Source organism: Roseburia sp. 1XD42-69 (assembly GCF_003612565.1).
In the GTDB taxonomy this organism is placed as follows: Bacteria; Bacillota; Clostridia; order Lachnospirales; family Lachnospiraceae; genus Roseburia_B.
This window is the reverse complement of sequence record NZ_RAZG01000004.1, coordinates 1-115,343: the sequence shown is the minus strand read 5'-3', so window position 1 is coordinate 115,343 and position 115,343 is coordinate 1. Positions and strand designations below refer to the sequence as shown.

106 protein-coding genes and 4 pseudogenes (1 of these 110 running past the window's edge) are annotated in these 115,343 nt (G+C 40.4%); 2 read left to right on the top strand and 108 right to left on the bottom strand.

Features of this window, described 5'->3' with window-relative positions; genetic code table 11:
• The 7 genes from D7Y06_RS03490 to D7Y06_RS03465 all read right to left on the bottom strand — a co-directional run.
• Positions 1–921 carry the start of a DUF5722 domain-containing protein gene (locus D7Y06_RS03490; RefSeq protein ID WP_120406445.1) on the bottom strand. Its footprint begins 1,956 nt before the window's first position, so only the first 921 of its 2,877 coding nucleotides appear in the window; the start codon lies at positions 919–921; its stop codon lies beyond the left edge, outside the window.
• 21 nt (positions 922–942) lie between these two features.
• Positions 943–1,872 carry a nucleotidyltransferase family protein gene (locus tag D7Y06_RS03485; RefSeq protein ID WP_120406444.1) on the bottom strand — a complete coding sequence of 310 codons (930 nt, stop codon included), beginning with the start codon at positions 1,870–1,872 and terminating at the stop codon, positions 943–945.
• Positions 1,873–1,936: 64 nt separating this feature from the next.
• Entirely contained in the window at positions 1,937–2,374 is a 438-nt protein-coding gene (locus tag D7Y06_RS03480; RefSeq protein ID WP_243119051.1) for a GtrA family protein, read from the bottom strand.
• A complete protein-coding gene (locus tag D7Y06_RS25605; protein WP_147415580.1) occupies positions 2,352–2,588 on the bottom strand; it encodes a hypothetical protein in 237 nt (78 codons plus the stop codon). Before D7Y06_RS25605 ends, D7Y06_RS03480 begins: the two co-directional genes overlap by 23 nt.
• Positions 2,589–2,643: 55 nt before the next feature.
• Complete coding sequence (locus D7Y06_RS03475) at positions 2,644–4,107, bottom strand: DUF6056 family protein (RefSeq protein ID WP_147415579.1); 1,464 nt, start codon at positions 4,105–4,107, stop codon at positions 2,644–2,646.
• Positions 4,108–4,129: 22 nt separating this feature from the next.
• Positions 4,130–5,998, bottom strand: coding sequence for a glutamine--fructose-6-phosphate transaminase (isomerizing) (gene glmS / locus D7Y06_RS03470; protein ID WP_120406441.1), 1,869 nt, complete (start codon positions 5,996–5,998; stop codon positions 4,130–4,132).
• Positions 5,999–6,286: 288 nt separating this feature from the next.
• Complete coding sequence (locus tag D7Y06_RS03465) at positions 6,287–6,667, bottom strand: helix-turn-helix domain-containing protein (RefSeq protein WP_158591209.1); 381 nt, start codon at positions 6,665–6,667, stop codon at positions 6,287–6,289.
• A 373-nt stretch (positions 6,668–7,040) separates the two neighbouring features.
• Between D7Y06_RS03465 and tnpB the strand changes: the two genes are divergently transcribed.
• Both tnpB and D7Y06_RS28175 read left to right on the top strand, forming a co-directional pair.
• Complete coding sequence (tnpB, locus tag D7Y06_RS03455; RefSeq protein WP_120406439.1) at positions 7,041–7,382, top strand: IS66 family insertion sequence element accessory protein TnpB; 342 nt, start codon at positions 7,041–7,043, stop codon at positions 7,380–7,382.
• A 119-nt stretch (positions 7,383–7,501) separates the two neighbouring features.
• Complete coding sequence (locus D7Y06_RS28175; RefSeq protein ID WP_334294996.1) at positions 7,502–7,645, top strand: IS66 family transposase; 144 nt, start codon at positions 7,502–7,504, stop codon at positions 7,643–7,645.
• A 650-nt stretch (positions 7,646–8,295) separates the two neighbouring features.
• Here D7Y06_RS28175 and D7Y06_RS03440 read toward each other — a convergent pair.
• The 101 genes and pseudogenes from D7Y06_RS03440 to D7Y06_RS28505 all read right to left on the bottom strand — a co-directional run.
• Positions 8,296–8,883 carry a hypothetical protein gene (locus tag D7Y06_RS03440; RefSeq protein ID WP_120406438.1) on the bottom strand — a complete coding sequence of 196 codons (588 nt, stop codon included), beginning with the start codon at positions 8,881–8,883 and terminating at the stop codon, positions 8,296–8,298.
• 758 nt (positions 8,884–9,641) lie between these two features.
• The gene (locus D7Y06_RS03435; RefSeq protein ID WP_120406437.1) at positions 9,642–9,821 is read right to left on the bottom strand and encodes a hypothetical protein; all 180 of its coding nucleotides are present in this window, start codon (positions 9,819–9,821) and stop codon (positions 9,642–9,644) included.
• An 800-nt stretch (positions 9,822–10,621) separates the two neighbouring features.
• Positions 10,622–11,575 (bottom strand): glycosyltransferase family 2 protein, encoded by a 954-nt coding sequence (locus D7Y06_RS03425; RefSeq protein WP_120406435.1) that lies wholly within the window; start codon positions 11,573–11,575, stop codon positions 10,622–10,624.
• A 1-nt stretch (position 11,576) separates the two neighbouring features.
• The gene (locus D7Y06_RS03420; protein ID WP_120406434.1) at positions 11,577–12,116 is read right to left on the bottom strand and encodes a GNAT family N-acetyltransferase; all 540 of its coding nucleotides are present in this window, start codon (positions 12,114–12,116) and stop codon (positions 11,577–11,579) included.
• A gap of 91 nt (positions 12,117–12,207) precedes the next feature.
• Complete coding sequence (locus tag D7Y06_RS27850; RefSeq protein WP_120406433.1) at positions 12,208–14,526, bottom strand: LuxE/PaaK family acyltransferase; 2,319 nt, start codon at positions 14,524–14,526, stop codon at positions 12,208–12,210.
• Between the two features lie 9 nt (positions 14,527–14,535).
• Positions 14,536–15,237: a thioesterase II family protein gene (locus D7Y06_RS03410; RefSeq protein WP_120406432.1), complete on the bottom strand. Its 702-nt coding sequence runs from the start codon at positions 15,235–15,237 to the stop codon at positions 14,536–14,538.
• Positions 15,238–15,244: 7 nt separating this feature from the next.
• The gene (locus D7Y06_RS03405) at positions 15,245–16,657 is read right to left on the bottom strand and encodes an AMP-binding protein (RefSeq protein WP_120406431.1); all 1,413 of its coding nucleotides are present in this window, start codon (positions 16,655–16,657) and stop codon (positions 15,245–15,247) included.
• Between the two features lie 11 nt (positions 16,658–16,668).
• A complete protein-coding gene (locus D7Y06_RS03400) occupies positions 16,669–16,908 on the bottom strand; it encodes an acyl carrier protein (protein WP_120406430.1) in 240 nt (79 codons plus the stop codon).
• Between the two features lie 29 nt (positions 16,909–16,937).
• Positions 16,938–17,684: an SDR family NAD(P)-dependent oxidoreductase gene (locus D7Y06_RS03395; protein ID WP_199714613.1), complete on the bottom strand. Its 747-nt coding sequence runs from the start codon at positions 17,682–17,684 to the stop codon at positions 16,938–16,940.
• Positions 17,685–17,702: 18 nt separating this feature from the next.
• Positions 17,703–18,437, bottom strand: a complete 735-nt coding sequence (locus tag D7Y06_RS03390; RefSeq protein WP_120406428.1) for a GNAT family N-acetyltransferase — start codon at positions 18,435–18,437, stop codon at positions 17,703–17,705.
• A 148-nt stretch (positions 18,438–18,585) separates the two neighbouring features.
• A complete protein-coding gene (locus D7Y06_RS03385) occupies positions 18,586–19,590 on the bottom strand; it encodes an acyltransferase family protein (RefSeq protein ID WP_120406427.1) in 1,005 nt (334 codons plus the stop codon).
• Positions 19,591–19,726: 136 nt separating this feature from the next.
• Positions 19,727–20,008, bottom strand: coding sequence for a hypothetical protein (locus D7Y06_RS03380; RefSeq protein WP_120406426.1), 282 nt, complete (start codon positions 20,006–20,008; stop codon positions 19,727–19,729).
• A 445-nt stretch (positions 20,009–20,453) separates the two neighbouring features.
• Positions 20,454–20,798, bottom strand: coding sequence for a hypothetical protein (locus D7Y06_RS03375; RefSeq protein ID WP_147415575.1), 345 nt, complete (start codon positions 20,796–20,798; stop codon positions 20,454–20,456).
• Positions 20,719–21,231: pseudogene (locus tag D7Y06_RS28515) on the bottom strand (DUF6311 domain-containing protein). The gene D7Y06_RS03375 and the pseudogene D7Y06_RS28515 overlap by 80 nt, the downstream one beginning before the upstream one ends.
• Before the next feature lie 9 nt (positions 21,232–21,240).
• Positions 21,241–21,414, bottom strand: coding sequence for a hypothetical protein (locus D7Y06_RS25815; protein WP_158591207.1), 174 nt, complete (start codon positions 21,412–21,414; stop codon positions 21,241–21,243).
• Between the two features lie 12 nt (positions 21,415–21,426).
• Positions 21,427–22,566, bottom strand: coding sequence for a dTDP-4-amino-4,6-dideoxygalactose transaminase (rffA, locus tag D7Y06_RS03370; RefSeq protein WP_120406424.1), 1,140 nt, complete (start codon positions 22,564–22,566; stop codon positions 21,427–21,429).
• Between the two features lie 183 nt (positions 22,567–22,749).
• The gene (locus D7Y06_RS03365; protein ID WP_442970367.1) at positions 22,750–23,076 is read right to left on the bottom strand and encodes an EamA family transporter; all 327 of its coding nucleotides are present in this window, start codon (positions 23,074–23,076) and stop codon (positions 22,750–22,752) included.
• Positions 23,073–23,414, bottom strand: a complete 342-nt coding sequence (locus D7Y06_RS03360) for an EamA family transporter (protein WP_120406423.1) — start codon at positions 23,412–23,414, stop codon at positions 23,073–23,075. Before D7Y06_RS03360 ends, D7Y06_RS03365 begins: the two co-directional genes overlap by 4 nt.
• Positions 23,415–23,426: 12 nt before the next feature.
• Positions 23,427–24,221, bottom strand: a complete 795-nt coding sequence (locus tag D7Y06_RS03355; protein WP_120406422.1) for a glycosyltransferase family 2 protein — start codon at positions 24,219–24,221, stop codon at positions 23,427–23,429.
• Entirely contained in the window at positions 24,218–25,006 is a 789-nt protein-coding gene (locus D7Y06_RS03350) for a sugar phosphate isomerase/epimerase family protein (protein WP_120406421.1), read from the bottom strand. The genes D7Y06_RS03355 and D7Y06_RS03350 overlap by 4 nt, the downstream gene beginning before the upstream one ends.
• A gap of 11 nt (positions 25,007–25,017) precedes the next feature.
• The gene (locus D7Y06_RS03345; protein ID WP_120406420.1) at positions 25,018–25,938 is read right to left on the bottom strand and encodes a sugar nucleotide-binding protein; all 921 of its coding nucleotides are present in this window, start codon (positions 25,936–25,938) and stop codon (positions 25,018–25,020) included.
• A 12-nt stretch (positions 25,939–25,950) separates the two neighbouring features.
• On the bottom strand, positions 25,951–26,889 hold the full coding sequence (locus D7Y06_RS03340) for a glycosyltransferase (RefSeq protein WP_120406419.1): 939 nt from the start codon (positions 26,887–26,889) through the stop codon (positions 25,951–25,953).
• Entirely contained in the window at positions 26,879–27,925 is a 1,047-nt protein-coding gene (locus tag D7Y06_RS03335) for an amino acid oxidase (RefSeq protein WP_243119058.1), read from the bottom strand. Before D7Y06_RS03335 ends, D7Y06_RS03340 begins: the two co-directional genes overlap by 11 nt.
• Before the next feature lie 116 nt (positions 27,926–28,041).
• Positions 28,042–30,252, bottom strand: a complete 2,211-nt coding sequence (locus tag D7Y06_RS03330) for a hypothetical protein (protein ID WP_120406418.1) — start codon at positions 30,250–30,252, stop codon at positions 28,042–28,044.
• A 26-nt stretch (positions 30,253–30,278) separates the two neighbouring features.
• Complete coding sequence (locus D7Y06_RS03325; RefSeq protein ID WP_120406417.1) at positions 30,279–31,388, bottom strand: alginate O-acetyltransferase AlgX-related protein; 1,110 nt, start codon at positions 31,386–31,388, stop codon at positions 30,279–30,281.
• A gap of 32 nt (positions 31,389–31,420) precedes the next feature.
• Entirely contained in the window at positions 31,421–32,824 is a 1,404-nt protein-coding gene (locus tag D7Y06_RS03320; RefSeq protein ID WP_120406416.1) for an MBOAT family O-acyltransferase, read from the bottom strand.
• A 46-nt stretch (positions 32,825–32,870) separates the two neighbouring features.
• A complete protein-coding gene (locus D7Y06_RS03315; RefSeq protein ID WP_147415574.1) occupies positions 32,871–34,124 on the bottom strand; it encodes a hypothetical protein in 1,254 nt (417 codons plus the stop codon).
• A gap of 21 nt (positions 34,125–34,145) precedes the next feature.
• The gene (locus tag D7Y06_RS03310) at positions 34,146–35,822 is read right to left on the bottom strand and encodes a hypothetical protein (protein ID WP_120406414.1); all 1,677 of its coding nucleotides are present in this window, start codon (positions 35,820–35,822) and stop codon (positions 34,146–34,148) included.
• On the bottom strand, positions 35,776–36,909 hold the full coding sequence (locus D7Y06_RS03305) for an acyltransferase family protein (RefSeq protein ID WP_120406413.1): 1,134 nt from the start codon (positions 36,907–36,909) through the stop codon (positions 35,776–35,778). Before D7Y06_RS03305 ends, D7Y06_RS03310 begins: the two co-directional genes overlap by 47 nt.
• Positions 36,909–37,961: a glycosyltransferase family 2 protein gene (locus tag D7Y06_RS03300; protein WP_158591205.1), complete on the bottom strand. Its 1,053-nt coding sequence runs from the start codon at positions 37,959–37,961 to the stop codon at positions 36,909–36,911. Before D7Y06_RS03300 ends, D7Y06_RS03305 begins: the two co-directional genes overlap by 1 nt.
• Positions 37,951–40,251: a glycosyltransferase gene (locus D7Y06_RS03295; protein ID WP_158591204.1), complete on the bottom strand. Its 2,301-nt coding sequence runs from the start codon at positions 40,249–40,251 to the stop codon at positions 37,951–37,953. Before D7Y06_RS03295 ends, D7Y06_RS03300 begins: the two co-directional genes overlap by 11 nt.
• Complete coding sequence (locus tag D7Y06_RS03290) at positions 40,251–41,477, bottom strand: ABC transporter ATP-binding protein (protein WP_120406410.1); 1,227 nt, start codon at positions 41,475–41,477, stop codon at positions 40,251–40,253. The genes D7Y06_RS03295 and D7Y06_RS03290 overlap by 1 nt, the downstream gene beginning before the upstream one ends.
• A 29-nt stretch (positions 41,478–41,506) precedes the next feature.
• A complete protein-coding gene (locus D7Y06_RS03285) occupies positions 41,507–42,283 on the bottom strand; it encodes an ABC transporter permease (protein ID WP_120406472.1) in 777 nt (258 codons plus the stop codon).
• A 91-nt stretch (positions 42,284–42,374) separates the two neighbouring features.
• The gene (locus D7Y06_RS03280) at positions 42,375–43,334 is read right to left on the bottom strand and encodes a glycosyltransferase (RefSeq protein WP_243119050.1); all 960 of its coding nucleotides are present in this window, start codon (positions 43,332–43,334) and stop codon (positions 42,375–42,377) included.
• A complete protein-coding gene (locus tag D7Y06_RS03275; protein ID WP_120406409.1) occupies positions 43,318–44,160 on the bottom strand; it encodes a glycosyltransferase in 843 nt (280 codons plus the stop codon). Before D7Y06_RS03275 ends, D7Y06_RS03280 begins: the two co-directional genes overlap by 17 nt.
• Positions 44,126–45,325, bottom strand: a complete 1,200-nt coding sequence (locus D7Y06_RS03270) for a glycosyltransferase family 4 protein (RefSeq protein ID WP_243119057.1) — start codon at positions 45,323–45,325, stop codon at positions 44,126–44,128. Before D7Y06_RS03270 ends, D7Y06_RS03275 begins: the two co-directional genes overlap by 35 nt.
• Before the next feature lie 25 nt (positions 45,326–45,350).
• Positions 45,351–45,560, bottom strand: coding sequence for a type II toxin-antitoxin system RelE/ParE family toxin (locus tag D7Y06_RS28510; RefSeq protein ID WP_442970371.1), 210 nt, complete (start codon positions 45,558–45,560; stop codon positions 45,351–45,353).
• 151 nt (positions 45,561–45,711) lie between these two features.
• Positions 45,712–45,981 (bottom strand): hypothetical protein, encoded by a 270-nt coding sequence (locus tag D7Y06_RS03260; RefSeq protein WP_147415573.1) that lies wholly within the window; start codon positions 45,979–45,981, stop codon positions 45,712–45,714.
• A 268-nt stretch (positions 45,982–46,249) separates the two neighbouring features.
• On the bottom strand, positions 46,250–46,393 hold the full coding sequence (locus D7Y06_RS25810; RefSeq protein ID WP_158591202.1) for a hypothetical protein: 144 nt from the start codon (positions 46,391–46,393) through the stop codon (positions 46,250–46,252).
• A gap of 20 nt (positions 46,394–46,413) precedes the next feature.
• Entirely contained in the window at positions 46,414–46,707 is a 294-nt protein-coding gene (locus tag D7Y06_RS03250) for a DUF262 domain-containing protein (protein WP_120406404.1), read from the bottom strand.
• 9 nt (positions 46,708–46,716) lie between these two features.
• The gene (locus tag D7Y06_RS25805; protein WP_158591201.1) at positions 46,717–46,875 is read right to left on the bottom strand and encodes a hypothetical protein; all 159 of its coding nucleotides are present in this window, start codon (positions 46,873–46,875) and stop codon (positions 46,717–46,719) included.
• 34 nt (positions 46,876–46,909) lie between these two features.
• Complete coding sequence (locus D7Y06_RS03245; RefSeq protein ID WP_158591200.1) at positions 46,910–49,597, bottom strand: tyrosine-protein kinase family protein; 2,688 nt, start codon at positions 49,595–49,597, stop codon at positions 46,910–46,912.
• Between the two features lies 1 nt (position 49,598).
• Positions 49,599–50,033, bottom strand: a complete 435-nt coding sequence (locus D7Y06_RS03240; RefSeq protein WP_120406402.1) for a hypothetical protein — start codon at positions 50,031–50,033, stop codon at positions 49,599–49,601.
• Between the two features lie 44 nt (positions 50,034–50,077).
• A complete protein-coding gene (locus D7Y06_RS03235; protein WP_120406401.1) occupies positions 50,078–50,704 on the bottom strand; it encodes a hypothetical protein in 627 nt (208 codons plus the stop codon).
• 10 nt (positions 50,705–50,714) lie between these two features.
• Positions 50,715–51,983, bottom strand: coding sequence for an ATP-binding protein (locus D7Y06_RS03230; protein WP_120406400.1), 1,269 nt, complete (start codon positions 51,981–51,983; stop codon positions 50,715–50,717).
• Positions 51,974–52,285: a hypothetical protein gene (locus tag D7Y06_RS03225; RefSeq protein ID WP_120406399.1), complete on the bottom strand. Its 312-nt coding sequence runs from the start codon at positions 52,283–52,285 to the stop codon at positions 51,974–51,976. Before D7Y06_RS03225 ends, D7Y06_RS03230 begins: the two co-directional genes overlap by 10 nt.
• Complete coding sequence (locus D7Y06_RS03220) at positions 52,275–53,147, bottom strand: NAD-dependent epimerase/dehydratase family protein (RefSeq protein ID WP_120406398.1); 873 nt, start codon at positions 53,145–53,147, stop codon at positions 52,275–52,277. The genes D7Y06_RS03225 and D7Y06_RS03220 overlap by 11 nt, the downstream gene beginning before the upstream one ends.
• Positions 53,113–54,561 (bottom strand): tetratricopeptide repeat protein, encoded by a 1,449-nt coding sequence (locus D7Y06_RS03215; protein ID WP_120406397.1) that lies wholly within the window; start codon positions 54,559–54,561, stop codon positions 53,113–53,115. Before D7Y06_RS03215 ends, D7Y06_RS03220 begins: the two co-directional genes overlap by 35 nt.
• A gap of 17 nt (positions 54,562–54,578) precedes the next feature.
• A complete protein-coding gene (locus D7Y06_RS03210; protein ID WP_120406396.1) occupies positions 54,579–55,904 on the bottom strand; it encodes a hypothetical protein in 1,326 nt (441 codons plus the stop codon).
• Positions 55,901–56,554 (bottom strand): sugar transferase, encoded by a 654-nt coding sequence (locus D7Y06_RS03205; RefSeq protein WP_199714611.1) that lies wholly within the window; start codon positions 56,552–56,554, stop codon positions 55,901–55,903. Before D7Y06_RS03205 ends, D7Y06_RS03210 begins: the two co-directional genes overlap by 4 nt.
• On the bottom strand, positions 56,551–58,146 hold the full coding sequence (locus tag D7Y06_RS03200; RefSeq protein ID WP_120406395.1) for an AAA family ATPase: 1,596 nt from the start codon (positions 58,144–58,146) through the stop codon (positions 56,551–56,553). The genes D7Y06_RS03205 and D7Y06_RS03200 overlap by 4 nt, the downstream gene beginning before the upstream one ends.
• 4 nt (positions 58,147–58,150) lie before the next feature.
• Positions 58,151–60,022, bottom strand: a complete 1,872-nt coding sequence (locus D7Y06_RS03195; RefSeq protein ID WP_120406469.1) for a polysaccharide biosynthesis protein — start codon at positions 60,020–60,022, stop codon at positions 58,151–58,153.
• 155 nt (positions 60,023–60,177) lie between these two features.
• On the bottom strand, positions 60,178–61,596 hold the full coding sequence (locus D7Y06_RS03190) for a DnaJ domain-containing protein (protein ID WP_120406394.1): 1,419 nt from the start codon (positions 61,594–61,596) through the stop codon (positions 60,178–60,180).
• Between the two features lie 20 nt (positions 61,597–61,616).
• The gene (locus tag D7Y06_RS03185; RefSeq protein WP_120406393.1) at positions 61,617–63,341 is read right to left on the bottom strand and encodes an Hsp70 family protein; all 1,725 of its coding nucleotides are present in this window, start codon (positions 63,339–63,341) and stop codon (positions 61,617–61,619) included.
• Positions 63,328–63,870 (bottom strand): nucleotide exchange factor GrpE, encoded by a 543-nt coding sequence (grpE, locus tag D7Y06_RS03180; RefSeq protein WP_120406392.1) that lies wholly within the window; start codon positions 63,868–63,870, stop codon positions 63,328–63,330. The genes D7Y06_RS03185 and grpE overlap by 14 nt, the downstream gene beginning before the upstream one ends.
• 15 nt (positions 63,871–63,885) lie before the next feature.
• Positions 63,886–65,490 (bottom strand): AAA family ATPase, encoded by a 1,605-nt coding sequence (locus D7Y06_RS03175; RefSeq protein ID WP_120406391.1) that lies wholly within the window; start codon positions 65,488–65,490, stop codon positions 63,886–63,888.
• Positions 65,491–65,690: 200 nt separating this feature from the next.
• The gene (locus tag D7Y06_RS03170) at positions 65,691–66,794 is read right to left on the bottom strand and encodes a hypothetical protein (RefSeq protein ID WP_120406390.1); all 1,104 of its coding nucleotides are present in this window, start codon (positions 66,792–66,794) and stop codon (positions 65,691–65,693) included.
• A 55-nt stretch (positions 66,795–66,849) separates the two neighbouring features.
• A complete protein-coding gene (locus D7Y06_RS03165) occupies positions 66,850–68,802 on the bottom strand; it encodes a hypothetical protein (RefSeq protein WP_120406389.1) in 1,953 nt (650 codons plus the stop codon).
• A complete protein-coding gene (locus tag D7Y06_RS03160) occupies positions 68,792–70,795 on the bottom strand; it encodes an O-antigen ligase family protein (RefSeq protein WP_120406388.1) in 2,004 nt (667 codons plus the stop codon). The genes D7Y06_RS03165 and D7Y06_RS03160 overlap by 11 nt, the downstream gene beginning before the upstream one ends.
• Before the next feature lie 14 nt (positions 70,796–70,809).
• Complete coding sequence (locus D7Y06_RS03155; RefSeq protein WP_120406387.1) at positions 70,810–71,814, bottom strand: acyltransferase family protein; 1,005 nt, start codon at positions 71,812–71,814, stop codon at positions 70,810–70,812.
• A gap of 20 nt (positions 71,815–71,834) precedes the next feature.
• On the bottom strand, positions 71,835–73,031 hold the full coding sequence (locus D7Y06_RS03150) for a nucleotide sugar dehydrogenase (protein WP_120406386.1): 1,197 nt from the start codon (positions 73,029–73,031) through the stop codon (positions 71,835–71,837).
• 17 nt (positions 73,032–73,048) lie between these two features.
• Complete coding sequence (locus tag D7Y06_RS03145; protein WP_120406385.1) at positions 73,049–75,310, bottom strand: CDP-glycerol glycerophosphotransferase family protein; 2,262 nt, start codon at positions 75,308–75,310, stop codon at positions 73,049–73,051.
• 61 nt (positions 75,311–75,371) lie between these two features.
• Entirely contained in the window at positions 75,372–76,367 is a 996-nt protein-coding gene (locus tag D7Y06_RS03140; protein ID WP_120406384.1) for a Stealth CR1 domain-containing protein, read from the bottom strand.
• A gap of 13 nt (positions 76,368–76,380) precedes the next feature.
• Entirely contained in the window at positions 76,381–77,115 is a 735-nt protein-coding gene (locus D7Y06_RS03135) for an ABC transporter ATP-binding protein (protein ID WP_120406383.1), read from the bottom strand.
• Positions 77,116–77,125: 10 nt separating this feature from the next.
• Positions 77,126–77,908: an ABC transporter permease gene (locus D7Y06_RS03130; RefSeq protein WP_120406382.1), complete on the bottom strand. Its 783-nt coding sequence runs from the start codon at positions 77,906–77,908 to the stop codon at positions 77,126–77,128.
• 18 nt (positions 77,909–77,926) lie between these two features.
• The gene (locus D7Y06_RS03125) at positions 77,927–79,288 is read right to left on the bottom strand and encodes a right-handed parallel beta-helix repeat-containing protein (RefSeq protein ID WP_120406381.1); all 1,362 of its coding nucleotides are present in this window, start codon (positions 79,286–79,288) and stop codon (positions 77,927–77,929) included.
• 80 nt (positions 79,289–79,368) lie between these two features.
• Positions 79,369–80,589 (bottom strand): CDP-glycerol glycerophosphotransferase family protein, encoded by a 1,221-nt coding sequence (locus tag D7Y06_RS03120; RefSeq protein WP_120406380.1) that lies wholly within the window; start codon positions 80,587–80,589, stop codon positions 79,369–79,371.
• Positions 80,586–81,374, bottom strand: a complete 789-nt coding sequence (locus D7Y06_RS03115) for a glycosyltransferase family 2 protein (protein ID WP_120406379.1) — start codon at positions 81,372–81,374, stop codon at positions 80,586–80,588. The genes D7Y06_RS03120 and D7Y06_RS03115 overlap by 4 nt, the downstream gene beginning before the upstream one ends.
• A 52-nt stretch (positions 81,375–81,426) precedes the next feature.
• On the bottom strand, positions 81,427–82,800 hold the full coding sequence (locus D7Y06_RS03110; protein WP_120406378.1) for an exopolysaccharide biosynthesis polyprenyl glycosylphosphotransferase: 1,374 nt from the start codon (positions 82,798–82,800) through the stop codon (positions 81,427–81,429).
• A gap of 8 nt (positions 82,801–82,808) precedes the next feature.
• Positions 82,809–84,734: a hypothetical protein gene (locus tag D7Y06_RS03105; RefSeq protein ID WP_120406377.1), complete on the bottom strand. Its 1,926-nt coding sequence runs from the start codon at positions 84,732–84,734 to the stop codon at positions 82,809–82,811.
• A 26-nt stretch (positions 84,735–84,760) separates the two neighbouring features.
• Positions 84,761–86,026, bottom strand: coding sequence for an ABC transporter ATP-binding protein (locus D7Y06_RS03100; protein WP_120406468.1), 1,266 nt, complete (start codon positions 86,024–86,026; stop codon positions 84,761–84,763).
• A 47-nt stretch (positions 86,027–86,073) separates the two neighbouring features.
• Positions 86,074–86,907 (bottom strand): ABC transporter permease, encoded by an 834-nt coding sequence (locus D7Y06_RS03095; RefSeq protein WP_120406376.1) that lies wholly within the window; start codon positions 86,905–86,907, stop codon positions 86,074–86,076.
• A gap of 41 nt (positions 86,908–86,948) precedes the next feature.
• Positions 86,949–87,530: a dTDP-4-dehydrorhamnose 3,5-epimerase gene (gene rfbC / locus D7Y06_RS03090; RefSeq protein WP_120406375.1), complete on the bottom strand. Its 582-nt coding sequence runs from the start codon at positions 87,528–87,530 to the stop codon at positions 86,949–86,951.
• A gap of 59 nt (positions 87,531–87,589) precedes the next feature.
• The gene (gene rfbA / locus D7Y06_RS03085) at positions 87,590–88,468 is read right to left on the bottom strand and encodes a glucose-1-phosphate thymidylyltransferase RfbA (RefSeq protein ID WP_120406374.1); all 879 of its coding nucleotides are present in this window, start codon (positions 88,466–88,468) and stop codon (positions 87,590–87,592) included.
• A 69-nt stretch (positions 88,469–88,537) separates the two neighbouring features.
• The gene (rfbB, locus tag D7Y06_RS03080) at positions 88,538–89,620 is read right to left on the bottom strand and encodes a dTDP-glucose 4,6-dehydratase (RefSeq protein ID WP_120406373.1); all 1,083 of its coding nucleotides are present in this window, start codon (positions 89,618–89,620) and stop codon (positions 88,538–88,540) included.
• 71 nt (positions 89,621–89,691) lie between these two features.
• Complete coding sequence (locus D7Y06_RS03075) at positions 89,692–90,519, bottom strand: glycosyltransferase family 2 protein (RefSeq protein WP_120406372.1); 828 nt, start codon at positions 90,517–90,519, stop codon at positions 89,692–89,694.
• Between the two features lie 17 nt (positions 90,520–90,536).
• A complete protein-coding gene (rfbD, locus tag D7Y06_RS03070) occupies positions 90,537–91,409 on the bottom strand; it encodes a dTDP-4-dehydrorhamnose reductase (RefSeq protein ID WP_120406371.1) in 873 nt (290 codons plus the stop codon).
• 16 nt (positions 91,410–91,425) lie between these two features.
• Positions 91,426–92,313, bottom strand: a complete 888-nt coding sequence (locus D7Y06_RS03065) for a glycosyltransferase family 2 protein (protein ID WP_158591199.1) — start codon at positions 92,311–92,313, stop codon at positions 91,426–91,428.
• Between the two features lie 110 nt (positions 92,314–92,423).
• Positions 92,424–92,783 (bottom strand): DUF2304 domain-containing protein, encoded by a 360-nt coding sequence (locus D7Y06_RS03060; RefSeq protein WP_120406369.1) that lies wholly within the window; start codon positions 92,781–92,783, stop codon positions 92,424–92,426.
• Between the two features lie 3 nt (positions 92,784–92,786).
• Complete coding sequence (locus tag D7Y06_RS03055; RefSeq protein ID WP_120406368.1) at positions 92,787–93,476, bottom strand: glycosyltransferase family 2 protein; 690 nt, start codon at positions 93,474–93,476, stop codon at positions 92,787–92,789.
• Positions 93,473–95,524, bottom strand: a complete 2,052-nt coding sequence (locus D7Y06_RS03050) for a DUF2142 domain-containing protein (protein ID WP_120406367.1) — start codon at positions 95,522–95,524, stop codon at positions 93,473–93,475. The genes D7Y06_RS03055 and D7Y06_RS03050 overlap by 4 nt, the downstream gene beginning before the upstream one ends.
• 20 nt (positions 95,525–95,544) lie before the next feature.
• On the bottom strand, positions 95,545–95,808 hold the full coding sequence (locus D7Y06_RS03045) for an HPr family phosphocarrier protein (protein WP_120406366.1): 264 nt from the start codon (positions 95,806–95,808) through the stop codon (positions 95,545–95,547).
• 20 nt (positions 95,809–95,828) lie between these two features.
• Positions 95,829–97,178, bottom strand: a complete 1,350-nt coding sequence (gene glmM, locus D7Y06_RS03040) for a phosphoglucosamine mutase (protein ID WP_120406365.1) — start codon at positions 97,176–97,178, stop codon at positions 95,829–95,831.
• A gap of 36 nt (positions 97,179–97,214) precedes the next feature.
• Entirely contained in the window at positions 97,215–98,648 is a 1,434-nt protein-coding gene (locus tag D7Y06_RS03035) for a CdaR family protein (protein WP_120406364.1), read from the bottom strand.
• Positions 98,614–99,501: a diadenylate cyclase CdaA gene (gene cdaA / locus D7Y06_RS03030; protein WP_442970370.1), complete on the bottom strand. Its 888-nt coding sequence runs from the start codon at positions 99,499–99,501 to the stop codon at positions 98,614–98,616. The genes D7Y06_RS03035 and cdaA overlap by 35 nt, the downstream gene beginning before the upstream one ends.
• 47 nt (positions 99,502–99,548) lie before the next feature.
• Positions 99,549–100,556, bottom strand: coding sequence for a hypothetical protein (locus tag D7Y06_RS03025; RefSeq protein WP_120406363.1), 1,008 nt, complete (start codon positions 100,554–100,556; stop codon positions 99,549–99,551).
• Between the two features lie 16 nt (positions 100,557–100,572).
• On the bottom strand, positions 100,573–100,971 hold the full coding sequence (locus tag D7Y06_RS03020) for a hypothetical protein (protein ID WP_120406362.1): 399 nt from the start codon (positions 100,969–100,971) through the stop codon (positions 100,573–100,575).
• A gap of 157 nt (positions 100,972–101,128) precedes the next feature.
• On the bottom strand, positions 101,129–101,536 hold the full coding sequence (locus tag D7Y06_RS03015) for a flagellar protein (protein ID WP_120406361.1): 408 nt from the start codon (positions 101,534–101,536) through the stop codon (positions 101,129–101,131).
• A gap of 12 nt (positions 101,537–101,548) precedes the next feature.
• Complete coding sequence (locus D7Y06_RS03010) at positions 101,549–102,301, bottom strand: ComF family protein (RefSeq protein ID WP_243119049.1); 753 nt, start codon at positions 102,299–102,301, stop codon at positions 101,549–101,551.
• Between the two features lie 39 nt (positions 102,302–102,340).
• On the bottom strand, positions 102,341–104,533 hold the full coding sequence (gene recD2, locus D7Y06_RS03005) for an SF1B family DNA helicase RecD2 (protein WP_120406360.1): 2,193 nt from the start codon (positions 104,531–104,533) through the stop codon (positions 102,341–102,343).
• Positions 104,534–104,599: 66 nt separating this feature from the next.
• A complete protein-coding gene (locus D7Y06_RS03000) occupies positions 104,600–104,953 on the bottom strand; it encodes a rod-binding protein (RefSeq protein WP_120406359.1) in 354 nt (117 codons plus the stop codon).
• A gap of 21 nt (positions 104,954–104,974) precedes the next feature.
• Entirely contained in the window at positions 104,975–105,790 is an 816-nt protein-coding gene (locus tag D7Y06_RS02995; RefSeq protein ID WP_120406358.1) for a flagellar hook-basal body protein, read from the bottom strand.
• Between the two features lie 14 nt (positions 105,791–105,804).
• Positions 105,805–106,605 carry a flagellar basal-body rod protein FlgF gene (flgF, locus tag D7Y06_RS02990; RefSeq protein WP_120406357.1) on the bottom strand — a complete coding sequence of 267 codons (801 nt, stop codon included), beginning with the start codon at positions 106,603–106,605 and terminating at the stop codon, positions 105,805–105,807.
• Between the two features lie 115 nt (positions 106,606–106,720).
• The gene (locus D7Y06_RS02985) at positions 106,721–107,716 is read right to left on the bottom strand and encodes a rod shape-determining protein (RefSeq protein WP_120406356.1); all 996 of its coding nucleotides are present in this window, start codon (positions 107,714–107,716) and stop codon (positions 106,721–106,723) included.
• 422 nt (positions 107,717–108,138) lie between these two features.
• Entirely contained in the window at positions 108,139–110,967 is a 2,829-nt protein-coding gene (uvrA, locus tag D7Y06_RS02980) for an excinuclease ABC subunit UvrA (RefSeq protein ID WP_120406355.1), read from the bottom strand.
• 24 nt (positions 110,968–110,991) lie between these two features.
• On the bottom strand, positions 110,992–112,971 hold the full coding sequence (gene uvrB, locus D7Y06_RS02975; RefSeq protein ID WP_120406354.1) for an excinuclease ABC subunit UvrB: 1,980 nt from the start codon (positions 112,969–112,971) through the stop codon (positions 110,992–110,994).
• 320 nt (positions 112,972–113,291) lie between these two features.
• Positions 113,292–113,729: pseudogene (locus D7Y06_RS02970) on the bottom strand (tyrosine-type recombinase/integrase); the annotation flags it as partial.
• 165 nt (positions 113,730–113,894) lie between these two features.
• Positions 113,895–114,515, bottom strand: a complete 621-nt coding sequence (locus D7Y06_RS02965; protein WP_120406353.1) for a DUF3267 domain-containing protein — start codon at positions 114,513–114,515, stop codon at positions 113,895–113,897.
• Positions 114,516–114,650: 135 nt separating this feature from the next.
• A pseudogene (locus tag D7Y06_RS26435) lies at positions 114,651–114,907 on the bottom strand (sigma-70 family RNA polymerase sigma factor); the annotation flags it as partial.
• Complete coding sequence (locus D7Y06_RS02955; RefSeq protein ID WP_243119056.1) at positions 114,834–115,031, bottom strand: hypothetical protein; 198 nt, start codon at positions 115,029–115,031, stop codon at positions 114,834–114,836. The gene D7Y06_RS02955 and the pseudogene D7Y06_RS26435, both read right to left, overlap by 74 nt.
• Positions 115,032–115,116: 85 nt before the next feature.
• Positions 115,117–115,242 (bottom strand): annotated as a pseudogene (locus tag D7Y06_RS28505) (helix-turn-helix domain-containing protein); the annotation flags it as partial.
• Positions 115,243–115,343: the final 101 nt, after the last annotated feature.

Below are 115,343 nucleotides of genomic sequence, written 5' to 3'. Positions count from 1 at the left end.
GCTGATGTAGGAACTCTGTTTTTTGCTCCCCCCGTAATTCCAGTAAAAGGGACTGTCCACCTCATTTCCTAAAATCCAGCCGGAGACAAGGTTGTTTTTCGTACCGTAACGCTTGGCAAGATAGGTCATCACCGCCTCAAAAGTCCGGCATCCCGCTTTATTTCCCGTGTTAATGGAGGAAAATTTTGCCGCTGCAGGCCCGTTAAAACGCATGGAAGCAGTGGCATTGCTGGTATCCTCCGGCAGGAGCAGGATAATGGTCACTTTGGCTCCCCCCTGGTTATAGGCCTGCACCACCCCATCATTGTGGGACATCACATTTTCATCCAGGTAATAAGTCACCCCCCGGTATTTAAAAGGAACTGCGTTTCCATTGCTCTGACTGGTTAAGATAGAGCTTAAGGTCCAGTTAATCACCGCATGTTTTGTCCCAACTTCCAGGGAATCCGAAATTTCCTCCACCTGCAGGCCTTTTTTCGAGGAGGTCTTTGGCCCGGAGCCAGAGTAAGAGGCCAGAGCTTCCGGATTTGTGATATAGCTGTTATCGCTGACAATCTGATACTTTTTCCCCTTTTTATATGCCACAGCATATTTTTTATAGAGCATGTCGCTTTTATATTTTATCTTGAAAGTAATTGTACCCTTTTTTGCCCTAACATTGGCAAGCGGGGTGACGGTCTTTTTTCCGGTTTCCGAGTGATATGGTTCCAAACCTATAAGATAAAGCTTTTTCCCCATCTCGGAAGTTTTCTTTTTTACCTTTGCCTTAACGGTAAGCTTGCTTCCGCTGCCGTTTAATTTGCAAGATTTTATGGCCACCGGATTTTCCGCCGCCTTGACACACTCTGCCGGGAAAAAGGAAACTCCCAAACTCAAAATCAGCCCTGCGATAAAAAGCCTGATACCACTAAATTTTTTCATTCCAAACTCCTTTAATTCCTCTTAAGAAAACAATTTCTCTTTGTACACACCTTTTTTCACCAAATCGTGAATGGAATCCATCACACTCTGTTTATCTTCCTGGTAAGTCACTCCAAACCACTTATCCCTTGTCTCCAACACAGAAACCTTGGCCCTTCCCTCCTTTAACATCTTATCAATAATCCTGGGAAGAAGATACTCCGCTTTGATGTCTCCCTCTTTTATATTGGAAAGAAACTCTTTAAATCCAGTCTCCAGCTCCTCCAAAAAGCAGGGATATAAGCCCCACATGTTCATGGAAACGTAACTATCCTCATTTAATTCCACAGAATTTTTGTCGTCATCCACTCCCATGAGTTTTCCGTCTCTGTACTGAATCTCCCCTGTTTCTTTTACATTTTTCAAAGTGCCGCTTTCGTCTGTCTGACAAACCCCTCTGGTAACTCCCCCATTTTCGCTCAAGGTATTTTTCAAAATAAATCCTGCCATGGAAATCTCATAGGGATCTTTCTGACCTGCTGCATCCATGTGGGCAAGGAGATAGTCGTGAAGTTTTACAAAAGCCTCTTTCCCGTAATAATCATCTGCATTAATCACCACAAAAGGATTATCCACAAGGCCTTTGATTGCAAGAACTGCCTGGCCTGTCCCCCAGGGCTTTGTCCTCTCCTCTGGCTTTTCAAATCCCTCCGGCAAATCGTCAAGTTCCTGGAAAGCATATTTTACAGGAAGAATCTTCTCAATCCTGTCTCCGATTATCTCCTTAAAATCCTTTTCCAAATCCTTTCGGATAATGAAAATCACCTCGTCAAACCCTGCCTCCCTGGCATCATAAATGGAATAATCCATTATAATCTCTCCCCCTGGGCCTACCGGGGTAAGCTGTTTAATTCCCCCTCCAAAGCGGCTGCCAATTCCTGCTGCCATAATAACCAATGTAGTTTTTGCCATAATCACATCTCCTTTAAATCTATAATTCTTTTATTATACCAATAATTTACAAGAATCGCAACTTTTACTCCTTAAAAGCCCACAGTTTATTCATAAGAAAATTAAGGGGCACACTGATTAACAGATTAATGATTGGGGCAATAAATTCGGAAATATGAAACACCTGCACCCACAAGACCAGAAGGATACTGTTTAAAAAAAGCCCGGTAAAAGAATAAGAGACATAGGTTTTCGCCAATGCCTTCCAAAGATTTCTCTCCCCACCCCCGTCTGCAAACACCACTTTGTTGTTCCAGTAAAAAGACCACAGTACGCTTAACACAAAAGCGATTCCCTGGGAAACTAAATATCCCGATTTAGGCAAAATCCCCATCTGCCGAAAAGAAAAAAGGCTGGCTGCATAAATCACATAACTGATTACCGTATTGCTGACCCCAACAATGCCAAACTTTACAAACTGCATAAGAGATGCAAAGGCTTCATCCCTTAGCTCTTTTCCCACAAAGGAAAAACTTCGCTTTAATATGATATATGCTGTTTTTTCTATGAAATTCCACATGTATGTTCTCCGTTCCGTTATCCAGCTTAACCCTGTTATACCGAAATTCCTTAATATACAGTAAATCCACCAGATAAGACTTGTTAATACTGATAACCCTGGTATTCATGGCTTTCAGCTTTTCTTCCATATCGTCACAAATACCTGTCCTTATCATATACTCCTACCTGTTGTTATTCAAGAAGTAATCACTGATTTTTATCTTTCTAAAGCTAATCCTCTCTAAGCTTTACGCTGTCCTTCCCATACCATGCCGCTAAACTATTATTTGCTTCAACATCTTTTTTCACATCATCAAAGAAAAGTAGTTCCGGCTTTACACTATAAGGTTCAAGAACTACATCTCTTACGTTTTCTTCCCTTAACATATCATAGCGTTTTTGTGTTTCCATCCCATATTGCTTTGCCACACCTGTTCTCAAGTCATAAAAAGCTTTATAGAAGTTACTGTCATCCCGCAGGCTGTAGAATGATACAAAAAACAAAAGCAAAAAGCTTACCAGCTTCAGGGGAAATGACATAATAAATCTCTCCGGGTCTGCCATTCCATTTGCATACAACCATCCTAGAATATAAAATTCATTCAATGCACAAAAAATAACAAAAACATAAAACACTACATCCGTTACTCTTCCTGCTCCTGCGTTACCCATAGCATAGTAGGGTGGGCAAAGCATCAGACAAAGACATGCAACAGAAGCAATCACGAATAGAAGAGGATATTCAAAGGAAAATCCCGTTTTTTCATAAAACCGGACTACAACTTTAAATAAAACAGGTATCAAAATAATTAGTAAAAGTATAAAGCTAAAATTAAACCAGTTATTCATGTATTCCAGAATCTTTTGAATGGATAATTTAATTGTTCCGAAAACTCCAGGACGATTTGTGAAATATTCCTGCCGTACTCTTGTTCCCGGAGATGAAACGTTAATTAAAAAGCCCGCCAGGGTCACCGCAAAGGGAATTAATAAAAAAAACCATCTTAATTCTTTTTTCAAAACTCCTGCCAGCCCAAAGAAAAAGAAAAACAACAGCATTAAAAAAGCCGTAATATGATTTCCTCCTGCTATAATCAGCCCTGACAAAGATAACCCAAGCAAGCGAAATATATCTTTTATCCCTGCCGGTTTGCATACATAGTGAAATACAGATGAAATCACCAGCATCAGTAATCCATAGAAAAATGTATAATTCATGGCTCCGTTATACCAGTAAATCCCCTGGACTGCAGAAGGCATATATTGTAATGTCACATAATTTAAAATGTTTGCCACAATACAGTTTTCCACTTTTCCTGCCCCTGCCAGCTTTCCTAACGTACAAATAAATACTGTATTTCCTAATAAAAGAATTGCAATTGTAATAAACGCTGTAATAAAATAAGCATTCTGACTGAAAATATTTGGCATTAACGCCAAAACAAATGCAGAAGAATACAATCCCTGCCAATTATTCCAAAAATGTTTTGAAGTATTCACAGCTTCTTTTACTACATTAATAACAGAATGCGTATCCTCCCATACTGCCCGTGTCTGAATGGAATATCCCCAATCATCTGAAGACGGTGCATTATATTTTCCAATTAAAAGCAGAAGAACAATGCCTGCCACAAGTGCTATCCCGGATATAACCAATATCACAGCTTCTATTTTATCATTTTCAAATCTATCCACCAATATTTATTCCTCTCTCTTCCTACTCCACCGTCACGCTCTTCGCCAAATTTCTGGGCTTATCCACATCCAGTCCCTTTGCCACACTGAGATAATAACCGATAAGCTGCAGGGGAATAATCGCCAATGACGCCGCAAAATGTTCATCCACTCTGGGAACATAAACTGTAAAGTCCACGGTATCCTCTATCTCATAATGGCCGTAAGTCGTCAGGCCCATTAAGTATGCTCCCCTGGAGCGGCATTCCACCATATTGCTGATGGTCTTCTCATACAACTCGCTCTGGGTCAGTACGCCGATGACAAGAATCCCATCCTCTATCAGGCTGATGGTCCCATGCTTCAATTCTCCTGCTGCATATGCCTCGGAATGAATATAGGAAATCTCCTTCATTTTCAAGCTTCCCTCAAGGGAAATGGCATAGTCGATTCCCCTGCCCACAAAGAAAACGTCTTTTGCATTTGCATATTTTGCTGCAAACCACTGAATCCGCTCCTTGTCCCCCAGTATTTTCTCAATTTTTTCCGGAATCGTCTTTAGGGATTCCAGCAGTTCTTTATAATACTTCTGTGAAATTTCTCCCCGTACCAGGCCAAACTGCATCCCCAGGGCATAAGAAGCAATCAGCTGGGAACTGTAAGCCTTTGTAGTTGCCACTGCAATTTCCGGTCCTGCCAGGGTATAAAACACAAAATCAGCCTCCCTTGCAATGGAAGAACCCACCACATTTACAATGGCCAAAGTTTTTATCCCTTTTGCCTTTGCCTCCCTTAAAGCTGCCAGGGAATCCGCCGTCTCTCCGGACTGGGAAATCACAATCACAAGGCCGTTCTTATCAAGCAGCGGTTTTCTGTAACGGAATTCGCTTGCCAGATCCACCCTCACAGGGATTTTCGCCAAATCCTCCAACACATACTGGGCAGTCATTCCCACGTGCCAGGCAGAGCCGCATGCCACAATATAAATCTGGCTGATAGCTTTTATCTCCTCCTCCGACAACCCAACTGCAGAGAAATCCAGTTTATCTTCCTTCATCACAGAATTTAAGGTGTCCTCTATGGCTTTGGGCTGCTCGTGGATCTCTTTCATCATAAAATGCTCAAATCCGCCTTTTTCCGCAGCTTCGGCATCCCACTTAATCTCCACTTTATCCTTCTGAATCTCATCCCCATCAAGATTGTAAAAATTCACGGTGCCCTGCCTTAAGCAGGCCATCTCCTGATTGCCGATATAATACACATTTCTGGTGTATTTTAACACTGCCGGGACATCGGAAGCCACATAGGAAGCATCTTTCTCCACGCCGATAATCATAGGGGAATCTTTTCTTGCCACCCAGATTTCCCCTGGATATTCCTTAAACATAAATGCGGCGGCATAAGAGCCCCGCACTCTTACCATCGTTTTGGCTATAGCGTCAATAGGCCCAATGTGATATTTCTTATAATAGTAATCCACAAGTTTTACAATGACTTCCGTATCTGTCTGGGAATAAAAAGAATAGTCATGTCTCAAAAGCTTTTCTTTTAACTCCTGATAATTTTCAATAATGCCATTGTGTACCCCAACCACATTCGACTCGTCTGTTGTGACTTTATTATTAAACATATTCCCGGAAACATGGGGGTGGGCATTTGTCTCCGAGGGCTCTCCATGGGTAGCCCACCGGGTATGTCCGATACCCATAGTTCCTTTTAACGCCTGGCCGCCGTTAGTCTTTTCCGACAAAAACTGCAGGCGTCCCTTGGCCTTTACAATCTCTACTGCCTGGTCCCCGTTTCTCACCGCAAGACCTGCGGAATCATATCCTCTGTACTCCAGTTTTGACAACCCGTCAAGGAGCACCGGGGCCGCCTGCTTTTTCCCAACAAATCCTACTATTCCACACATAATTTTGCCTCCTGATATTCTTATAATGTCCCAAAACCATAAAAATATGGATGGTTTAACCACCCACACTTAAACTCTTGACAGAAATGATTTCCCTTTGATAAAAACATATATTCTGTAATTTATAATATGACAGTTTCCCTGCTTTGTCAACGGATTTCCCTTATTTTCAAATCGGGGAACATAAAAGAATGTTACTTCTCACGACAAAGGCCGCTTAAAGTAACATTCGGGGCAATCTTTAAAACTTTGCTTCGCAAAAATCTCCTCTTATAACTGAATCATGTCCTACTTATTCTCTTGATGAATCTCATGTATCTTTTGCCGTTCCCTCTCCTTTCTTCTTGCCGTTCTGGAAAATAACTTTCCCGTTTCCAGGTACAAAGGTTTCAGCTCGTCAGGAATCCCCCGGTAAATATTTATCAGCCTTCTCTCTTCCGCATTCATGGGAGTAGCCAGAGGCTCTTTAAATGTGCTAAGTCCATAGATATAATCAATTGTAGTGTCAAAGTAAGAGGCAAGGCGTATGGCCATCTTAGCATCAGGCTGTCTTCTGTTCTGGATATAACCATTTAAAGTAGCTGTAGATATGTTGAGTTCCTCTGCAAGCTGTTTTTGAGTAATTCCCTCCTGGTCAATTAGATTTCGTAATTGTGTTCCAATATCCAATACAATTCCTCCCTTCCTGAAAATCATTGTAAAGGATATTTGATGAAAGAAGCAAAAATGTGCGAAAAGCACATCAAAAAGTGCATAATGCGTTTTACAGAAAAAAGATATCCTCTTTTCCAATTCCCCGTCAAACCATCTCAAAAGGAACACCTATGGCGCTGTCATAATTATAATTTTTTCTATACCTGGTTCCCGTTGACATTGTTCCGGGTCAACTTCCGGAACTGCATACACCATCGCAGATGCATCAGACGAACCTTGACAATTCATATACGATGGAAGTGTCCATGAATGATTTGACAATCCGCATCAGCAATAATGCCGGTCCCGGCCTGATTGCCAAGACACTCCGTCTAATCCGGGAGACCTCATGTTAGGTGATATATCCGGCATTGAAAAGATCTGCATTGTCTGCGGCTATACAGATATGCGCAAATCCATCGATGGCCTCTGCGCCATTATCGAAGAACAGCTTAAGGTGGATCCGGCATCCAGCGCGCTCTTCCTGTTCTGTGGAAGAAGACGAGACAGGATCAAAGCCCTGTTCCATGAACCGGATGGCTTTGTCCTGATCTATAAACGGCTGTCTGTCCGGGGAGGATATCAACGGCCAAGGAAGCAGTCAGAGGTTCGGGATCTCTCCTGGAGAGAGTTTGGCTGGCTGATGTCAGGAATTTGTATCGACCAGCCCAAAGCGCTCAAAACAGAATAAAACATCTCTGGATCTTGTTAAAAATCCTGCCCAGAAAAAACGGCGGACTTCCTTCTGTCATGATAAAGCCCTTCAGGAACAGGCGGACTATCTGACTAAAAAGCTTTTCGGTTTCTCTAGTGAAAGAAGAAGACCGACGGGGACAGGCTCAGTCTTTCATGTGGCTGTTCCGCAGCGGTGAAGATGGTCTTCCAACCATTATCCTGTATGGCTATTCACCTACCAGAAGCGGCAGGCATGCAAAGGGTCTATACCATGGTTGAGATAGCAAAAGCACATGACCTGAACATTTACGGATATCTGAAATTTCTTCTAGAGCATCGGCCAGCGAAAGAGATGACAGACGATCAGCTCGCAGAGCTTGCACTTGGAGCGAAAAACTCCAATCGTTCAAAAATCACATGTGAAATATAGTGAATTACTCCAACTCGCAAAGGGTTGGGGTAATTTTTATATCTGACCGCATTATTATTTGGCGCTTACGTATGTTTGCTCACAAATACCGTTCAGCTTACACCAGGCTGTAACCGTCATGCCGCTGGACCGGCATTCCTTAATGAGAAATTTCCATTCCTCTCGATTTAGACATTTACGAACTTTAGTAACTTGATCCATAGACACCTCCGACTAGCATTACTATGCACAACTATAACGAGCAACACTATACAGTTGTTTGGAATCATTATCTCATGGATCTTAATAGGATATAAGGCACTCAGTTATTGAGCGCTTACATTGTAAAACAGCATTTTATAATCCTCACGAAAAATATCTGTACGGGTATCATTCCTTTCATACAAAACCAATCCATTTTTCAGAACCTCCAGCAAAACCTGGGAATGCAGGCGAAGAAATAACTCCTAAAGGCCATACCGTTTTCAAGACTGGTTTCCTGATCTGATACCTGAACCTTTCAATCTCCACACTTTTTCAGCTTTTCTTCCAATGTCTTAAACAGAGAAACATCTGCTGCCGGGGTATGTTTTATATTTGACAGTTCATTATCTAACTCTTTCATTTTTTCTTTAAACTCGTTTGGATACACAAGCTTTTTCTCTCTCAAATATTCACAATACTCAATTTCTGCATGAATTTTTTCAAGGGAAAAATTCAACTTAAAAATTTGCGGGAAACAAGAACATTTTGAAAGAAATTTTCTTTGATCCATGGCTGCATGATATTCCAAGTCAGCATCACATTTCAAATTTCTCAGTACTCTTGCTAAATTATATTTTGCAAAAGCAGAATACACATCTGCCTTACTGCTAAATTTCCTTTCACTTAGCTGTATTACTCTGCCAAAGTTTTCTTTTGCTTTTTCTAACTCCATTTTAATTCTTTGCTCATCACCAGCCGCCTCGCCAGACAAACAATAATAAGCATTCAAATGACATAACCCCATATAATTGTGTGCAACACATTCAATGATAGGTGCAATCTCAACTTCATGAAATACATCTAATTGTTTTTGAATTTCTTCCGCCTGTTTTAAATACTGCAATATAATCTTCAGCACAATTTTCTATTTTAAAAACTAAATATGTTTTTTTCATATGTAAACCTCAAGTTGTTTTCATCTTTTTCCTTACATAGCATAATTGACACTTCTCTAAAATTTCAATTAATTCAGACACATCGTCAAAATTATTAGAAATGTTATGAGATACTATAACTTGCAGCTTATCATGACAGTCTTTTGTAATATACATTTCAAACAATCACCAATATTCCTTTTTTTCATTTTACTACACTTAATAGGAACCTTATAGTCTATTTCACTATTTTCCTGGGCTTTATTGAACACAGGTTTTGAAATGGGAACATTAATATAACGTCACACTGATAAATCTGTAGCAAATATATTGGCAATCCTAATCTATTTGCCTTATCAAATACTTTGTTTGAATTGAAATGAATATCCATAATTTAATCCTTTTCCTTTTTTATTTGATTATCTAATCTTACTCCCTCCTTTAATGCTTTTCTATATTCACTTTCCAGAATTTCATTCTGTTTATTCTTTTTTGCATTGATTCATGCAGAAATATAATTTTCTAAATATCAGACGAATGCTTTTGAAATATGCCTGTATTCCATACTGCACATATTATCAAATGAATCAGCCCACTCTAATGCTTTGTGGACAATTCATGCTATTAGCAGCAATCATTGTGAATAGATGAAGAATTATCCAATTGTGATATATGTCAACGCTTGCGTTTACCGCCGGAAACAAATCTATACAATAATCGATGTTCATCAAACCATCTTTACAAGTTCAATTTCGTCCCGATAATAATAATCATCAAACAAAAATAAAGATTCTGAAATAATTTTCCCTATATTTTCGAAATATTTATTTTTGATCTCTTCATTTGTAGAAGGATCTTCAGAAAATGCATCACTAAAATATGTGAGACTTTTTAATTTCCGGATCATACGCAACAACTCTTTTCTGACAATTACTTGATATTCCCTCCGCCGTCCAGAAATGCTCTATATTCGCTTTTGGGCAAACACCGACTATTTAGACAGCAACATAAGATTCGGCTGACAATTTTAAAATCACCTGGGAAACTGAATAAACGCCTACAAATATCAAAAAAATCACATAAAATAATTTAATATCCCTCATTTTTTGCAACCATCCATATTCCAACTATTATAGTCACCGCACCAAACAACACATTCCATGTGATTTCTTCTTGATAAAAAAGAATCCCCCATACAATAACTACAGCTTTATTTGCAAACGCAACCGTAAGGTCAAATCCTTTCAGAAACTGCTGCCAAACTAAAGCATAACAAAACATTATTACCAGAACCATACCATACGAAAATAAAAAAGTAACAGATAAAATATTTGATTAGATGCAATTTTAAAAACACTGAGCCAAAAGAATAAAATACTAGAACACTATGCAACAAAATGTAATCTTTCACAGTATTTTTCTTTTTCATCTGCCACTCCTATTTTTAATTATTTACTGCTATGCTCTACTTTATTTTAATCCAATATGTACCATTAATACATATTAAATAAATATAATGTACTCCAGAAAAAAGTTGTAACCCAAATGTATCAAAGACAATATATGTCTTCCAGCTTTTTCTATAATATTTCAGAAGAAAATCTGTTGCCATAACGGTTTCCAATCCCACTGACAAATCATAATACCATGAAAAATGCCCTTAATTTTCTGAAAATAATCTTCTCGAATAATAATGCAGAGATACCCTCATTTTTTTTCTTCTTTCAAATCATTAATCCCAATCCTCTCCCTGATAATATACTGTGGCGCCTGATTCATACAAATATAAATTCTTCCTATATATTCCCCAATAATCCCCAATACAATTAAGATAATCCCTCCAATTATCATAAGTACAGACATCGTAGAACTCCACCCCAGCAACACTTCTGACGGGTATAACAATTTTCTGATTACCAACAACAAAACCACCACAAAACCAATCAGTGCAAACAGAATACCTATAATTGTAGCCAATCTCAGTGGCTTTACGGAAAAAGCCGTAAACCCATTTGACCATAAACCGATTAGCTTTTTTAAAGAATACCCCGATACTCCCTCCACTCTTTCTCTGTGGGTTACCTCAACATTTGTAATTCTTTTCGTTGAACGCAATACCAAACCGGTTACATAGGGAAATGAATGTTCATATTTTACCATTTCGTCAACAATAAATCTACGGACAGCAAAATAACTGGAAACACACAAATCTTTCGGTTTATCGAGCAAATACTCTGTCATTTTGCTGTTTAACTTACTGCCCCAATTCCGAAAACCAGAATGCTTTTTATTGGCATATTGGGCATACACAACATCATAGCCTTCCTCAATTTTACTTAACAATTTTCCCACTTCATTGCCCGGTGTCTGCCCATCATCATCCAAACAAACAACAATATCCCCAGACACCTGATGAAATCCTGCCATCAAGGCTGCATGCTGTCCAAAATTACGGGCCAGATTTATACCGGTTATATTTGAATATGCTACACACAAATTCTTAATCACTTCAAAAGTATTATCCGGAGAACAATCATTCACAAGCACAAATTCCCATTCATACCGATTTAATTTTTCAATTGCTTGATTCACTTCTTCTATTACCAAAGAAATGGTATGCTCTGATGCGTAACACGGAATCACAAATGATACTTTAGCCAATTTATTTTTCCTCTTTCTTCACTTTTTTTACATAGTCGGTTCTTACTATTCTCATTAGTATAACATCATAATATCTGCCATCTAAAAAAACTTCATCTTTCAAATAACCTTCCTGGACAAATCCGGCTTTCTCATAGCTTCTAATAGCATGACTATTTTCCGAAAAAACTCTGAGCATAATTTTGTGCAACTGCAATCTTTCAAAACCATATTGAATTATTAATTTTGCTGCTTCACTACCATATCCTTTTCCCCAAGCAGAACTTTCTCCGATAAAAATTCCAAATTCTGCTTTTTGGTTATTTTTATCAATATCTTTCAAAAAAACAGATCCCACTTTTCCGTCCTGTTTTGTCTCAATAATAAACTGCGCCGCCTTGCCTCTTTTGACAACTTCATTTAACCATTTCGTATGGCTCTCTATGGTGAACAAGTCTCTGGAAATAAACTTATCCCGTACATTATTGCGCCAGCGGATTACATTACTTGTATCATGTTCATCTATCGGTACTAATTTAATGTTACTTCCCTGAATTATCATACTTTTCTCCTTTCAGCCAGTTCCAATGATAACCCCCCCAATTTTTTCATTCTCCGCCATTTTATAAATTTTTGTCCAATTTTCCTCCCTTTCAAAATTGTAAAGTTCTTGTCATCTGTTCTGCCAGATTATACCCATCCCATATAAAATCAAAATCCATGGTATGTCCTATGGGAACAACCCTGTCCACACCTTTTATGCCTGAATTCATTAAGGGGCCCAATATAGCTTTATCCCCAATATAACCAATTGTCTGACAATGGGTATTGTTACAGAAATCCCGTAGTTCCATGATATCCTGACAGTCGTACTCGTAAAAATAACCGCAGTTCCCCCTGTAATTCATCAGTTCAGGTGTAAGCTTCTGCACATGAACCCGAAATAAATGATTATCTTCACCCGTTTCTTTTTTCATCGATGTATTATACCCTGCCGAAGCTAAATACAATTTTGAAAGTTTATCCACGCCCTGAATAGCTTGAAACGGATACTTCGCCGCTGTCAATGCTCTTAATTCATCCCAAAACAGCTTCTTCGCCTCGTCTGCCCTATTTCCCAACCATACTACAACTTGCGGACTTGTACATGCATTTTGGTCAGAAAGATACGTATCATTATAGAAATCCAAGGCAGCCCTTTCCCTGTTTTCTCTTTCTAAATATACATCCGAATCAATAACCGCCAAAGAATATCTGTCTGCAAAAGTAATTTCCGTTGCCCGGGGAGAAATGGGTGATTTCCTGAGTTCCGCAATCGTATTATCACCGCCCCAGATAACTCTTATATCGCATAATTCAGAAAAATAATCATTAATCTCCCTGCTTCTTTCATATCGAACTAAATTAATATAAGGCCGTACAGAGGTATATTTAGAATCTGCCAACACTTTATTTATTGCATTATTTATAATCGATACCTGTGGGAAATCCTTTGAAGGGATTCTTACAACATTTGCATTTCCACACAGCATACCTGTAAATAAAGAATATGCATAATTCACAGGAACATTGGACGGTGCAATATGAAAAGCAACGCCTCTGCCCACCATATTCCTGCTGCTTACAAACCTCTCCTTTAATGCCAGAACAGATGATTTTCGTAACCAAAAACCCAAGGTAACAACATCCGGATATAATCTGGAATCTTTACCCGCCATAAGTTCTTTAGATAATGCATTTAAAAATTCTATAACTATAACATCAAAGGGTTTTTTCACTCCTAATGAACGAATATGACTTAAATTATCTTTATTTCCCACAAAAAATGAAACATTATTCAGGCAATTGCTTTCATTAGTATCCCTGGCCTCTTTCATTCTATTGCTATGATCTGCCGCATACGTGTCACTGCATCCTCTGATTTCTGCTTTCGCTATCCTTCCGTTTATCTTAAAATACTTCCCTTTTCTTCCACATGGACAGTCATCCTCACCCAAAACAACCCCCTCATCCTCTGTCAAAAGAGAATGCCCGGGATACGATTCAGGAATAGTAGATACAACCTGCAAAATTCCCGGTTCTCCAAAATCGCAGACAGAAAAATCCTTTGGCCTTCTGGCTATCACATCTGAAAAAATACTTGTATGCAGATGGCCGCATTCACACTGCATATAAATACATCCGGTTTGTTCAACCATACCGTAATAATCGTGAACATTATCTATACCACAAACAGATTTCAGACTCTCATGAAATTCTTCCGGGCTGACAGCCTCACTCTGGAGCTTTTTCCAACCGCCGCCATGAACTAAAATTCCCTGAGCCAAATCAAAAGTTATTCCTTCCTTTTGCAGCCTCACTAACTCTTTGTAAAAATGCTGCCATATCATAAAAGTAAAACCAAATAACAAAATTCTCTGCCCTTTATGCTGTTCCAAAAACTTCCTCAGTTCATCCACATCCAGCTTCATTTCTTCATTCAGCGCATACATTTTCTTTGACCCAAAAATGGAAAAGCCTAAAATCCCAGCTCCCCTGGCGGAAAATTTTTTTCTGTCCTTTAAAACAGATGGACTGTCAATAATAATCATAGGCATTCTGGCAGATCCTGTAAAATCAGAAACTATCTTAACCATAGTTTTCTGCTGATTAGAAGAAGTCGCTCTGTCCAAATATATTTTTGAAACACTCTGCCCCGTTGTTCCGGAAGATGTCATCGTTTTTACAATATCGGCCTCTGGTACACTTCTCAACTCCATCTCCTTAAACAACCTGACTGGCAAAAAAGGCAAATCCTCGTAAGAACCTGCCTTGTCTATGTCAAATGATATGCTGTCCAGCATATCTGCGTATTGGTTACAATTATTTCTATGCAGTCTGGTCAAATCCAGCAATCTTTCCGTAAGAAGTTTCTTCTTTTCTTCTTTTCTTAAAGAATATGGCTCAACCTGTAATATATCTTCAAAATTCATACTGTCCACCTAATCCGCAGGCAACCTCTCCAAGATTATTTCTGCGATTTCCTTTTCATGTTCTTTTATAAAAAAATGATTCCCTTCAAATTTATAAAATTTTATATCTCCTTTATAATACTTTCTCCATTTATCCATTTCTTCATATGGAGTATCTGTCTGAGAATATAATATAGTAGTTCTAATATCTGTAGATAAATTCAAAGTTCCAAAATCATATCTGCCAATCATTCTGTAATCCGCTTTATACAGCGGCATATACATTCTCCAAAAAGTCTGATTATCCACCAGTTCCTCCGGAACTGCTCCAAAAGAAATCGTGCGTTCCTTCAAAACATCATCCTGCATATCGTCCGGAATATTTTCTAAAGCCCTCAATGTTTTGGGTTCATGCGCTGCCAAAAACACATGCTGCGGTTCACACATAACTTCCTCTTCCATAATTCTTTTCACTATCTCAGTTGCTGTTATGCTCCCCATGCTGTATCCCATAAGGGCATATTCCTCTTCTATATCCAGCATACTTTTCATCTTAGATAGCAAATCCAATGACAATCCATAAAAATCCGTCTCAAATGCTTCTTTTCTTCTGGTGCCATGCCCAGGATAATCCAAAGCTACTAGTTCCAGCCCTTTTGCTGATACTTCCTTTTTCAACCCGTTAAAAAAATCCCCATTGCCTCCTGCATAGGTGAAACAAAACATCTTCATATAGCTGTTACCCCTCGTAATACTTCGCTAATTCTTTATACAATGTTTTTCCGGCATCATTTTTAGGAATTTGATCAATAACGATTGTCTGAAAAGCGCTTGGATTTAATTTGGTTTTCTCAACAACAAACTCTTTTACCGCTAACGCCTTTGAATTATCTGTTACAAAAATATACATGTGGTCATCTACGCCTGCACTTGCACAATCCAGATTATCGAATTTTCCTTTTATCAGCCGGTCTATTTCATCCAGATTCACTCTGTTTCCGTATATTTTCAAAAATCTTTTTTTTCTTCCAACAATATAATAGAAGCCATCTTCATCAAACTGTGCCATGTCTCCTGTTTGAAGAATCCCCCGCCTTTCATCCCTTTTAGAAAGATCCTCTGCACATTCGGCATATCCTAAAGTAACATTCGCCCCCTCATATACCAGTTCCCCGGTTACATTTGCATCTGTGATTTCATTTCCATCGGCATCTATCAAATGAAATTTGCCTCCAGGAATCACAATACCCATAGAGCCGCATTTTTCAAGAGCCTTATCTGCCGGCAAATACCCCATACGGGCCGTAGCTTCACACTGCCCATACATAACTATAAATTTCTTCCCTGTCTCTTTTGCATATTCGGCAAACTTCTTGTGCAATTCCGGAATTAACTTCCCTCCCGCCTGTGTCATATATCTCAGTTCAGGCAACTTCATACGATAAAATCTCAGCTTGTCCAACATTTCATAAGTATAAGGAACTCCGCCAAAAGAAGTCGCCCCTTCTTCCCTGAAAAATTCCCAAAACTCTTTCTGCATAAGTCCTTTATCTGTAAGAAGCAGCGTACCTCCAACCATCAAATGGGTATTAATAATGGAAAGACCATAGGTATAATTCATTGGCAGCGTTGTAATTGCCCTTTCACTGCAGTCCAAGTTCAGATATTCAATAATCGACTCTGTATTCGCCTTAATATTTGCATAACTCTGGCGCACAAACTTAGGACTTCCCGTAGAGCCAGAAGTGGTCAACAGCAAAGCCAGATCCGGATATAAGGTATGACCTTCACCAAAATCAGTTTTTAACAAGCTATAGTCCCTGATGTCAAGAACTTTTGCCATGGATGGGAATTTTTCTATTTGTTCTTTTGGAAGCCATAAGAACTCAGGCTTGTATGTCTCTAATAAATTAGCCAGTAACCCGCCTTCCAAATGTGCATTTAACAGAACCGGGACTATCTGATGATTCAGAAAAGCCGCATAACCTGCCACTGAACCCACCTTATTTTCACAAAGGCAAAAAACCAGAGAACGTTTCTCTATTACACTTTTTATCTTCTCACAATCCTGCTGCAATTCACCATAAGAAACTTTCTCTCCCAAATCATTAATAAGCGCAATCTGTGAACCATACTGACTAAAATCCCACATAGCAAATCTCCTTAAAATTCAATACTGTAGTTTGAGGCAAGAATTTCCTTGCCTTTTTCAAATGAACTGAAATCAATAATATCGTCTGTATCCATCATAATATCAAATGCGTCCTCCAATGCGGCAACCAGATTCATATGTCCTACTGAATCCCAATTGGCAATAGAATTATATTTTAAACCTTCTGCCTCCTCTGAGCGGATTTCCAATGTATCAACAAAAACCTTTAAATACTTTTCACTGTTTGACATAATTTTTATCTCCTTTTCCTAAAATATTTTTACACGGATGCTTCACCGTCAACCCCTAATATCTGACCTGTGATATAAGACGATAAATCAGAGGCAAGAAAAACAGCGGCATTCGCAACATCTGTTGTTGAACCCAATCTTCCCATTTTAATCTGTTTCAGATTTCTCTCAATATTTTCTTCTCCGATGCTTCTGAATAAATCCGTATCAATCATTCCTGGAGCAATAGCATTTACACGAATATTATTAATAGCCAGCTCCTTAGCCGCAGCTTTCGTAATCGCTGCGACAGCTCCCTTAGAAGCAGAATATACCAGTTGCCCTGCCGATCCTTCCACTCCCACTATGCTTGACAAATTAATAATGCTTCCTGATTTTTGACGTCCCATCAATTTATTTGCCAATTGAATTAAACTGATAACGGAAAACACATTGGCTGAAAAAACTTCTTTCATTAATTCACTGCTTATCATTCCAATAACAGAATCTTTCATAATTCCGGCATTATTCACAAGAACATCCAATCTGCCTTGTTCTTTCTTGATTTTCATAATTGCCTGTTTTGCACCGTTTTCATCTGTTACGTCAAAATAAACTGGTACAACCGATGTTCCATAGGCATCTTCCCAGTGTTTTGAACTCTCATCAATACTACCTTCTTTTCTGGCATTTGCGTAAACAACAGCACCCTCCTGGGCGAATCTTTTTACGATTTCCCCGCCGATCCCCCTGCTTGTACCTGTAACTAGGCATACTTTCTTTTCCAGCAATTTCATATTATTCATTTCCCTCAACTAACAGTCTAAATGTTTTATCAAAATATACGTCATATCCTGTACCTGGTATCCCAAGGATTCATGCAATTTCAACACCGGAATATTATTGGAGGATACCGACGTTACTACACTTTTAATGCCTGCTTCTTTTTGATGGAGCAATTCCACCCATAAAGGACCAAAGCCTAACCCTCCCCCTGTGTATTTCGGGAATACCCCACCCACAATATTTGTTGCTTTATTTGTCTCTGCGTTTACTGTATATATTTCAAAACCTATATTTTCATTTTTGTATTGACACACTACAACAGAAGCATTATTCTCTAATACCTGTTCACACCAGCATCTGTATCTATAACCTGATTTATCTTTTCCAAAACAAGGGTCTTTTGCTATCTTGTCAGTGATAAACATTTCTCCCTGCTCTACTATTTCCAATATTTTTTCTATTTCTTCTCTCTCTGCATCATGGTATGAGATGCCCTTTTCATATCTCTGAAACAACCTGGGAATCGAAACATCTTTCATTTGATGTCCAAGTTTAATATTAACTTCTATAACAGAAAAACCAAGTTCCCCGGCAGACAATAAAACGTCTGTTTTTCCTGACGGGACATGCATCACTTGATAAGGTGCATCATATTTTAACAATAATTCTTTTACATTCTGGATTTCATCATTTTCTTCAATTGTAAAATCAACAGTTTCCACACCTAGATTTCTTTTTTCCCAAACTGCATCAACTATTTTCATTTCCTGTTTCCTTCTCCTCTATTTTTTCAATCCCAAAATTGGTAAAAAACATGGAATATTCTGCCTATACAAGGTTTACTATATCATACTGAAGGTTTAAATTCAAGAAAAACATTGTATTTACAATTTGTGCAATTATATTTATATCTCACAAACCCTTTCTTTTCAGCTGCTCTTTTATAGGTTTTTCAATTAAATTAAATGATATGGTTCCCCATAAAAAACAAAACAACGTAAAATACAACATTGGCATACCGCCGTCCATATTAATTTTTACTCCTAAAATATCTCTTATGCTCACAGTTGCTAAGTGTAAAACAGAATGCCATATATACACATTAAAGGATATCCCGGCTAGTATCCCCCAAAACTTCCCTTTGAACACATTGGCAATGTGTCTATTTTTTAGTATAATTAAAATAGACGGATAATATACAAATGTAAACAAATAATTTATATCCACACTAACTATGTCCCATTGAAAAATCATTAGAAATGTTATGAACAAGAATATTGCAAAACCCAAAACATTTCTTATTTCCTTCATAAATTCAGAAGATAAAAACTTATGAAAAACAATGCCAAAGAAAAAAGCATAATAACCCCTTGCCGTTTCATATGTAAAACCCGGAATTGAAATACCATATGTTAAAATCCCTATTCCAACAAAAATCATAAAAACATACCCATAATATGGAGATACCTTTAATCTATGACTCCAATATGTAATAAAATAAAACAAAAGATAACATATTAATAGAACACTAATATACCATGTTGGATTATTGACACAAGGATTTATTGAACTCCAGCCTGCTTGAATTCCCAGACAATCCAAAATCATTCCCCATAGGGATGCTTTTACATCAAACCACGAAAATTTATACACATTAGCATAGAAATACAAAATCACTTCAAAAACAACTGCCGCAATGCTTACTAGTGGCAGTAATCGAAATGCTCTATGTAAATAAAAGCTTTTAAAGGTTAAACCATCTTTAATTTTCTGAATATAATTAAATGTAAAATATCCTGATATTAAAAAAAACAATTCAACTAAATATCCAAAATAGAATTTACCGCCAAAAAATACCCCCCCCCCGCATTGAATATTTGTTCGTGGTGATGAAATACTATTAGAATTGTTGCACATACTTTTAAAAAATCAATCGAATTTTCTCGTATAGTTACTTTTTCCACTAAATCGTCCCCCTACAGTTTCTTTACAAATTACTATTTATCATTTCACTGCTTTTTATTGAATCCAGAAAATCATTTAAAAATACTCTCTAGCCAATGCGCTTTTCTTCTTTACATATAAAATAACTCCCTTCAATCTCATAAATTCCAACATCAAATTGTCTATAATAATCTGCGGTTTCACTGCTTGTTGTAACAATAATGTTTTTCCCTAAATCTCCATTTACCTTACAATCAGCTAAGATCTTCTGTGACAAAGCATCAGTTTTATCATAATTTCCAGAATTGGCAATCCAATAATATGTTTGCATATTATTCTTAAATGCCCACACTGCCAAAGTTCTAAGATCTCCGCCATATTCTTCAAACAATACACCGCCATCTTCAACCGCAATTTCATTTCAACTTGGATCTACTATATAAGAAAGATTGTTACATTTCTCATTCATAGCCTTATGCTTTTCGATAATGCATGTATGTATATCAAATAATTGTAAAATTACAATAAAAGTTAATATAGCATATGCATAATTTTTATTATCATCTAGGATTTTCCATAATAATATTATTAAAAGGCAAAAGATTGTATAATATACCGGGTAAAACATTCTCGAACTTGCCCTAAATATACCACATATACCTGCTATTAGCTCCGGCAATGGAATCGTACATAAGATCAAATCATTAAATGTAACTACATTGCTAATTGCAAAGCACATTAAAAAATACTGATAATAGCCAAAAATATATGCCGTTTAATGATTTCAAATATAAAATGTTGTTTTTTCAGCAAAATTGAAAGTATCGTAAGTAAAATTATAAAAACAGAATACCCCCCAGATAATTGAAACCATCATAATTTCCAAGTATCTGAGGATGGGTCTTTAATAAAACAGACCATGTATATTGCCCGCAGCTTGTAGGATTAATAATTGAATTCATATTCGTCGAATAAAATCCATATCCATCACGTGACGGACTAATACCGTTTCCCAATACTCCAATAATCATCCCGAAAATATATGTGACAATCTGGATACCTATGAGATATACAATCGTGAAGTATCTCTTTTCCCGAACATCACCAATCACACTTAGGAAGGCGAAAACAGCTACCATTGGCAGGAAATATGGATGTATACCTATTGCCAGTATTTCCAAAAGCAAATAACAGCCATAAATATACCCCCCTTCGTAAATCGCTATCAAAATATTTAAAATATAAATACATTGCAAATAGTATAATCCATTGTGATCCTAATGCCGTATGTCTGAATGCACGTTCCATCAAAATAGGTGAAAATCCAAAAAGGAAAATGCCTATGGTAGAGTATGCAATATTTTGTGTTTTCAGATGAATTATTTTAAAGGCAGCAACAGACTGCAATATGTAACATAACAAGGTATAAATCCCAAAATATTAAAATGTGTCCGGCAAAAACCTTCTAAATGCTTTGAAGATGATGGCAACTATTGGGATACTATCAGTAAATGAAATGACTGTTCCAGTTCCAACAGACATATTATCTGCCATACCCAGAGGCATTCTCCAGTCGGAATTTCTAAATGCAAGCCAGCCCGCATAATGCTGAATAATATCCGTCTAGTCGTATCCAGATAAAATCCATCTGTCATTTGTAATATTTAATGGCGAAAAACCATAAATTAGTGTAAATATCATCATTCCAATCATGAATGGTAATAGTATTAAAAGAATTCCGGATTTTAATTTTTCATAATATATTGTGTTGTAAACTCGTCTGTCCTTTTTTATCATGAAATCTCTCCTTTAATCATTTTTCATTTTATAAAACTTAACTATTGTATCAATAATAAAGTCTATGCTATTTTCCTTTAAACCATAATACAGCGGTAACCGTACCAACCTCTCACTTTCTGAAGTCGTATACTTATCCACACCGCTAAATCTTCCGTATTTCTGTCCTGCCGGACTGTTATGCAGAGGAATATAATGAAATACCGCCAATATTTCATTTTCTTTTAAGTAAGCAATTAACCGTGTTCTTTCCTCCAAATCCCTTGCTTTTATATAAAACATATGGGCATTGTGTTCACAATTATCCGGTATATATGGAAGTTCAATTAATTCTTTATCTGATAAAAACTTAAGTCCAGAATAGTAACGTTTCCAACTTTCAATCCTGTTATTGTTTATTTCTTCTGCTATCTCCAGTTGTGCCCATAAATATGCAGCATTCAACTCACTGGGAAGATAGGATGAACCCGCCTCCACCCAGGTATACTTATCAATTTGTCCCCGAAAAAATTTACTTCGGTTTGTACCTTTCTCTCTGATAATCTCCGCTGGTTCAATATTTGCGCTATCACGAATAAGCAAAGCCCCGCCTTCACCCATACTATAATTTTTAGTTTCATGAAAACTGAAACAACCATAATCACCAATCGTTCCCAATGCTTTTCCCTTATAAGTACTCATAATTCCCTGAGCCGCATCTTCCACCACATACAAACCATGTCGTTTAGCAATATCCATGATCGTATCCATTTCACATGATACTCCTGCATAATGTACCGGAACAATCGCTTTTGTTCTATTCGTAATAGCATTCTCAATTAACTTTTCGTCTATGTTCATAGTATCTGGACGAATGTCTACAAAAACAGCTTTTGCTCCACGCAGTACAAATGCGTCTGCGGTTGACACAAATGTGTATGACGGCATGATTACTTCATCTCCCGGTTCAATATTACATAACAATGCAGCCATTTCCGTAGCATGAGTACAAGAAGTTGTCAATAAAGCCTTTCTTGTTCCCGTCTTTTCTTCCAACCATGCATTACACCTCTTTGTAAATTCTCCGTCACCACAAATTTTATGATTTGCAACTGCCTCTTTTATATACTCTGCCTCTTTTCCCACGTATGGTGGTACATTAAAATTTATCATTTATTTTCCCTCCCCAACTCTCTCTTATTATGTCGCAATAGCCGTAAATAATTACATCTAAATACAGTTTAACAATACTCCATTCAAAAATCAAGTTATCTAAGGCTGCCATCCAAGACATACTCATACTTTCTTGACATAAATTGTTCCGGCTAATAAATATTTTTCTCCGGATTTATATAATTAAAGAGACACCAACACCGCCCCGCCCACAATGAGAGCCACCCCTAGCACCTTTTTTGCCGTTATCCGCTCCTTTAAACTGAAATAAGAAAGCACCATAGTCCAAATATACGTGATAGAAGTCAAGGGCAAAACAACAGAATAATCCAAATATTTTAACACATGGATATTTAATACAGCAGATAATAAGTACAATCCGCCTCCCACATATAAGTTAAGATTAAAAAGCATTTTCAAAAAATTCTCATTTCCAGAAGCTTTTTTCAAAAACAAAGAAGCAATTGATCCAATTGCCGTCATAATAATAAGGATTACATAATATTTCACTCTTCATCCCCCCCTGCAATTAAAATCACTCCTGCAATAATTACCAATACCCCAATGCATTTGAAAAGGGAAATCTGCTCTTTTAAGACCAATGCAGCCAACAGAATACTTAGTACATAATTCAAACTCAGCATAGGCTGTAAAACTGACAACTTTCCATATCTGTATGCTATAATCATAATTAATGCGCCAACACCATAAAAACAAAATCCTGCCAGCAATACCCACACGCTGGTATCCACAGAAATTTTCCACAAAAGCTGTCCAATACAAACACATATAGAGGAAAGCAGCATCAACAGTATTCCCTTTTTATTTTTCCGTATCGATTCAATCATAAGCCCTCCATTCTACTTTGGCTTATACGCTCCAAATAGATTTTTAAAAAGTATTTTCATAAGTTCGGAATTGCCTTTAAAAAAGCTGATTTTCGTGGGAGTCTTTCCTTTTTTCGGATATGCCCTTGTCACTGGAATCTCACAGGCTTTGTATCCAATCTGAGTTGCCCTGACTGATAAATAAGCTAACAATTCATAAGTCATAAAAATATCCCGCAGAGGCTGTACTCTTTCATCCTTCAGGTATTTTACAGAATAAGCCCTATATGCATTTGTGGTATCTGTAAACTTTTGCCTGGCTGCTAAAGATATAACCGGCGCATGGATAAGCTTAACAGAAACCAATCTTATAAAAGGCGTGTTAACCGCCTTTCCTCCCTTTACAAATCTGGAGCCCTGAATGAAATCATAACCTTCTTCCAGCTTTTCTATAAACTTTGGCACATCTTCAATACTGTCTTTATTATTGCCGTCTATCGTAATAATTCCTTCATATCCGCGCTGCAGAGCCCACCAGATTCCCATGCGAAGCTGCGCTCCCTGTTTCCCTTCGTCCTGCTTCACCAGGAGTGTATTTACCTGCAGCTTCCTAAGTTTCCGCTCCTCCGTACATCCGTCTGTGGAGCCGCCGTCGCAAATTACAATATCTGCATATTCAGAAATCTTATGGTCGTAAGCTCTTTTCAGTTCTTTATGAATACGGCTCCCTTCATTAATTATTGGAATCAGCACAACATAATCCTTATTTTTCCCTTCATATTCTGTACATTCAAATTCGGGCACTCCTTCTTGCTTTTCATAAATCATCCAAAAACCTCCTGTACATACTTCATACTTTCTTCAATTACTGTTATATCTTCTGCTTTCCCCATTTCTATAGACACAAATCCCTGATACTTCTCCTGTCTTAACAAATCTGCCAATTCCTGATGGAGTGTCCTTTTTTCAATGGGTTTTAAGTGGGGTTCACTTATATGGACATGATTAACCCTTGATACCTGCCCCTTTAAAACTTCCACTGATTCATGATTTTGTACCATTGTCCCCACATCAAGATTCAATTTAAATCCATCGGAATTAACTTCCCGGATTAATTCTAATGCCGCTTGGGTATCATTTACATAATTTGTATTGTAAATCCTGGGATTCGCTTCCATTCCTATTACAGTACCTTTTTCTTTTGCATAGTCCCCTATCTCTTTAAAAAATAAAACTGCAGAATCTGCATTCCCTCCTTCCGGAATATTCCGATTTTTAGGACATCCAAACACTAAATTACCGCAGTCAATTTCTGCAGCAAAATCAATTGCTTTATTTGTATACATAGTCAGCAAATCACGCTCTCTTTGCGTTCCAAAAATGTTCTCCTGTCTGCCAAACCAGATTGACTGCATAGAAGGAATATGGAATCCATATTCTTCCAACAAATTCTCTTTCCATTGCTTTGCCTCTTTCAAACAATCGTAGGGCGCATCCGGAAATATTCTTGTAGGCGCAATTTCTAATCCGGTAAAGCCAAATGCTTTCATACAGTTATATATTTTATTATCATTTACTGAATCCCAGGCGATATTTGATATTGATAATTTCATACCCCACGCTCCTATTCATAACTTTTTACAAATTCCAATATCATTTGCATGATCTCTTCTTTACTCAAAATGTATCCATTCTTCCCATGAAATACTTTATCATACTTTGTCTTGTAATTATAATCCGCCGGCGTCCCTCCAAGTTCATTGACAAATGCACTTCCCGTCAAAAACTGATATAACTCACCGGCAGAAACCGGTTCCGTTGCCGGATGCCATAATTTAATATTTTCCTTTAATAAAAACTGGATATCATTCCAAAGACGCCTTAAAGGATAAAATTGATAAACACTTCTACTGTCCGTAAAATTTAAAGCTGTAAATCCTAAATCTTTAAACATTTGTCTCAATAAAATCTTTTGCTGGTCATCTAATTCTATACATCGGTAAAATCCATTTTCCTGTAATTCATAAAACTTCTTCAACTCTATATTCTTCTGAACAAGTTCATCAAATTTTTCCTTTTTCAGCATGGAGGGAATAACATTGATAAAATCATAGATAAAATTCTTCTTTATGTTATTTCCAAATAATCCAGGCAGTCTTATAATCACCCCATCAGGGTAATTCTCCCTCACCCAACACTCCAGCCGATATCTGTTCAATCCATAGGCATGAAGTTTATCACAGTCAATTTCCGTATCCTCATCCACATCCACCGGACTTTTAAATACATCTATAGTAGATATCAGCACCAATTTCTTCGGCTGGATTTTTGCTATATTTTCCTGTGCCTGATAAATCAGTTCCATATCCTTTTGAGGCATATTATTTGCCAAGTATTTTTCTGCTCTCATACCGGCGTATATGAGTAAATCCGGTTTAGAGCCATAGCTTTCCGTTATATTTTTTGAATTATATACACAGTCAATATTTCCCTGCTCAAAAATATTGCTCCCCACAAACCCTGTATAACCAACTAATGCAACCATATCTGTTCTCCCTTATTTTGTAAGTTTTTCAATACTCTCAAAGCTATATTTTTTCCTTTTGAATACTAATTCCACCAAAATCTGAAGATATTTGATGATTATGGTAAGAATCCCAAAAAGTCCAAAAAATGCAAATGCCATAAACAGAATGGTGGTTGTCCATCCTTCAATAGGCGTTCTGGTTAAATAAATCACAAAAGAATACGCTGCCATGAAAACTGCCATAAGCATCATAACCATTGTCATGGTCACAGAAAAAGAATACCCCACTTCCGTAAACAAAATCAAAGTATCTATTGCCAGAGAACGGCGGTATGCCTTTTCCACTTTATCTTTTTCTTCCGGTTTATTTTCCACTGTCTTATATCTGAGATTGCATGTTTTCAAACCACAGTTTGCATATAATGCCTTTCTGTAGGGTATAGATTTGCTCATACTGCTCACGCGGTTTATCACTCTTCTGCTCAGCACCCGAAAACTTTCCGTATAGATTTTGTAGGGAAGATTCGCAAACTTCTCCAACACAGAATAAAAGAGATTTGAAGAAAATTTCTGTCTTTTATCAGGGGATGCGCTTACTATATCAAAACCCTCCAAAGATTTTCGGTATACCCTCATGATTTCCTCTTTATCATAATCCCGCCTGGTCGTATCAAATTCTAAAACAAAATCCCCAATAGATAAATCCACCCCCGCATTCATGGCAACTTCCAACCCATGAAAATAACTCATATTCAATATAGATACGCTTGTATGTTTTGCTTCCCCGCTCACCTTCTTGATAAGAGTTACACTATCATCATCTGAACTGTCATTCACACAAATTATCTCTGATTTTTCAAAATTAGACTCCATGCAACCTATCACCATTCTCAAAAAGTCTTCTATACGGTCTGCCGCATTATGCACATATATAATTGCTGACATAAAATTTTTTTCTTTATTCTCCATCACTCAACACCTCATCTAAATCATAAACTGTATTAATTTTTCCTGATAATACTCCTACACAAGTAGGATTTTGGGAATAAGTCCGAATTACTGTGGGCCTTGAATCATCAATTTCTGAACTCATCAAAATAGGCTTCATAGAAAACAATGAACTATGATACGTAAACTCATAGGTATCTTTCAGATATTTTCTTGCCAGATTTGCCATATAGGGAAAGGCCGTCTCTGGCTTGGCCTGACAATCATTACAGTTTCCCAGATGTTTCGTGGAACAATAGCCTCCGCTTTTTTCCTGGCAGGAAAATGCAGGCACCGGATCATAGCTTGTACTATGAGGGGTAAAGGTCACCGAAGTCAATGAGTGGAGTCCCGTTTTCCCGAAAGGCATAATGGAAAAAAACGGCCCATCCATAACTGTAAATCCATACTCCTCTAAATTTTTATTTACATCACACAAAATAATTTCACATAACTCATATTTTATACCAAATTTCTCATATCCCAGCATATCTAAAATTTGATTCGTTGCTGCATAAGTAGCATTGAGGAGAAAACCTGTCTGATACCTTTCCTTGTCATCATCCAAAGAAATTTCATAACAATCCTGGTGTTTCTCAATGTTTTTTATATTTACTCCATAACGTATTTCCACGTTATTCAAGGGCTCTAATTTCTCAAGAAAATAATCTTTCAAAATCATAGCATCATAAGTATATTCCCTTGTTAAAAAAACTCCGTCACACATGCCTTCTTTAAAGAACTTCTCCGGATGTAACCTTTCACATGGAATATTCGCCGCCTGACAAAAACTTTCAAACTGTTCACCGTCTGTCCAGGAATATTCCCCTGATGTGGCATATACTTTATTAAATTCTCTGTTAATACAAAAACCATAATCCTTATTAAACCGCTCAAAGTAACCCGCAGACTTCATTGCAGTAGAAATAGACCTGGGATAATGGTATCCCTGGTGCACTCTTGCCTGATTGATAAAAGTTGCCCGGCGGAAGGGTGTGGGATCACACTCCAAAACCAGGACACTTTGTCCTCTGCTTCCGCAAAATAAAGCAGAATATAGCCCATATAAACCCCCCCCCTATAATAATTTTGTCATATTGCATAATTTCCTCCCTATATTGCTTCAAACTCTGTCTAATCCACCACAGGAATTCTTCTTATGGTAATATCATCAATTTTCATGTCCGTATATATTCTTAAAGATCCGTCTACTTCTACTACATCTAAAATTCTGGCAACTGTTCCTGATGGAAGAAGCAATCCCTTTCCCTTCAACCAATAATTCTGAATATTATCATTGTCTAAAAGCAGACAGTTCTCTGTATTGCTATATCCCCCTGTCCACTCGTTATCGGTATAATCTGATACCAAAATTTTTGATGGGACAGTAAGAAAACTCGAAAAATCCAAATATGACTCCCAAAGCTTTACATTATAATAACACTGTCCAAAACCTAAACTAATTAAAGCCTGTTTCGGCAATTCCACAACAGAGATATCTTCTGTCCAAAACGGTGAAGGAATTTCTTTCTCTTTAAAGCTAAAATCATTAATAATCATATCCCCTTCAACAGGGTAGAAATATAAAGAGTAAGGGTATTCCGTATCTGCTTTCCTATTTGCTATGAAATACAGATTGTCTTTATAATAATAAACCCTGTTCTCATCATTTTCATATAACAGCTTACCGCTTTTTGATACTCTGTAAATCATATCTCCACCAGCTTTTGTATACATCTCATACCCGCCAAATATGCAAGCTATTGTAATAAAACAAAACGACATCACTGCTGCATGTTTAAGAAAATCACGTTCAAACAGAATATCTGCCAATAAAGAAATTATTATCAAAAAAAGCAATAACCATGACGGAAAATAATATCTAAATTCAAATGACTGCGTATTTACCAAGTAAGCTCCATAATAGAATAAAGCAATGAAATAGGTTGCCTCATAAATATTCAATTCACTACCAATTCCACAAATTTTAATCCTATAAACAGCAATCAACACCAACGCAGTCAAAAACATAACCCAGGGCATCCTAAAAACTTTCATATAAAGCATAAATGCATAAAAATAATTTACATACGTTTTTCTTGGAACAGAATCATTAAACCCAAATTGGCCCATACTGTCTAAAAGATTATATTCATATCCATATATGGTTAATGATTTTCCTATTCCTAACATATGCGAGACAAAATCCCATTTCGTTTTAATATATACCTGAGGTTCCCGTTTTATCAACCCAACATACTTTTTCAAAATACGCTTCGGGTTACCCGGTTCAGAAATAGCTGAAGCATTTATGCTGCCGGCAAGCATATTATTAATATGCGCATTCTGTTCAATATAATGGCTATTATCAATGGCTTGTTGTGTCGACCCACTGCCGAATATATCATCCAGATAATCTGCATATTCAGCCTGCTTTTCACTGTCCATAGTTTGAATAGTAGACACAATTTCCCAAGCAAAGCCCGCAGCATACGAAGACATCGTATTAATATTTAACATTTTAGGTATCAGTGACGTAAACAAAAAACCTAAGAATATGGAGCCAATCATAACCAGGCTTCTTATCCTGTTTCGATACTTGAACAATATAATTAATATAAGAGCCGGAAGTATGGTAAATGCATTCGCCCGATATCCAAAACAAATGTACGATGAAATAATTATCAACAGACATGTAAATATTTTATCAAATCTGCTTTGCATCTGTTCCCATTTCCAGATAAGCAGAATTAGGCATAAAATGGCAGTAACACAACCTACACTTGCCTCATAAAAGACCCCAAATGCCCACATAACAGGTGAAACAGTAATACAAAATCTATTCCAAATTTTGTGGTTCTTTTTAGTAAGATAATCTCCAAAAATATAAGTTATCAGAAAAAAGCAAAAACATTGTAAAAAAGTATATAATACTACACTCCCAACAATCTCTTTTGATAACATAATAAAAAAACTGGGTGTAACTGTAAGCCATGACCCCACTTCATATAACTCTACATCTCCATTTAAAAATGCATGTATGGACATTTTCAAATTTGACACAAATGATATTCTTGCATATGAATCCGTATACATAATCCCTGGATAAGTAAGTATACATAGAAAAGTTGAAATTAATATACAGGCTAAAATCATTCCCTTGTTTTTGCGTATATATGTTATATAAAGAGAATTGGTAACAACATTTAGTATCTTTGGTCCAAACTGAACCAGCTTAATATTTCTGCGCTTTTTCGCCGGCCGCCCCTTGCTATATATATATATATATATATATATAGCAAGAAGTGAAAATCCGCAAACTAAAATAATTGATGACAATTTCATATTTACCTCCCAAACTCAAACACATTTTATTTGGTTTCAAAATTTCTTTCTACTAATTCATAGATAACTAAATCCGGTTGTTCTTCTTCAAGATTTACCTCAAAGGATACATATGGACTATAAACCTCTCTAAACTGGGAAGCTATAAACGGCAGCATAGGCGTCCCAAAAGAATCTCTAATAAAAATAAGCTTTCTCTTGTCTACAGGATTTGATGACTTAGTACGGCAATATGTTACAAAACTATCATAACTGTTCACTGTATCCCCCTCCCATGCCACAATGCTATCTGTATAACCGCTTATTTCAAAATTCGTATCTTTCTCAAGAACCCCTGCCAATCCCATCATATTGGCCAAATCCCATCCATTCCATGTAAAAACAGGATTTGCATTCTTCTCAATATCAATTTCATCAATTTCCGGAAGTTTTATATCCAATTCTTTTAGCAAAGACTTGGCGCCGCAATATCCTCCTAAATTATTCCAATGCGTATCAGAATGCATGTACAAGGAATATTCCGGATATTTCTCCTTAATAGAAAGCAATTCTTCCTCTGGAAATACAACAGTAATATTTGAATTTCTCTTAATATATTGAACCAATTGTTCCAGCCTTGATATACTGTCTGCTTTATAAATATAATTTGGTAAATAATCTTCTCCATAAATACTTGCTTTATTCGGAGCTACAAATAGAATGTATTCTATTCCTTTACTTTGATAATATTCTTGCTGCTGTTTTTGTTTTTCACAAATTTCTTCAAGTTCCTTCTGTGTATACAAATTGATTCTTTTATAATCACTCATTGTTTCAGCATAAAACAGCCAGCCTTCTTTTCCGACTATAACGTTTTCTGAGGCTGACTCTCCAAACCCCCACAATGCTATCTCCCCATTGGTTCTAATCAAAACATCTTTATAAGGCAATGTGTCTTCAAACCATTGTTCAAACAATTTAGGGTATTCTATATAGTTTTTTAGGGAAACTTTGGGAAAATCTGCATTTTTCTGATTTTTAGAATAGTTACCATTAAGTTTTTTTACAACAGAAAATATAATCAACGGCGTTAAAAACATTATCCCAAACATAATAAGCCAACTTTTTTCTCTAAAGTCCTTCTTTCCAATTCTCATAAAGTAAGTTCTCCTAAACAGATATAATATTTCTAAAACCTAAAATAAATAAAAGGATTATAGGAGTTGCTGGCTAATAAAATAAAACATAAGGCCACCATTGATGCACAATAAAGCAGCTCTAAAAATCCCCCTTTGAATTGTTTCAATTTTCCATCCTTTTCTATCACTGTTTGAATAATACCACATCCTGCTATTGCAAATACCAAAATCAGTAAAGTTCGTAAATTCACAATTTCAAGAAAGGAATAAGTCTTTTTTGCATAACACCATGGAATAAACATTCTTTTCAAATACTCGACAATTTGTATCAAATCCGTTAAACGAAAAAAGATCCATCCCGATACAAATATCAATACAGTATAAAAATGTGCAAAAATTACTGATTTTTTTAACAATTTAAGTAAACCTAATCTTTCAACTATAACAAAGAAGCCATGATAAATACCCCAAACTATAAAATTCCAGCTGGCTCCATGCCATACCCCTGTCAAAAAAAATACAACTGCAAGATTTATGTTTGTTCTGATTTTTCCTTTTCTGTTCCCCCCCATTGGAATATAAACATAATCCCTAAACCAGCTGCCTAAAGAAATATGCCATCTTCTCCAAAATTCTGTTATTGATTTAGACAAATATGGATAATGAAAATTTTCCTCAATATCAAATCCAAATATTTTTGCCAGGCCAATTGCCATATCTGAATATCCCGAAAAGTCATAATATATTTGCAAAGAATACATAATAGCTGCTGTCCACGCCAAATACCATGACACATTTACTATATCTAATGCAATAATATTGTCAACTGTCATTGCCAGCATATTAGAAACAATTACTTTTTTTCCAAGCCCATAACAAAATCTTCGGATTCCTATTGCGACTTTTTGAATAGATTCCTTACGATTTCTTATCTGATAATCTATATCTTTATATTTAACAATTGGCCCTGCTATCAGTTGAGGGAAAAAAGCGACATACAATGCAACATGAATAAAATTACTCTCGGCCTTACATTCTTTTCGATATACATCAATAACATATGACATTGCCTGGAAAGTAAAAAAAGAAATCCCTATAGGCAATGTAACATTTTTGTACTCTAATTTTAACGAAAAAATAGTATTTATACTTTCAATAATAAAATTCAGGTATTTAAAATATACTAACAACAAAATATTAATACCAATATCCGCAATAACCACTATTTTTCTATAATTACTTTTTTCAATTAGCAAAGCTGCGAAATAGTTAATTAGTATAGAAAATAACATAAGACAAACATAGCCCGGTTCTCCCCATGCATAAAACATCAAACTAACTATTAGCAGATAAATATTTTTCTTTTTTATTTCCTTACCCTTACTGGTATATATATATATATATACCAGTAAGGGTAGGAAGCCCCAGAGAAAAAACATAGATGAAAAATTCATTTCATTCTCCTAATTCATTACAATTCATTTTCAAACTCTATTATCCTTATGTTTTCATCTGCGAATATCCAAATAAACATAATACTGCAAAACAGACTGTTGATAATTCTCTGTACGTAAAAAAACTATGCAGATAGGAATGATTTCCTTTAACGAACAGCCACAACAATACTAATCCTATAATCACCATATAAGGGATTCCATGATATAAGGCTTTAAATAGCATATTCTTTTTCATCAAAATTCCAATCAAAATTAAATTAATAATAAGAAAAATAATCCATATCGGACTATTCCGCAAATTATTCAGCAAAGACAAAAATAAATCTTTAGTAGTGAAATCAGTACCTGCTATATCCCTGGATGTCCTTAATTTAACAACATCATATGCTTCTTTAAACAAATTCCTCTTTAGAATAACAGACCCAACAATCCACTTAGATACCCAGATGCCTGCATAGCCAAATCCCCATGAAAATACCATCCCCAATACTTCCATCACACTATCTCTAGGTTTTTCAGAATTGCATTTTGTACTGATAATATAAATCAATGGTATCCCTAATGTACAAAATGGATATGATAACAAATCGTAATAACAAGCAAAACACCCTATAAACGTAAAAGCTAAATAGATATTGAATCCTTTCCTTATAAATAAATCCGCAAGAACTAGCGCTAAATTCATAATTATATAAATATTGCTAAAAAACATATTATGTGAAATTACTATAGGATTTAAAAATAGCAACGTAACAAAATATGCAACACTAAGGTATATATTTTTCTTAAAACATATATATAATATACACCCCCCCATTGATAAATTAATACCCAAAAGAATAAGTCTTATCTGTTTCAAGTTGAAAAAATAAAGAAATAATTTATAAATACTTATATAACCATGCCAGTATCTTGAATATTCTTTTTTGACATATCCATCTTTTATTTCGTGTACATAATACTCATTTAAAGCTACTATCGTTGAATTCGAATTATTAGTTATATAATAATTCATCATAGCCTTTTCCGTTAATGATTCATTTCCATCATAAATTATTTCCTGTAAAATTAATGCATCGCTAAAATTATCTACCTGGCTTGTGCACCATGGAAATAAAGCAGGATATATTCCTTCTTCTAATAATATTTCTGCTGATGATTCAATATTGAATTCTAATTTTTTTGTTTTTGGTAAAGAATAAGCTCCAACAATCATAATAAGACCTAAAACCGTACAAAACAACACTACTCCTACCAACTTTATGCCAATACAAATTACTCTTTCATATTTATTCAATCCTTTAAGCACCTTCACTTTTCATTTTACTGAGCTAAGTAAGCAAACGCTATAATCTCCTTCATTCCATATGCTATCCTCAACTTTAACAATTCTATAATTTCCTTGCACATCTTTTACGGAAATCTCTCCGCCTTTCTTCTCCTTAGATATTAATAATTGCACATTATCAAAATAGAAATAAAAGTCATTATTTTCCTGAACAACCAGAACCGCATTCTGAGCTGAATTATACTCATCTTCAAAATATAAATCATTATTATATATTTTAGCAAACTGTGACCAGTGATCCTTTTCTATGGCCATGGAATTCATGGTTTCATACAAACTAGGTGCAAAAACGGATATAGCTCCATATTGTTTCCAATAATCCAATTTAATGACATTTTCTATAGCCACTATACGATCATAATTTGAAACTTGTTCTTTTACAAAAACATGATTTCTTATTTGAACGCCAACAGATGATACTATAATTACTAAAATGCAAATCCAGCTAATCCCTTTAAATTTTAAATGAGTTACAAGCTTAAAAAATATAAATGTAAGAGAAAACATAACGGCAAAGTAAAGATAAATGCTGACCGGAATCCAGGTAAAAGATTCAACAGTTACCCCCTCTTGATACATCGGGGTCAATGCATTTGGAAGTGCAGGTAAAAATCCGTACACTATCGCAACTGCTAAAATAAGTATTTCTTTTAAATCTAAAAATTTCTTTTTCTCTAATATTTTGTTCTTAGATAAAAGGAAATATAACAGAACAAAAAGTGACAATCCAAATATGATTATAATTGGGTTAAATACATTTTCAAATGTAACATTTCCAGAGTTGTAAAGTTCAAATAAATATTTATATTTATCGTTAAAATAAGAAAAATATGTTGGAAATACTGCTACAAATAAAATCTTTAAAACATTCAAAATAGAAGTCAAAGAATTAAATGATAAATGTGTTCCCTCATAATTTGACGGAAAAAGATAGCCTTGCAAAAAATATAAGATTAAATAGATAACAGACACAGTTACCCACGGAAAACTCGCATAAATAACTTTTTTTATACTAATTTTTTTATCAATATTTTTTATTATATAAATAGCAGGAAACAGCAGCACATAGGTAATAAGAAATTCATAAAGAAACATCGACCACAAAAATAATCCTATACTGACAAAGAACTTTTTCCTGTTATAGTTATCCAAATAATCTATATAAATTATTAAAGAACACTCTAAAATTATCATTGGTTCCAGGCATACTATGACAAAAGCATTTGGAACAGCAAATTCAAAATTAATCGGCAGAAATATTGAAATCAACACGCAGAGCAGAATAGAAAATTCCCTATTTTTCAATATTTTGTAAGTCAAGTAACCAAATAAAACAATGGACAAAAATAAAAAGGCAGAATTTATCAAACCAAAAATATATTTATTATCACTTAAAAAGGACATAAATTTTAGATTACCTATTGCCCCCAAGACTCGGCCTTTTAGAATATATTCATTATAAATTGTAGTCTGGAAAAAACTTTTTATCCCTTTTTGTGACCATAATCTTAATAAAAGTTCATCATTACACATTATACCCTTAATGAACATCGGATAAAAAACAAGAATCACCAAAATAATACCAGCGAAATGTTTCATACTAATTTTTTCCAGTTCTGACTCTCTTATTTTCTTTAATAACTTCAATATTTTTTCCTCCCATATCATATCTGAAAAATTTTTTCATCCTGACCCAAATACTATTAACTATTATAGGGAATACAATTCCAGCAAAATAATAAACAGGCCATAGTTCATTAAATGAATGGGGGAACAAACTTAAAGCATCCATTTTTCCCAATAGATGACAGACCACAAAGTCCACTGCTTTAAAAGCCAGAAAATGCATTGCCATTATATCAAAACTCTTACGACCTAACAGAGAAAAAACTTTTTTAAGTTGAATATTTTTACTAATCACCTTTCCCAAACATAAGCAAAAATATATTCCACATAAAGTTACCGGATAGAAAGCCCATACATTAATTATGCTAAATTGTATCAATTCAATCATACCTATTTCTGATTCCACAACCCATACTAGCAATCCTATGCTTAAGATAAGGCCAATTATATTGATATATTTTTGAATTCTATCTTTATATCGTGCAAAATAATGGCCCATTGCTATTATCGGCACCATTAAATATGCAATCTGCATATTATATAATAAACCAAAATGATTTTCGATAGAATACAAGCCTATAATCCCAAAAAATATAAACACTATAATCCGTATACTTTCTTTCAACTTAATATACGGAACGCTATCAGTTATCAATTGAATCGTAGCAAAAATACAAATTGCAAAAAACAACACTGGCAGAAACCAGAAAGCCGATAATAGTTCAGATATACCATTAAATGTCAACATATTTGTTAATGCAATTAAATAATCTTCTTTTCCAAATTTTGCTCCATCTATGATCCCTATACTTACAAAGAAATTTCGCAACATCAAATAGATGAAAGTATAAAATATAAATGGTTTATATAAACCAGATAATTTTTTAGCCACAAATCCCCAATAATCTTTCACTGAATCTTTATACAAATAACCTGAGCAAAAGAAAAAAATCGCTAGATGATATAAATAAACAAAAACTCCTACATGGTATGTATGACCAAGTAAATCTATATCCCAGCTAGCATGTCCTATCACAATTGATACAATTCCTATTCCTTTAATCACATCAATATAAGAATCTCTGTTGCTAATTTCTACACTATTCATTATTTCTCTTTCCTTATTTTTTTATAATACTCAAAAACGCAATTACAAATTGACCAAAACAGCGAAACTAATAAATACAGTTTTTTCTTTAATAAAATAACGGAAATCTTTCGGTATATTCTTACGGGCCGGCTTTCCCACGTAACAAACTCTTTTAATTCATAATTATCCCATATATTAGGAAATAACTCATATACTTTTTTCATATATTTTTTCAATAATTCATACCGACTGCCAAATGGCTCTAATCTAATAGGATAAAAAGCCATACTAAGCACTTGATGGAGGTATACCGAACCCCTGATTTTCTCTTGTTTGTCGCTGTCTAACTCTTGAATCCTTTCATCACAGATCTTTGCCGTTTCCAAAATTACAAAACGTTTTTCACTAAATCCACTATTCTGAATAGATCCTGTCCTCTGATAATAATTATAATAAGGTTTGTTCACAATAGAAATTTTTTTTGCCCTTCCTAATACGATTGGCGTAACAGCAACATCTTCATTGTTTTTTCCAACCGGAAAGCTGAGGTTATGATATAGACTCCTTTTCACAATCTTATTCCAGGAAGCAGGCATCATTGACATATCAATAACTTGTGCAAAATTTCCTTTCCGTGAAGAAATCGCACATGGCCAAACCGTGTTTTTTTCCTCTTGGTCATATACTAATTTTATATCGCATACCACAACATCTGCACTTTCTTTTTCTGCCGTTTCCAGCATTTCGTAATACATCTCCGGTTCAATATAATCATCAGAATCAAGAAAAATAACAAATTCTCCCTGGGCTCTTTTTAACCCATAATTCTTTACATCTGAAAGACCTCCATTTTCTTTATCAAATCTTTTCAAAATTAAAGGATATTTCTCACAATACTCTGATATTATATCTCCTGAATCATCTGTCGAACCATCATTGATAATTAAAACTTCTATATTTTCTTTTACTCTTTTTTTTGCTTCCAATACTGAATCTAAACATTTTTTTAAAAAAGGCGATGTATTATAAACAGGTATTATTACTGTTAACTTAATTTTATTACAATCCAAAACGTTTCCTCTCTCTTCTTCTTCTTTCCATAACAATTTCTTTCGTTTCTGGCGAAACATTAAAATTATCTAACGCAAAATCCTGTAATTTAACAATTTCTTCAAATTCTTTTTCATGTGATGTAGACAATGTAAGTCCTTGAGTCTGCATTCTATGATAATTTAAAGATTCTTTAAAATATGCAATCTTTCCTCGCTTTAAAATATTCATGTATACATACCAGTCTCCAGCTAAATGAAATTTTTTTGCCTCTTCAAGTATATCATAATAATCATCCATTCGTATAACTGTACTTGAAACATTAGCAATCGTATTATTAATGCACATGCTTTCTGCAACTTCATCTACGCCATTTTTAATATAGTCCTGTTCCCATTTACCAGTATTAAACAAATCAATCCATACTCTCAAATCTCCCATTAATAACACATTATTCTCATCCATTGTCAAAGATTCACAATAAGACAACACCACATCTTTATCATCGAATCCTTTCATAACTGTCTCTAAAAATCTACAATTACTGCTGTCATCAGCTTCCGCAATCCAAATATAATCTCCTTTTGCCTCAGAAAATGCTTTTTGCCATTGTGAAAAAACACTGCCAGAATTTTTCTGGTTCTGTGCCAAACGCATTGGTATACCTGATTTATTTTCTTCAATTCTTTTTCTAATCAAAGCAACACTATTATCTGACGAGCAATCATCAAGAATGATGATTTCCGATACGGGATAAGTCTGACACAAAACGGAATCTATGCGTTCGTCTAAAAAACGCTCATAATTGTAATTTGGGATAACTGCACTCACTTTTTTTACAGGATATGCTACTCTGTTCATCTCATCATTTTGCCCATGAACAGATACAATAATATTATCGGCTTGTCCTTGTGCCTGTTTATATGTTCTCTTTAACCATCCATGTATTTTGTTTTTCCATCTATTTGGCAGTGGCAGCTTTCTATAAACATGACGCAGGAAATTAGAATTATCCTCATTCTCCTTAGTCAACTTATCAAATTTCATCTTCAACTGATGATTTAAAGATTCTTGCTCAGTTAACAATAATTTCAAATGCTCAATTTCAGCATTTTTTCCCTCGATATCCGAATTTATATTTTTAATAAGGATTCCATTATCGTCAACTATCTGACGTATATGCTGCTGCTCATACAACAGAGCTGAATATAAGTCGTATACTATCTTGTCATCTACATCATAGCTATATACTATAATCTCAGCTAATAATTCCTTATCTCCTTCTTGGAGAGGAATTTCCAGCATTGGCATTTCTTTAACAAAATAATAAGTATTTGAAATCAAAATCCCATTATGCTTAAAATCCATACATTCTCTAAACTCGCCGTCATTTTTAATTTTTATAGAAACAATATCCATTACACAATTACAATTCAACGGCAAAAATAATGCTCTGTTGCTGCCTGATAAAATTTGAAGATTTATCTGTACATTTTTAATATGAGGATTTATCTGCCTGCTCACGCTTTTAGAATAATCAAATATGCCATCATGTTCAAACTGTATTTCTGATTTGTAATATGAAGTGCTGTCTAGAGACACGATCCTCTCACATTTTCCTCTTATTAAGTCAGTATTTAAAGCTAACACAAACATATACTGATAAATATTTCCCTGAGGCCTTGCAATTAACTCTTTAAACACCTCTTTAGAAACATCCGTATAAGAATTCTGAATCTCTGTTTCTCCCACCCTAATATATTTAGCTTTTTCTTCTACAATAGTTAGTCCAATCTGCTGGGCCATGTCTGCAAATGATTGACGTGTAAAAAATCTTACATGTGTATTGTCCATTATGCCTGTTGGATTGTAATGAAATTTATCATTCATCAAATCTATAATAACAGAATTATGAGAAACGTTAGGCACGGATACTAATACTTTTCCGTTTTCCTTCAAAACAGTCTTACATCTATCTAAAACATCTTGCGCATGTACTAAATGCTCCAGTACATCTGCAAAAATTACATAATCATATTTTTTTCCGATTTCAATCCATTCATATTTTTCAATATCTCCATGTTTTTCACCTAAAAATGCTTTATCTGCATATTGGGCTGCCTCCCGGCCCGACTCTTCGTCAATTTCAACAATGTCAACACAACAACCTTTATCTACAGAAAGGTATCTGGTAAGCCGGCCGTTTGCTGACCCAAACTCTAAAACGTATGAACCTTTTTCAACTCTATTGGCAATCCATGTTATTGTATTTTCATCATACATATCTAACTTAAAATCATACTTACCCATTATTTCCTCCATTCATGCGGAACAATAAATACTCCCTCTCCAATATAATCTGCCGTAACTGTAAAAGTTTTAATTTTAGCAAAATATTGGATTGGAACAGTTGCTGTTTTATCAAATATCGCAACATCTAAATAATACTGTCCTCCCAGCACCCGTATTCCTTGATTATATACTAATTTAAAACGATTCCTCCCATATCGCCATGGAATCTGTATATTATCTAATAAAGTATTTACCCCGCAAATGTATTCATCATCAATTCGTTTAATTGCCACCCCTAATACAGGATATTCCGTTTTTTCATCGTAAACATCATAATATACCTCTATCGTCATGGGCCGAAATATATCAAATTTTTCATTCTCCTTGCCATTTTCATCTAACAGGCGGATACCTGCAATTTCTGCAACCGCCTCCTCTGTTCTAGGTATAAACTCCTGAATTCCATTAATCTGGTAATCAGAAGTCTCTTCATTTTTTACATCTCTTACTTTAAGATAATCCATATATTGGTCGCAAACTCTATTCGTTTCCCCGAATGCTTCAATTACGCCTTCTTTTAACCATGCTGTCATTGTACAAAATCTTCTTATAGCGTTAATATCATGTGATACAAATAAAGTTGTAACTCCTTTATCCATCATGTCTTTCATTTTATCCATGCACTTCATTTGAAAGTGCATGTCCCCAACACTAAGTGCCTCATCTACAATTAAAATCTCTGGCTCCACATTAATAGCAACTGCAAAAGCAAGCCTTGCAAACATACCAGAAGAATACGTTTTAACTGGCTGATAAATAAAATCTCCAATATCTGCAAAATCTATTATTTCTTGTAATTTACTATCCATTTCCGCATGAGTAAATCCCATCATAGTTCCGTTAAGATAAATATTTTTTATTCCTGTAAACTCCGGGTTAAAACCTGTCCCAAGTTCCAATAAAGCTGCAATCTTGCCATTAACCAAAACTTTTCCTGATGTTGGTGTTAAAACACCCGTTATTATTTTCAACAAAGTAGATTTACCAGCCCCATTGTTGCCAACAATACCTATAACTGCTCCCTTTTCAATTTTCAAATTCAATTGATTCAAAACATGCTTTTCAGTATTGTACACTTTACCCCAAATATTAAAAGCTTCTTTTACCCTGTCAAATGGCTTATTGTATAACTTATAGCACTTAGTCAAATTTTCCAACTCGATTGCAAATTTTTCTTGTTCCATATTCCACCAGACAATCCTTTCGATTTATGTTATAAAACATCTGCAAACTGCGGTTTCATCTTTTGAAAAACCATTTTCCCAACAAATAAACATATAATCGCAACAACCCAGAAATAACTTGTTAACACAGGTTTTTCAAAAAACCATTTTTCTTGAAAAAAGCAATTTCTATACCCCTCCACAACATAGAATACCGGATTTAATTTTACAATCCATCGAAACTTTTCAGGAACAGTTGTATATGGCCAAATAATAGGAGTGGCCCAGACTCCAATCTGAAGAATAATACTTACAATTTGACCCAAATCCCGAAAAAACAATATAAGTGCAGATGTAACTAGTCCGATCGCATAAACCAATGCAATCATACAAACCAAGTAATATATTAGCTGTATAGAATAAAACGATATTCTATTTCCGGTTATAAACGAAATTATGAATAATAGAACAATGAACGCAACGTGCACTATCAATGTCGATATAATCTTTACTATAGGCAATAATTCAATATTAAAAACCACTTTTTTTACAAGATAACTATATTCCAACAAGCAGTTGGTAACAGCATTCACAGCATCAGAAAAGAAAAACCATGGAACCATTCCAGTAGCAAACCATAAAATGTATGCTACATCTTCTACTGGAGGAGTAGATTTTAAGCCAAATTGAAACACACACCAATATACTAATATCGTAATGACAGGCTGAATAAATGCCCAAAAGATTCCAAATGAAGACCCTGCATATTTAGTTGAAAAATCATTATATGCCAAATCCCATATCATTTCTTTATTTTTGTATATCATTTTGAACACACCAGCTCCTCCTTTTTCGCTTAGTATTTTGTCAAATTCTTCCTTTTTATCTTCTCTACTATGAATGATTTTTATTCTTTTGTCAAGTAATTGTAATTTTTTTGTTACTGCTTATCAACTCTAATTCTTCCTTGGTCAATTTCCTGAAAAACCTCCATCCCTTCCGAAAATCAGAATATTTTACGCACCTTCCCAAATATAAACACACACGATACCAGTATAATGGATAAATACTGATTTTTCCCGCATTTAAATACTTTCTGCAGTAATAAATCTCACTGCGTACATTATGGGCAAAAGAAAATGCTTTAACCGATTTCGTGCTGGCCCCGTGGAGATGCTCAATCACCGCATTGGGATTGTATATAGTCACAAAATTTTTTTGTTCCATTTTTATGCCAAGAATTAATTCCTCTTCATACAAAAAAGGATATTCATCTAATGGTGTAACTGCATCCGCACAGCTTTTTGACATCATAAAACAACATCCTAAAACGGCATACACCTGAAAAATTTCATCATAGTTTCTGTCAAATCCAAAATAGGTTTCATATTCTTTTTTAAAAATTATATTCGCTCTGGTGCGTACCAGATACTTCTCTTTCATTCCTGTCTTCCTGCACAAATTGCTTTTTTGCACACAGCCTTCCCTGTCAAAAATTTTAGGGCCGACAATACCTACTTCGGGGTTGCTCTTTAAAAAGTCACATAATACTTGTATCGTATTTTTTTTAAAAAGCACATCATTATTGGATATTAAAATAAAACTGCATCCCAATTCCTGAGCTTTTTTTATACCCACATTATTGCCTGCATTGTATCCGAAATTTTTCTTATTTCTTATAAAAATCACGTGATAAGTGTTTATAAATTCTTCCAAATTATATTTTGGCACACTTTTTGATGCATTATCCACCAGAATAATTTGAAAATTTTCCAGGGGCGGATTACTATTTATGCTTCTGATACACCTGTAAGTATCCTGCCAATTTTCATAATTTAATATCACAATACCAATCATATGCTTATTCTCTATGCTCAAATTTCCTTTTCCTCACTCTTTTTATTATCCTTATGGGTACAAGCCCCACAATCAATGGTTTTATAACAAAACGCAGATTACCTCTAAGAATACCCAATTCTCTGAACCCCTTATATCTCACTATACTCTCATTTAACCGATAACAATATCTGCGCTTTTTATAAGCCTCTTTGTCTTCCCGATAAAAAAATAAAAAATCCTGCAAATTGTATCCTTTATATCCTTTTGCATAAAGACGCATAAAAAGTTCGTAGTCTTCTGTTCTCACTGCGTAGGGCTCTTCTGAATATCCCCCCAGCTCATCCATAATATTTTTACGAATCATAATAGAAGGATGCACAAAGGGAGATGTGTACAAAAAATCCTTATTTTGAGGAATTTCCTGCAGCCTTCTTTCTCCCCATATTCCCTTGGAATCTATGAATTTCACATTGCAGCCCGTTAAAGAATATTCCGGATGGCTGTCCAAAAACTGAAGCTGTTTTTCTAATCTCCTTTTATCGGAAATATCATCCCCATCCATACGGGCAATATATTCACCATGGGCATGGGACAAACACTTATTTAAGGCAGCAGATAATCCTAAATTCTGTTTATTGCGCAGAAGAATAATCCTGTTATCTTTACTGCAAAATTTTATTAACCAATTATAAAATTCTTTGTCTGAACCATCATCACAAATAATAAATTCTATATCTCTTTCTGTCTGGTTTAAAATGGAATTTATCGCTTTTCCTGCGTTTTGTTTTTGCTCATTATAAATCCCCATGATAACAGATATCAATTCCGCCTCACCTCTCCATGTATATATCACGCATTTTATCATTCACTATATTTTTCCCAAACTTCCGAACCCTCTTTTGGTTAAACTCCCCCATTCGGCAAAAAAGTTCCTTCTGTTCTGTGAACATATGATACATTCTATTTATAGCTTCTGCAAACTCATCCACGCTGTAGGGATTAACCAATATTCCCCCCTGGGATTTGATTAAATCTATATTTCCCCGGATACAAGAACAAATAACAGGCATTCCTGCAGCCATTGCTTCCATAAGTGCAACGGATAACCCCTCCCGATAAGAAGCAAAAATAAAAGCATCAGCCGATTTTAACAATTCTGGTATATCCTCTCTGTACCCGGTAAATTTTACAGTTTCCTGCAGCTTATGGCTTCTGACATACTCTTCTAAATTCTCTTTTTCCTCTCCAATTCCGCACATTACATATACGATATTTGTGTTTTTTAACCTCTCTATCGCCTGTATCACTGTTTTCTGATTCTTATTTAGTGAAAATTCTGCAACATGAATTAGTACAAATGCATCTTTTGCAATGCCTAAATCTTCTCTGAGTTTTACATTATAGACAGCATTTTCATATTTCTTTACATCAATTCCTGCCCCGGGCAGATAAACCAGTTTCTTTGCTTTCATATGCCTTTTTGCAAATGCATAATCTTCCCTGTTTATCGTAACTAAAACATCTGTTATAAAACTTGACAACCACTCTATAGGATAGATTAATAACCAGTTTTTAATCGGTGCGCCTTTGAAAAAATGGAATCCATGAGCCACATAAATCACTCTTGTACCTGATTTTCTGATATTCCTGCATGCAAAACGGGTGACTACCCCGCCGATTGGGGTCTGGGTATGAACAATACTATACCGTTCTCTATCACATAATTTTTTCAAAATTCTATAGGATTTTAAAATATCCCGGGCACAAAAAATATCCCGGGGGATTGGAACATGATAAACTTCTACCCCTTGTTCCTGCATCTTTAATTTAAAATCACGAAGCCTTTCTAAATCTGTCACATTACCCTGTTTAAAATTTGCAGCTATATCTACTTTATATCCCAGTTCTTTTAAAATTCCTATATTATCCATATTGAATAAATCTATCATAGAAGCCACAGTAGCGGTTATGAATGCTTTTTTTTCTGTGTTCCCTTTCTTTGCTGTCTTTCTTTTTATCTTGTTCACCATTTTCACCCAAATTCACCTTTCACCGCTAAGTTTTCAGCGTAGTTTTAGAATCTTTGTATAACTTCATTAACCCCATCGCTTTCTCTATCTCCTGCTGTGGCGTTTTCTGGCTTTTCTTTACAAATCCATTTAAAAATACCAGCCCTTTATTTTGAAAAAAGAACAATCTAAAAATCCTACCTGCGCTCACGGAAACCCGGTATTCAAACACGCCTTCCCTGAAAAAGTAAAAAATGATTTTCTTCCATCATATCCAGAATGTCAACAAATTCTTCCTACAAATAATTGCAAAAATCATCCTCTAACGCAAACTGCCCTTTTAGGGATAGTTCATTCAGTATGAATTCCACTCTTTCTCCTCCGGAAACCCAACATTTTGTTGAGATCTAAATCAAACTGATCAAATAAATCTTTTCTCTGTCCAGGGTCAAAATCTTCTGACATAAGTTCTGCTGTTTCGGAAGACCTATATCCCTTCTCAGTTTCAAGACATCTCCCTCTTTGAACAATGTCATTTCCACAGCATGTCCCTTAGAATCCTCAACCCCTGCCCTGATGTTCTTTTCATTACTGTAAACGCATCTGTTTTCTTCCAATGTTCCCATAGAAAGGAAACGTCCGTTTAATCCCACCGCATTTCCAAAGTTCTGTCCCACAAACAGCAGGCCTTGTAAAATAGAAGATTTTCCTGATAAATTTGTTCAAATTTGTTCCTATCAAAATATTCAATCCGGAACAATCCATGGCAATATTCTTTGCGCTTTTCATGTTCTGTATATTTATCTTTTTTATCATATTAATTTAACGACCTTCCTAGTTCTTCCATATCACCTAAATAGGTATACGCCTCCCCTGTATGGTCTTTAAGATGGCCCGTTCGATATAAATAAAATGCGATAAAACGGTTTAAAAGATATTTATCCTTCATCCTTCTTTCACAAATGCATTTCCGGTTGCCATACGAAATTCTTCACTTTCCGCCAGGCGGGTTAACCGTTTTGTAGCCTCTCCCTGATACAGCGCATTACGGATTTCCTGCTTGGTAAGCTGCACTCCGCCTCTGTTCACTCTGTCAAAAATATCAACCTTTATACAATCCGGCGTAGGCGCATAATCACATGCGCCTGGATTTGGTAATCTTCCAGCCGTCCCTTTAATACAGGGGATAAATCCGAAAACCACATATGATTTAACTGTGTCAAAATTTTTAACCCGCTTAACCGATAAGAATTATCCATAAAATCAAACAATGCTGTCAGCCTCTGTCTCCCGTCTATTACAATCAAACGCCCGTATTTGTCCTGACTAAAGTAGAAGTTTGGCAATGGAAGCCCCATCAGTACGCTTTCAATCAATTCCGCTTTCCGCTTATGCTTCCACACAAAATCCCTCTAAAAGTCACTGTCCAAAATAATTCTTTTTTGTTCATTATCATATCTTCTCTTCAATTCGAAATCCGTATAAAATCCTTTATCAATTTTTATTCCATTCATGGGATATATCTGCTCTTCATCTCTTTCGAATTCTTTTCTTTCTATCATCATATCCACGAATGTCACCTCCTATGCATCGGCGCACTGTCTCCTATGACCCTTTCCGCACCAGTTCCATGCCCTTCAAATAAATGTCATTCATATGATAGCGTACCGTATCACTTTTCTTTCTCTGGTATTCTTTCAATATTCCAATATCTTTTAATTCATCAATGTCATTCCTTATATTATCTTCATCTAAGCCGCATTTCACCAACCCTGTGCGGAAAGCATTTTCTTCCACAGGAAAATTGGGGCAAAAATTTCTAAGTTTATCAAAAAACACCTTGTACTTGGGATATTCCTCCCCCATATCGGTAATACGATCCTTTGAAACTGCTTTCATAGACTTTTCCAAAGATTTGGGTGCTATAATTTTTGTCATGCCCGCATCTTTTTCTGATTTCAGTTCTTCTTCCGCTGCCGCTGCAAACAATTTTAAAACGCTTCTGGGAAATATCTGATCATTTGTGTCACATAACCTGTTTCTAATCCAATTGTAAACATATCCTTTGTTCCCTTTTCCCATTTTTTCCCCAACCAGACATTTTAAAACCACTTTATTCACATCTATCTGAGGACGCGGAACGAGCCCTACCCCCTCTTTATCTGGTACAGAATACCCCTCGCCCTCTAACGCAGCAAGAACCACCTTCTTCAATTTTTCATTGTTTTCCACCATACGTTTCCAAACCATTGCCAGCAAATGGTCATAATCCCATTCTATTTTTGTCTTATAGTTATCCAGTTTTATCTTATCGGTCAGGTAGTTTACTTCATTACGAAAAATGTCATCCCGAAGGAAAATTTTTGTACGAAGCCCTCTGAAACGTACCATAACTGTGTACCAAAGGTTCAACAGTTCCGATAACATTTTTCCTCTGTAATCCGGCCTCAAAAGTTTATCCAGTTTATCATAAATAACAATGACTTGCTTCTGTTTGTTCTCTAATTCACTGTCAACTTCTTCCAAAAAGGCCCACAACTGTTCATCCATTCCGGTGTGATTTTCCATCCAAAGGGTTATCTCACTATATTTTAATTCCAAAATTTCATCTATCTTTCCCGGCAAAGAAATTTTAAGTTTCATAATAGTTTTTTCTAAGGTTTTAATTAAAAGAATTTTCCAATACATAGAATACATTTTCATATTATCCGTATCACCTACTGCGTCAAAATTGTAAGTAGACGGAAAGTCCCTTGTTTCGTCCATTCCCACAACCCAGGTAGTATTTTCTATTTCTTTCTCAGATGCATTTAAATACCTTGCCAAACCTTTGATATACTGTGTACATTTCAAGACGTTAAACAGCTGGGTTTTCCCTGTGCCTTTAGCACCAGTAATCAGGAATTTATTTTGTTCAAAAATGTATTTATACTCCTGTAGCGGATAAAAATCTCTCTTTAATTCCTCATATATGATTTCCTGGGTATCTGCTGATGGCGTTTGAGACGGAATCATGTCCTTAATAGACATGAGCATATCGTTCTTATCCTTGGCAGAAAAATTCTGTGTGAAAAAGTCCTGGTCGCCATCCATCAGTTTATCTGCCAGACTTTGGTACACTGCCCCTTTTTGCTCCAAAACATTATTCAGCCGCAGGGACGAATTCAAATTTGTAAGCAATTCATCATAGTAAACAGACAGGGGGTAATGCGGAGAACTGTTATCAAACAATTCCGGTGTCCCTTCCTCAAAATACTCTGCCTTTTCCAATACCTCTAAACTTGTCTGGGCATACAGGCCGATTTCTTCTCTTTCTTCCTCCTCATTCACCGGCGCCGGGGAGTTTAACAGATAAAACGGCAAATCCATCTTCACCAGTTTGGGCAATACAAATTTTAATCCCTGCATATTCTGTTGATTTCCATAAAATACCAGGACTGCTTCATCAGAATATTTCAACATTGCCAATCCGCCAATATCATGAATACCGGCTCTAGCGTCAATCAAAATATAATCCGGCTTATAAACCTTGTCTATCTTTTGAAGTAAAAAGTCAATTGCTCCGTTTTTTTGGAAAAACTTTGGCATATTGAAATCTATTCTGGACAGCTTGCTATAATAATTTGTTCCAATTTCAGAACGGATATCCATAGCCTGCATGACATAAACTTCTCCGCCTTTCAGTCCCAGCAGGGCCTTAGAAGTAATTGGATATACATACTCCCTGATATCAATTTCTTCCCTTTCTTTATCGCTTTCTACCAAAAAATCAACCACGCCGTATGAAGGATATTCTCCGTTTTCTTTTAATACAGTGGATAATCCAGGCGCTTCTAAGTCAAAATCAACCGCCACGACTTTTTTTCCCGCCCTTGCCATCTGCAATGCAGTCAACGCTAAAGTTGTGGTTCTCCCAACTCCGCCTTTATAGGAATAAAAGGTAACCACTTTTGCTTTAGTTTCTGTTTTGATCCTTGACAAACGATTCCAGGATTTCTTAACTAACGGTCTTTCCCCAAAATAAACATTATTTTGATATTTATCAACCGTATCACAGATTTCTTTATAAATCAAATCCGTTTCTTCCAATTTTGAAACCTGACCGCACCATTCCTTTCCTAATTGTTGCTCTAATTCATAAGTATATTGCTTAAAGTCCACGGACGCAGCGCCCTGGATATATACTGCTATTTTTCCAAACACATCACGAATGACGTAATACCTATTTTCCCCTATTGTATGCCCGCTGACATAATCTATGGCTTTTCTTTTGATCTCGTCAAAATGTCTCATATTACCACACTCCATCTACCTGCATCTGAATGATTGTATCTGCTAACATTTCCATCTCTTTATATATCTTTTCCGCTGTCTCTTCCGTATTCCACTCATGAGAATTACTGGCATAACGAATTGTAAAAGGGTTCCAGCCGCTCAGTAATACGGGACATATATCCCCCAAATCCTGACAATAGGTAGACAAAGGCGACCCCATAACGGCTATGTTTTTAACGTATTCATTTAAATTATCTATATGATGAGAAAATCCTCTTGTCGCCTGTCCTTCAAAATCCCCGCTCTCTGCTGCCAATTCCACCATACGTTTTCCATAACATTCCACTACATACCCTGCAAGGTAACAAGCATTGAGCCATTGCTTATTTCGATACAAAATTGTTGAACTGTCACACATCCGTATAGCTGTATCCTGATAATTATCTTGTGCCACTTACATTTCCCTCTTTCCCCTGCTGTCAAATCCTATTTTTATCATTATACTAATTTCTTAAAATATCCATTATCTGCATACACTTCACAAAATTCCTTTTTCTCCAAAAACATGATTTCCTTATAAAATTCCTTTTCGTATGTATCCTTCAATACTTGAATTTCTTTCTGGTAATTCTGTTCATCCTTGTACATGTCAGGTTCTTTCGACTTTCTCTCGCCGCTGCCCTGTTTGGGTTTTACTCTGTTTATATTTTTGCAAAACCCCTGTACCCCTGCTCCGTAAGATAACCCGTCATGATACACCAAGCATAATATCACTTTCTTCCCAATTTCTGCTGCCTTGCGGTTTCTCCAAAATGTCTCTGCCAGAATCAAATGCGTATCGGTACACTTCTGCGCTATTTCACTCATATATCCCTTCATCTTAAAATGATGGGTATTTTTAAATTCCATAACAAGATAGTTTCTTACATCATCCTGATAATATGCATCACAGGATCTTAAATTTTCTTCTCCGCTGCGATATGTCCTGCAAAACCACTTTTTGATTTCATCAAAGTTATAAACATCTGTTGTGCTATATTTGGCATCCATTAATGCCTGTCCCTCCACTGTAGACTTTGATGCCTCATGAAGACTGCTGATATAATCTTTTGAATTGAACTCCAAGCTTTTTCTCCTACATAATCTGATTGAAAGGCTCCGCTAACTGGTCATAGACCACGCCCAGATTTTCCGTCACGTCTTCGCTTTCATACATCCCCGGCTGTTCCGCCGGTTTCATCAAATAGAACCTGCACACATCCAGCGCTCCATGTAAATCTGCAAAATATTCCATCGCCCTGACAAAATACGGGCTGTGGGAATTTAGATAAATCTGAATCCCCAATTTGCACTGAAACAGCACCAGAAGTTCCGCCAGTTTTAACTGCCATTCTGGATGCAGATTGGTCTCCGGCTCATCGATGATAACTAATGCGTCCTCCAAAAACACACCATTTTCCAGTAATCTTTTCAATATTAGAAAGATTTTCATGCCGGATGCCACATTGGCAAACTCAACTTCATGGTTACACCAATTTTCAAAATATGACAGTCTTCCTTCTTTCTTCTGTATATCCCCGTCAACTACGGAATCCAGAATTTCCCCTAAAATCTCCTGCTGATAACGTATTTTTTCCTTTTCCTCCGCTGTCCAGTCCTGAATATTTTTTTCATCCAGCAGCATTTCCGCCAATTCTTCATTGGCGTATATATTATCTCGCAGGTAACGAGCCGCACTGCCTTTTCGATAACTTCCCAGGGAATCTATGAGATCGGATGTGGTGATATAGATTGTTTTTTTCATCTGCGTCAGGCTTCCTTTTTTATAGGTATATTCTAACACCTGCTCGTCCTCAATCTCTACAGATAACGTCAAATTTCCGGAAATATAAATTGCAACGGCATTTTCCTCTTCCCCAAATGTATTGACCTGCTTTCCAAAAATCCTTTCCCACACAGATTGGATGACATAACTTTCATAATACGAAATCCTCTTCTCCCGTATTTCGTGATATTTATCAAAAAGATCTCTTATCTCATCTTCACCACACGCTTCTATCCCGTAAGAAATAGTTATATCTGCTACATTCCTATAAAAAACTTCCCATTCCATCTCTTTCAAAAACAATCCACGTATCTCCCGGCGCATCTTTATCTTATCATGCACTTCCAAATCTGCAATTTCTTCTACTTCGTTCTGCCAATTTGCAAGCGTTTTTGTAATGCTTCTTCTCCGTTGTAAGACTGCCTTGCTTCTCAGTCCATAAAATGTTTCCTGCAGGGCATAGAGCGTTTTGCTTACCGTACTTTTTCCACTCCCGTTAGCGCCTGCCACCACGGTAATCCCCTGACACTCTACTTTCGCCTCGGCAACCCGTCCAATATATTGAAGTTCTAATCCCATATTTCTCCTTTCGGGTCATATCCTTTTTTTTCCAGTTCTCCCGACAAATCTTCATAACAAACAGGACATATAACCCCATCTGTCAAAGATTCAATGATTATCAGATTATTACAGAAAGGACAGCGAATCATTTCCTCTTCCTCCTCTTCCCGGGACTCAGACTCTTCTTCCTCACTCTCATCATAAGGATGGCTTTCCGCCACATTTCCACACTCATCACAGTACCATAACAAATCTGATTCCAGGAAAAATAAAGTTGTTCGTTTGCAATGCTCACAATACATTTCCCGATTATTTACCATAGATATTCTCCATCTGTTCTGTCCTCCTCACCGATTCCCCAAACCCGGCTGCCTGGTACTCCTTATCTTCCTCTGATTTCTCATAAACCAAATCCCCAAACACTTTGCCAAAAACCGGGATTCGGCCGGTCAGAAGATCTATCAATTTACCTCCAAAGGGAATCACCCATGTTCTTTTTCCATGGGCTTTTCGTATCTCTCTTACCAGCTCTGTGGTATTGACATACTCCCTGTTCTGAGGACATACAATCCTATATGATTTTTCTGCATGTTCTATTTCATGGCAGATGCAGGCGCAGAGGTTTTCAATATAAATCATGCTCCGCTTGTTATCTACCCTTGGGAAAAACGGAAGCTTTAAAGCCAGGGATGCAAGTCTCTTATAATTTCCCGGACAGTTTCTGCCATACACCAGAGGGGGTCTTAAGACAATCACCTGAAACCCGGAATCTGCAATCTTTTTCAATCTCTTTTCTGCGCTAAGCTTGGCCTTGCCGTACATGGTGACAGGCTGTAGTTTCGTATTCTTTTTAATGTACGAAACCTTGTCCCCGTAAACCGCCATAGTGCTTAAGAAAACAAACTGAGCCACGCCGGATTCCTTTGCCTTTGCTGCAATGTTTACAGGTAAATCCGCATTTATCTGTTTATACAAGCTGCGCATCTCCTTCTGTTCTTTTTGATGGACCACTGCCGCCAAATGGACCACTGCCTGGTATTTTGTATAATCTATCTCCCGCCACTTTTCATCCCGCACACTTACCGCATCTATCTGCCAGCCTATTTTTTCTTTATCCACATACTCCTGCAGTGATTTTCCGATATAACTATTCTCCCCGGTAACCAATATCCTTTTTCCCATGTCTGCCTTTTTCCTCCTGGATTTTCTTTATTCTGGCAGCATACGCTGACATCCTCTCATTCAGCTTCTGCAAATGCTTTTCATCTCTTCTGGCAATCTCAATATTCAGACGTATATCCTTCGCCTGGGAAATGCATTTATATGCCGCAGGGAAATCCCCTTCTTCCTCTAACAGCATTCCCAGCTTTTCCAATTCCTCTCCTCTCAAAATCCCCCCCCCAGCATCTTTTGGCCAAATGTCTGCTGCCTTTGCAAAACAATCTGCTGCCCTCTCATTCTGCCTCATGCAGATATACACCGCCCCCAAATTATTCCAAAGCCCTACTAAAAAAGGGCACTTTTCATCAAAATTGTTTATGGTATCATGTATTGTCTTTTCATACAGTCCCACCGCTTTCCCATATTTTTTTTGGGCCGACCATATTTTTGCAAGAATATCCCTGGCATAAATGACTTCTAAGCCATACTCTTTTTCCATTTCACTTATCAGATATAATGCCTTTTGCACGCTTTTTTCCGCCTCCTGGTAACGATGCATGAAAAAAAGAATTTCCCCTTTTAAACTTTCTGCTTCCGCAAGTTCCGGCCCCGGGCTTACAAGCCTGCCCTCCGTTTCTTTCTTTACAAAATCCACAAGGACAAGCGCTCTCCCATACTCTTCCATGTGCATCCATGCCTTAGCCAATTCTATCCCAGCAGTGTAATATTGAAAGGAAAAACTTTTCTTCCAAAACTGTTTATCTTTTTTATCAATCAGCTCCCTCATCCACTCTTTCGTATCTGCATCGCAATACCTATACAGCCTATTCCACAATCTTACTGCATCACTTTTCCGGCTGTCTTGAACTTCACAAAGCCCGGTGTCTGCAAATTCTTTTTTATATTCCTGTAGTTTTTTGTCTGCTTTTACCAAATCCCCGTCGGGATATCTGATTTCCTCAAAACGGGCCAGACGCTCTTCCATTTCACTGTAAAATTCAAAATGGTTCATAATACAGGAATATAAATCCCTGGCATATCTGTTAAACAGAGACGCCGCATAATGTGAAACTCCAAATATCCACACCTTGTTCATGGCCAGCATCTGGTCACGCATATAATTCAAATTTTCAAAGAATTTTTTTCCCAGTTTTTTAAAACACAGCTGCAGGTTACACAAAAACACCACCTGGGCATCCCCGCACCTGTGGAGCAAAGCCTGAAGTTTTCCCATTTCATCAGGGTATTCACCTTTAGAAAGCGTTTCCATATTCAGAATGCAACAGTTCTTTTGCACTTCATTTTTTATCTGCTCTGCAACCTCTGTCTGCCGCAGGGCGTCGGCCCTGTAAAGGCACATACCAGAAGTTATGTTCCCAATGGCTAATTTCATCATTTCCAATTGTTCCTCATCTACTGTTTGAATATTACCCATAAGAACATACCTCCTTATTAGATTTTATTGCATTCTTTAAGCCACTGTTCCACCAGCGGATGCAGATCGCACCAGCGTTTCCCGTTATATTCCAACACGGCGCAAACCTGTAAAAGATTTGTAATGCTCTCTGAGGAAGATACAAACTTCTCTCCCTCATATATTTTCTTCAATTCCGGTATGTCTGCATCCGAATATCTGCTGTTAATATCAGATTCCAGTTCATTTAATACCACTGCCACATCTTCTATGGAAATGGAAGAACTCCCTCTCCGCTGTGCCCGGATGGCGGCATTTGAGATACACCGGAATAAATCCCTGATATAACCCCCTGTCTTATCAATTAATTCTACCAGGGCATCTTCGTCAAACAGAGAAAGATTGGCCCGCTTGGCGATAATTTGCCGCATGGTGTTTTTCCCTTCCTCATATCCTTCCGTATATTGTCCCCTTTCCCAATTCCGAAGCTTTATCATGGGAAGCTTGGAAGGATTTGGAAAATAATTTAGTATATCGCCATATTCCAGGGTATAGGTCAGGGCTATGGGAAAAGTTGTGACGAAATGTATGGGCAAAGCCCGAAATGTGGAACCGTTATCCCGAAATATCTTTTTCGCCTGATTCAGCGGGACCCTGTCCAATCCATCCAAAATAATCAAGGGTACTTTCCTCATATTCTTTTGTTCACATTGGGCAGAAATATTTTCTATCACCTCTTCAATTTTCCGAATGAGTTCACCGCTTTTCGGGACGATTTTCCTCCGGATTTGCATTCTGGAATCTGAACTGTTTTTAATTACGCCTTTAATCTGTGCCATCAGCTCTAAAAGTCCCGGCAGCCCTGCTTTCGCTTTCGCACTGCTGTGAATTTCCGTCTGGGCCTGAACAGATACAGCCTCTGTCATTTCAATTTCTTCTTCCCAATAGGCATAAATATCTTCTACTAAATTTTCATCCAGCTCCATCCCCAGCTCACTGGCCCTTCGCACTAACAGATCCAAAAAGAAAAAAAGTATATCCGTATATTCAATGTCCACCAAATCCAGCTCAAGGTCACATCTGCCCATACATACAAAGAAATCAGCTTTTTTCACTCTCTGCAAGAGTTGATACAATTCCGTTGTCTTTCCACACCCGGGATGGCCGATAAACAATTTATGAAGATATACTTCCCTGCAATCCTCAAGCTGTAAAGCAAAATTTTCCACAAAATCAGAATATACATCCCCGGTTCTTGCCAGGGCTGTATTTAAATAATACGCTTCCAGTTCTGTGCTTGTGCTTAAAGGCTCCGAATTAAATGCATCTTGTATTTGATTCAGGACTTCTGCTTTCCCCTTCATCCCCTCTTTCTCCTCTTCCCCTGCTTTTTCATCTCCCCTGTTCCGCCTTCATAAACCCCGTCGGCCTTAAGGACAGAGACAAAGGTTCCCAAAAAACACCGCAGGTCAAAAGCAAAACTCATCCTCTTTACATATTCCCCGTCCAGCTTTGCCTTCACGGGAATCTCAAGCTCATCCCTGCCGTTTATCTGGGCCCATCCGGTAAGTCCCGGCAGCACATCGTTGGCACCGTATTTGTCCCGCTCCGCCACCAAGTCGTCCTGGTTCCAAAGCGCCGGCCTTGGCCCCACAAAACTCATATCCCCCTTTAATATATTAAAAAGCTGGGGCAGTTCGTCCAGGGATGACTTTCTTAAAAAATGACCGACTTTTGTAATATATTGGTCCGGATTTGCCAGCAAATGGGTCGGCATATCCTTTGGCGTATCGATCCGCATGGTACGGAATTTGTAAATAGGAAAATATGTCTTATGGATGCCCACCCTTTTTTGTTTAAAAAGCACCGGGCCTCTGCTGTCCATTTTAATAGCAATACATAAAAGAAGCAGCGCCGGGGATAATACCAGACACGCCCCAAAACTTAAGATCAAATCCAGGGTGCGTTTCCATTTCATATAACTCCTTTGTTTTTCCGTAAACCTATATTTCATATACTCTCCCTCACTATTTTGCAGCTATGCGTTTTGCTCTTTTTGTCATAATTGATTCCCACAAAAAGTATCTCTCCCTCATATCCGTTCAGGGCTTTCCCGTACTGTTTCTCCTTTATCTGGTCGATGGCTTCCTCCGCCGACCTGCCCCATTTTAATTCCACCACCATGGGGATTTTACTTTTTTTCCGGGGGAAGAACACAAAATCCGCAAAGCCTTTCCCTGCCGGCATCTCCCGGACAATGGTATAATATTTCCTGGCACTGTAATATGCCAGGGTAAGCACGCAGCTTAAAGAATTTTCATCATTGTAAGTTAAAACAGAGGCAGTATCCATATGGATTTCATCAATCCCCGCCGCAACACTGGTCTCGTTTCCGCTTAAGGTATCCTTAAGAAGCTGATCCGATTTCTCCAGTGCCAAAACCAGTTCCTGCCAGGAGGTATGTTTGACTGCCCGGATAAATTCGTCTCTGATTTCTTCATTGGGAATATACACTTCCTCTTCTTCCCCGTCATAGGCAAGATAGCCCAGATGAATCAAAAGAGCCAAAACATCGTTTTTATCCGCAAAGCTTACCATGTCATTCTGGAAAGACCTGGCATCCATCCCGCACCTGCCCCCTCCAATCATCTGAATAATATCATTCTTTAACCCGTCAAAATCCATTTCAATGTAAATGCGCAGGGATTCATATGTCTCTGTGGCTGTCCAGTAGTTGGCAAAATGTTCTGAAAATATGGATTCCACCACAGATTTCGGATTATATACATGGCCAATCCTGCGAAAGCTGTAGCCGTCGTACCAGCGTCTCATTTCCTGAAAATCCATGCCATATTCCTCACACAGCCCGCTGACCTCCTCCTCCGTAAAACCTACATATTCCTCCAGACACCCGGAATCCACCATGGTATACTCATAAAAATTGTTGAGGGCAGACTGGGTTCCGTATTTCTTAATGGGCAGAATCCCTGTCATATAGGCCAACAATATAAATTGCTCTGACTGTACATCCTTAAACATAGACCGCAGGAAACCCAGATACTCCTCCTGAAGCTTTCGGTTTTCCTTGTCCGAACGGAACAGACAGTCCCACTCGTCAATCAGTACTATAAACTGCCTTCCTGTCTTTTGGAATACATCCGCCATTGCCCCAGGCAGGGAAACTTCCCTCTCTTTTACCGCCTCCGGAAATTCTTCCCGTAGTTCTTCTATTACCTCCCGCTGAAGATAGGAAACTACGCTGATATTATCCCCATGCCGCACCGCATTTAAGGTGCGATCCCGCATACCCTGCATATCAATGAAAATCACGTCATATTGATTCAGATGTTTTTCAAAAGATGCCGCCTTTTCAATGATACGCCCTTTAAACTGCTCCCTGGAATCACAGCTCCTGTCATAATATGCCGCCAGCATTTTTTCCGCCATAGTTTTCCCAAAACGCCTGGCCCGGCTGACACACACCCATCTCTGCTCTGTTCCCAGAACACGGTTCATTTTCTCAATCAGCCCTGTTTTATCCACATAAATCTGAGAATTAATAGCACTCTGGAATCCCAGATTCCCGGGATTTAAATATTTCCCCATACTCTTACGCCCCCTTTTCGGGATGGTAGGTGGGCACAATGCGTTTGACCCATTCCCTGATATCCTCCGGCTCTTTTACCACATAATCCTTAAGCTCCTCCAATTCCTCCATGAATTTTTCCTCATCCATCTCAATGGGCCTGCCGATGTGAATCATTTTATTGGCGGTACTTTGCAATCCTTCTTCCTCCATCAGCATCTCCTCATAGAGTTTTTCTCCTGGGCGCAAGCCTGTAAACACAATTGGAATATCATCATTTGGCTTATGTCCGGAGAGGAGAATTAAGTTCTTTGCCAAATCCAGGATTTTTACCGGCTCCCCCATGTCAAGGACAAAGATTTCCCCTCCCTTTGCGTATGCTCCCGCCTGCAAAACAAGGGATACCGCCTCCGGGATTGTCATAAAATACCGGATGATTTCCGGATCTGTCACCGTCACCGGACCTCCCCGTTCTATCTGCTTTTTAAACAATGGAATCACGCTTCCGTTGCTGCCTAACACATTCCCAAAACGGACAGCCACATACTCCGTATCGCTGCGCTTGTTGTAAGTCTGGATAATCATCTCGCAGATACGTTTGCTGGCTCCCATAATATTGGTGGGATTTACCGCCTTATCCGTGGAAATCATTACAAAACGTTTTACATGGTAACGGTTGGCAGCCTCCGCCATTTTCCATGTGCCGATGACATTATTTTTTATGGCCTCATTGGGACTGTCCTCCATTAAAGGCACATGCTTGTGGGCCGCTGCATGATACACAATTTCCGGGCGGTAGGTCTCAAATATGGAATTCATACGGTTCGTATTGCGCACAGAGGCAATAAGAACCACCATATCCATTTCCGGATATTTTGCCTTTAACTCGTTTTGTACATCATATGTGGAATTTTCATAAATATCCACAATTACAAGCCTTTTGGGATGGTGGCTGGCAATCTGGCGGCAAAGCTCGCTCCCTATAGAGCCCCCGCCCCCTGTTACCATAATTACCTTGTTTCTCACATACTCCATAATGGAATCCAAATCCACTTCAATGGGTTCTCTGCCCAGCAAGTCGTTGACATCCACATCTTTCAGCTTGCTGACACTTACATCCCCATTCACAAGCTGATAGATTCCGGGCAGGTTTTTCAGTTCGCATCCTGTCTCTTTGCAGATATCCAGAATCGCTTTTTTCTTCTTCGGGGACACCGACGGCAGGGCTATTATAATTTCATGGACATGGAGTTCCTGGCATTTTTCAATAATATCGTCCCTGTCTCCCACTATTTTTACCCCGTGGATAAACCTGCCTTTTTTACTCCTGTTATCATCAATCACACCCACTACCCGTTTCTTTAAATAGCGGCTGTTTTTTATTTCCTTTATCAGGGCGTCCCCCGCCTCCCCGGCGCCGATCACCAGTACATTCCGGGTATATTCCGCATCTCTGCGCATATTCCGTAAAGCCCGCAGTCCCCGGTACATATACCGGCTGACAAAAATCAGCCCCAGGAGAAAAATCCCAAAAAGGGCATAGTAACTTCTGGGCACCGGAAAGCCTGTCTCTGGGTGGGACAACAGCAAAAGTATCATATTTAAAATAGAAACGATTACACAGCCGGAAAAGACATACATGGTTTCAATAGCCCCGGCAAAACTCCAGATACTGGAATACAGGCGGAAAATCCAAAACACAAGTATGGTAATCACCGCGATTGCGGGATAGGCTTTCCACACATTTTCCACAAACTGCACCGGTATTGCAAAAAAGTTAAAGTCAAAGCGAATCAAAAGCGCCAGCATGCTTGCCGCAAACACAGCGCAAATGTCATAACACATTAAAAACGTGCGTCTTATCCACAGTTTTCTGTCTATATTCATTGATTTCATCCCGTATCTTCTTTCTCTTCCAAAAACTTTTATCATTCTACACACATTATCTGCATTTGTACAAAAATAATACACATAGATATGATTCACAATATCTATGTGCATTATAGCATTTCTTTCCATACTTGTAAACTTTGGCAGAAATGAAAATTTTCCTATTTCCTCCCGCAGCACTGCTTATATTTTTTCCCGGAACCGCAGGGACAGGGAGCGTTCCTGCCCACTTTGTTTTCTGTCCTCACATAAGGCATATCCCCCTCATAAAAAGATGTGCCGGTAAACCGCTTCATCTCCTGGGGATATTTTTCTGCAAAATACCCCTCGTTAAATTCCAGATACATCCTCCCGTAGTCTTTTAACAGCCTCTCCTTTAAAAAGATAAGATTTTTTTCATCGGAAAGCTGCTGAAGGAAAGGTTCGATTTCTTTATATAAAAAGCCATACTCCTGTTTTAAAATCTCCGCCTGCTTTAAAATTTCCTCTTTTTCCATAATCATGCAAAGCTTTGTGTCAGTTATGGCGAATTTTCTTATGTACGCATCGCACATATCGTCCTGGGACATAGCATAAAATGCTTCTGCCGCAAGGCGCATTGTCTTCCCAAAACGTGCATCCATCTCCAGTTTCTCCAGGCGCATGCCGATTTGTGCTGTCTTGATGAACTCCTGTATTCCCTCGTCATCAGCGATTTCCTGCATTGTGGAATTATCAGTAATCTCCTGCACGTTTTGCATAATTTTTTCCGCTAACTCAAACTCCTTTTCTCCCCATAGGGGGTTGTTAAGGAACTGGCTTAACAGCAGGATAATCACTACCGCCTCCTCCTGCAGATACTTTCCCTGAATCTCAAGGGCATGGAGTAATGAGGTCCCAATTTCCATAAAACAGGACGTTTCCTGTTCTGCGTCCATAAGAAGCAGCGCCGCATAAGCCTCCATATACTCCGGCAGATCCTCTTTCTCCCAGTCTTTGGGATTTTCCACCATCTCACGCAGCATGGCAAAGGCCTTATCTGTTTCCCCATATTCTGCGCACTCCCCGGAATACAAAAGGATAAAATCTTTATCCCGGATTCCCAGGTCATATGCCTTTTCTAATGCCGGAAATGCCTTTTGGGTATACCCCCGCTCCATGTAAGAAAACGCCAGTTCACGCCAGAACCAGGGGTTTCCCGGATCTTTTTTCACGAGAAGTTCCCCGTTTTTTACCGCTTTTCCCGTATTGCCGCAAAGCCTTTGGGCCATTACAAGAAGATACAAAAACTGTATTTTATCCGGGAAATATTTCCATGCCTCCTCAGCAGTGTCACGGAATAATATATCGTCCCCGCATTCCCTGGCTTTTGTAATCTGTTTCATCATGCTCTGTGCCAACGGGTCTTTTAACGCTTCAAAAGACGGCCCGTTTTCCCTGCCTTCATTTCTGGTAAGCTGTTCGTAAGCTTTCCTTATCTGCTGAAAATGTTCCGGGTCTTTCTCCGGCGGAAACTGCCTCACCAGTTTAAAATAGGCACGTTTGATTTCTGCAAGCTGTGCCCCCTGCTCCAATCCCAAAATTCTGTAATATTCTTCCATTTCTTCTCTCCCGTATTTTTCTACTCTAAATCTTCCAAAAGACCCAGCAATTCTTCCTCTACATCATTTGCTTCCTCTATATTGTCTTCTATCAGCGCCCGTTTCAAGAGATAGATACACTCCTCCAAATCTTCCTGATAAAAATTAATCTCCTCCGGGGAATCCAGATTTTTCAGCACACGCTCTGCACGGCGGATTACCGTCTTAAATGCCTTTGCATTTGGGGCGTCTTTCCATTTGCTTACATCCATCTTTGGGCTGGTTTCCCCTTCTTTCTCTTTCATCATATCAATACTGATTTCCGCCTCGTTCCCGGTGCTCACAATATTGGCTTTCACCCTCAGCATACCGTTCATATCATAGGAAAACTCCACGCCAATTCTCTCTGCCCCTGCTTTTTTTGGGGGAATCCCGGAAATGGTGAATTTCCCCAGAAAATGATTTCTGGATGCAATGCGCTCTTCCCCCTGAAACACTTCAATATCTGCGGCTGTCTGATAGTCCCAGCTTGTATAGTACATCTGGCTTTTCGTAACAGGAATGGTAACATTTCGGGGGATGATTACACTCATTCTGTCATCTGTAAACTCATCCTCAATGCGGATACCAAGGGTATAAGGATTTACGTCCGTCATAATCACGCTTTCTTCCTGATGAATTTTCCCGGAAAGAATTCCCGCCTGAATGGCAGCTCCCTGGGCCACGGCATAATCCGGATCTACCAGCCTGGAAGGCGCCATATGGAGATAATTTTCAATATCTTCCGCAATCATTGGCATTCTGGTGGATCCGCCCACCAGCAGTATTTTGTCAATATCCTCCGGCTTAACCTTTCCATCCCCCAGAACAACGTCAATGGGATGATGGGTTCTGTCTACAAGCTCCCTGGTCAGCGCCTTAAATTCCTCTGCGGTAACCGTGATATCCATAGCCAGGGGCTCTCCGTCTTTTTCCTCCAGCATGGGCAGAAGTATTCGGTAAGAATCCTCGGTACTTAAAGCTTTCTTGCAGGCCTCCGCCTCCTCTTTTACTTTTACCCTGGCGTAGAGGTTATCTGCCAAATCCACTCCAAAGACTTCTTTAAACTTCTTTTCCAGGTAAACCGCCAGGACTTCGTCAAAATCTTTTCCTCCCAGGGCGTTGTCCCCGCTGCTTGCCTTTACCTCCAAAACTCCCCCGAACATCTCCAGAAGGGTCACATCAAAGGTTCCCCCTCCCAGGTCGTATACCAGGATATGGCTTTCTTCTTCCATATGCCCCAGTCCGTAACTCAAGGCTGCCGCTGTGGGCTCGTTTAGTATCCGCTCCACTTCAAATCCTGCCAGCTTTCCCGCTTCCACTGTCTCCCGTCGCTGAAGGTCATCAAAATATGCTGGAACAGATATCACTGCCCGGCTCACTTCTTCCCCAGCAAATTCTGATATGTACTTTTTGATACCGGAAAGAATCTCCGCTGACAGTTCCACCGGCGTATACTTTTTCCCGCCTAAGGTAATTTTCTCTTCCGTACCAATTTTCCTCTTCACTTCAATAACCGTGCTCTCCGGGTGCATCATATACCGGGAACGCGCCTTCTCCCCTGCAAACAGCTTTCCCGTATCATCCACCCCCACTGCCGAGGGCATGATAAACGTCCCGTCTTGCACAGGCACCATACAAGGCTTTCCCTCCCGGATAAGGGCTGCCTCTGTGGTGGAAGTTCCCAAATCGATTCCTACGATAATACTGCCGTTACTCTCTTTCATCTGTATCTTTCTCCTTTACACAATATGCGGATACTTTTGCTTTTTTCCTGACTTTCCCCTTGTAGATATATCCCGGGGAATAAATTTCTGCAACTGTTTCTTTCAACTGTGGATTATCTGTTTCCAGCACCTGTATCACCTCATGAAGATCATAGTCCACAGGTCTTCCCGCCTCTGCAATCTGGCTAATGCCGCACATCCGCCGTTTTTTCTCAAGCTTCTCCTCCACAAGCTGAATCTGCTGAAATAAGTTTTTATCCCCGTTTCCGGCATACTTTTTTAACCCTTCTAACTGTTCCTGATACTCTTCAAACAGCTGTATAAAATTGTCTTCCTGGTTTTTCCAGTCCAACAGTTCCCCTATGCGGCTTTCCTCCCCTTCCCTGAAATCTTCCCATTCGTCTGTAATATTTTCTACCGCCATACGCTGCTTTTTCAAATCCTTTTGAATATCCGACAACTGCTGTTGGAGCCGTTCTGCTTCCTCCAAACGCTTTTGTTCCTCTTCTTTTCTTTTCCCAAACAACATGTTTACGTCCTTTCCTTACCGTTCTGCCACACCCTTCTCTATGACACAGCTATGTTTTTTCTCCTTCTTATCATAATTGATGCCCACCAGAAAGACTTCCCCCTCATAGCCTTCCAGTGCCTTCACATAATTTTTCTCTTTGATCTGCCGGATTGCCCCCTGGGCAGATTTATCCCATTTTAACTCAACCACCATGGCATTTTTCCCGTATTTTCTCCTGGGGAAAAACACCAGATCGGCAAATCCTTTCCCGGCAGGCATCTCTCGGACCAGGGTATAATACTTCCTGGCACTGTAGTAGGCCAGGGAAATCACACAGCTTAAAGCATTTTCATCATTATAATTTAAGATAGAGGCAGTATCCATGTGTACCCCGTCTATCTGTGCCGCTACCTCCTCCTCATTCCCGCTCCAGGTATCTTTCAAAAGCTGTTCCGATTTCTTCAGGGCACCCATAATTTCACTCCAGTAATCATCGTCCACCGCTATACGAAATTCATCCGCCACTTCCTGGTTGGGGATAAATGCCTCCTCATTTTCTCTGTCATAAGTCAGATACCCCAAATGTATCAACAGTGTTAAAACATCGTCTTTATTCTTTACAGACACCATATCGTTCTGAAAGCTTCTCACCGTTACACGGCACCGGTTTCCCCCCAGCATCCATATAATATCGTCTTTCAGCCCCTCAAAGTTCATTTCAATGTAAAATCGCAGGGATTCGTAAGTCTCTGTGGCTGTCCAGTAATTTTCAAATTCTTCTGACAGAATGGCTTCCACTACCGCTTTGGGGTTATAGACATGCCCCACTCCCTCAAAGTAGTACCCGTCATACCAGCGCTTCATCTCCTCAAAGCTCACCTGATATTCCTCACAAAGATCCTGCACTTCCTTTTCTGTAAATCCCACATACTCTGCAAAAAATCCCGGCTTTACCATGGTATATTCATAAAAATTGTTAAGAGCAGACTGGGTTCCATACTTTTTAATGGGCAAAATCCCTGTCATATAAGCCAGAAGAATAAAACGCTCCGACTGCACATCTTTAAACATAGAACGCAGAAACCCTAAATATTCCTCCTGCAGTTCCCCGTTTTCCTTATCTGACCGGAACACACAATCCCACTCGTCAATTAAAATGATAAACTGCCTTCCTGTCTTTTGGAAAACATCTGACATTGCCCCGGGAAGGGATATTTCATTTTCCTTTACTGCTTCCGGAAAGGTTTCCTGAAGTTCCAAAATCACTTCCCGTTGAAGATAGCCCACCACGCTGATCTTTTCCCCGTGGCGCACTGCGTTTAAGGTGCGCTCCCGCATCCCCTGCATATCGATAAAAATTACATCATATTGATTTAGATGCTTTTCAAAAGAAGCTGACTGTTCTATCACTTTCCCCTTAAACTGCTCCCTGGAATCACAGCTTCTGTCATAGTAGGCCGCCAGCATTTCTTCTGCCATGGTCTTTCCAAACCGTCTCGCACGGCTGACGCATATATATCTTTGTTTTGTCCCCAGCACACGGTTCATTTTGTCGATAATTCCTGTTTTATCCACGTAAATCTGTGAATTTAAAGCACTCTGGAAACCAATATTTCCAGGGTTTAGATATTTGCCCATGCTGTTCCCCTTTCTCAGTGCAAACACTTTCTATGGATGCCCATTTTCCCAAAAATAATACACATAGATATAATTCAAATATCTATGTGTATTATAACATGCCCTAGCTTACTTGTAAACTTTTGTTAAAGGAAGTTTTATGGATGCTTCACACCGCAGAGCCTGTCAAGGCTTCTAAGCACCGACTGAAACTTATTTTCTCACTTATGGAACACTTTCCTCACCAGTCCTCGGATAGGATGCCTTAAATAAAAATAAAGCTTCTCATTCTTCTCTTCCAGCCTTTGTATCTGTCTGTTCATCCTGAGCATTGCCGCTCCCATAAATAATATGATATCGTCCTGCATATAAGGATTCTCCTTTTCCCACTTTTCTCCTCCGGACATGGCATAGTCAAAGAGATTTCCCTCTTCCTCCGGAAAATATTTGTCCTTTATCCAGGCATTTCCCTCCTCAAACTGCCCCAGAAATTCTTCCGCCTCCTGCCGGGAAAACATTCTGCTGGGGTATCTTGCCCCGCTGATTGGTGCAATATCCTGAAGGCAGTATTTGACAAAATCATTTCCCTCCCGGTCCAGCATGGGCAGTTTATTTAATATCCTTTTTATCTCATGGGTATTTCCAAGCAAACTGATATTTCTGTTCTGGGACATCTCTGCAAACTCATCTCCGTACTCCAGTCCGATTACATCTAAAAAATCATGAATGATATCCTGATTTTTTAAATTTTGCTTTTCAAACCTGCGGACAATGAGGTTTTCCTCCCCTATGAGTTTTTCTATTTTTTGTATTTCCCTGGCATAGTCAATATGAAGATAGCGCTCTTTTATAAAGTCCTCCCAGGGTTCATCTAAAACACGCCCGTTCATTTTAACAGATTGGTTCCACCATGACTCTGCAAAGGTATCCTGCCTTCTTAGATAAAGAATAACTTTTAACTCATATCCCCCTTTTTCTGACTGAGCCAGCAATTCATTCCAGAGATTTGATTTGACACCGCAGAGCTTATGCCACAGGGCTTCGTCAGAGAGTACAATATTATCATACTTTTCAAACAAAATTTCTATCTCCCTGTAATGTTTTTGTCTCGCCAGCTCTGTCTTTTCTCTGTTCTCGTTTCCGTTTTCGTCTGTAATACTCTCCAAGAGAAAATGGGCGTTTCTGGTTTCACTTATATTGGAACATGGAAATAAGGGGTAACAGTACCCCTTATTTTTCAAAATCTCCCTGTTTTCAAAACAAAAAAACTGAATCGATGTCGTTGCTGTCTTGGGAAGCCCGATATGCAAATATAGTATTTTCATTCTATAATCTCCTCTTATTTTTTAAAAAGAATAGCAGGGAAGAATTAATACAATATTAAAACTGGTCTCTCAAAACCACTCCCTCTGCCCCAAGCCCCAAATAAAAAATAACCCACACAGGCAGTAAAAAGGGCTTTTCCAATTCTGTTGCCATTCCCACGAAAACAAAGGCTAAACTGCATCCTACATATGCCAGTTCTGTTTTAGAACATTTTTTCCCCCGGAAAATTACAAAAGCCCTCCCTGCCGCCAGAATTAATAATCCGGTATAGAAAATCCCCGCAAACACTCCGTAGCGAAACAGAATGGAAACCACATGGTTCTGGGGGTTCCGATTTCCTCCATGAATATACAGCGTTTTTTTCTTACTTCCCAAAGCCCCTGCATTTCGCAGATATGCACGCCAGATACCGCCTAACTCTGAATCCTGTTTCCGTTTTACACTTTTATAGTTTTCCGGGTCTATTTGTTTTAATTCATCTAACTCTCCCTGACTTTTCCAACTTTCCAAGGTCTCACTGTAAAACGTCACATTTGTTCCGATTCTCTGAGGCAAATTTCTTAACCCCAGGTGAAAAAGTGCTGTAAATACCACACAGAAACACAGGCTCCGGAAAATCACAGTGTTCCTTTGCCACAATTTCCTCCTGCGCCAAAATACGTAACACCCAAAACATCCCCCGGCTAAGATACAGGCCAAAGAACCGGAAGCCAGAAGAAAATAGGCAGAAACTGCCGCCCCAAGTTCACACAGCCGAATTTGAGATTTTTTCTGTTTGTTTCCTTCCAGAATAAAGACATAATCAGACACAAAAATAAAAAACATCACCAGGGCATAAACTGCAAATTCCTTACTGTCCCTGTAAATGCCATTATAAAGAATCGCCCCTTTTTTCTGTCTGCAGAAAAAGCAGAAGAGCACCCCTGGCCAAAATAAAATCTTAAGAGCTGAAAATATCTCCCCAAGAATCTCTTCCCCTGCTTGATTTTTTTTCCAGCAGTAAAAGGCAAATCCAAAGAAAATGAGAAACATCCAACCGGAAAATTTATAAAATTTACTGGCCCAAAAATCAGAAATGCACAAGAATACACAAAAACAAACCCATATCCTGCTCCATTTAATGTCATGCTCCCTCTCTGTCACACCCCCTGTCTCCCGAATGGAAAAGACTCCAAGTAGAAAGAGGCAGATGCAGGCCAGCAGCATATGATATTTATAATATTCGGTTTTAGAATACCAGCCCAAAACATTGACAAGATACATATATAGAAAAAGGATACAACATATACATACCCTTACTTTTTTTCTGTGAAAAGAATACATTTTATGGGTGGTTTCTGATTTTTTCTTTACGTTCTGATATATCTCATGAAAAACACTGTAGGATGACGAATTCCTGCAAAACGTTTTTTCTGTTTTCTTTTTATAAAATTTTGTGGTCCAGTTTATAAGAACAAAATACCCAAGAAAAGAGATTGCAGCTATGAGGACAAAGATTTTCTTAGATACAGGTTCCCCTTCCCTCACCTGCATTTTATCAAAGGAAATTTCCAACCCCTTGTGACCTTCAACCTGCAGGGTAAAATATCGAAATTCAGGCGCCAGCACCCAAACCCAGTTTTCCCCGTTTTTTAACTCCACGGACTGACACCCCCGGTAGTCGTCATTCTCATCCCGGTATTCCAGCACCGCTTCTACAGATTCCTGCTGGAGGTGGGAGATTTCCATAAATATATAATGCATCTCCCTGCTGCTTTTAATTTTCCCGAAACGCTTTCTGGCCACATCACTGTCTAATACAAAACATTTCTTCTGTTTGTCATAGAGAAACGTGGCGGAAGATCCAGTAAGATTGCGCCTGCTGTACTCATGCACTTCCCCCTGAGGTACCAATTGATTTATATCAAAAGTTCCGCAGGTAATCACCCCGGAAATCCATATAGAAAAAACCACTCCCACCGCAGCTGCCAAATATTTTTTTAAGAAATTTTTTGTCCTAATTTCCATCTGCCTCATCCCATCTAAAAAAATAGCCAATTACAAAATAAATCATAATCCAGGGCATATAGCGCATTGGCTGTTCAATATGGTCTAACATTCCGCATATGATGGTACACACCACCATGGCACACAGGAAAAATCCGTATTTTTCCGGCCGTTTGTACATAGAAACCATATACTTAACGCTGTATGCGAAAGCATAAAATATCATTATAATATATGGGATAACGGCAAAAATGCCGTAGTTATACCCAATCATCAAAATAGAATTGTGAGCCCCCGTACCTATGCCGTATATATCCAGATTTCCATTATGCCCCAGAAGATTCATATGTTTTACATACTGGAGATAAATATAGAGCCTGCCGCTGGAAAACTGGTTTAAATTCATTGAGTTTTGAAACCGCTCAAAAATCTTTCCCCCAGGCAGTTGGGCACCGTACACAATATCTCTTTGGTTTGAGATAATGAGTTCCTGCTCCGGCGCAGTTTCCCGGAAATGGGAGGAAATTGCAGCATTATGGTCCATAATTTTTTCACTTCCCACAGCTATGGGAATATACAGCAGGAGAGCCGCACAAATACAGACCATAACTTTCTTCCTAAGTTCCCCTCCCCCCTCTTTTTTCTTTTTCAAGTGCATCACAGAAAAAAAGAATATTACAGACACACACAAATCTGCCAGTATTGCCGACCTGCACTGGGACATTATGGTATAATATATTGCAAAATCCATAGCAGCAGAGATAAGAAACACTCTGGGGTAAGAAATATTTTCTGACAAAAGACGGCTAAGTATCACCACAATGGAAACACTCATAAACTGCCCCAGTGTGTTTGGATTGTTGGCCATCCCCTTGTAAAATTCGGGCGCCCTCTCTGTGCAGAGCAGGCAGAACAGTACCGACAGCCAGAAAAAAACATAAAAGGCTCTGCCAAACTCCTTTATTACCTGCTGCGGCTCTTCCATATGATTCCACACCCAAAAGAAAAATCCCCAGCACAGCAGCAGCCAGTACCCTGTGTACATGGTTCTCTTGGGTACCATAAAATCAGAAAGTATCATCAAAAGACACAGTACACACCAGGAAGATACCAGAGGATTTTTGTATTCCGCTTTCTTCCAATTATCCCCCAAATATAAAACTGCTGCCGCCAGAAGGAAAAAGCACACCAGTAAAACTTCAAAACGGTAGACCATGGAATTGTGATAATTGGAGAATTTTGTCACCAAAATATTTACCAGAAACACAGAAAAGAAACATAGCATCCGCAGCCTGCTTTTTGTTTTTTCACTGAAAAGATTCCCAACCTTACCGAACCTTTTGTACACGCCAAGATATACCGTTTGATTGAAATCCATGATCTCACGGACAGGATGAAAGAAAGACGGATGCCAAAGGATTTTTTTATTTACCACATAGGTGAAAACAAGATATATTCCAAACACAAAGAAAAAGAGCAAAGCATATTTATAAAAGGAAAACTCTTTTTTCAACTCCCTGAAATCCAACCTGTTTACATAAAATTTTTTCCCCGCCTCCCCGGTAAACCGAAATTCAATCCGGCTCAGTTTCTCATGGGTAAGTAAAATCTCATTACTTCCATTCACAAGGACAATGCTCTTTTCCATAACCTGGATTCCCTGTGAGTCAAATCCCAGCAAAGTCCCATTCAAACTTTCTCCATTTAATTTCGACAACTGGATATAGAGATAGGGCAGAGCCTTTAGGCTGTCATTTCTAAGGAAAAGCCCTTTACATGCTTCCGGCTCCCCAATCTTTAATACCCCCTCTTCCATCTCCATTCCAATGGTATCTGCCAGGGAATTTATTGGCAGCACATCATAATCTTCCACTTCCCCTTCATGAAAAAAGCAAAAAATACTGCCCTTGGGACTAAGTATCATAGCTGTAATAGCCCAGGCCAGCAGGATACCGCTCAAAATCCAAACGAAGTATTTTATTTTTTTTGAACATATTTTTTTCTCATCTGTCATAGGATACCCATCTGCTATTTCCCAATCATTTTTTTCAGCTTCGTATTTTCAAATATCAGGACAAATACATAACATAAAAGACATGTCACAGCCAGCACACATACACGGCTAATCAGAGATATGGGGAATTTTTCATAATATACGAATGATTTTAATATTTTCCATTTAATCATTTTAATCACAATCTGGTTTACACAGACAAAAACCAGGGAATTTTTCCCGATCAGTTTCAGCACCCCAGAAAAATTATATTTCTCTATTTTCTGTGCCAGATTCCAGTATAAAAGGCTGCATAAAATTGCTGTCACATAGGCACAGGGCAGATTCCCATAAACGCCTTTCCGCATATTAATCATACCATTGTAGAAAACCAAAAAAATACTTGCCAAAAACAGGATAAGCCAGAGATACCATTTCATCTGCAAAACTGCACTTATTATCCGGCTCTCCTCATATTTCCTCATAAAATATCCCGTACCCATCAGTCCCAATCCCACTGCTGCCGGTGCAAGGGCCCATGGCAGTTTAACTCCTACAACCGATGTGATAAACATGGATAGAAACATAATCCCCAAAGTACTCATAAGCATAAATTCCGTATGATATTTCCATTTCGCACTGATACAGTAAAGCATGGCAAAAAATATGCAGCTGAAAAACAAGGCCATCAGAAACCAGAGGGCGCCTGCAATCGGTACTCTGTTTGTGGGAAAAAAGAAAATTCCTTCACACTGGCTCCTCATAATTTTAAAATTAATCTTCTCTTCCACCACCACAAAGAGCGCCAGATACAGGAATGCAAAACTAAAATAGGGCACCAGCAGGCTTTTCACCTTCTTCTGCACATAAATATTCAAATCATCCGGAAAAGAAAAGAGATACCCGGAAAGAAAAAAGAACAGGGGCATATGAAAAGCATGGAGATAAATATCCATCTCCGGCCCAAAACCGATATGGCCGATTAACATATATAAAATACCGATTCCTCTTAAAATATCAATGTGATCTATCCGTTTCATGGCAGCCCTGTCGTCCTTTATCAATCTCTGTAATATAAATCCCTGGTATATACTTTCTCTATAACATCCTGCATTTCATCGGAATATCTGTTTACCAGGATGACATCCGATATTCTCTTAAATTCATTTAAATCCCGGATTACCCGGCTGTTAAAAAATGTGTCTTCCTTCATGGTGGGTTCATACACCACCACTTCAATTCCCTTGGCCTTAATACGCTTCATAACCCCCTGGATACTGCTCTGACGGAAATTATCGGAATTTGCCTTCATGGTCAGACGATAAATGCCCACCACTTTCGGATTTTTTTCTATAATCTGATTGGCAATAAAATCTTTTCTGGTACTGTTTGCATCCACAATTGCCCCAATTAAATTATTGGGCACATTCTCATAATTTGCCAGTAATTGCTTGGTGTCCTTGGGTAGACAATAGCCCCCGTACCCAAAGGAAGGGTTGTTATAATAATCGCCGATTCTTGGGTCCATGCAGACACCTTCTATAATCTGCTTTGTATCTAAGCCTTTCAGTTCCGCATAGGTGTCCAGCTCGTTAAAATAGGAGATCCTTAAAGCCAGGTAGGTGTTTGCAAACAATTTCACCGCCTCTGCCTCTGTGGTATCTGTAAACAAAGTGGAAATTTCTTTTTTTACTGCCCCATCTCTTAGCAAACCTGCAAACTCCTCAGCCTTTTTGCAAAGCTCTCCATTGTCCTTGGATGCACCCACAATAATTCGTGAGGGATACAAATTGTCATAGAGCGCTTTCCCCTCCCGTAAAAATTCAGGGGAAAAAATCAGTTTTTTGCAATTTTTTGTCTCTGAAAGCATTTTTGTGTAGCCTACCGGAACGGTAGACTTAATTACCATAGTTGCCTGGGGATTTATTTTCATCACAAGGTCAACAACGGCTTCCACGGAGGATGTATCAAAAAAGTTTTTCTGAGGATTGTAGTTGGTTGGCGTTGCAATAATAACAAAATCTGCATTTTTGTATGCAAGCTGGGCATCTGTTGTGGCTGTGAGGTCTAATTCTTTTTCCTTTAAATACTCCTGGATTTCCTTATCTATAATAGGAGATTTTTTTTCATTAATCATATCCACCTTTTCCTGCACAACGTCAAGGGCATATACCTTATTGTGCTGGGATAAAAGAATGGCGTTTGACAATCCCACATATCCGACCCCTGCAACTGCGATGGTAACTTTTTTGTTCATATTCTCCTCTTTTCCGATTAACGATTCAGATAATCTATAAACTTCTTTCCTACGGTTTCCCTGGAATACTTTTCACTGATGACATCATAATATTTCTGAAGCTGTTCCAATGGAATTTCCGGCAGACGCCTCATTTTCTCCACCAAATCATCATATGACTGAATATAACATTCCGGGAATTCACTTAAAACTTCTGCAGAACCTGTATTTTTCATACAGTACACCATTTTTCCATTGAGGATTCCTTCAATATAGGGCATCCCAAAGGAATGGTTTTTTGAAAAATCAACCACGGCGTCATGCCGCTCCATCTCTGTCTTCACATCATCTGTAACGCCTTTTACCACAATATAATCCATCAGTTCCTCATCATAAAGGATATCCAAAAACTGGTTCATATATCCCCCAGTGCCATACACATCTATTTTAATATCAGAAATCTTCCGTTCTTTCAGATACCTTCCGAAATCCAGCAGATTATCCAGATCTTCTTTTCTTGTCTGGTCGATTCTCACCAGATAAATTCCCCGGTACACATCTTTCTTTTCCACTGTATGAATCTCAGACCTGGACTTGCAGCGGTAGGATTCCAGGGCATTTCCCAGTACAATATACTGGTCATAATTTTCAAGCCCATACTTTTCGATAAAAAGTTCCCTGTTGTTTTCCGTGACAAAAACAGCTTTCCCTATTTTTATTTTTTTCAACTGCTCCATAGCCCCTGGAAAATTCATATCAAAAATCTCTGCCGGACAGTGGTAAAAGTAAATCTTATTCTTAATAAAGGGGGATGAAGCGTCCTTTAAAAAGAAATGCAAAGACTCCCTTGTGGAGATTACTGTCTCGCTGTGAATTTTTTTCAATCTTCTGCGCAGGGAAATCTCTGCAAAAGGAACAAGGTTTTTCTTGTTTTTATCATAATTCAAATAATGAAAAAATCGGTCAAACCGGAATAAATTCCGCTTTATCACATCTGATTTTCTCTTGGAAGGTGAGTCATACTCATAGGACGCATTTAAGCCGTAGGGCAGCCCCATGGCAAACCCGTTTCTCTTTAAAGAGCGCAGCTCCACAAGGTATCCCTGCTCCATCAAAGCTTCCGCCAACGCCCTTGTGGCAAAGACAGTCCCCCCAGCCCCAAAGAAATTATATCCTAAAAATGTCACTTTGTGACGCTGCATATTGGCAAAACTCTCGTACATTTTGTCAATATGTTTTCCCGCCATTACATACTCCGGATTCACAGAGGGCGCGGAACGCTTTTTAAAGAAAGGATTCACCTGATAGGTTTCATTTACCAGGCAGTCCACCAACTGCTCCGGCTCCTGCAGGCTGTATTCTTTCAACTCCTCAATGCTGCAGTATAACTCCCGCAGAGATAAATATTCCTCAAGGTCCGGCTGATACATAATCACCGGTTTATCCAGAATCGTAAAATCAAATCCTATGGAGGAATAATCCGTGATAAGCACATCATTATTCACTACTTCATCCATCACATCAATCTCTGTGGCATACTTTACAATAATCCCCAGCTTTTCAAATTCCGGCTTTAAGGGCTCCATTTTCTGGGTATCAAAAAACTGGTGCAGACAGATGGTAAACTGAACCTTATTTGCCCCCATATAGTCATGCAGACGCTGGTCTTTAAATATATACCGCATCTGATGCATAAAAAGTATGGTTTCAATATTCTCCCCAAAATACTCTCTCCAGGTTAAAAACCACACGATCCTCTTTGTATCGTCTTTCACCCTTTTGCTTTCCCTGCGAAACAGTTCTTTATACCTGGGAAGGTAATCGCTGTAGTATAACTGATAGTCCTTAAAATTATTCTGCTCCATAAAGGTTTCTTTTATGATAGGATTAAAATAGAGAGTACGGATGAGATTATTGGTGTAAGATACCCCCTCATACCCCACTTTTTTTATGGCCAGATTTCCATGTCCCAGACGAATCAAAGGCTTCTGGGGAGAAAACTTTACACTCAAAATCCCCAATTTGTCAGGAACCACATCCTTCCCCCCCAAAGTGACAATGTAAATATCTGTGGAAAAATATATTCTGTAATGTTTTATGGAATTTTTCCACAAAATATATTTCTTTTCCCTGGAGGAGAGGGTTTTGTAAAATTCTTTATTTTTTTTATTTCTGGTGAGCAGAAAATATTTATCAATATCATCTTTGATATTTACCACATGCTGCCAAAAATAAAAAGAGTTGTTATCTGCAGTATCCCCATGGTTTTCTGCAAAAAGCCAAATATATTTTTTCTTCATATGCGCTATACTTTATATCTTCCTTTCCCTTAATAAAATCCCCGCTATTTCCCGCCGGCTTCTATTTTTCAAAAGAACTTTTCCGGGGAAGAATCTCCTGAAATGCAGCTTTGATTTCTTCCCGCTTTTTCTCCCATTCCGTGGTGGCGCCTGTATCGTTTAGGCATACCATTTTGTAATTTTGTCCTCGGATAGCTTCTATTGCCGGCGTTACATCTTCATGTATATGAAAACACTTTCCCCTTTTCCAGGAGATTGGTTCAAATGTCCCCTTTGCCAACTGCCAATATTTAAAAACCCACTGATTGACATTTGTATTTTCCCTGAATCTGGACTGGCATGTAAAATCCAGTGCCGCTTCTTCTTTTTCCCACACTTCCTCCAACGTATCTTTCAGATAACATTCCGGAAGGTGGCCGTAATAAAAACCGCCAAACCATCTCCATGGCATCAGCAGCGCAGTTCTCAAAACATTTTTCATCCCGTTCTTTGGATGAAACCATTTTTTCCAATATTTTTTCTGTTGTATTACCTTATCAAAATATGTGTTCACCACCATCATATCATTGGTGTTAAACAGCCCTGCCGTATCCTTCCCATAACAGATAACGTTTAAGGCAAAGGTATCCCTGGGCAGGTCATTTTTAAAAAACATTTCTTTTGTCACCGGCGCAGTCAAAAACATATCGTCATTAAAATACACAAATTGCCGGCTCAGTCCCTGAATCCTGTGCATATTCAGTTCAATGGTATGGGAGTTAAATGTGGGCAGGTACTTTTCCGGAATATAATCCTTATGGTTTACAATTTTCAACTTGGGGTTGTCTAAATTTAACCACTGAGGCACATGTCCCCAGGTAATAAAATAGATATGATTCACCCAGGGGGCATATTCTTCCACGCCCCGGAACCAGTACTGCAGATTATCCCAATCCCGAAATCTCACCTCTGAGTTATCTTCCATAAAGCCGCTTTTATATTTCTGTCTCTGCTTTTGCCATTCCTTATCGTTTCCGTCTACCCACGCTATCACAAAATCTACTGGTTGTCCATCCATTGTTCTTCCATCCTTATGACATAAACTCATCATACACAGGCAGCACTTCATCTATGGGGCCTATCATCTTAACTTTCCCCTCGTGAAGCCATAAAATCGTATCACAAAGTTTCTTTAAGGTTTCTGAACTGTGTGACACAATGATAACTGTCCTGTCGCTGTTTTCAATGAGAGATTTCATTTTTTTATAGCTCTTTTTCTTAAATTTCGCATCTCCCACACTGAGTACTTCGTCCAACAGCATAATTTCCGTCTCCAGAATTGCGGTAATGGAAAAAGCCAATTTAGAGTACATACCGCTGGAATATGTCTTAACTGGCCTGTCAATAAACTCCCCTAATTCTGAAAACTCTATAATCTCATTTAATTTTTCCTTGATTTTTTCTTCCGTAAATCCCAGGAGCAGCCCGGAAAGAAATATATTTTCCCTTCCTGTCAGGCGCTTGTCAAATCCCACTCCGATAGACAGCAGGGATACGGAATGGTTATGCAGGTTAATCGTCCCCTCGTCCGCGGCAAAAATCCCCGCAATAGCTTTAAGCATGGTGGATTTTCCGCTTCCGTTCTTCCCCACAACACCCATAATCTGTCCCTGGGGTATCTTAAAAGATACCCCCCGGACAGCTTCAAAGACTTCCACATTGGACTTTTTTAAAGACATCAGGCTCTTTTTTATAGAAATTTTATTCAGGCACTTATAACGCACTTTTAAATTGTCCACTTCAATTGCATAATTCTCTTCACTCATGTTTTCACCTTTACATTACTTTGACATAGCTGTTTTCATACTTGTAAATAATTTTTATCCCCAGGACAGAAAGTACGCTTCCTATCAAAAACCATGCAAGGAGCGCCGCCCTGTGAGGTACGGAATCATAAATCATACATCTCCGCAAATCTTCCACAACCAATGCAACCGGATTAAATTTCAGCAGAAGCGAAGAATATGGTTCCGGCACCCTGGAAGTAATGGAATAAAAGATTCCTGTCATATAAAACACCAGCTTTAGCACAACTGTAATAACATTTGACAAATCTTCCACAAAGACGCCAAAATGCAGCATAAAAGTACTAAAACCAAAGGTGACAACAATCAACACCGCAAATACAGGTATGATATACAAAATATTGAGGGATACCGGCACCCTCCAGACAATCATCAAAAGAACCACAAGGCTGAAGGATACCACCATCTTAAAACCGTTAAATCCCATTTTAATAAGAATCAGTATATATTTGGGAATATACACTTTTGATACAATCTGCTTATTCGCATTGACTAATTTTACGCTCTGCTTCACAGATTTCTCAAAAAACTGCCAGCAGTTTAATCCAATAAAGACAAATATAGGAAAGTATTTCTCACCTTTTCCAAAAACAACAAGTGCAATAAATGAGTATACCAGCATAAACAACAGCGGGTCTAAAATCCACCACAGCCAGCTCAGATGGGAGTTGGCTATCTCTGATTTTAACTGAGATTTTGATGAATATACAATATAATTTTTATACTTTTTGATGTCTTCTACAAATCGTCTCATTTACTTTCCTCTAACGTCTTATAATTTTTTAACTTTCCCACCTTTGTTCAGCATAAACTTATCAGGAGTATTGCTAAATTTATTTGTTCCCTTTTTTGTCAGTTTATATTTCGCCGAACCCTGTAAAACAAACCATACCCCGTGCTTGCTGTTTTTGTATGTGCAGTTGTTTGACACCAGGGTCACCTTTCCCTTTTTGCAGGTAAGCTGAATGGGGTACTCCTTATTTCCCTTGAATTCACACTGTTTTACCGTGACAGAGGAGCCGCCGCCGTCCACCCAGATACCGGCGAACTTATTGTCGGAGATTTTACATTTCGTAAATGTACCCTTGGAGCCGTTTACAATAATAACCCCATGGTTTCCGTGGGAAATTTCTCTTGTGTCCCTTCCGTTTCCTTTGATGGTTGTGTTCGTTGCCGTCACGTTGCATTTCTCTCTGGTGCCGATGCCCTGTCTTCCGTTTTTCACAATCTGGCTGTTATTTACAACTACATCTCCGCCCTGAAGTGAAATCCCACACTGGACATTATTGCTGAAAGTACAATTTTCTACTGTCACTTTTGATTTGGTATATACGCCCATACCATGGCCCTTATATGTGTTTTTTCCAGGTTTATATCCGGAGCCGTTTGTGGTAAATGTAGAATTTTTCACCGTTACCTTTGATTTTTCTATAGACTCCATACCCATATTTTTTGAATTTGTCACTGTGATATTGTCACAGACAGCCTTGGAAGCAGAAATCATAACTGCCATATCATTTTTATTAAACTTACAGTTACTGATTGTCACATTTGAATTTTTTGTGGCAGCCACGGCAATGTAATGGGAGTTTTCCACTTTTAAATTTTTCAGGCTTCCTGCAGCCTCTGTAAGGTGCACTGCCTTGTAGGCTTTTTTAATTTTCAGGTCGCTCAGCTCAATTCTAGTGTCTTTGTTTGCAAAAAAGAGGTTTTTCTTATCGGATTTGCTTCCCGAGTAAACCCAGGTTCCCCCTTTTACAATGGCAGTTCCCCCCACCTGGACGTTAATGGCGCTTTTTGCATTTACAACCACATCGCTCTCTGCCAAAAAAATAATCTCGCTGCCTCTCACTGCAACATAATTGTCTAAACGGTACGTGCCGGAGGGGAGATATACCAATGCCTTTTTCCCCTCTTCCTGCATTGCCTCTACTGCCGCAACTGCGTTTTTAAATGCATTCTGGGCGTTTTTGCCCCCTTTACGGTCCGCCCCATACTTTGTGACATCCACCTTTGTATAGTCACTGTACTCCTCCGGAGCCTGCACTTCCGAAGCCCTTACGTCTCTCCCTGGCAGAACAATGCCCGCCAGCATAAAACACAACACCAAAAACAGTTTAATTCTTTTTCTCATGTGTGTATCCTCCTTCTTATATTCAGCTTCATCTTATCACACTTTTTGTGTATCCGTCAATTTCCTTTATGCCAAAGCCCTTATCCTTCCCTGGAATTCTTTACCAGCTCTCTCACCGCCTGAAAATTTCTTTTACAGTTGTCCGTATCCCTTAATGTAAAAAACTCTTTCCGCCGCTTTTTATACTTTTCCTCTTCATAAAAATCTTTCCCCACACATGCAAAGAGAGACTTTACCAATTCTTCCTCTGTATAGCACACAGGGCCGAACCCATCGGCTTCATAGCTGAAATATCCTTCTGCATAATGCTTTTCCCTGAATTTCTTATAGTCAAACTGATAATAGCACAGAGGTTTTCCCATATAGGCAAAATCCATAGCAATGCTGGAGTAGTCCGTAACCAGATATGCACTTTCCATCAGCAGTTCCTGAACATCATAACTGCTGTCATCCGCTATGATGATTCTGGGGGAATGGCTCTCAAAGAGCCCGGGAAACTTGCGCATCTCCCTGTGCTGGTAAAAAATCAGAAATTTGTCCTGCTCTTCCAAAAAATCCAAGAGTCTTTTATCCCTTAAAAAATCCTGCCACCCCTTATAGTATTCACTATTTTTTATTTCATTTACGCTCTCAAATTCCCCTTTCCCGTTGGAGGGCGGGGAAATCCAGCTGCGCCAGGTGGGCATGGCTAAAATCTGTTTTTCCTTTGTCACTGCTTGGTGCAGATTGTCCAGCCTGCAAAGGCCAAGAAGCTGTACTGCCCCCGGCGGGTAATTAAAATTGTCCCTCACATACTCATACTCCCGCCTCGTACTGGTAACAAAAAGGGAAATTTTAGAGTTTTCATAGTGTACAAAAGGAAGGTCATCTTTTATAATCCCATGCTGGAGAAATACTCTAAGATTCTTTCGTATTCCATATACCTCAAGAAAGTAGCACACCGCCGCATTGGGTTTTCCCCCTTTTTGGGAACTGATATTCACCTCCGCCGCCAGATAGTATAACCAGTGTTTCCATGTGCCGTAGGCAACTGTCTCTCCCAATTCCGCCACTTTCCTGTAATCCGGGGAATCCGGTGCAATGGCATACACCGCATCCACCTGAGGCTCATGTTCCTTTATATAGCGAAACAGCCAATATCCATTGTCCCTGGCTTCCTCCCTGTTTTCACAAATCAGCCAGAGATGCTTCCGCTTCCTTCTATATAAATAAGCCGGAAACAAGGCCAGCAGAAAAAGTATAATATGGCCGAAATCCCCAATGGATACTTCCCTTAATTTGTTCCAGAATTTCTGTTTCATCGGTACTTCCTCACCCCATTCAATGCATAGCACAAAAAGAGCCACACCGCCTTCCACCAGGGAATCCCCATATACTTATAAACCCCGTAATGCATTTTTGCAGACTTTAATTTGTTTCTGGACTTGCCTCCCTGTGAGAGCCTGGACTTGAGCAAAGGCTCGTCAATGCCGTAAGCCGTCCCGTATTTTTGAAGTACCTTAAGCCATAAAATATAATCCTCGTGGAGTTCGTCATGGCACATATAAAACTCCCTGGCCGCCTTGGTCTTCATTAAAACAGAAGAACAGGGAATACAGTTGGTGCGAAGCAGGGACTTATAGGTTGCCGTCCCCGGCACATGAATTACTTTCCCCGTAGAGCCCCCCAGGGGCTGCATCAATTCCCGCCCGGAGTAAACCAGCACGGCATCCTCTTTTTGTATCAGTTCAAGCTGTTTTTGTAACTTCTCCCTGTCCCACCAATCGTCTCCATCCAAAAAGGCGAGATAATTTCCCCTGGCTTTGCGGATTCCTTTATTTCTGGTCTCCGCCACCCCAAGGTTCTTTTTATTACACAGATACAGGATTTCCCTGGCATGATTATGCCTGTTTTTTTCGGAGGGATTTTTCTTTCTCTCTTCGTTTTTCCGGATTAATTCCTGTACTGCATGTTTTGTCCCGTCTGTGGAACAGTCATCGATAACCAGGATTTCCACATCCGTTTCCACAACCTGTTTTAAGGCGGATTCCACCGCCTGTCTGATATATTTTTCACAGTTATAAGCCGGAATAATTACCGATATCATAAAACGTTCCCTCCTTCCAGGGTTTGGGCCATATCATAATAGGAAGCTTCTGTCAGGAGCCTTTCAACGCCGTCTTTTGGCCGTCCTCCACACCCTCGGACTTTTCTTTTTGGAACAAAATTTTTACAGTAAGAAAAATCAGTTTGATGTCCAGCCAAATCGTATACTTTGTAATATAAGTCAAATCCAGTTTTAATTTGTCGTAGGGCACTGTATTATACTGTCCATAGACCTGGGCATACCCGGTGAGGCCTGCTTTTGCCTTAAGGCGGAAGGGAAACTCCGGTATCTCCTTTGCATATTCCTCCGTTATCTCTTTCCGCTCCGGCCTTGGCCCCACAAAGGACATATCCCCTAAAAGGATGTTAAAAAGCTGGGGCAGCTCGTCAAAATGTGTTCTGCGGATAATTTTCCCCACAGGGGTAATTCTGTCGTCATGGGCTTTTGCCAGCCTTGCCCCATGTCTTTCGGAATCCACAATCATGCTCCGGAATTTTAAAATATCAAATTCCCTGCCCCCTAAGGTAAGGCGTTTCTGCTTATAAAACACAGGGCCTTTGTCATAAATCTTAATGGCCAGGGCGATGGCTATCATCACCGGGGAGGCCAGGACGATTCCCACCAGGGAAATCCCAATATCCATGCACCGCTTTAAAAACATTTGACGGTAGGTCAGGCCATTATTGCGAAACAGCAAAAGGGGCGTATCAAACAAGTCAATATTGTCGGCGTTAATAATCATAATATCCGATATCTTTGGAATGCTGTAACACCGGATATCCTTCTCAAAGCAGTATTTAATAAACTTGTTTCTGTCCTCCGCCGGAATATCCCCCACAAGGACTGCGTCATAGTGGAGCATTTTTTCCAGGATCGAATCCACCCCGGCGCTTAAGGCCACCTTGTCTTTTACATGGTACTTATCTTTTCTGGACTCCAGTTTGTGGATAATCCAGTCCGGGCTGATATCCCCGTAAATTAAAAGCATCTCATGGGGGGGATAAATGATGGTGTAAATCCACCGCATGAAAATTGCCCAGAGAAGAACAATGGTAAAATCCGCCAGTGATAAGAGCCACATGGGCCTGCTGTTTTCTAACAGACTCCAGTCGCCGTTAATCAGGGACAGTTGAAAATAGGTCACGCCGTTGACGCAGAGTATGGTTAAAATCTGGGAGTACATAATGTCCCAGGTTTTTAAATACCCCACCTTAAGGGCGCCGAATGCCCTGGAAAACGCCATGATAAATACGGCATATAAGCCGATCACAGCCCAGTTTCCCCTGTGCCAGTACGCCACCGGCATCATATCTTTATAATGATTGTACCAAAGCCATCCGTACATTCCGGTCTGGATAATCACAATCAAAAGCTTTGACCAGAACATAATCATCCGCTTGGTCTTTAAGGATGATGATATTTTCATGACAACCTCTATTTCCGCAGCCGTTTTTTCAACCTGTATTTCCTGTCAATTTTCTCTGCAAGCCACTCCGCCGCTTCTAAACTCATTGTCTCTATTTTAAGTTCCAGCACAAGAACCTCCTCGTCTTCCGGAATGGATTCCAACAAGATATTGGGATCTCTTGTGTCAAATAAATATAAATTCTCTTTTAATTTATGTCCATTACTCAGAAATTTTATAACTCCCTTTGGATTTCCATACCAGTGTAACTTCTTGATCTCCACAGTGACCGCCTCGTTTCCCGGGTCAATCCTAAGCCTTCTTGTACTGTATGGAATACGAATCATCAAATCGTAAACTCCATCCAATGCCTCACAACGGTAGGATTTTGTACTCTGCTCCGAAAAACCGTTTCCATTGTCAAAGTAAAAGGTAAGGGCCTGCTTCCGCTCAGTCTCCTGGATTTCATTTAACACACGCCTTACGTGATATACCGGTTTTCCACAGAAATCATAATCCTTGCGCAATGGGACATGGCCGCTGAGGATATAATTTTGAAAAGCCTCCTCCATCAGGGGGTAAACCTCCATTTCCTCCTGGGAAATCCCAGCCCTCTGATATATGTCATATTTTCTTAATACCTGCCTTTGAGGGCTGGTTTCCACATAATAGTGAATCATGCGGTATATCGTAAAATTAATGGGAATGGAAAACTCAAAAGACCACTCATAGTCAATCAGGGTCCAGCTTTCGTCCTCCCCCAAAATAATGTTGGGCAGAATACAATCTATACTGCTGTAGGATGGTGCCATAAGCCCCGAGGGAAGATTTACTTTGCCAAACACCCGGATAAAATCCTGGCTCATGTCAAACCTTCCCGAAGGCTTAAACTTCTTAAGCTCCTCTGCCACATCCAGAATCAGCTTGAGAACGCACTCTTCTTCCCCCGCCTCTAAAAGCCTGTCCGCCTCTTCCTCCAGGGTGCGGCCTGTGAGATATTCCAATTCCATCCCGCCTTCCCTGACCCGGTAGCGGTTTACCAAAAACCTGCTTTCTTTGTAAGCATTCACTAATTCCAGACAGGCCCTCTCAATGTGGGTAATATGAATCATGGAACGTCCGGAATCAGGAAGTTTATGAATATGCCGCCTGCCCTCCCGGTCCTCCGTGATACCGGTTAAAATATTATATTGTTCATGTCTGTCATTGGAAAATTTTATATACAAAATATTTTCCTGCTTTTTATTTTCAAGAGAAACATCATCTCTCCCGATAACCAGCAAATAGGAATTGGAAAATGTGGGAAAAAGCCCTTCCTCTATCAAGGTATCCATTGCCATACCCTCGTCAAACATGGTGAGGCGTTCCTCGTCAAAATTCCCCACCTGATCCCTCAGCTCCCCTGTTTTTGGAAGGTAATCATCCGAATACACGCTTATGGCAAAACGGTAATCCGGGAATGGATAATAAAATCTTCCCTGCAATCCTGTCTTTTGCAAAATCTCACACAATTCTTTTCTGCTGAAACCGGAAATATCAGGATCCTGCTCTAACCCGGCAAAATAGTTTCGGCTCTTCTCCTCCTTTGCCCCGCACCAGTATTTTAAACCCAGCTTGTTTTCCAGTGCCAGAATCAGCTTTCCGTTTTCTTTTAGCATTTCCATAAAAAAAGCAATCCCAAAAGATGCCTGGGAAAGCCGCCCCTTTGTAGAGTCCTTACATAATATTTCTGTTGTCTCCACAAAGTTCCCAATGCAAATCACATAATCAAATTTATCTTTAATTTTCTTGCACATCTCGGGTGGTATCACTGTGAGGTTTATTGGCTTTTCATGTAACTTATGTTCAATGGGTGAAACGCCGTTCCTAATATAAAGCACATCCTCTCCCTTTTTCAACGGAAGCCATGATACGATATTGCTCCTTAAGTATGAAGTGTTAAATATGTCGTCCATAAGGAATCCTCCTTGTCCTGCAAAAGTCACTCTACTGTAATACTAGTATTCATATCATAATACCCCACGGTATTTTTCGTAGACACCACCGTTAAGTTGCACACATCATAGAGCCTGTGGTACACCGTAAACTCCCCTTGGGGATATCCGGTACATCCCAGGGACAGAAGATATTCCCCTCCCTGCAAATCCATGTTCTGTTTAAAAGAGATAACCTGCACATCCCCCGCCTTTTTGGGGCTTATCTCGATTTTCTCAAAGAGAGTGTTTGTGCCGCAAAGTTCAATACCCATTAAATTTTTAAAGGAAAAGGCAAATATTGGCTCCGGTATATCTTCGTTAAACCGAACCTTCATTTTTACAGTCATCTCCGTGCCCTTTTCAATCACATTTGTCATTTTCCCCTTGTTATCCAAAAACACAAAGTCCACAATCTCCGCTTTCTTGCTGCCGTACTCTAAAACCTCCGGATTTATGGGCAGGGACTTCCGCCAAAGTTCCTCCCCTCCCGCCTGGTTCCAGGCTGTCTTGCCATTCTCCTCGTCGTCATCATCAAGCTGGTTCACCAACACCCGCTTGTACATATCCACCGCTTCTTTTGGCGTCCCCTCAAAAAGCTTATGTCCTTTATTCAGGAGAATTGCCCGGTCACAGTATTTTGTAATGCTCCCCAAATCATGGCTTACAAACAGTATGGTTTTCCCCATCTTTTTAAATTCTTCAAATTTATGGTAACACTTGGACTGGAAAAACACATCCCCCACAGAGAGGGCTTCGTCCACAATGAGAATCTCCGGGTCAATATTGATGGCCACCGCAAAGGCAAGACGGACAAACATGCCGGAGGAATAGGTCTTTACCGGCTGGTTGACAAAATCCCCGATATCTGCAAAGTCAAGAATATCCGAAAGGCGCTCATCAATTTCCTCTTTGGTAAAACCAATCATGGTGCCGTTTAAGTATACATTTTCAATTCCCGTATACTCCATGTTAAATCCCGCCCCAAGCTCTAAGAGGGCGGATATCCTGCCATCCACCGTCACCTCCCCTTTGGTGGGGTTTAACACCCCGGTGATAATTTTTAAGATGGTGGACTTGCCGGAGCCGTTGGTGCCGATAATTCCCACTGTCTCCCCTTTTTTTATCTCAAAATTCAGCTTTTCCAGGGCAAAATGCTCCCGGTAACACTTCTTTTTTGTCAAATTTAAAGCGTCTTTTAACCTGTCCCGCTGTCTGTTGTAGAGATGGTAAACTTTGCTTACCTCATCCACCTTAATTGCAATATCGCTCATAGAAAAAACCTTTCTCTGTATCTGCCTGTAAGCCTTTGCCGGCAAATCTATAATACATCCGCAAAATGCATCCGAAGTTTCTTAAAGACATAATTGCCCAAAAGCATAAATGCTGCCGTCACTGCCCAAAAGTAAAGGGTCATTTCCCACTTCTCCCAGAACGCCCTTTTGTACAGCAGAGAATCCCTGTAACCCTCAGTTATGTAATAAAGAGGGTTTAACTTTAATATAAATTTAAGCACCGGGCTGATATCCATGGTATCCATGTTCCACATAATGGGGGTGGCCCACACCCCTACCTGGAGCACAATGTTAATAATCTGGTTTAAGTCCCGGAAAAATACCACCAGGGCGCTGGTCAAATAGCATAATGCCAGGACAAAGACATACATGCTCACGGAGTAATATAATAGCTGAATGCTGTACAAATCCGGCAGATATCCCAATATCCCAAACAATACCAGTGCAAATCCCAGGAAAAACACGTGCACAAAAAGCGCCGAGTTTACTTTCACCATGGGAAGGATATCTATCTGGAACACCACTTTTTTTACCAGATAGGAATAGTCCAAAAGGGCCCTGGTGCCGCCGCTTAGAGCCTCGCTGAAAAAGAACCAGGGCACAAGCCCCCCCACAAGCCAGAGCACGTAGGGCACATCCGCCCCTGCTGCATCTCTCACCGGGGCAGGCTTAAACCCTTTTTCAAAGACAAACCAGTACACAAATATGGTAATTACCGGCTGAACAAAGGCCCAGATAATCCCAAGATAGGAACCTGCAAACCTGGTTTTAAAATCGTTGGCTGAGAGCCTTCCGATAAGTTTCCGGTTTTCATACACCCCGGAGAGGGTCAGCCCATGTTTTTTCTTGTCTGCTGCCATAAAAATTCCTCTTAAACCTTCTTAATTGAAAGACATGTATCCTATGCCTTTGCTTTAGACGCCGCATATTCCTTTATGCCGCCCCAGACTTTATCCTTGTCCGACATAATCAGGTCTTCTTCTGTCATTCCCTCCGGCATGGGCCATTCTACCCCGATATCCGGATCTTTCCACAAAAGCCCTCCCTCGTCATTGGGATGGTAAAAGTCTGTGACTTTATAGCAGAACTCCGCATAGTCGCTTAACACCACAAAGCCGTGGGCAAAGCCCTTGGGAATAAAAAACTGCTTTTTGTTTTCTGCGGATAAGACAACCCCAAACCATTTTCCAAAAGTTTCGGAACCTTCCCGCAAATCCACCGCCACGTCAAAGACTTCCCCGTTTACCACCCGAACCAGCTTGTCCTGGGGGAAATTTATCTGAAAATGAAGCCCTCTTAACACACCTTTTTTGGAGGCGGACTGGTTGTCCTGGACAAACTGGCAGTCAATCCCCGCCTCCTTAAAATCGTTGTAATTGTATGTCTCCATAAAATATCCCCGGGCGTCTCCAAATACGCTTGGTTCCACCACTTTTAAACCTGCAATGCCGTTGCACTCGGACGTTACTTTTATCTTTCCCATTTCTTCTGCCTCCTACTTAAGCAGTTCAGACAAGCCGAACCGTTACGATTTTATCTGAATTATAAGCCTTCCGCCACATCAATCAAATACTGGCCGTAGTCTGTTTTCAGAAGGGGCTGGGCCAGTTTCACAAGCTGATCTTTGTCAATAAAGCCCCGCTTGTATGCAATCTCCTCGATACAGGAGATATAAAGCCCCTGGCGTTTCTGGAATGCGGAGACAAAATCCGCCGCTGCAAGAAGCATGTCATGGTTTCCCGTATCCAGCCATGCAAATCCCCGACCCAAAGTCTCCACGGAAAGGGTTCCCCTCTGCAGATACGCATTGTTTACGCTGGTAATCTCAATTTCTCCCCTGGCGGAGGGTTTTACGTTTTTGGCAATTTCCACCACGTCGTTGTCATAAAAATAAAGTCCCGGCACTGCATAATTTGACCTAGGCTTCTCGGGTTTCTCCTCAATGGACAATGCCTTTCCCGTCTCGTCAAACTCCACAACCCCGTACTCCCTGGGATCTTTTACATAGTAGCCGAAAATAGTGGCTCCCGGCAGGCTTGTGGTACGCTCCGCCGCAGATTTTAACACCTTGGAGAAGCTCTGTCCGTAAAAAATATTATCCCCCAGGACAAGGGCCACAGCGTCATTTCCGATAAATTTCTCCCCAATTAAAAAGGCGTCCGCCAGCCCTCTGGGCTCCTCCTGGATTTCATAGGAAAAATCCATGCCAAGCTGCTCCCCGGAGCCTAACAGTTCCTTAAATACCGGAAGATCCCTTGGGGTGGAGATAATCAAAACCTCCCTGATCCCTGCAAGCATCAGGGTAGATAAGGGGTAATAAATCATGGGCTTGTCGTAAACAGGCATAATCTGTTTGCTGATTGCCTTTGTCAATGGGTAAAGACGGGTTCCTGACCCTCCTGCTAAAATAATGCCTTTCATCCGCATCCTCCTTTGAAACACAAGAAAGAAGGCTTACGGCTTCCCTATAAACCTTCCCTTCTGCGCATCTTATCTGTTTTTATACATATCCTCGTAGTATGTCTGGTAATCGCCGCTTGTAACGTTTTCCATCCAGTCCTCATGCTCAAAGAACCATGCAATAGTTTTCCTTATGCCGTCCTTAAACATGGTTTCCGGCTCCCAGCCGATTTCCGCCTTGATTTTATCCGGGGCGATGGCATACCTTCTGTCGTGGCCCTTCCTGTCCTCCACATAGGTAATCAAATCCCTGCTGATATGCTTTCTTCTCTCGTCATCCTCCGGGAGCATCTCTAAGAGGGTATCTAAAATAATCTCAATAATCTCGATATTCTGCTTTTCGTTGTGGCCGCCGATATTGTAAGTCTCTCCCAGCCTGCCCTTCTCCTGCACCATGTCAATTCCCTTGGCATGGTCGTCCACATAGAGCCAGTCCCTCACGTTCTTGCCGTCGCCGTACACCGGAAGCTTTTTGCCGTGGAGGGCGTTGTTGATAATCAGCGGAATGAGTTTTTCCGGGAACTGGTAAGGCCCGTAGTTGTTGGAACAATTTGTAATATTAGCCGGGAAGTGATAGGTGTCAATATATGCCTTTACAAGGAAATCTGAGGACGCCTTGCTGGCGGAATAGGGGCTGTGGGGACTGTATGGGGTTGTCTCATAAAAATATCCCCCGTCCTCCTCTAAAGAACCGTACACCTCATCCGTGGACACATGGAGAAACTTCTTGCCCTCCTTAAATGAGCCATCCGGAAGTTCCCAGGCTTCCTTGGCGCAGTTTAACATTACTGCAGTTCCCAATACATTGGTGGAGACAAAGACCTCCGGAGTCTTAATGCTTCTGTCCACATGGGACTCCGCCGCAAAATGCACCACCCTGTCGATATCGTTCTCTTTAAAAATCTTTGAAATGGCATCCTTGTCCGTAATGTCAGCCTTTACAAATGTATAATTGTCCCTGGATTCCACCTCTTTTAAATTTTCCAAGTTTCCCGCATAAGTCAGTGCGTCCACATTGATAATGCGGATTTCGTTGTCATATTTCCGGAACATATAGTGGATATAGTTTGACCCGATAAATCCTGCTCCTCCCGTTACCAGATAAGTCCTCATAATAAATTTCTCCTTTTCGTTTTTCCAATTTTTGTATTATAGCACCATATACGAAAAAACACAAGCCTGGGCTATCCCCTCACAAAAAGCTTTAAATAAATGTTTGCCGCAAAATTCCTGCACTTGCGGATAAAAACGCTTCTTTTTACATCGGAGTCCGTCAGGCGCAGCTCCTCTTTAAACTTGTTCACCAGGTGGATATGCTCTTTCACGTACACATCCGTCTTGTCCCCCGCCATAACTTCCCCGGTGTTGGAATCGTTTCTGACCCGGAAAAAATTTAAGGGTTCATGGATAATATACACATCTCCAAGGCATGCAATGGTTACCCAGAAATCATAGTCCAGAATGTAGGTGTACCAGGGGTCAAAGCCTCCCACCTTATCCAGCACTTTTCTGGGAAAGGTATTTGCCAGGGGAGCGCCAAAATAATTTTTCAGGAAAAATCCTTCCCTTGCAATTTTTTTCCCTTTGGTAAGGCCCCTTGTCTTGTACCTCTTATAAAACCCTTTCGGTTTTCCCTTTAAGTCAAAAAGCTGGGTGTCGCTTTCCGCTAAAACCGCCGTGGGGTTTTCTATTAAAGCCCCCACTTCTTTTTCCAGGCAGTCCTCCCGGAGCATATCGTCTGCACAGATTAATTTAATATACTCCCCTGTGCAGTGCTTTAAGCAGTTGTTCCAGTTTCCCGACATACCAAGATTCTTCTCATTTTTAATAAGTTTTATCCGGGAGTCTTTGATACTCTCAATCACTTCCACCGTATCGTCCTTTGAGTTGTCGTCACAGATCACCAATTCCAGGTTGGTGTAGGTCTGGCGCAGGATGGAATCGATGGTATCCTTAATATAGGCTGCATTGTTGTATGCTGGGATGCATACGCTTACTAACGGCTGTTCCATACAAAACTCCTTTTTCTCTACTGCTCTAACACTCCGCTTTTAAAATACTCCGTAAGTGCCTCTTTCCAGTCCGCCATTTTAAATTTGTCCCCGGCGGCAATGCGGAGCATATAATTGTCCAAGATGGAGTAGGCCGGGCGTTTGGCCGGGGAATTATATTCTTCCGTGGTAATATACTTCACCTTTGTATTTTTCCCTGCCTGTTTAAAGATTTCCACTGCAAAGTCCGCCCAGCTGCACTGTCCCTCGCAGGTGGCGTGATAAGTTCCGTAGTTCTCCGTAGGCTCTAAAAAGTGAATCATTTTTGCCAGTTCCACAGCGCTTGTGGGGGAGCCGAACTGGTCGGAGACCACGGTGATTTCCTCATGGTTTTCTGCAAGCTTTAACATGGTTTTCACAAAGTTTTTCCCTTCCCCGTAAAGCCAGGCGGTGCGCAGGATAAAATGTCTCCTGGAAAATTCTTTTACAAAAAGTTCCCCCTCGTACTTTGTTTTTCCGTAAGCGCTTATTGGCCCAGGCATATCAAACTCTGTAAGGGGCTTTGGACAGGTTCCCGGAAATACATAATCCGTGGACACGTGAATCAGCTTTGCCCCTGTCTTTTCACAGGCAATGGCCAGGTTTCTTGGGCCGATGGCGTTAATCTGATAAGCCAGATCCCACTGGGTCTCGCAGGCATCCACATTGGTGTGGGCGGCACAGTTTATCACCACATCCGGTTTTTCTTTTTCCATCAGGGAAAGCACTTCCTCCACAGAAGTGATGTCAAGGGGAATAACATCCTCTCCTGCCACGTCTGTGTTGATAAATTCCACATCCTCATCTGCATACTCTTTCCTTAACGCCCTTCCAAGCTGTCCGTTGCAGCCTGTAATCAGAATTTTTTTCATCTTATTTCCTCGCTTTCTATAACATTCGGTTCAGTAAAAACAGTCCCCGCACCACCCAGTTGTCCAGATTGCTCTGACGGTACCAGTCATGGTTGAACAAAATGGAAAACCTTCCGGGAAAATACTCTGCCTCTAAAATGGCATCCACCAGTTTGTCTTTTTCCGGCTTCGTGTGGTAAAAATGTTTAAAATCCATTAACTGCTTTTTCAAATCTCCGTGCCTCTTCTTTAAATCACGGCTTTTGGCCCGAATCATTGCCAGGGCGGAGCCGCTGGCTCCCACCTCGTTGCCCTGATGCTGGCGGTAGTAAATATAGGAATTTTCGTCATAGTACATGCTGCCAAGGTAAGTAGCTACCATATAGCACCACCAGTCGTGATGAATCACATCCTCCGGCAGCCTGTCTTTTATAATAGAAACCAGCTCCCAGTTCATTAAAGTGGTGCAGCCGGAACAGATGCTCTCTATGGCCGCATTGCCAAATCCCGGCCTTAAATGGGGATTTTGCTGTTCTTCTAATTTTTCCAGGTTTTCATTTACAAGGGTTTTTGCCCCGCAGTATAAAGCCGGCCCCGTCATGCGCTCCAACTGCTGCACTGCCTTTTCTATCTTTTCCGGAAGCCAGTAGTCGTCCTGGTCGCAAAACCCTATGTAATCACCCTGGCTTTTTTTCAGCAGTTCAAAAAAGCTTTTGTTGATTCCCAAGTTTTCCCCCTGGAAGGCTTTGATATTGGAATGTCTCTCCTCGTATTCTTTTAAAATAACAAAGGTATCGTCTTTTGAGCCGTCGTCCCGGATTAAAATATCCACATCGGGATAACTCTGGGCAAGAATAGAGTCAAGCTGTTCCCTGATATAATCCTCCCCGTTGTAAGTTGACATTAGAATCTGCACTTTTTTCACTTGTTTTTCCTTACTTATCGGATTACTTTCCGCATCGCCACACATGTCACTGTTCATGATTCTTTACTTAGTATTCTCCTTTTTTTCTAATTTTATAGGCAAAAGCCAATCTATGATTCTTCTTTTTCCCCGGCGCTTTCCAAAGATTTCTCCAAAAGGGCCATCTCCTGGGTCAGGCGTTTTAACTGCTCCGCCTGCCTGGAAACTTTTGTGGTAAGCCCAAACACCAAGAATAAGGTAAAGCAAAAACCAAAGAAAAACATCATATTTACCGGAAGTTCGATGCCTAAAAGGTGTACCAGCCAGTCCATGGCCGATGGAAAAATATCTAAAATCAGCACAATAACCCCTACGGCAAGCCAGGATAAGGCAAAACGGATGTCCAATGCTTCCTTACGCACCATATTGATAATGGATACCAGTGCAAGAATCAGCACAATGGCCACAATAATCTGAATTTTTAAGCTCATATTCTACCTCCGCAATGCCGCTATCAAAATGGCCAGTGTCACTTTTATCATATAGTAGACAGATTTTTTTGGCGAAATGGAAGAAACCCCTTCTTCCCTGGCGTTCATCTGCACAGGAATTTCCTCCACTTTTTTTCCCTTTTTCAAAATGGTCACTACGCTCTCCGGCTCCGGGTAATCCTTGGGATAATTTTTTGCATATATCTCTATCACATCCCGGTTTGCCATGCGCATCCCTGATGTGGGATCGGTGATTTTCTGCCTGGTGATAAGCTTGATCAGCCAGGTAAAATACCGGATGCCCAGCCGTCTTAAGCCGGAGGACTGAAATCCCTCTTTTTTTATATACCGGGAGCCGATGACCATATCCAGATGTTCCCTCTCAAGCTTATCCGCCATTTCATTCAGATAGCGGGCATTGTGCTGCCCGTCCCCGTCAAACTGCACGGCGATATCATAGCCATTGCGGAAGGCATAGACATAACCAGTCTGCACCCCTCCCCCGATGCCTAAATTCACCGGAAGGTTCACCAAAGGAAACCCATGCTCTCTGCACACAGTAAGAGTCTTGTCTGTGGAACAGTCGTTAATCACAATATAATCAAACTCCGGGGCGTATTTTTTTACGTCCTCCACGGTTTTTACAATCCCTCCCTGCTCATTATATGCAGGGATAATCACTAATTTTCTCATAGTACTCTCTCCAACGACAGTAAAATTCCATAGATGGCTGCACACTGTAGACATACAGCCAGAAACATATAGGCCCTGGTGTTGTCCTTTTTTAAAATGATATTCTTATTTGGAAACAGCATCAGAAGCACTGGAAGGGCCGGCAGGAGATACCTGCCCTGGATTCCCGCTATCTCCGTGGAATTTTTTGGCGTCCAGCTCATAAACATAGACACAAGGACCATGCCCAGGGGCATAAGGGCCACAAGGGCGTAAAATATTTTCTGCCCCAAAGTAATCTCCATATTTTCCCTGGCCTCACACCGCAAAAGAGATAAAACCATAAGGAGAAGCAGTCCGTAAATCACAAGCCTTGACACAAAGATATTCAGCCATCCAAGCTGCATCCCAAGCATAGTCTCCAAAAATCCGTCCCCAGATAAAAACAGGGTGCGGACAGACAGGCATATAAATGTTAAAGGTTCTTTTAACAATCCTGCCGCCCCGTATGCCTCCCCGGCCAAGTAAGAATTTGCCGCCTGCTCCTCCGTGGGGGCTGCCACATACAGCACATAGCTTAAGGTGCTTGACAAAAATGCTGCGATAGCTATAAAAGCCATAATCCCCACAAAGGCCCACTTCTGTTTTTTATCTTTAAAACGGCTGATGGGAATCAGCATAGTCAAAAGGCAAAGAGGCATATACGTCCCCCCTTTGCAGATGGAGAGCATCACCATAAACACTGCATACAAAACAACCTGCCGGTTTGTGAGAGGCTTACTGGTATAAATCAGCCCAAAGAGTACCGCCAGGTACAGAAGGGCAATTTCTATCACCACGGAATCATAGGAGTAGGAACAGCACTGTTGTATGGTCATGGGCAGGATTGCCATAATAAAGGCCGCCCCTTTCCCCATAGGCATCAGGCGAATCATCCAGTACATGGTAAAAAGATAAAACAGGATAGAACAAATCCGTCCCAGCACAATAACCATCACGCCGTTTAACCCGAAGGCTTTTCCCAAAAATATCCCTGCCATTCCCGGAAGATAAGTCACCATGGGGGCCTGGGTGTCAAAACGGTCCACCTCTGTCACCCCAGCTTCTCTTCCCTTCTTAAAAACGGCTTCTTTTAACCGGTCATACTCACAGAGGGAAGGGGTTGTCTCAAACTTCTGCATACCGTGAAAATCTTCCGTGTCCATGAGCACAGTCCCTTCCGTCTGCTGTTTTCCCATAATACGGTTTAAGTGATAGTAGGCTTCCTTAAAATGCACTTCCTCGTCAGGCACGGAAAGAGGCGGCAAAAGCAGGAGGTAAAGGACCGCAAGCATTGTCCCGGTAAAGAGAAATACCTGCTCCGGCTTTTTCCGAAATACCGCCAGCAGGAAATATGTCCCTGCCAAAAGGAGGTAAACCATCACTGCCCCAAAGACAAACCACTGTTTCCAGTACAGGAATTGATGACCTGCAGTAATAATATTGATATTTTCTGACACAGGCTCTGCGTTTACACAGAGGGAAGCTCCTTTTATCTCTTTTTCCGAAATCCCCACTTTAAGGCCGATATCCGGATTTAAATCCTCCGCCCTAAGGGTGAGAATTAAGTTTTTCCCCTCCCAGCCGGTCTGCCGCCCCAGAAAGGAGGCCAGAAGATTTTGGCCGTCCTCCAAAAGGTACACGTCATAATCTCCCTGCATCAGGGCTTCCCCCTGGTTTTCTCCGTCGAGGATACTGATGTGAATCACGCCCAAATCCCTGCGCTCTTGATTTGCCACCAAATCCTTTAACACGGACTCCTCCAGGGAAATTTTTGTCCCTGCGCACAACAGTTCGTCCGAGTGGTAACGGAAGGTCTGTTCCAGGAAATCCCCGCTTTCTAATTTCAGGTATTTCCCCTCCTGGGCCTTAACCGCCGTTTCCACCCGGGGCATTACCATCCGGGTTACGATTGTTGTTTTATATACCAGAAAAGCGGCAATCACAAAAATCACCGTCATTGCTGCCAGCTGTATCTGGTTTTTCTTAGATAATTCCAGTTTCTTCCCTGCCGTCTGTGTGGACTTCATAAAAGCCTGTCCTCCTATATCTATTCGCCCAATCCATCCTCTATCATCTGTACAAGATATGCCAGAGCTTTCTCTTCGTCTTCCCCTTCACAGACAAGTTCAATTTCATCCCCGCACTTAATGCATGCCCCTAACACGCTTAACACGCTCTTTGCGTTGGCTGTGTTTCCTCTATACTGAAATGTAATCAAGGATTTGAAATTCATTGCTTCCTTACACAAAATCCCTGCAGGCCGAAGATGCAGGCCCGTAGGATTTTTTATTATAACTTTCTGGCTAACCACTATAATTCCCCCTGTTTTTTCTAAAGCATAATCTTTGTAATTAATTCCGCCAGTGCTTTGGCGTCTTTTTCAATTTCCTGCTGATTTTTCCCTTCAATCATGACCCTGACCAAAGGCTCTGTCCCGGAAGGACGGATCAGAACCCTTCCCTCCCCGTTAAATTTCTCCTCCAGAATCTGAATGGCCTCTGCGATTTCTGCGTAATCCATATAATGCTCTTTTTTATGGTTGGGAACCTTGGCATTCACAAGGGCCTGGGGCAGAACCTCCATCACCGATGCCAAATCTGATAATTTCTCCTTGGTATCCACCATAACTTTTAAAAGATGCAGTGCACTGAGCAGGCCGTCTCCGGTGGTATTGTCGTCCAGGAAAATAATATGCCCGGACTGCTCCCCTCCCAGGTTGTAGCCATGTTCCAACATATTCTCAAGGACATACCGGTCTCCCACTTTTGTCTTTTCAATATGGATATTTTCCCGCTCACCCATAAGGGAAAAGCCAAGATTTGTCATTACTGTCACAACTATTGTATCTTTCTTTAATTTTCCCTGGCGCTTCATATGGTTCCCGATAATGGCCATAATCTGGTCACCGTCCACAAGCTGGCCCCCTTCGTCTACCGCCAGCATCCTGTCGGCGTCCCCGTCAAAGGCAATTCCGATATCCGCCTTCTCATACACCACCCTGGCCTGCAGCTCTGACATATGGGTGGAGCCGCAGTTGGAGTTGATGTTGGTTCCGTCCGGGTCTGTGTGGATACTCACCAGGTCCGCCCCCAGCTCCTTTAATGTCTTTACGGAAGTGTAATAGGATGCCCCCTCTGCACAGTCCACCACAATTTTAAGCCCGGACAAATCCACGGGAACCCTTTTTTTCATAAAAGAAATATATTCATCCTGAATATCAAATCGATATTCAATTTTCCCCACCCCTGAGCCTGTGGGAATGGGTACATCTTTCATATTGTTGCGAATCAGAGTTTCTATCTCATCCTCTAATTCATCTTTTAATTTATAGCCTTCTCCATTGAAAAACTTAATGCCGTTAAATTCCATGGGATTGTGGGAGGCGGAAATCACCACCCCTGCGTCCACCTTATGTTTTCTTGTGAGATAGGCAATGGCGGGGGTGGGAACTACCCCCACATAAATAGCGTTTGCCCCCACGCTGCAGATTCCTGCCATCAGTGCGCTGGCAAGCATCCCGCCGGAAATTCTTGTATCACATCCCACGATAATGGTGGGCTGGTGTTCCTGCTCCCTGGTAAGGACATAAGCCCCTGCCATTCCAAGTTTCGTTGCCAGCTCAATGGTAAGCTCCGTGCCTGCCACGCCCCGTACCCCGTCTGTACCAAACATTCTGCTCATGATTCATCCTCCATCTGCCAAAAAACTCCCTTTCTATTACTCAGCAGGATTGCTGTTATTCTCCGTATGGCTGCCGTTTCCGGGAGCAGAGCCTCCTGTACTGCCTGTTCCCGTATTCCCGCTGCCGGCTCCTGTTCCTGCACTTCCTGTGCCCGAAGAATTTCCTGTGTTTCCGGTTCCTGTACTTCCGGCTGTTCCCGTATTTCCCGTTCCCGTGCCAAGGTTTTCCCCGTCTGCATCTATAATATCCACCGTCACCGTAGCGGATTTCACCAGGGCAAACCTGCCGTCTAAATTTAATTCCAGATTTAATTTATGTTCCCCATCTGTCATTCCGCTGGCATCGATGCTTCCTGTAAGAGTTTCCGAGTCCAAATCATCCAAATCCGTGGACAACCCTTCCAGTTCAATTTCCACCGACTCCTCCAAAAACTTCACACTATATTCCTGGGAGAGATTTGTCACTGTAATATTTGCCGTGGGAACTTTAAACTTCCTGGTCTCATGTTTTTCCAGTTTCACCCGCACATCAATTTTGGCCTGGCCGGGCTCCACCAGAGTCACCCCTTCCGGGAGATAGGAAGACACATCCACAGTTTTTTCAATATCTTCCGTGGCGTCTGTCAAATCCAGCACTTCCTTTGGCACCGTAATGCTGTTCATGGTATTTAACACTGCCACCTGGCCTTTTACCCGCACCGTCTGGGGACTGTATTCCGTACCAATATATTCATATCCGTCAGGTGGTGTTCCAGATGTCTGAAAATTAATGGTCACTTCCTTTGTATCCAATATCTGTACCGAGGCGGTAACGCTCTGCATATTAAAGGACAGTTCCGAGGTATTCATCTCGTTTCCCTTTGCGTCATAGAGAAGGGGAATTACGCTGTCGATCATATCGCTGGTCATATTGTTTACATCCACCCTGGCAATGACTTTATCCACCATCTCCACCACGGAACTCGGGCCGGAAACCCTTAAAATATTCGGGGAAATGCTCACAGATCCCAGGGCTTTTTGGTCTCCCACTTCCCCCACTGTCTCCACTGCAATGACGAAGGATTCCGAGCGCAGTTCCTCCACTTCCAGCTCCAGATAATATGTCTTGTTTGTCACAGACACGTTGCTGGTGTAGCGCTGGGGGGTAATGTCAATGGGCACCCGGCTCATATTTTCGATGGATTCCATATCCGCCACAGCCTTAAAATCGGAATTGCTCATCCTCTCTAAATAGGAGCGTTTTCCGCTGGCTTTAAAGGTAACAGTACTGCTGTTGTTTACAATTTCATAGTATTTGCCAATTCCCGTGAGATAATTCCCATTTTCAATACTCACCGTAGTGGTAAATGTCCTGGTGGTCTTTGGGTCGTCAATATTTACCACCACAAGCCACAAAGCAACAGAAAACAAAACAGCCAGGATTTTAAGGCCAAAATTATTCGTAATCAGCTTTGTTATCTTTTTGAGCATCTCTTAGCCTCCTTTTCAGCAAGCCCCGCCTTTTCTTTTCCGGCTCATATTTCTGCTGCAGCATTTTAAGCTGGGCCTTTAACTGGTCTGCAGCCAGATTGCGCATCAGGGATCCTCCAATGGCAACAGAAATATTTCCCGTCTCCTCAGAGACTACAATGGTGAGAGAGTCGCTGACCTCGCTGATTCCCACGGCAGCCCTGTGCCTGGTTCCCAGTTCTTTGCTCAATTCCATGTTGTCGGAAAGAGGAAGGTAACAGGTGGCGGAAACCACTCTGTCTCCCCGGACAATAATCGCACCGTCGTGAAGCGGCGTATTTTTTTCAAAAATATTAATCAAAAGCTGGCTTGTGACAATGGCATCCACGGTGATTCCCGTGCGCTCATACTCGGTAAGCATCACGGAGTCCTCCATTACAATTAATGCCCCTGTTTTTACCCTTCCCATCTCATAACATGCCTTCACCAGCTCGTTTATGGTTTTTTCACTAAACTTTTTCACTTCATTTTTTCCAAATTCAAAGGACAGCCACCCTGTGAGGAAGTTTTTCCTTCCCAACTGCTCTAAGGCCCGGCGCAGTTCCGGCTGGAAAATAATCACCAGTGCCATAACTCCAACGCTGATGGTTTTCTCCGCAATCCACAGTATGGTATTCATCTGGAAAACCGCTGCCACCAGAACAAACATCAAAATCACAAGAAGTCCTTTAAACAGCATCCATGCCCTGGTATTTTTAATCCACACCAGGACGTTGTAAAGCAAGAACGCTATGATAACAATCTCCACGATGTCTATCTGATTAATCACCGGAAGGTTCATCCAGGTGAGATATTTGTCTTTAAAAGTACCCATCATAGATACAAAATGTTCCACGCGTCCCACTTCCTTTCCCATATATTTTATCTGAGGAGATCTTCATCAATATCCATCTCCTCCGAGAGACGTCTTCTTACCTCTCTGCCGGAATCGCTTCTCCGGCCCTTAGAGCTTATCTTTTTCACCTGTTTTTCCTGCTCTGGAACAAACATTTTTGGTATGGCTTTTACATAATAATAATATTCGTCATCCTCAAACTGCACACGCTCCGTCCTGCTGTAATCCAGGTTAAAAAACAAAAATTCCAGGAGGAAGGCCACGGCAAGGGATACCAGCGTTCCCACCACAAGCCCCATAATCTTACCGGAAATGCCTATCATCAGATATCCTGCAAACAGCACAATAAAATTTACGAGAGAGCCGGCTACAATGGCAATGGTCCAGGCGTAATCAATGGAAAGCTTCCGTATCACATACACCACAAGGCTCACCAAAAGAAAGGTTATCAGCACCAGATACATTTCTTTATTCCCCAGAAACTGGTTCAATGTGGCAGTAAATTTGGATGTAATGGCTGTCTTGTCGCTTTTTTCCCCCAGGACGGAAGCATTCTCCACCACCCCCCTTAGGAAATAATACACCACCACGCCGCAGAGTACACTGATTACCGAGTATGCCTCCTGCAAAAGCCCCACTGTCATGGGCATCACCGGCCCAAGGTTAAACCCAAAGCAAATGGGCGTGAGCACAGTGTAAACCCCGTCTTTCGGGGTAAAACGAAAATATAAAAGAAATAAAAGCAAAAACAAAAGCAGTGCAATCACAGCCACCTCCAAAGACAGAGAATATAGCTGCACTACAATAAGGACTGCCGCCAGCAGTATCATAAAATTTACCGGAATAATAGAACATACCAGTGAGAGCACCAGGGTTACGGATGTTCCGCTGAGCCTTCCCACAAATCCCATATGCCGGCTGATGGTGGAAAACACACCAAAGGCCAAAATAAATTTCAGCAAGGGGTTTACGTAAATATCATATTTACTGTAAAAACTTTTCAGTTTTTCCCGAAACTCCAATATACCTGTCAAAATTTTATCCTCCTGACTAGCTATGATCTTCCTGATGGTAGGAACGGATTACTTTTTTCAAATGGACAAAATATTTTTTCACCTTCTGCCTGCCTGTGCTGTATCTCTTATAATATATTACATAGGTTACGCCAAAATATACTGCCATAAATATCAGATATGCCGCTCCCAATTCTATCAAACTGCCTTTCATATCCACAGTATTCAGGGAATTTACAATGTTTTCCGCCTGATACATAAATCCCAGGCCGATGATAATAGCAAACGCCAGGGTTCCTGTCACAAAACTCTTCAGCAATTCTTTCACGATATAATCTTTGCGAAAATACTGTATCATAGGTTTACATGCTTCCCCTTCCCTCTGGTCAAAAATCGCCAGACGAATCATCTCTTCCACACGTTCCTGATTTAGCATAATCTGCCCCCATATTGGTTTTTTCTAAATTGCATACGTGTTTATAGTATACCATATTTCCCAATAAATGCAAAGTTTTTCCAAAAAAATCAAGCGGGGAAGAAAATCTTCCCCGCTCACTGTGTGGGAAAAGAATGGTAAAATCCATCCTGTTCCCTTATTGTCTTTCCAGGAAACGCATCCTGTCTTTGTCCCTTGCCTTCTTTGGTTCTTCTGCCACAGGCGGCATGGAATACATTTTCTGCAAATCACTTGCCATTTCATTTTTACACTTATTGCAGTATCTTCCCGTATGAATCATAGCACCGCAGTTCTCACACTCAATGCCCACCGGGGAATCATCCGGAAATGTCAGCCGCTCTTCTCTGACCCACTGCTTCAACTGTTTTATGGAAACATCGTTGTCATCGGATATTTTTTTCATAGGGGCTGTTCCATGCTCCCTGATATATGCCTTAACCTGTTCAAATTTGTCTTCCAGCTTGTTTTTGCAGGCCGGGCAAATTGGATTTCCCTGTAAGTAATTAAATAATCTTCCGCAGTTTCTGCAACTCCTAACATCCATTTCCCTGTCCTCCTAGAAATCCGTACCGATTCCGATACAGCAAAAATAAATATTTCCGGCTCCAGCCTCCCTCAGCGCAAGGGCTGCTGCATCCATGGTACTTCCTGTAGTATAGATATCGTCAATAATGAGGATACATTCTAATTGTACAACATTTTTCCTACTTTTAAAAGACTTTTTCAGATTATTTTTTCTCTCCCACACATTTAATTCTTTTTGGGGCCTGGTATCCCTGGTGCGGATGAAAAGATTTTTCTCTACAGGAATTCCCAAAATCCTTCCAAGCTCCACCGCCACCACTTCCGCCTGATTAAATCCCCTGCGCCTTTTCTTTCCCGGATACAGGGGAACGGGGGCTATCGCCTGGATATGGTTCTTTAATATCCACGTCCCCCAGGCCTCCGCCAGCTCCATTGCGTAAACTTTTCCGTAATCCCTGCGGTTTTGGTATTTAAAGCGGTAAATGGACTGCCTTACATCTTTCTCGTAAACCCACAGCGCCTTTCCCTGAGTAAATTCATGATTCCTTCCCACGCAGTCCCGGCAAAATTCCTTCCTGTTATGGCTTACCGGCTTGCCGCATTTTTGGCACACCGGCTCCTTCACCTCCCGGATTCGTTTCCTGCACCCGGGACAGATGGGAAAACCTTCTGCCGCCACTTCATCACACACCGGACATCTGGGAGGATACAAAAGTTCCATACAAAACCCATCCAGATTTTTGCAAAATTTCACAAATTTATTTAAAATATATTTAATTTTCATTTTTCCTGTCTCTCCTTACAAAGACAGGATTATGCCATATCAAATTTCAGAACGTATTTCTTCTGCCAAACCGCAGTAACGCTTCTGCTGCCTGTTATTTTCTATCATTTCCCCGAATGTCTTGTCATCTCCCACAATAGTAACACATTTTCTCGCTCTTGTCACCGCTGTATACAAAAGATTTCGGTTCATGAGCATTTTAGGCCCCCCAAGAAGGGGAATCACCACCGCCGGATACTCGGATCCCTGGGATTTGTGGATGGTAATGGCGTAGGCCAGCTCCAGTTCTTCCAAATTGCGCAGGGAATAATTCACTTTGCGCCCTTCCTCAAACTCCACCGTCATAATCTCGGCGTAATCATTAATCTCCCGCACAATTCCCATGTCCCCGTTAAAGACCCCAAGGCCCTTATCCAGGCAAAGCCCGTATTGATTGGTAATTTCCCACTCCAGCTGATAATTATTTTTTATCTGCATCACCTTATCCCCTTCCCGGAAGGTGCGCTCCCCCTGCTGGTATTCTTTTTTATCCCTGTGGGGAGGATTTAAATACTGCTGAAGAATCCCGTTTAGCCGCTCCACCCCCAAAAGCCCTTTCCGCATAGGGGTCAGCACCTGAATGTCAAAGGGAGATGCCTCCACAAATTTGGGAAGTTTCTGGGCGATAAGCTGGATGGTGACATTTATGATTTTATCCGCCTCATACCTCTTTAAAAAGAAAAAGTCCATACTTTTATTGTCCAGGGAAACCTCCTCCCCGTTATTGATTTTGTGGGCGTTTACCACAATATCGCTTTTTGTGGCCTGACGGAAAATTTTCGTCAGCTTTACCACAGGGAAAGCCCCTGACTCAATCACATCTTTTAACACGCTTCCCGGGCCAACGCTGGGAAGCTGGTTCACGTCCCCCACCAAAATCAGCCTTGTCCCCCGGGAGACAGCTTTTAGCAGGGAATGCATTAAAGTAATGTCCACCATAGACATCTCGTCAATAATAATTACATCTGTCTCCAGGGGATTATCCGCATTTCTGGAAAAACCTGCATGATCTTCCATCCCTCCGTTTAACTCCAGCATCCGGTGGATAGTTCTGGCCTCATACCCCGTGGTATCGCTCATTCGCTTAGCCGCACGGCCGGTGGGGGCCGCCAGAAAGATGTCCATGCTTTCCAGCTCAAAATACTTTATAATCGTATTGATGGTTGTGGTTTTTCCCGTGCCGGGCCCTCCGGTAATAATCAAAAGCCCGTTTTTTACTGCTTCTTTCACTGCGGAAAACTGCATTTCATCCGGCACCATATTGGTCTGCTTCTCAATCCTTAAAATCTGTTCTTCGATTTCTTTATCCGGCACTTCATATGCCACATTTAATTCTTTTAGCATAGCTGCAACAGACGTTTCCATATAATAGTACACGGCGGAATAAATATTCTCCCCCCGTACCATAATCTTTTTTTCAATGGCAAGATCCATATAGTGCTTTTCAATAAGCTCCCCAGGAACGGAGAGCATAACCGCCGTGCGCCCTGTCAGTTCTTCCCTGGGCAGATAGGTATGCCCCTCCCCGGACGCCTGCAAAAGCACATACAAAATTCCGCTTCGGATACGGAAATCCGAATCCCCCTGAATACCCACTTTTGCCGCAATTTCATCTGCGATTTTAAACCCCACGCCCTTAATGTCGTCTGCAAGCTGGTAAGGGTTTTCTTTTATTATCCGGTACACATCCTGACCGTATCTCTGATAAATTTTCACTGCAAAATTCAGGGAAATCCCGTACTGCTGGAGAAAAATCATAGCCTGGCGCAAGTCCCTTTTTTCTGCCACCTGGTCAGAAATCTCCATGGCCATCCTCTGGCTGATTCCTTTTATTTCCGAAAGCCGCTCCGGCTCTTCCTCAATAATGCGGAAGGTATCCTTTTTAAACTTCCGGACAATCCGGGCCGCTAAGGCTGCGCCGATGCCCTTAATCGCCCCGGAGCCCAAATACCTTTCCATAGCCACCTCATCCTCCGGCTCACACTCTTTCATCTCCCGGGCTGTAAACTGCCTGCCGTACATGGGGTGCTCTATAAATTCACCCTTTAGCTCCACATTTTCCCCCTGGCTCACCACAGGAAAAGAACCCACACAGGTGAGTTCCTCCTCCTCGTAAACCAACACAAAGACGGTATATCCATTATCTTCATTGCGAAAAATAATATGGTCAATGTATCCCTTTATACTCTCCATGATATCTTCCTTCTGTATCCGCTATAATGAAAATGGACAGACACCTATGGGCATCTGTCCCGACTTTTATATGGAATAATTCCGTTTCATTTGTTCATACATCTGCTGTGCCAGACCCAAATTCTGCTGCTCACACACATCCTCCGCCAGCATCTGTATCATCTCGTCTTTAAAATAATCTTTCATTTGGGACATTCCCCCATCTTCCTCCTCATTTTTGGGGATGGTTTTTTCCACTTCCTTCATCACCATCTCCACAAAATAAGCCTCAAATTCTTTGCAGACACTCATAAGTTTTTCGTCATCCGCATTGGACAAATCCCCTTTTAAGGCGGACTCTAATCCGCTGGCCTTAGAATTGCCCGCCGTCTTGCTGGTGTAGTCCAGCATGGAAGAAATACCGCTGATATCCATACTCATCTAAGTTTCCCTCCTATTCTATTATCTTCTCAGGCTGTTTGCCTGCTGAAGCATTTCGTCTGACGCCTGAATCGCCTTTGAATTTAACTCATAAGCTCTCTGGGCAATAATAAGGTTTACCATCTCGTCCGCCACCTGGACGTTGGAGTTTTCCAGATAATTCTGCAGCACATTACTCTTGGTAAGGCCGTTGGCCGTAGCCTCATTCATAGCCTCCCCGGACGCATCCGAAACCGCATATAAGCTTCTGGATAGTTTATTTAATCCTGCCGGGTTGGTAAACTGGTATAACCCGATGGTCTGGTTCATAGCCACATATGTACCGTCAGCCCTCTTATATCCCACGCTTCCGTCCTGGGAAATCACCATATTCCCGCTGGTAACACCGTTTGGAATCACAATATTTTTTCCTGTGGAGTCAAGCACCGGATATCCGTCCTGGTTGCAAAGGGTAGTTCCCTGAGGTCCGATGGCCCAGGTAAAACTTCCGTTCCTTGTATAATAAGTTTCCCCGTCGTCCCCTAACACCGCAAAGAATCCCCGGCCGTCAATGGCAAAATCCGTATTGCTCTCGCTGGAGGCCAATGCCCCCTCGGTAAAATAAGTATTGATATCTGCAACCCTGGTTCCAAGTCCAACCTGAGCCGGGGTAGGTTTCGTCTCCCCGTTGGCTGTGGTGGTCCTTGCCTGGAGATCTTGGTATAAGAGGGTTTTAAATTCCGCTTTCTGGGTTTTGTATCCAACAGTATTTACATTGGACAAATTGTGTGAAATCGTATCTACGTTTGTCTGCTGTGCAATCATTCCTGATGCGGCAGACCACAATGCTCTCATCATATTTCCTTATCCTCCTATACTTTGCCTACGTCGTTTACTGCTTTATCTAAAGTTCCGTCTACGGTCTGAATAATTTTCTGATTTGCCTCATATGCACGGGTGATGGTAATCATCTCCACCATCTCTGTGACAATATTTACATTGGACATTTCAAGACATCCCTGCTCGATCCTGGCTTCCGATGCAATGGCAGTACCGCCGTTTACCACATCAAATAAGTTCTCGCCATATTTTTCCAGATAATCATAATTTTCAAAATCCACAATGCCAATCTGTCCCACCTGCGCATTGTTCTGCCAGATTGATCCGTCAGCATCGATTGTCACATCCTGGTTTGGATCGATTCTCACACGGTTTGCCTGGCCTCCTGCACCGTTTCTGGCCCCGTTAGCATTTAAGACATAATCCCCGTCCTTTGTGCGGAGGTATCCTTCCCGGTCCATGGTAAACGCTCCGTCCCTGGTATATTTCACGGATGTCTGTCCCTGTTTATTGGTAAACTCTATGGCAAAAAATCCATCCCCGTCTAAGGCCAAATCCAAAGGATTCTCTGTCACATTAAAAGAGCCCTGGACAAAATCCCGGTAAGTTTCCCCGACTTTGTCTCCCATATTCACAATTCCGATGCGCTTGCGGTTTAAAACTTCCGAACTGTCTTTAATTCGGATTGCAAGCTGGTCCTCGAATGCCTGATTTACCGTTCCCTCTTTCTTATACCCTGTGGTGTTGGCATTTGCAAGGTTGTTCGTCATAACATCCATGCGCCGCTGCTCCTCCACCATTCCGGTATATGCGGTATATAACCCTTTTACCATCTCTTATCCTTCCTCCATCAGACTGTGCTGATGCAATACGGCTCCTCCTTGAACCTGTTTATTTCCATCCATGACATTCGCTACGTATTTATATCGGCATAAAGAAACCTTTTCTTTAGTCATCATCCCGTTTTCCAGCCAAAAATTCCACATATTTTCCTGTGCCGATAGCCACGCAGGTCATTGGCTCCTCCGCGGTCATGGTGTTAATGCCTGTCCGATCCTCCAAAAGCTCCTCCAGGCCACGGAGCAATGCGCCCCCTCCCGTAAGAACAATCCCCCGGTCTGCAACGTCTGCCGCAAGCTCCGGCGGGGTTTTTTCCAGCACGCTGTGGACAGCCTCAACAATCTGCATCGTTGGCTCCCTTAAGGCTTCCTCCGTCTCCTCGGAAGAGACTGTCACTGTCTTTGGAAGCCCCGTGACAAGGTTACGCCCTCTCACATCCATAGTTTCGTTCCTGCCGTTGGAGAAACAGGAGCCGATTTTTATTTTAATATCTTCCGCAGTCCGCTCACCAATCAGAAGATTATGTTTCTTTCTCATATAACGAACAATGGCTTCATCAAAATCATCCCCGGCAATTTTAATGGAAGTGCTCACCACAGAGCCTCCCAGGGAAATCACTGCGATATCTGCCGTTCCGCCGCCGATATCCACAATCATATTGCCGCAGGGTCTGGCAATATCGATTCCCGCCCCGATGGCTGCAGCGATGGGTTCCTCGATTATCTCCACATATCTGGCACCTGCCGCATAAGTTGCATCCTCCACCGCTTTTTTCTCCACCTCTGTAACGCCGCTGGGGACGCAGACGCTGATTCTGGGTTTCCGGAAATTTTTCTTCCCGATGGCTTTCTGAATAAAATATTTAATCATTTTCTCCGTAACAGTATAATCGGAGATAACACCCTGGCGTAAGGGGCGCACCGCCACTATATTCCCCGGGGTCCTTCCAAGCATTAACCTTGCTTCCTCCCCGATGGCTTTCACTTTGTTTGTATCTCTGTCAAAGGCAACTACTGAGGGTTCTTTTAACACTACGCCCTTACCCTTAATATATACTAATATGCTGGCTGTTCCTAAGTCAATTCCTATATCTGTTGAAACCATTATGTTTCCCCTTTCATCTTACTGCTGTTTATTGTAAACACAAATCGTGCATTTAATCATATTTTTACATATATATCCTTATTATATACAAATACTTCCATTTTTCAAATCATTTTTTTTGAAATCGGAGAATTTTTCCAGAATTTAAGAATTTCTAAAGAATACGGAAACTTTTTTGGTAGAATTTTATATTCTTTTCAATTTTTCATCACAAACTGGTCACAATTTCCCTATATACTGAAACAGTACTAGCTGATAAGGCTATTATAGTTTTCATAACTCATGCTCCCCGGGCATTGTCCGGGGGGTACTCCCCAATTCAATTTTGTTATACAGTGTTTTTCATAACTCATTTCCTTTCTTAAAAAAAGATGCCCATCCCTCACCGGGATGGGTATTTTTTGTAATGGCAAAATCTTTTCCTATTTTTTTAAATATTTTCTAATATATTTTCCTGTGTAAGACATTTCTGACTCCGCCACTTCCTCGGGAGTTCCCTTTGCGATAACCGTCCCGCCGCCGTCTCCTCCCTCGGGCCCCATGTCAATAATATAATCCGCCGTCTTTATCACGTCCAGATTGTGTTCAATTACCACCACCGTATTTCCACCCTGGGAGAGACGCCGGAGTATCTCAATTAGTTTCCGCACATCCTCAAAGTGTAATCCCGTGGTAGGCTCATCTAAAATGTAGATGGTTTTTCCTGTGCTCCTGCGGCTTAATTCCGTGGCCAGCTTAATTCTCTGGGCTTCCCCTCCAGAAAGTTCTGTGGAGGGCTGCCCCAGACGGATATAGGAAAGCCCCACATCATACAGCGTCTGGATTTTCCTCTCTATGGAAGGAACATTTTTGAAAAATTCCAATGCCTCCTCCACCGTCATATTTAAAATATCATAAATACTTTTGCCTTTGTACTTTACTTCCAAGGTCTCTCTGTTATAGCGTTTTCCCCCGCAAACCTCACAGGGCACGTAAACATCCGGCAGGAAATGCATTTCCACTTTCAAAATTCCGTCCCCGGAACAGGCTTCGCACCTTCCGCCTTTCACATTAAAGCTAAACCTTCCTTTTTTATATCCTTTTGCCTTTGCGTCCGGAGTGGCTGCAAAAAGGTCACGAATCATATCAAACACCCCCGTGTAAGTAGCCGGGTTGGAGCGCGGCGTCCGGCCGATAGGGGACTGGTCGATATCTATTACTTTGTCAAGCTGCTCCATTCCCAGAATTTCCTTGTGTTTTCCTGGAATCGTCCTGGCATGGTTTAATTTTCTCTGGAGGGTTTTGTATAAAACCTCATTGGTGAGGGAGCTTTTCCCGGAGCCGGACACTCCGGTGACACAGGTCATAACCCCAAGGGGAATTTCCACCGTCACATCTTTTAAATTATTTTCTGCAGCTTTTACCACTTTTAAAAATCCTGTGGGCTTTCTCCGCTCTTTCGGCACAGGTATCTGTTGTTTTCCGCTGAGGTAAGCGCCGGTGAGGGAATTTGGATTTTTCATAATTTCCTCCGCCGTACCGCAGGCAATCACCTCTCCCCCGTGCTCCCCCGCCCCTGGGCCGATATCCACAATATAATCCGCCGCCAGCATGGTATCCTCGTCATGTTCCACCACCACCAGGGTATTGCCCAAATCCCTCAGCCCTTTTAAGGTGGCCAAAAGCTTATCGTTATCTCTCTGGTGCAGCCCGATGCTGGGCTCATCTAAAATATATGCCACTCCCACAAGGCCGGATCCAACCTGGGTGGCCAAACGGATACGCTGGGCCTCCCCTCCCGACAAAGTCCCCGTGGCCCGGGAAAGGCTTAAATATTCCAATCCCACATCCACGAGAAATCCCACTCTGGAACGGATTTCTTTTAAAATCTGATTTCCGATTAATTTTTGCTGGCTGGTAAGTTCCATATCCAAAAGATACTGTTGCAAATTTTTTACGGACATATTTGTTATCTCAAAAATATTTTTCCCGCTGACCGTAACCGCCAGGGAAGTTTTTTTCAGACGCTGGCCCTTGCACTCCTGACAGGGGGTAATCCGCATAAACTGCTCATACTCCTGTTTCATCACATCCGATCCAGTCTCCCTGTAGCGCCTTTGGACATTGCTAATCAGGCCCTCAAAAACCACATCGTAAACACCCTCTCCCCGCTGGCCCTTGTAATATACTTTTACGGAGCGCTCCGTGCCGTGTATAAGCATCTGGCGGACCTCCTGGCTTAAATCCTGATATGGGGTAGACAAATCAAAGGCAAATTCTTTGGCCAATGCCTGCAAAATGGCATAAGTGTAACTTCCCGGATCCGTACAGGACTGCCATCCCATTACCTGGATGGCTCCCTCTGCAATGCTGAGGCTTTTATCCGGTATCATCAAATCCTCGTCAAATTCCATTTTGTAGCCCAGGCCAAAACACACGGGACAGGCCCCAAAGGGATTGTTAAAGGAAAAACTTCTGGGCTCGATTTCATCCACGCTGATGCCGCAGTCCGGGCAGGAAAAGCTCTGGGAAAAGTTTAAAGTCTCCCCCTCTGAGACTTCCACCATCAAAAGCCCTTCCGCTAAATCCAGGACGTTTTCTATGGAATCCGTGAGACGTTTTTCGATTCCCTCTTTTACAACAAGCCGATCTACCACGATTTCAATATTGTGCTTTTTATTTTTTTCCAGTTTTATCTCTTCTGTGAGTTCATAGACACTTCCGTCCACTTGCACCCGGACATATCCGCTTTTTTTTGCCTTTTCAAAAAGTTTCTGGTGCTCCCCTTTCCTCCCCCGCACCACAGGAGCCAAAAGCTGGATTTTTGTCCGCTGGGGTAAACTCATAATCTGGTCTACCATCTGGTCCACTGTCTGCTTTTTGATTTCCCTGCCGCATTTTGGACAGTGGGGAACTCCAATTCTGGCATAAAGCAGTCGGAAATAATCATAAATTTCCGTCACTGTCCCCACGGTGGAACGGGGATTGCGGTTGGTACTTTTCTGGTCAATGGATATGGCAGGGGGAAGCCCTTCTATTTTTTCCACCTCCGGCTTTTCCATCTGCCCCAAAAACTGTCTGGCGTAGGAGGATAAGGATTCCATATATCTCCGCTGTCCCTCCGCATAGATGGTATCAAAAGCCAGGGATGATTTTCCGGAACCACTTAAACCTGTGAGCACCACAAATTCATTTCTCGGAATATCAATATCCACCCCTTTTAAATTGTGTTCTTTTGCCCCCCGAATCTTGATGTACTTTCTCTCGCTCATAATCTTTTCCTGTGCTCCTCATCCTTAATCATGGTTATATTTTTTCAGTTCTAACATTTTATCCCGGAGTTCCGCCGCCGCCTCAAAATTAAGCTCCGCCGCCGCTTTCTCCATTTTCTTTTTCACTTCCGCAATAAGTTTTTCCAGTTCCTTTCTGCTCATGGATTCCGGGTCTTTTGCAAATTTCTGCTCTTCTTTTGCAACTTTCTTGGAAATACTGATTAAATCCCGTACAGACTTTTGTATGGTCTGGGGGGTGATGCCGTGTTCCTTATTATATCTCTGCTGAATGTCTCTCCTGCGCTTTGTCTCTTCTATGGCAGCCCCCATGGAATCCGTAATGGAATCGGCGTACATAATCACATGGCCCTCTGAATTTCTTGCCGCCCTTCCGATGGTCTGAATCAGGGAGGTCTCTGAGCGCAGGAAGCCTTCCTTGTCCGCATCCAATATGGCCACCAGGGTAATTTCGGGGATGTCAAGTCCCTCCCGCAAAAGGTTAATTCCCACCAAAACGTCAAAGACGTCCAGACGCATATCCCGTATGATCTCAGAGCGCTCTAAGGTGTCAATATCCGAGTGAAGATATTTCACCCGGATTCCTACCTCGTTCATATAGTCTGTCAAATCCTCCGCCATGCGCTTTGTAAGGGTGGTAATCAGAATCTTATTGTGGTTTGCCGTCTCCTTTTTCACCTCTGCAATTAAATCGTCAATCTGCCCTTCCACTGGGCGCACTTCCACCTCCGGGTCCAAAAGCCCTGTGGGCCGGATAATCTGTTCCGTGCGGAACAGTTCGTGCTCCTTCTCGTAGACATTTGGTGTTGCAGACACAAAAAGCATCTGGTTGATTTTGCTCTCAAACTCCCCAAAATTTAAGGGCCGGTTATCCTTGGCGGAAGGGAGCCTGAAACCGTAATCCACCAAGGTGGACTTTCTGGACTGGTCCCCAGAAAACATGCCCCGCACCTGGGGGATGGTGATGTGGGATTCGTCCACAATAATGAGAAAATCATCTGGAAAATAGTCCATCAATGTGTGGGGCGTTGCCCCGGGAGGCATGTCCGCCAATATCCTGGAATAATTTTCAATTCCGCTGCAAAATCCGGTTTCTTTTAACATTTCTATATCAAAATTAGTGCGCTCCGCAATGCGCTGGGCCTCTAAAAGTTTGTCATGCTCTTTGAAATACTGGACACGCTCCTCCATCTCCCGCTCAATTTCCACACAGGCCTTGTTGATTTTTTCCTGGGGCACTACATAGTGGGAGGCGGGGAAAACCGCAATATGTTCCAGGCTGTTTTTAATCTCCCCGGTAAGCACATCCACTTCCACTATTCTGTCTATTTCATCCCCAAAAAATTCCACCCGATAGGCGGTTTCACTGAAGTTTGCCGGAAAAATCTCCAGCACGTCCCCCCGCACCCGGAAGGTTCCCCTATGAAAATCCATATCGTTTCTGGTGTACTGTATGCTGATTAATTTCTGAATCACCTCGTCCCTGTCCTTCTCCTGCCCCGGACGCAGGGACACCATCATATTCTGGTAATCCACTGGACTGCCCAAGCCGTAAATACAGGAAACACTGGCGATAATTACCACATCCCTGCGCTCCACCAGCGCTGCCGTGGCGGAGAGCCGCAGTTTATCAATTTCCTCGTTAATGGCGGAATCCTTGGCAATGTAGGTGTCCGTGGAGGGGACGTAGGCCTCGGGCTGGTAGTAGTCGTAATAGGACACAAAATACTCCACCGCATTCTCAGGGAACATCTCCTTGAATTCTCCGTAGAGCTGAGCCGCAAGCGTTTTATTATGCGCTATAACGAGTGTGGGCTTCTGCAATTCCTGAATGACATTCGCCATCGTAAATGTCTTGCCGGAACCCGTAACCCCAAGGAGTGTCTGGAATTGGTTGCCCTCCTTGAAGCCTTTGACCAGTTCGGCGATGGCCTGCGGCTGGTCGCCTGTGGGCTTGTAGGGGGCTTGTAATTTGAACTCTGGCATATGAAAACCTCCAATTTGTGACCGAAAAAAGTTTGCTTATTCGCCCGAAATTCGTGTAATTTGATTTTCGATTCGTGTAAAATGGGCTTGCAAAGCTGGCGAATAAGCGTTAAAATAGCAATTACACGAATGCAGGTCACAAAACCGTATTTTTGAAACGAAACAACACTGAATAACACCAGCCAGTACAGATAGTATTATCCAGTCATTTGGTTTTTCATTATAACACATAAGTCAAAAAAAGTACAGACCAAAATCGAACTTTTGTTCTGTACTTTTTTATGTCTTTTTTGTGATTCGGTTCTGCCAGTATCTTAGCCTCATGCAAGAAACTCACTGATTTGTTCTATATAATTGTCTTCTGAAAAATCTGTACCGCCTTCACTTTCTTCCTTCGGGATTACTTCATCAATAAACGGTTGGAGATCGTCTAAGCAGTCCTCGATGATTTCGGCTGTATCTCCATAAACATCTATGGTGATGATTTCTTTCGCATGTCCCATTAGCTGTGATACCGCTTTGGGATTGAAATTATTCTTTAATAAAATGGTACAGAAAGTGCTTCTCAAATCATGCCACCTTATATCAGGCAGTCCATTGTCCTCCAACAGCTTCTTATAATGCCTCCAGTGAAAATCCTTGCTTCTCGGACGCCCATAAGTGGAACAGCAGATATAATCCAAATCCTGAAATGTGCCTGACCGCCTTCTGCGGTTCTTCTCATACACTTTTCTCTCTTCCAGAATGGCTTCAAATACCTTGTTCTTTCTGTGCTGTGTTGATAGTTTCTGAAAATAAAAAAGGTAGCTAATTGTCTGTTAAGATAATCGCTGCCAAAGATAAACAATATTAAGTTTTTCATATATCCTTGACACTACAAATAGCATAAAGGAAAGCATTTACATTTTCCTAAGTGCCTCTATTCACTCAATCCAGTATGAATGCATACCATAGTTAAATATCTTTGCATTGTTCGGCACTTGTTTGATTGCATTAAAAATATTTGCAAAGTCTCCCATAGACATCATTGTCATTATCCAAGTCAAAACCATAATGCAAATAATCCATTCCACTTCCAAAAGAGGAGCAATCACATACCATAGAAAGAAAGGTATAATTCCTAAAGCAATTGAGGGAGCAATACAAAGAATCACAAATCTGGCTTTACTTATTGCTACATCACAATAAATAAAATAAGCTCCATGTTTTTCATTTTTCCAAACTGTCTTTTCTGCTTCTCTAGGATAGAAAATAGCATGAATAAACTCGTGCAAATAAATCAATACTCGTCCCAATATAAAACTTATTATTACTGCAAAAACAAAGCTACTGTCAAATACTAATTTTTTATCAATCTTTGAACATCTCATAATGGAAAATAAAATCATTGGTAATATTATGGGCAAGATAAGAGCAAAACCCAATTGAAAAGCTGAGTGAATTGTTTCCCCTTCTTGAAACTGAACCGCATTTTCAGGAAGTTCTCTGCCTTGAATTAGTTGCGATTCATTCTCAAATTTCCCTTTAATATGTATATTCAACATTTTACTGCCTCCTAGTGATTTGTTGAATTGTTCAACTTCTTTATCTTACCACAAGCACCCACACAATTCCATTAAATTTTCCTCAAACTTCCTTTGCCCTATTTTGAGCAATCATCATCTGTCTTGCCCGTTCCCTCTGCTCTGTGCTGACCGCCCTCGGCTTAACGCACGTCTGTAAAGCGTTTCGTCCCATACCTCGTTAAACTCCCTGTGCCGCTGTTCCATTGCTGAAGATTTCTGTTCCTGCGTTCCATCTGACGAAATTCAAGAAAGAGCTGCTCGGACACTTCTAACTCGTGGCGTTCCCCCTGCCCGTCCTTAAAGCTGATAAAGTACCTTGTGCAGCTTTCTGTGGATTCCTCCCGAAGCGTGTATGCCTTTGCCCCGTATGCCTTCTTCCATTAACAGCCTTAAAGCGCAAGCTACTGTATGGGGATTTCCCTGATTACCTTCCGCATATTCCCTTATGCTCGGTATCGACTTATTTGGTGCTTGATGATTTGCAAAGATGTCCATTTTAATCCGTTCTGCGACTTCCTGATACTTGTATCTTTTATTCATCTTTTTCTCTTCCTGTTAATAGCTTTTGGATTGTGATATTCTAAAAATCCGCTATTTGGGGAAACTGGTAAATGCTTGGGCGGGATGTTCCTTGTTCCCATTTAGATATTGTTGATTTTGAAACACCACAATACTCTGCAAGTTTCTCTTGCGATTTTCCTTTTTTCGCTCGTTTTTTTTAACACTTCCGAAATATGTAATTTATTTTTCTGTTCCATAGCAGCTTTCTTTAGTACTTTAAATCATTTTCAACCATGAAATAACCTC

Coding starts and splice junctions, on each gene's coding strand:
- D7Y06_RS03105 (WP_120406377.1), bottom strand. CDS start 84,734: ATGGACGACATATTTAACACTTCATACTTAAGGAGCAATATCGTATCA.
- D7Y06_RS03015 (WP_120406361.1), bottom strand. CDS start 101,536: ATGGATGTTAGGAGTTGCAGAAACTGCGGAAGATTATTTAATTACTTA.
- D7Y06_RS03390 (WP_120406428.1), bottom strand. CDS start 18,437: ATGAAAATAGTTGATGCAGTTTGGGAAAAAAGAAATCTAGGTGTGGAA.
- D7Y06_RS03160 (WP_120406388.1), bottom strand. CDS start 70,795: ATGACAGATGAGAAAAAAATATGTTCAAAAAAAATAAAATACTTCGTT.
- D7Y06_RS25815 (WP_158591207.1), bottom strand. CDS start 21,414: ATGATAAAAAAGGACAGACGAGTTTACAACACAATATATTATGAAAAA.
- rfbA (WP_120406374.1), bottom strand. CDS start 88,468: ATGAAAGGCATTATTTTAGCAGGAGGGTCAGGAACCCGTCTTTACCCA.
- D7Y06_RS03035 (WP_120406364.1), bottom strand. CDS start 98,648: ATGCTCAAAAAGATAACAAAGCTGATTACGAATAATTTTGGCCTTAAA.
- D7Y06_RS03245 (WP_158591200.1), bottom strand. CDS start 49,597: ATGAGACATTTTGACGAGATCAAAAGAAAAGCCATAGATTATGTCAGC.
- D7Y06_RS03270 (WP_243119057.1), bottom strand. CDS start 45,325: ATGGTGAACAAGATAAAAAGAAAGACAGCAAAGAAAGGGAACACAGAA.
- D7Y06_RS03400 (WP_120406430.1), bottom strand. CDS start 16,908: ATGTCAAACAGTGAAAAGTATTTAAAGGTTTTTGTTGATACATTGGAA.
- D7Y06_RS03110 (WP_120406378.1), bottom strand. CDS start 82,800: ATGAAAATATCATCATCCTTAAAGACCAAGCGGATGATTATGTTCTGG.
- uvrB (WP_120406354.1), bottom strand. CDS start 112,971: ATGCCAGAGTTCAAATTACAAGCCCCCTACAAGCCCACAGGCGACCAG.
- D7Y06_RS03075 (WP_120406372.1), bottom strand. CDS start 90,519: ATGGAACAGCCGTTAGTAAGCGTATGCATCCCAGCATACAACAATGCA.
- D7Y06_RS03345 (WP_120406420.1), bottom strand. CDS start 25,938: ATGGTTGCATTAGTTGGTTATACAGGGTTTGTGGGGAGCAATATTTTT.
- D7Y06_RS03050 (WP_120406367.1), bottom strand. CDS start 95,524: ATGAAGTCCACACAGACGGCAGGGAAGAAACTGGAATTATCTAAGAAA.
- rfbC (WP_120406375.1), bottom strand. CDS start 87,530: ATGGGAAAGATAAAAGTAACGTCCGAGTGCAACGGCATTGCAGGTTTA.
- D7Y06_RS03405 (WP_120406431.1), bottom strand. CDS start 16,657: ATGTGGGATTTTAGTCAGTATGGTTCACAGATTGCGCTTATTAATGAT.
- D7Y06_RS03010 (WP_243119049.1), bottom strand. CDS start 102,301: ATGAAAATTAAATATATTTTAAATAAATTTGTGAAATTTTGCAAAAAT.
- recD2 (WP_120406360.1), bottom strand. CDS start 104,533: ATGGAGAGTATAAAGGGATACATTGACCATATTATTTTTCGCAATGAA.
- D7Y06_RS02965 (WP_120406353.1), bottom strand. CDS start 114,515: ATGTTGAATATACATATTAAAGGGAAATTTGAGAATGAATCGCAACTA.
- D7Y06_RS02995 (WP_120406358.1), bottom strand. CDS start 105,790: ATGATGAGAGCATTGTGGTCTGCCGCATCAGGAATGATTGCACAGCAG.
- D7Y06_RS03340 (WP_120406419.1), bottom strand. CDS start 26,889: ATGGAGAATAAAGAAAAAAATTTTATGTCAGCAATTATATATGTGCAT.
- D7Y06_RS25605 (WP_147415580.1), bottom strand. CDS start 2,588: ATGATAAGGACAGGTATTTGTGACGATATGGAAGAAAAGCTGAAAGCC.
- D7Y06_RS03115 (WP_120406379.1), bottom strand. CDS start 81,374: ATGATATCGGTAATTATTCCGGCTTATAACTGTGAAAAATATATCAGA.
- D7Y06_RS03275 (WP_120406409.1), bottom strand. CDS start 44,160: ATGATAAAATGCGTGATATATACATGGAGAGGTGAGGCGGAATTGATA.
- D7Y06_RS03175 (WP_120406391.1), bottom strand. CDS start 65,490: ATGGGCAAATATCTAAACCCTGGAAATATTGGTTTCCAGAGTGCTTTA.
- D7Y06_RS03210 (WP_120406396.1), bottom strand. CDS start 55,904: ATGAAGGGGAAAGCAGAAGTCCTGAATCAAATACAAGATGCATTTAAT.
- D7Y06_RS03295 (WP_158591204.1), bottom strand. CDS start 40,251: ATGGGTAAGTATGATTTTAAGTTAGATATGTATGATGAAAATACAATA.
- D7Y06_RS03140 (WP_120406384.1), bottom strand. CDS start 76,367: ATGGATGGACAACCAGTAGATTTTGTGATAGCGTGGGTAGACGGAAAC.
- D7Y06_RS03325 (WP_120406417.1), bottom strand. CDS start 31,388: ATGAGAATTGGAAAGAAGGACTTTAGAGAAAAAAGTTGGCTTATTATG.
- D7Y06_RS03360 (WP_120406423.1), bottom strand. CDS start 23,414: ATGATTGAATCGATACGGAAAAATAAAAAGGGAATACTGTTGATGCTG.
- glmM (WP_120406365.1), bottom strand. CDS start 97,178: ATGAGCAGAATGTTTGGTACAGACGGGGTACGGGGCGTGGCAGGCACG.
- D7Y06_RS03165 (WP_120406389.1), bottom strand. CDS start 68,802: ATGGAAATTAGGACAAAAAATTTCTTAAAAAAATATTTGGCAGCTGCG.
- D7Y06_RS03190 (WP_120406394.1), bottom strand. CDS start 61,596: ATGGAAGAATATTACAGAATTTTGGGATTGGAGCAGGGGGCACAGCTT.
- D7Y06_RS03410 (WP_120406432.1), bottom strand. CDS start 15,237: ATGAAGATGTTTTGTTTCACCTATGCAGGAGGCAATGGGGATTTTTTT.
- D7Y06_RS03320 (WP_120406416.1), bottom strand. CDS start 32,824: ATGAATTTTTCATCTATGTTTTTTCTCTGGGGCTTCCTACCCTTACTG.
- rfbB (WP_120406373.1), bottom strand. CDS start 89,620: ATGAGGACTTATCTGGTAACGGGAGGAGCAGGATTTATCGGGTCAAAC.
- D7Y06_RS03055 (WP_120406368.1), bottom strand. CDS start 93,476: ATGAGAAAATTAGTGATTATCCCTGCATATAATGAGCAGGGAGGGATT.
- D7Y06_RS03290 (WP_120406410.1), bottom strand. CDS start 41,477: ATGGAACAAGAAAAATTTGCAATCGAGTTGGAAAATTTGACTAAGTGC.
- D7Y06_RS03200 (WP_120406395.1), bottom strand. CDS start 58,146: ATGGGGAAATATTTAAATCCCGGGAATCTGGGATTCCAGAGTGCTATT.
- D7Y06_RS03285 (WP_120406472.1), bottom strand. CDS start 42,283: ATGATATACAAAAATAAAGAAATGATATGGGATTTGGCATATAATGAT.
- rfbD (WP_120406371.1), bottom strand. CDS start 91,409: ATGAAAAAAATTCTGATTACAGGCTGCAACGGACAGCTTGGAAGGGCG.
- D7Y06_RS03125 (WP_120406381.1), bottom strand. CDS start 79,288: ATGAGAAAAAGAATTAAACTGTTTTTGGTGTTGTGTTTTATGCTGGCG.
- uvrA (WP_120406355.1), bottom strand. CDS start 110,967: ATGAGCGAGAGAAAGTACATCAAGATTCGGGGGGCAAAAGAACACAAT.
- flgF (WP_120406357.1), bottom strand. CDS start 106,605: ATGGTAAAAGGGTTATATACCGCATATACCGGAATGGTGGAGGAGCAG.
- grpE (WP_120406392.1), bottom strand. CDS start 63,870: ATGTTGTTTGGGAAAAGAAAAGAAGAGGAACAAAAGCGTTTGGAGGAA.
- D7Y06_RS03420 (WP_120406434.1), bottom strand. CDS start 12,116: ATGATAATTCAGGGAAGTAACATTAAATTAGTACCGATAGATGAACAT.
- D7Y06_RS03155 (WP_120406387.1), bottom strand. CDS start 71,814: ATGAAACGGATAGATCACATTGATATTTTAAGAGGAATCGGTATTTTA.
- D7Y06_RS03185 (WP_120406393.1), bottom strand. CDS start 63,341: ATGAAAGAGAGTAACGGCAGTATTATCGTAGGAATCGATTTGGGAACT.
- D7Y06_RS03225 (WP_120406399.1), bottom strand. CDS start 52,285: ATGGTAAATAATCGGGAAATGTATTGTGAGCATTGCAAACGAACAACT.
- D7Y06_RS03100 (WP_120406468.1), bottom strand. CDS start 86,026: ATGAGCGATATTGCAATTAAGGTGGATGAGGTAAGCAAAGTTTACCAT.
- D7Y06_RS03350 (WP_120406421.1), bottom strand. CDS start 25,006: ATGAAATTATCAATATCAAATATCGCCTGGGATTCAGTAAATGATAAT.
- D7Y06_RS03000 (WP_120406359.1), bottom strand. CDS start 104,953: ATGAGTATGGATATCAGCGGTATTTCTTCCATGCTGGACTACACCAGC.
- D7Y06_RS03195 (WP_120406469.1), bottom strand. CDS start 60,022: ATGAAATCAATGAATATAGACAGAAAACTGTGGATAAGACGCACGTTT.
- cdaA (WP_442970370.1), bottom strand. CDS start 99,501: ATGGGTACTTTTAAAGACAAATATCTCACCTGGATGAACCTTCCGGTG.
- D7Y06_RS27850 (WP_120406433.1), bottom strand. CDS start 14,526: ATGAATTTTGAAGATATATTACAGGTTGAGCCATATTCTTTAAGAAAA.
- D7Y06_RS03170 (WP_120406390.1), bottom strand. CDS start 66,794: ATGAAAATACTATATTTGCATATCGGGCTTCCCAAGACAGCAACGACA.
- D7Y06_RS02985 (WP_120406356.1), bottom strand. CDS start 107,716: ATGGTTTCAACAGATATAGGAATTGACTTAGGAACAGCCAGCATATTA.
- D7Y06_RS03355 (WP_120406422.1), bottom strand. CDS start 24,221: ATGATTTATGAAAAGCAAGAAGGAGTGCCCGAATTTGAATGTACAGAA.
- rffA (WP_120406424.1), bottom strand. CDS start 22,566: ATGATAAATTTTAATGTACCACCATACGTGGGAAAAGAGGCAGAGTAT.
- D7Y06_RS03305 (WP_120406413.1), bottom strand. CDS start 36,909: ATGAATAGTGTAGAAATTAGCAACAGAGATTCTTATATTGATGTGATT.
- D7Y06_RS03150 (WP_120406386.1), bottom strand. CDS start 73,031: ATGAACAAAAAAGTTACCATCGCAGTTGCAGGGGTCGGATATGTGGGA.
- D7Y06_RS02955 (WP_243119056.1), bottom strand. CDS start 115,031: ATGGACATCTTTGCAAATCATCAAGCACCAAATAAGTCGATACCGAGC.
- D7Y06_RS03095 (WP_120406376.1), bottom strand. CDS start 86,907: ATGGCAGCAGACAAGAAAAAACATGGGCTGACCCTCTCCGGGGTGTAT.
- D7Y06_RS03395 (WP_199714613.1), bottom strand. CDS start 17,684: ATGAAATTGCTGGAAAAGAAAGTATGCCTAGTTACAGGTACAAGCAGG.
- D7Y06_RS03130 (WP_120406382.1), bottom strand. CDS start 77,908: ATGAGACGATTTGTAGAAGACATCAAAAAGTATAAAAATTATATTGTA.
- D7Y06_RS03020 (WP_120406362.1), bottom strand. CDS start 100,971: ATGCTAAATCAGGAACGTGTGGAAGAGATGATTCGTCTGGCGATTTTT.
- D7Y06_RS03385 (WP_120406427.1), bottom strand. CDS start 19,590: ATGTGCAACAATTCTAATAGTATTTCATCACCACGAACAAATATTCAA.
- D7Y06_RS03220 (WP_120406398.1), bottom strand. CDS start 53,147: ATGGGAAAAAGGATATTGGTTACCGGGGAGAATAGTTATATCGGAAAA.
- D7Y06_RS03330 (WP_120406418.1), bottom strand. CDS start 30,252: ATGAAATTGTCATCAATTATTTTAGTTTGCGGATTTTCACTTCTTGCT.
- D7Y06_RS03135 (WP_120406383.1), bottom strand. CDS start 77,115: ATGAGTGAAGAGAATTATGCAATTGAAGTGGACAATTTAAAAGTGCGT.
- D7Y06_RS03435 (WP_120406437.1), bottom strand. CDS start 9,821: ATGATCCGGAAATTAAAAAGTCTCACATATTTTAGTGATGCATTTTCT.
- D7Y06_RS03205 (WP_199714611.1), bottom strand. CDS start 56,554: ATGAAATATAGGTTTACGGAAAAACAAAGGAGTTATATGAAATGGAAA.
- D7Y06_RS03230 (WP_120406400.1), bottom strand. CDS start 51,983: ATGGGATTAGAACTTCAATATATTGGACGGGTTGCCGAGGCGAAAGTA.
- glmS (WP_120406441.1), bottom strand. CDS start 5,998: ATGTGTGGAATAGTAGGATTTGTTGGGAAAAAGCAGGCGGCCCCGGTG.
- D7Y06_RS03485 (WP_120406444.1), bottom strand. CDS start 1,872: ATGGCAAAAACTACATTGGTTATTATGGCAGCAGGAATTGGCAGCCGC.
- tnpB (WP_120406439.1), top strand. CDS start 7,041: ATGTTAGGTGATATATCCGGCATTGAAAAGATCTGCATTGTCTGCGGC.
- D7Y06_RS03120 (WP_120406380.1), bottom strand. CDS start 80,589: ATGAAACAGAAATTCTGGAACAAATTAAGGGAAGTATCCATTGGGGAT.
- D7Y06_RS03145 (WP_120406385.1), bottom strand. CDS start 75,310: ATGAAGAAAAAATATATTTGGCTTTTTGCAGAAAACCATGGGGATACT.
- D7Y06_RS03060 (WP_120406369.1), bottom strand. CDS start 92,783: ATGAGCTTAAAAATTCAGATTATTGTGGCCATTGTGCTGATTCTTGCA.
- D7Y06_RS03215 (WP_120406397.1), bottom strand. CDS start 54,561: ATGGGTAATATTCAAACAGTAGATGAGGAACAATTGGAAATGATGAAA.